The following is a 112,778-nucleotide window of genomic DNA, read 5'->3' as shown; positions in this document are numbered from 1 at the left end:
GCGGGCGATCGCCACGACCTGGCGCTGGCCGCCGGAGAGCGAGGCGATCGGGATGCGGACGCTGGGGATGCGGATGGAGAGCGTGTCCAGCAGTTCGCGGGAGCGCTTCTCCATCTCGACCTCGTCGAGCACGGTGAAGCGCCGGATCTCCCGGCCGAGGAAGAGGTTGGCGACCACGTCGAGGTTGTCGCAGAGCGCGAGGTCCTGGTAGACGGTGGCGACGCCCAGGTGCTGGGCGTCCTGGGGCCGGTGGATGGAGACCGGCCTGCCGTTCCACTCGATGACGCCCTCGTCCGGCTGGTGCACCCCGGCGATCGCCTTGACCAGGGTCGACTTGCCGGCGCCGTTGTCGCCGACCAGGGCGAGCACCTCGCCGGCGTGCACCTCCAGTTCGATGTCGGTGAGCGCCTGCACGGCGCCGAACCGTTTGGAGACCCCGCGCAGGGCCAGGACGGTCTCACCTGCCACAGTGACCAACTCCCTTGCCCCGCCCGGGCGGGGCGGGGCGTCTACGGATTCGGGGGGGCCGGCCGTGTGGTGCGGCCGGGGGCAGGCCCCGGGCGTCGGGGCCGGGGCCGGTGCCGGGTGGGCCGGGCGGGCCGGGCGGGCCGGGCGGTGTGCTGCTAGGAGATGCCGGCCTCGGCGCACGCGGCGGCGTAGTCGGCGGTGCAGATCTGCTGCGGGGTGTAGAGGCCGTCGGCGACCACCGTGGTCTTGATGTTGTCCTTGGTCAGCACGATCGGGGTGATCAGGTTGGCGGGCACGGAGTTGCCGCTGCCGTTGGTCACGGTGGTCGGCAGCAGCGCGGGATCGGGCGTCCTGCCCTGCGCGAAGGCGACCGCGATCTGGGCCGTGGCGTCCGTCTCCGGCTTGAACGGCTTGTAGATCGACATGGTCTGGGTGCCCACCAGGATCCGCTGGACGCCGTCGAGCTGGGCGTCCTGGCCGGTCAGCGGGACGCTGAGGCCGGCGGCCTTGAGCGCGGTCGCGATGCCGGCGGCCATGCCGTCGTTCGCCGAGTACACGCCCACGACGTTCGGGGCGCCGATCGCGGTGATCGCCGCCGCGGCCTCCTGGTTGGCGTTGTTCGGGTCCCAGTTCGGGGTGTCGTACTCCTTGCCGATCTGGAGCTTCCCGTCGATCGCGCTGTGCGCGCCCGCCTTGAAGTCGGCCGCGTTGGGGTCGGTGGGCGAGCCGTTGATCATGATGATCTGCCCGGCGTTCGCCTTGTCGCCGACGGCCTCCACCAGGGCCTGTCCCTGGAGCTCGCCGACCTTCTTGTTGTCGAACGACACGTAGGCGTCGACGGGGCCCTGCGCCAGGCGGTCGTAGGCGATCACCTTCACGCCGGCGTCGTGCGCCTTCTGGACGGAGGACTGGATCGACTTGGAGTCCACGGCGTCCAGGATCAGCACCTTGTCGCCCTTGGTGAGGGCGGTGTCGACCTGGGTCTGCTGGGTGGTCGCGTTCTCGTTGGCGTTGTAGTAGTCGATCTGCGCGTTCGGCGCGAGCTCCTTGATCTTCTGCTCGATCAGCGGACGGTCGAACTGCTCGTACCGGGTCGTCTTGGTCTCCGGCAGCAGCAGGCCGATCTTGATCGTCCCGCCCGACGCCGCGCTGCCCGAGGACGTGCTGCCGGTCGACTCCTTGGCGCTGCCGCAGGACGCCAGGCCGAGACCGACCGACGTCACCGCGATCACCGCGAGGACGTGGCGAAGACCGTTGCTCATGAGGATGCCTCTTCCGTATGGGTCCGACCCTGGAGTCCGCCCCTGTATCGAGTCTGCGAACAACGGCCGCGCACCACGATTCGGGTTGAGCCGAGCGGGTGCCTCCGGGTCGCTCCGCCTCGCTCCGCCGCGGGAAGCCGGAGCCGGAGCCGGAGCCCGGGGCCGGTGGGCGCCTGCGCCCCTGCGCGGCTGTGGAACGCGTCGGGCCCGGGGAGGGCGGGACGCCGTCGGCCGCGGGGAGGTCCTAGAGTCGATGACGGGTCGTCACCATGCCGAGCAGGGGTGGAAACGTGTATCACGCCATCGTCCGGCGCAACCTGCGCAACTCCTTCGCCGAGGTCAATCGCGGCAACTACCCGGCCATCGTCCGGCAGTTCGCCCCCGACGCGGAGCACTGGTTCTCCGGCTCGCACGCCCTGGCGGGCGGGCGGCACGACGCGGAGCAGATCCAGCGCTGGTACGACAGGCTGGCCGAGGTCATGCCCGACCTGCGCTTCGAGCTGAAGAAGGTCGTCGCCAAGGGCTGGCCCTGGGACACCGTGGCGTTCGTCGAGTGGGTGGACCACCTCACCGACCGGGAGGGCAACCACTACTCCAACCAGGGCGTGCACGTCCTGCGGATCAAGTGGGCGAAGATCACCGAACTGCACATCTACTGCGACACGGCCCTGCTCGCGTCGGTCTGCGACGTCCTCGGGCAGCAGGGCGTCACCGAGGCCGTCGCTCCGCCGATCGGGTACCCCGGGCCGTTCCGCGCGGCACTCCCGGCCGGGTGACGCGCGAGCTGCCGGTACGGGGGGCGGGGGGAGGCTCCGGCTGCCCGGCCCGGCCCGGCCCGGCCCGGCCCGGCCCGGCCCGGCGTCGGCCCGCCGGAAGGCCCCGTGGCGGACTCCGGGGCCCTCCTCGTATGCTGCCGGCTCGATCGTCCGGGAGGGGGAGCGGGAAGTGGACACGGCGGGGCGGTACCGGCAGTTCGCGACGACGGAGGCGCGGGGCAACTCCCCGTCCTACGAGAGGCTTTCCTCGGCCGTCTCCGGCGACCCGGGTCTGCTCGCACTGATCGACGAACTCCCGCCGCCCAAGCGTCAGCCCAACCTGCTGCTGGGCGCGGTGCGCTTCCTGGGCGGCCCGATCGACGACGAGTCCGCCTTCCGTGACTGGACCGCCCGGCACTGGCCCCGGGTGCGTGCCACCGTCCTGGAGCGCCGGACGCAGACGAACGAGCCGGGCCGGTGCGCCGCCCTGCTCCCGGTGCTCGCCCGGTTGCCGCAGCCGTTGGCCCTGATCGAGGTCGGTGCCTCGGCGGGCCTCTGCCTGTATCCGGACCGGTACCGCTACCTGTACCGGCACGGAGACGGTGTCACGGCTCTCGGTCCGGCCGACAGCCCGGTCGTTCTGGAGTGCCTCACGACGGGCAGCGGGTCCGGTGCCCCGCCCGGCGGTGACCGGGGCGGGGCGGTCGTCCCGGAGCCCGTCCGGCTGCCCGAGATCGCGTGGCGGGCCGGCGTCGACCTGAACCCGCTGGACGTCACCGACCCGCAGGACGTCCGGTGGCTGGAGTCCCTGGTCTGGCCCGAGCAGCACCAGCGGCTGGCCCGGCTGCGGGGCGCCGTGCGGATCGCCCGCGCCGAGCCGCCCGAGCTGGTCCGCGGGGACCTCAACGGGACGATCCGCGAGCTGGTGGCGGCCGCCCCGGCGGGAGCGACGCCGGTGGTCTTCCACAGCGCGGTCATCGCCTATCTGACGCCCGACGAGCGGGAGTCCTTCGCCGCCACGATGCGTGAGCTGGCATGCCCCTGGATCTCCAACGAGGGCCCGGGCGTGCTTCCGGAGGTGGACCGCCGTCTGCCGGACGTCCCCGCGACCGAGCACCTGCTCTTCACCCTGGCCTTGAACGAGCGGCCGCTCGCCCGCACCGGCCCGCACGGCCAGTCGCTGGAGTGGCTCCCCTCCGGGGGCTGAGCCAGGGCCCCGGCCCAGGACCCCCGGCCCCGGACGCACCGGACACCGGGGTTCCGGGCCGGGGACGATCCGAACCTCGCGACGGATCAGTTGCTCGGGCCGGTCCTGGTCCGTTCCTTCCGTTCCTTCCGTTCACTCCGTTCCTTCAGGACGTCCGGCGCGGGCGAGGCGGCGGACCGTCATCGCTGGGCGAGTGTGCCCGTCGGCCGCTCCTCCGTGGCCCGGCCGTTCGCAGAGGGTCGACCGTCCGCCGGAGGTCGGGCCGGGGTCGGCCGGGCCCGGAGGAGGACCGCGACGACTGCGGCGCCGACCAGCGCGGTGAGGGCGGCGACCAGCAGGGTGCGGTCGAGCGCGGTGGCGAACGCGGCGCGGACCAGCTCGGAGGGGATACCGGGCACCGGCGCACCCGCGCTCAGGGCGCGGGCGGCGGCCTCCGGATCGGGGACGCCGGTGGATCCGTCGGCGAGCGAGGCCCGCAGCCCCTGGTGGAGGACGAGACCGAGGAACGCGATCCCGAGGGCCTGACCCAGCTGGCGGAACGTGTTGAGCGCGCCGCCCGCCATGCCGCCGCGCTCCGGCGGGACGGCGGCCATCGCGCCGGCCGCCAGGACCGGGCTGACCGCGCCCACACCGAGCCCGGTCAGGGCGAGGCCGGGAAGCAGCGCGGTCCAGGTGGACGAGGCGTCGAGGGTGCACTGGAGAAGGGCGCCCGCGCCGATCACGGCGAGCCCGCCGGCGAGCGGCACCGCCGGGGGGAGGACGGCGAGCCGGCGGCCGGCCAGGGCGGAGACCGCGAAGGCGACGAGGCTCATCGGCAGCAGCGTGAGACCTGCGGCCATCGGGCCCCGGCCGAGCACCGACTGGAGCCAGAGCGAGGTGTACGGCAGGTAGGAGAACGCGGCGGCGGAGTAGACCAGGCCGCAGAGCATGACCCCGGTGAAGACGGGGCTGCGGAACAGCGCGAGGTCCAGCAGGGGGTGCGGACTGCGGCGCTCGACCAGCAGGAACACGGCGAGCGCGGCGGCGGTCGTCCCGGCCGCACCGAGGACGGACGGTGAGGTCCAGCCGTCCGCGCCGCCGCGGATCAGCAGCAGGACGGCCGAGCCCGCCGCGACGGTGAAGGCGGCGGCGCCGGGCAGGTCGATCCGGTGCGCGTCCGGGTTCCGGGACTCCGGCAGCGTCCGGCGGGTGAGGATCACGGCGGCGACCGCGACCGGCAGATTGACCAGGAAGACGGACCGCCAGCCCAGGTACTCGGTGAGCAGTCCGCCCGCGACCGGCCCGGTGGCGGCCGCGGCGCCGCTGACGGCGCCCCAGACGCCGAACGCCACCGCCCGGTCCCGGCCCCGGTAGGCGAGGTTGAGCAGGGCCATCGCGGTGGCGAACATCGCGGCCCCGCCGGTGGCCTGGACGATCCGCGCCGCGATCAGCACCCCGCCGTTCGGGGCGAGCCCGCAGCCCAGCGAGGCGACGGCGAAGACCGCCAGGCCCGCCGTGTACACTCGCCGCCGGCCGACCCGGTCGGCGAGCGCGCCGAGGCCGAGGAGCAGGGCAGCCAGCGCGAGCGCGTAGCCGTCCATCACCCATTGAAGGCCGTCGAAGTCCATGCCCAGCGCGGCGCCGATGTCCGGCAGTGCCACGATCACGATGCTGATGTCGGTCAGCAGCATGAACACCCCGAGGCTGACCGCGATCAGCGGCCACCACTTCCGCATCCCCGTACTCCTTCGTCCGTGCGCCGGCCCGGGCGGCCCGGCGCACCGTCACTCTCGGTCCGGAGCCGCCGTCCGCGCCGCCCCGTGGGGTCGTTCCGGCGGATCTCGACATCCACTACCGTCCCGGTGATGGAAACCGTGGCGCTGGACGAGCTGGACCGGGCGTTGCTGCACGCCCTGCAGGTGGACGGCCGGGTGCCGTTCCGGCGGATCGCCGAGGTGCTCGGGGTCTCCGACCAGACGGTCGCGCGCCGCTACCAACGGCTGCGGACCGCCGGGGTGGTGCGGGTGGTCGGGCGGACCGACGCCCGGCGGCTCGGCGAGGTCGACTGGCTCACCCGGATCCGGTGCGTCCCGGACGCGGCGTCGGCGCTCGCCGAGGCGCTGGCCCGTCGGCCGGACACGTCCTGGGTCAGCCTGCTGTCGGGCGGCGAGATCGTCTGCAACACCCGCTCGCAGGTCCGGCCGGACCGGGAGGAGCTCCTGCTGGGGAAGCTTCCCCGGACGCCGCGGGTGCTCGGCGTCAGTGCGCACTACCTGCTGCGGACGTTCGTCGGGGGGACGGTCGCGTGGAGCGGGCGGACCTCCGCACTGGACGCGGACCAGGTGCGTCGGCTGCGTGCGGGCCAGGCGCAGCCGACGGAGGCGGAGGCGACCGCGGCGGCTGCGGTGCCGGTGGTACCGGTGGTACCGGACGAGCTGGACCGCGCGCTGCTGGCGGCGCTCGCGGTCGACGGGCGGGCGCCGCTGGCCGGGCTGGCGGCCCGGACCGGGGGTTCGGAGGCGACGGTGCGGCGCCGGCTGGCCGCGCTGACCGGGTCGGGTCTGCTCTTCTTCGACGTGGACGTGGAGACCCGGCTGCTCGGCTTCGAGGTCGAGGCGTTCTGCTGGCTGACCGTGGCGCCGGGGAAGCTCGCCGCGGTCGGGCGCGCGATGGCGGAGCATCCGGAGGTGGGGTTCGTGGCCGCGACGACCGGCCCCACGAACCTCGTGGCCGGGCTGGTCTGCCGGGACGTGGAGGCGTTCTACGCCTACCTGACCGGTCGGCTGGGCGGTCTGGAGGGGGTGGTGGCGCTGGAGACGGCGCCCGTGGTCCGGAGTGTGAAGCGCTCCGGAGTGATGATTCGCTAATCGATTGATCGGGGTCGCTTGGCCGATTCTTCACTCTTTCTGGCGGATAGTTTGTTTGCTTATCATCAGACAAATTGAACGCCATGTGATTCTTTTCTAAAATCCCTCGCATCGACTTCTGGGCGCCCTTAGTATCTGAACGAACACTTTCGGTGAGCGTTCGACGGTGGACTGCGAAAGGGGGTCGTCATGGGAGGGCAGCTCCGGGCCGCGCTGCGCCATGTCGCCTACCCGTCCCTGCTGGTCGCCCTCGTGGCGATAGCGGTCGCGGCCCTGCGTCTGCGCTGGGATCTCGGCCGGGCGAGTCAGCTCTTCCTGGTCGGAACCATCGCCTATCTGACGCTTCTGGAATGGTTGATTCCGTACGAATCGGAGTGGACTCCCAGTGTGCGCGAGTGGGGTTGGTACGGCATCTACTTCGTGCTGACGATGATCGGCGGAGCCCTGTCCCAGGTGCCCGTGACGACGCTCGTCGGCTGGTTGGCGCCGCCGCATCCGGCCCTGCCGCTCTGGGTCGAGATCCCGGTGGCGATGCTGCTCGGCTCGCTGGCCAACTACCTCGTCCACCGGTGGTGTCACACCAACCCCCGGCTCTGGCGGCTGCACGGCGTGCACCACGTGCCCGACAAGGTGAACGTCGCCAACAACGGCGTCAACCACCTGCTGGACGTGGTGCTCACCCAGGGCGCGGTCCAGGTGTCGCTGGCGCTGGCCGGGTTCTCGGCGGAGACGGTGTTCGTCGTGGGCCTGTTCGTGGTCGCCCAGGGCTACTTCGTGCACGCCAACATCGACGTCCGGATCGGTCTGCTCAACCACGTCCTCGCCGGGCCCGAACAACACCGGCTGCACCACAGCGTCGACCTGGCGGAGGCCGGACACTACGGCTCCGACCTCTCCGTCTGGGACCACGCCTTCGGTAGCTTCACCTGGCGGCCCGGCCGACGGCCGGTCGAGGTGGGGCTGCAGAACCCGGCCGACTTCCCCGCTACCGGGGAAGTGATCGCCAGTCACCTCCAAGCCTGGCGTCGGCCGGTGCGTGCCGACGACTCCCCGACCGGATCGACCTGACCCGTCCGACTCGCCGGGGCGACCGAGTCGACCTGACCGCCCGGGTCGCGCCGGCAGGTCCGGTCGGTCCGGGGCCCGGGGGTTCGACCGGCCGGCCCTCCGTTCCCGTCCGACCGTCCGCGCTCAATCCCGGCTCTCCTCCGGCCCGTCCCTCTCGGCCGGCCCGTCTCCCGGCCTGCCCGGAGCCGGGCCACGGCCGCTGTTCCCATGCCCGTGCGGCTCTCCCACACTCGTGCCGCGCGCGAACGCAGCGACTCAAGGACTCGACCATGACGGATTCATGCTTCGCCGCATCCCCCGACTCTCCTGATTCAGCCGACCTTTCCGACCTCTCTGACCTCTCCGCGCCCGTCGACCCCGCCGGCACTGCCGGTACCGCTGCTCACGCGCGGGCCGCCTCCGCCCCTTCCCCCTCCCCGGCCGGCGAGGACCGGGAGAAGATCGCGATCATCGGGATCGGCTGCCGCCTGCCCGGCGGCGCCTGCGACCACCGGTCGTTCTGGCAGAACCTCGTGGAGGGCAAGGACTGCATCACGCCGACCCCGCGCAGCCGGTACGACGTGGCGACCCTGGGCAGCCGGGACAAGGCCAAGCCGGGCCGGTTGGTCGGCGGCCGGGGCGGCTACATCGACGGTTTCGACGAGTTCGACCCGGCCTTCTTCGGCATCAGCGGCCGTGAGGCCGACCACATGGACCCGCAGCAGCGGAAGTTGTTGGAGGTGGCCTGGGAGGCGCTGGAGGACGGCGGGCAGAAGCCCGCCGAGCTGGCGGGCCGTGAGGTCGGCGTCTACGTGGGCGCGTTCACGCTGGACTACAAGATCGTCCAGTTCTCGGACCTCTCCTTCGAGACCCTGGCCGCACACACCGCCACCGGCACCATGATGACGATGGTGTCGAACCGGATCTCGCACTGCTTCGACTTCCGCGGCCCCAGCGTCTCCCTCGACACCGCCTGCTCCTCCTCCCTGGTCGCCGTCCACCTCGCCGCACAGAGCCTGCTGCGCGGTGAGACCGATCTCGCCCTGGCCGGCGGCACCCTGCTGCACATCGCGCCGCAGTACACGATCGCCGAGACCAAGGGCGGGTTCCTCTCCCCGCAGGGCCGCTCCCGCACCTTCGACGCGGCGGCCGACGGCTACGTCCGGGCCGAGGGCGTCGCGGTGGTCGCGCTCAAGCGGCTCTCCGACGCGGTCCGCGACGGCGACCCGGTCCACGCTGTCATCATCGGCAGCGGCGTCAACCAGGACGGCCGCACCAACGGCATCACCGTGCCCAACCCGGACGCGCAGGTCGCGCTGATCGAGCGGGTCTGCGCCGAGGCCGGGATCGTCCCCGGCGGCCTGCAGTACGTCGAGGCGCACGGCACGTCCACCCCGGTCGGCGACCCGATCGAGGCGAACGCGCTGGCCAGGGCGCTGGCGGTCGGCCGCCGCCCCGGCGACCGCTGCTACGTCGGCTCGGTGAAGACCAACATCGGGCACACCGAGTCGGCGTCCGGACTGGCCGGGCTGATCAAGTCCGCGCTGGCGCTCAAGCACCGGCTGATCCCGCCGCACATCAATCTGGAGCAGCTCAACCCGGCGATCGACCCGGCCACCCTGCCGTACGAGATCCCCACCGAGCCGACTCCCTGGCCGGCGCACGAGGGGCCGGCCCGCGCCGGGGTCAACTCCTTCGGGTTCGGCGGTACCAACGCGCACGTCCTGCTGGAGGCCGCCCCGCAGCCGTCGTTCCCGTCGTCGCGGGAGCCGTCCCCGGAGCATCCGGCGCCGGAGCAGTCGTCCCCGCAGTCCTTCCCTCAGTCCTTCCCGCAGTCCTCCCCGCAGCCGGTGCCGGTCGCGCAGCCCGGGCCGTACGGGCAGCCCGTCTGGACCGTCCTGCCGCTCACCGCCCGGGAGGCCGCCGCGCTGCCCGAGCTGGCCGCCGGCGTGCAGGCCGAGCTGGCCGGCGTCCGCGGCGGGACCGCGGCCCGCCCGGTCGACCTCGGCCACACCCTGGCCCACCGCCGCCAGCACCACGACGCCCGGCTCTCCGTGGTCTACGACTCCCGGGGCCACACCGCCCGTGCCTCGCTGGACGAGGCGTTCAGCGCCTACCTGCGGGGCGAGCCCCACCCCCGGGTGCTCACCGGCCACCGCCGCGAGACCCGGCACCGGAGGCTGGCCTGGGTCTTCACCGGCATGGGCCCGCAGTGGTGGGCGATGGGCCGTCGGCTCTTCGCCACCGAACCCGTCTACCGGGAGGCCGTCGAGCGCTGCGCCGAGCACCTCGCCGAACTCACCGGCTGGTCCCTGACCGACGAGCTGGCCGCCGACGAGGCGCACTCCCGGATGGCCGAGACCTGGCTCGCCCAGCCCGCCAACTTCGCGGTCCAGGTCGGTCTGGCCGCGCTCTGGCGCAGTCGCGGCGTCCGGCCGGACGCCGTCGTCGGTCACTCGACCGGTGAGGTCGCCGCCTTCCACGAGGCCGGCGTCTACGACCTGGCGGACGCGGTCAAGGTGGTGGTCCACCGCAGCCGGCTCCAGCAGAAGCTGGCCGGGACGGGCGGCATGCTGGCCGTCGCACTCACCGAGGCCGAGGCGGTCCGCCGGCTCCGCCCGTACGGAGACGCGGTCTCGGTGGCCGCGATCAACAGCCCCACGTCGCTCACCCTCGCCGGTGACGAGACGGTGCTGGCCGAACTGGCCGCCGCGCTCACCGCCGAACAGGTCTTCGTGCGCCCGCTGACGGTCGAAGTGCCCTACCACAGCGCCCGGATGGAGCTCATCAAGGACGAGCTGCTGGAGTCGCTCGCCGACCTCAAGCCCCGCCCGGCCCAGGTGCCGCTCTACCTCACCGGACGTGAGGGCACCGCGCGGGGCACCGAGCTGGACGCCGCCTACTGGTGGCAGAACGTCCGCGACAGCGTCCGCTTCCAGCAGGCGGTCGAGCGGCTGGCCGACGACGGGTACGCCCTCTTCCTGGAGATCGGCCCGCACCCGGTGCTCGGCCGCTCGATCCAGGAGACCGTGGAGGCCCGCCCCGGGGGCGCCGACCGTCCCGAGGTCCGCACGCTGCCCTCGATCCGCCGCCAGGAGGACGAGCAGGCGACCTTCACGGCCTCGCTGGCCGCCCTGCACAACCTCGGTGTCGAGGTCGACTGGTCGGTGCTCCAGCCCGTCGGCCGGACGGTTCCCCTGCCGCGCTACCCGTTCCGACGGGACCGGCACTGGGTCGAGCCCCGGTCGGTCGAGGCGGTCCGGCAGGGCCGGCTGGACCACCCGCTGCTCGGCCGCCGGCTGGCCGGCGCCGAACCGGCCTGGGAGGCCAGGCTGGACGCCGAGGCGCTGCCCTACCTGGAGGACCACCGGATCCAGGGCGAGGTGCTCTTCCCCGCCGCCGGCTACCTGGAGATGGCCGTCCAGGCGGTCCGCGCGCTGACCGGCGGCACGGACGCCGCGCTGGCCGGCATCGAGCTGCGCAAGGCGCTGTTCCTCCCGGACGACGAGAGCCGCGCCGTCCGGCTCACCCTCTCCGCCGAGCACGGGGGCTTCACCATCGCGACCGGCGGTGCGGGAGCCGGAGGCGTTGCCGCGGGCGGCGAGGACGGCGCCCCGGGCGGGGGCGGCCCCGAGCGCACCGTGCACGCCGTCGGGACCGTCCGTCCCGGCCAGCGGCGCCGACCGGGGCGACCGCTGGACGTCGCGGCGATCCGCGGACGGGCCGTCCGCCATCTCTCCGGGGCCGACTGCTACGCGGCGCTGGCCGGGCTCGGCTACCACTACGGCCCGGCGTTCCAGGGCATCGACGAGGTCTGGATCGGCCCCGGCGAGGCGCTGGCCCGGGTCCGGCCGACGACGGCGGTCGCCGGGCAGGGCGCGGACCACCAGGTGCACCCGGTGGTGATGGACGCCTTCTTCCAGACCCTGCTGACCCCCCAGCTGCTGGTGGCGGGCACCGGTGCCGGGAGCGGGATCCGGCTGCCGGTCGCCATCGAGGAGGTCCGGCTGGAGGCGGTCGGCGACCGCCCGCTCTGGGTGCACGCGACCGTCACCCGGGACGCCGGCTTCGAGCTGGTCGGTGACATCGCGGTGCACGACGAGCACGGCGCGCCGCTCGGGGGGGTCACCGGGTTCCGGGCCGCCGACATCGAGCAGGCGGCCACCGCCGTCGGCCTGGCCACCATCGACGGCTGGCTCGTCGAACCGGCCTGGATCGAGCTGCCGGAGGCTGCCGGGGCCCCCGACCTCCTGGCCGAACACCCGGACGACTGGCTGCTGTTCGCCGACGGTCAGGGCGTCGCCGAGGCGCTGGCCCGGCAGATCGCCGCGCGCGGCGGCAGCTGCCAGCTGGTTCTCCCGGCCACCGGCTACCGGCCGTCGGCCGACGGCCGGCCGGCCACCGTCGAGCCGGGCTCCGCCGCCGACCTCGCCCGACTTCTGGCCGACCGGCGGGCCGCAGGCGCGCCCGACCCGGCGGCCGTCGTCCACCTCTGGAACCTCGACCGGCCGGAGCTGGCCGCCGCCGATCACGACGCGGTGGCCGGTCACACCGGTGCCGGCGCGTACAGCCTGGTCACGCTCGCCGCCCTGCTGGCTACGGAACTCCCGCACACCCGGCTGCACATCGTCACCCGATCCGCGCAGGCCACCGCCCCCGGTGAGCCGGTCGAACCGCTCGGTGCGCCTGCCTGGGGGATCGGCCGGGTGCTCCGCCACCAGGAGCTGCCCGGGCACCCGGGCAAGCTGGTCGACCTCGGTCCGATCACCGGTCCGATCACCGGTCCGGGCGTCGGTCCGGGCTCCGGCCCCGGTACCCGTCCGGCCGCCACCACAACCGCCACCACAACCGCCACCGCCGTCGACGCCGAGGCGGCCGCGCTGCTGCGCGAGTTCGCGCTCGCGGACGAGGACGAGATCGCGCTCCGTCCGGGCCGACGGCTGACCAGCCGGCTCCGCCCGACCGAGGGGCTCAGCCGTCCGCTTCCGCCCTGCCTCCGACCGGACGCCGCGTACCTGGTGACCGGTGCGTTCGGCGCGCTCGGCCGGCTGCTCTGCCGCACCCTGGTCCGGCGCGGCGCCCGGCGGCTGATCCTGGTCGGCCGCAGCCCGCTGCCGCCGCGCGAGCTGTGGCGCGACCTCGACCCGGCGAGCCCGGACGGCCGGCGCGCGGCCTTCCTGCGCGAGCTGGAGGCGCTCGGCGCGGAGCCCGTCCCGGCACCGCTGGACATCACCGACGAGTCCGCGCTGGCCGACTGGCTCGCGGAGTACCACCGGCTGGACCGGCCGCCGATCCGCGGTGTCTTCCACCTCGCCGGGCAGGTCCGGGACACCCTGGTGGGCGAGCTGGACCGCGGGACCTTCGACGCCGTCCACGCCCCCAAGGTGCTGGGCGCCTTCGCCCTGCACCGCCGGCTGGCCGGCGAACCACTCGACCACTTCGTGCTCTTCGCCTCCATCGCCTCGCTGCTGACCACCGCCGGTCAGACCAACTACGCGGCCGGGAACGCCTTCCTGGACGCCCTGGCCCACCACCGCCGGTCCCTCGGCCTGCCCGCGATGAGCCTCGACTGGGGCCCCTGGGCCACCGGCATGATCGAGGAGCTCGGCCTGATCGACCACTACCGGAACAGCCGCGGCATGAGCTCGCTGGCCCCGGAGACCGGGATGGCCGTGCTGGAGCGGGTGCTCGGGCAGGACCGGGCCCAGCTGCTGGTCGCCACCGTGGTCGACTGGCCGGTCTTCCTCTCCTGGTACCCGGCCCCGCCGCCGCTGGTCGCGGACCTGGCCGCGAGCGCCCGGGAGGCCGTGCCGGTGACCGAGCGGGCGGGCCTCCTGGACACCCTGCGGGCCGCCGGCGAGGCCGAGCGGCTGGTGTTGCTCGGCGAGCGGTTCGTCCACCTGGCCGCCACCGTGCTCCGCGCGCCCGTCGAGCAGATCGACCCCGGCGCCGGCCTCGGCGGCCTCGGTCTGGACTCGCTGCTCGCGATGGAGCTGCGGGCCCGGCTCAACACCGAACTCGGCACCACCCTCCCGGTGGTGGCGCTGCTGAGCAACGCACCGGTGGGCGAACTGGTCGCCCGGCTGCACGAGTCGCTGGCCGAACTGCTGGACGAGGACCCGGTCGGCGTCGGCTCGGTCGCGGTCGAGCGCCACGAGGACGAGACGGCGTACCCGCTCACCCAGAACCAGAAGGCGCTGTGGTTCCTCAAGCAGCTCAACCCGGACGGCTTCGCCTACAACATCGGCGGGGCGGTCGAGGTCCGGGTGGAGCTGGAGCCCGAGCTGATGGCGGTGGCCTTCCGGACCATGGTCGAGCGCCACCCCGGCCTGCGGGCCAACTTCGTGCTCGACGGCGGCCGGGCCGTGCAGCGGATCTCGGCCGCGGTGGAGCCGGACTTCGGGGTCTTCGACGTCGAGCACCTGGCCTGGGACGAGATCCACGCGCTGATCGTCCGCGAGTACCGCCGGCCGTACGACCTGGAACGCGATCCGCTGGTGCGGTTCCGGCTCTTCCGGCGCGGCCCGGACCGCTGGGTGATCATGAAGGCCGTCCACCACATCATCTCGGACGCGATCTCCACCTTCACCTTCATCGAGGAACTGCTCGCCGTCTACGAGGGGCTGCGGCAGGGCCGGGCGCCCGAGCTGCCGCCGGTCACCGCGCGGTACCTGGACTTCCTCAACCGGCAGAACGCCTTCCTGGCGGGCCGCGAGGCGCCGAAGATGCTCGACTACTGGCGCTCCCACCTGCCGGCCGAGGTGCCGATCCTCAGCCTGCCCACGGACAAGCCCCGCCCGGCGGTCCAGACCCACAACGGCGCCTCCGAGTTCTTCGTCCTCGACGAGGCGCTCAGCGCCCGGGTGCACGCGCTGGCCCGCGAGCACAACGTCACGGTCTTCATGGTGCTGCTCAGCGCCTACTACCTGCTGCTGCACGCCTATGCGGGCCAGGACGACATCATCGTCGGCAGCCCGGTGACCGGCCGCACCGACGAGGAGTTCGCCGGCGTCTACGGCTACTTCGTCAACCCGCTGCCGCTGCACGTCTCGCTGGCCGGTGAACCGACCGTGGCGGAACTGCTGGACCGGGTGCGGACCACCGTGCTCGGCGGGCTGGACCACCAGGAGTACCCGTTCGTGCTGCTGGTGGAGAAGCTCGGGCTGCAGCACGACCCGAGCCGCTCCGCCGTCTTCCAGGCGATGTTCATCCTGCTCCACCACAAGGTGGCCACCGAGAAGTACGGCTATCGCCTGGAGTACATCGAACTCCCCGAGGAGGAGGGCCAGTTCGACCTGACCCTGTCCGCCTACGAGGACGAGGTGGAGCACCGCTTCCACTGCGTCTTCAAGTACAACACCGACCTCTTCCTCCCGGAGACGATGGCCCGGCTGTCCGGCCACTACCTGAACCTCCTGGAGGGGCTGACCGAGGCCGGCCCCGGGCGGGCGGCCACCGGGCTGGAGCTGCTCGGCCGCGAGGAGCGCGCCCTGGTGCTCCGGGGGTGGAGCGGCGCGGACCGGCAGGTGGCCCACGAGGAGCCGGTGCACGAGCTGATCCTGCGTGCGGCGGCGGCCGATCCGGCGGCGCTCGCCGTGGCGGCGCCCGCCGAGTCCGGCCCGACCGTGCGGCTGAGCTACGGCGAGCTGGCCGAGCGCTCCCGGCGGGCCGCGGCCCGGCTGCGGGCGCTGGGCGCCGGGCCCGGCACGGTGGTGGCGCTCTGCCTGGAGAAGTCGCCGGAGCTGATCGTCGCCCTGCTCGCGGTGCTCCGCACCGGGGCCGCCTACCTGCCGCTCGACCCGGGTCACCCGGCGGACCGGCTGGCGGACATGGTGGGGCGGGCGGGCGCCGGGCTGCTGGTCGGCGACGACCGGGAGCGGCTCGGTCGGCTGCCCGCCCGTCTGGTCACCACCGACGAACTGGACGAGGAGCAGGACCGTGAGCCGGGTGAGTTCACCGACGCGGCGGTGGGCCCCGACGATCCGGCGTACGTGATCTACACCTCCGGCTCCACCGGCAGGCCCAAGGCCGTCCGCGTCGGCCACGGCAACCTGGCCTCGGCCTACCAGGCGTGGCGGGCCGAGTACCGGCTGGACACCGAGGTCAGGGTCCACCTCCAGATGGCCGGCCCCTCCTTCGACGTCTTCACCGGGGACGTGGTCCGCGCGCTCTGCTCGGGCGGCGCCCTGGTGCTGGTCGGCCGGGAGCTGCTGTTCAACACGGCCCGGCTCCACGCGGTGATGCGCGCCGAGCGGGTGGACGCCGCCGAGTTCGTCCCCGCGGTGGTCCGCACGGTCGTCGGCCACTGCGAACGGACGGGCCTGGACCTGGGGTTCATGCGACTGCTGGTGGTCGGCTCGGACGTCTGGAAGGTCGAGGAGTACGAGCGGCTGCGGGCCCTCTGCGGTCCGGAGACCAGGCTGGTCAACTCCTACGGCCTCACCGAGGCCACCATCGACAGTGCCTACTTCGAGGGACCGACGGACGGCTTCGAACCGAGCCGGATGGTCCCGATCGGGCGGCCGTTCCCGAACAGCGCCTTCTACCTCCTCGACGATCACGGGCGGCCCGTCCCGCCCGGCGTCACCGGGGAGTTGTGGATCGGCGGCTCCGGGGTGGCGCTCGGCTACGTCGGCGACGAGGAGCAGACCGCCCGGCGGTTCGCCGTCCTCCCGCTCGGCGGTGCGGACGGCACCGAGCCGGTCCGGCTCTACCGCACGGGGGACCTCGCCCGCTGGGACGCGGACGGCGGGGTGCACCTGCTCGGCCGGGCCGACTCGCAGATCAAGGTGCGCGGCCACCGGATCGAGCTGGGGGAGATCGAGACCCAACTCGCCGAGTGGCCGGAGCTGGAGCGGGCGGTGGTCACCGTCCGGCCCGACCGCGGCGGCGAGCACGTGCTCTGCGCGTACTGCGTGCCGACGCCCGGGCGGACGCTCGACCGCCGCGAACTCCGCCGCCACCTGGCCGGCTACCTGCCGACCTTCATGATCCCGACCCACTTCACCGAGCTGTGCACGCTGCCGCTCACCGCCAACGGCAAGGTGGACGTCGCCGCGCTGCCGGCGCCCCGGGCGGATGCGGCGGACCGGGCCGTCGAGCCGCCGGTCACCCTCTACGAGGTCCGGATGGCCGAGCACTGGCGGACCCTGCTGGGCGTCGAGGAACCCGGGCTGCAGCACGACTTCTTCGAGTCCGGGGGGTCCTCGATCCGGCTGATCGAGCTGATCCACGGCCTGCAGGCCGAGTTCAACATCAGCATCCCGGTCAGCCAGCTCTTCAAGGTCACCACCCTGCACGGGATGGCGAAGACCGTCGAGGCCATCATCACCGGCCGGATCGAGGGAGCCCAGCCGTACCTCTGGTTCAACCGGGAGCAGCAGCAGACGCTGTTCTGCTTCCCGCCCGCCGGCGGCCACGGACTGGTCTACCGCCAGTTCGCGGCCCACCTGCCGGAGTACCGGATGGTCGCGTTCAACTACGTGACCGGGGACGACAAGGTCGACCGGTACGCGGACCTGGTCGAGTCCCTCCAGCCGGACGGGCCGTGCGCCCTGCTCGGCTACTCGCTCGGCGGCAATCTCGCCTTCGAGGTGGCCAAGGAGCTGGAGCGGCGCGGCCGGGCGGTGCCCAATGTGGTGATCATGGACTCGCACCGGATCCCGGAGTCCTTCGACCTCGCCGACGAGCACGTCCAGGCCTTCGAGCGCGAGCTGGCCGAGCACCTCCGGCGGCACACCGGTTCGGACGTGGTCGCCCAGGAGACCCGCGAACAGGCCCGGGACTACCTGAGGTTCTGCAGCCGCACCCCGAACCTCGGGGTGGTCGCGGCCGCGCTCAGCGTGATCTCCGACGACGAGAAGGTGTCCCTCTACGAGGCCGGCCGGCACGGTGCCTGGCACGGGAGTTCGGCCACCCGGACCGCGGTCTTCAAGGGCTTCGGCACCCACGCCGAGATGCTCGACCGCGAGTTCATCGCCCACAACGCCGGGCTCGCCCGGTCGATCCTCACCGGAGTCGACGTCCATGTGTCCTGAGACCGGTACCGCCCTGCCCGCCCCCGGCCGGCCGCGCGGCAGCACCACTCCCGGCGCTCCCGCTGTCCCCGGCGCCCCCGCTACCCCCGCTACCCCCGCACGAGAGGCGGACCCCCTCATGCTCAGGCAGCACCAGCCGCTGTCCTACCCCTTCGAGCCGACCGGCCTCGAACTCGACCCCACGTACGCGGAGTTGCGCGACAAGCCGCTGGTCCGGATCCGGATGCCGTACGGCGACGGCGCCTGGCTGGCCACCCGCTACGAGGACGTCCGGACGGTGCTGGCCGACCCGCGGTTCAGCCTCGCCGCCGCGATGGGCCGGGACCAGCCCCGGATGCGCCCGGTCGCCCGTACCGGCGCCGGCCTGTTCTCCACCGAGCCGCCCGACCACACCAGGCTCCGTTCGCTGGTGGCCCGGGAGTTCAGCGCCCGCCGGGTCGAGCGGCTGCGGGCGCGGGCCCGGGAGCTGGCGGACGAGCTGATCGACGGCATGATCGCCGCCGGTCACCCCGCCGACCTGGTCGAGGACTTCGCCATCCCGATGCCGACCACCATCATCTGCGAGGTGCTCGGCATCCCGGCCAAGGACCACCGGATGCTCTGGAGCTGGGCCGAGACGGTGCTCTCCGCCGTCACCCCCGGCGAGGTGCTCGCGGTCGAGGGCCAGGCGTTCATCGACTACATGGCGGGCGTGCTGGAGCTGCGCGGCCGGGAGCCGGGCGACGACCTGCTCACCGTGCTGGTCCGGGCCTGCCGCGAGCAGCGGCTGATCGGTGAGGAGGAACTGCTCTCGATCGCCTGCGACCTGCTGATCGCGGGCTTCGTCTCCACCACCAGCCAGATCGGCAACTTCTTCTACCAACTGCTCGTGAACCCCGAGGAGATGCAGCGCCTGCGGGAGCAGCCCGAGCTGATCCCCAGGGCCGTCGAGGAGCTGATGCGGTACGTGCCGCTGCTCACCGGCTTCAGCCTGCCCCGGTACGCCACCGCCGACGTCGAGCTGGGCGGGGTGACCGTCCGGGCCGGCGAGGCCGTGATGATCGCCACCGCCGCCGCCAACCGCGACCCGGAGGTGTTCGAGGAGCCGGAGCGCCTCGTCCTGGACCGCCCGGGCAACCCGCACATCGGCTTCGGCCACGGCGTGCACTACTGCATCGGCGCCCATCTGGCCCGGCTGGAGCTCCAGGTGGCGATCGAGCGGGTGCTGGCCCGGCTGCCCGGTCTGCGGCCGGCCGTCCCCGAGCGCGAACTGCGCTGGAAGGAGGACGCGATGGTGAACGGCCTGCAGGCGCTCCCGATCGCGTGGTGAGCACCCTCCGACAACGGCAACGCAACGGCAACGCACCCAACGGTACGGACGAGGAAGGCTGGAATGACGACACGGGAACCGGACGCCAAGCGCCGACGGGAGACGATGATCATCGTCGGCGGCGGCCTCGGCGGCCTCTCCACCGGGTGCTACGCCCGGATGAACGGCTACCGGACGCAGGTCTTCGAGATGCACGAGATCCCCGGTGGCTCGTGCACCGGATGGGACCGCAGCGACTTCACCTTCGACTGGTGCATCAGCTGGCTGCTCGGCAACGGACCGGGCAACGAGATGTACCAGATCTGGCTCGAACTGGGCGCGCTCCAGGGCAAGGAGATGCGCCACTTCGACGTGTTCAACATCGTCCGGGGCAGGGACGGCCGGGCGGTCCACTTCTACTCCGACCCGGACCGGTTGGAGGCGCACCTGCTCGACCTCTCCCCGGCCGACGCCGCGCCGATCCGGGAGTTCTGCGCCGGCATCCGGACCTTCCGCAAGGCACTCGCGGTCTACCCGTTCCTCAAGCCCGTCGGGCTGATGGGCAGGCTGGAGCGCTGGCGGATGCTGGCCTCGTTCGTCCCGTACTTCAACACCATCCGCAAGTCGATCACGGTGCTGATGACGGACTTCGCGCTGCGGTTCCGCGACCCGCTGCTGCGTGAGGCGTTCAACTTCATCCTCTACGAGAAGCACCCGGCCTTCCCGGTGCTGCCGTTCTACTTCCAGCTGGCCTCGCACGCCAACCAGGCCGCAGGGGTGCCCGAGGGCGGTTCGCTCGGGCTGGCCCGGTCGATCGAGGAGCGGTACCGCAAGCTGGGCGGCGAGATCACCTACAACGCCAAGGTCGAGGAGATCCTGGTCGAGCAGGACCGCGCGGTCGGAGTACGGCTCAGTGACGGCCGGGAGTTCCGCGCCGACATCGTGGTCTCCGCCGCGGACGGCCACACCACGGTGATGAAGCTGCTCAAGGGCCGGTACCTCAACGACACCTACCGGCGGCTGTACACCTCCCTGATCGACGAGCCCGGCCAGCTGTCGCCCGGCTACGTCTCCCTCTTCCTGGGGCTGCGCCGGCCCTTCCCGCAGGGCGATCCCTGCACCACGTACCTGCTGACGGAGGAGCAGGCGCGGGAGCTGACCGGGATCCGCTGCCGCTCGATGAACGTGCAGTTCCGCACCCGGCACTACCCGGAGCTGGCGCCGCGCGAGTCGACGGTGGTGTTCGCGACGTACTTCTCGGACATCGCCCCGTGGCGGGCACTGCACGAGGGGCCGGAGCAGTCGTCCCGGGTCCGGCGCGGCGAGGAACTGCACACGCTGCCGGTGAAGCACGGCCGGGAGTACATGGCGGCCAAGCGGCGGGTCCGCAACGGCATCGCCGGTTTCCTGGACGAGCGCTTCCCCGGTTTCAAGGACGCGGTGGCCGTCGCCGACGTGTCGACCCCGCTGACCCAGGTCCGCTACACGGGCGTCTACGACGGCACCTTCCCGGGGTGGAACCCGTTCGTGGAGGGCGCCGAGACGGTCGAGGCGGAGATCAAGAAGAGCGGTCCGGTGCTGCCCGGGCTGTCGGGCTTCTACCTCTCCGGGGTCTGGGCGACCATCGGCGGTCTGATCCGGGCGGCCGCCGCCGGCCGGCACGTCGTGCAGTTCATCTGCCGGGACGACGGTCTGGAGTTCGCGGCCGAGGTCGATCTGAGCGCGCCCCTGCCGACGCACCGGGTCATCCCGGTCGGCGGGCCGCCGCGGCAGGCCGGGCCGGCCGACGGGGGCGGCGAGGGCGGGGAGACCGGCGGGACGGGCGGGACCCCGGGGAAGCGTGCCGCCGCGAAGGACACCGAGAACATGGAGACAGGAGCCCTCGCATGAGGATCGAGAAGTGGGTGGTCCGGGAACACCTGGACGGGGTGCCCGACGTCAACCGGATCTACCGGAAGGTCGTCGAGGACGTCGAGATCGACCTCCGGCCGGACGAGATGCTCTTCCGGACGCGGTACGTCTCGGTCGACCCGTACCAGAACGGGCTCGCCCTGGAGACACCGATCGGCCACCACATGGGCGCCGACTCGATCATGGAGGTGATCGAGGCCGGGCCGGAGGCGGCGTTCCGGGTCGGCGACCTCGTGCAGGGGTTCGGCGGCTGGCGCAGCCACGTCGTGCACAACGGTGCCGAGGAGCTGTGGAAGACCGGGACCTTCCCGATGGTCTTCCCGGCCTACCGGCGGCTCGACCCGGCCTGGTACGACGAGCGGCTGCCGGTCTCCACCGCCCTCGGCATCATGGGCGCGCCGGGGATGACGGCGTGGGGCACGCTCACCCGGTTCATGGCGGTGCGGCCCGGCGACACCGTGGTGATCAGCGGCGCGTCCGGCTCGATCGGCACCCTGGTCGGCCAGTTGGCCAAGCGGTCCGGGGCCGGCCGGGTGGTCGGCACCACCGCCTCGCCGGGCAAGGCCGAGTACCTGCGGGGGCTGGGCTTCGACGAGGTGGTCCTCTACGACCAGACCGACGACGCCGAGAAGGTGCGTCAGGCGCTGTCGCTCGCCGCGCCCGACGGGGTCGACCGGTACTTCGACAACCTGGGCGGCACGGTCACCGACGCGGTGTTCACCATGCTCAACGTGGACAGCCAGGTGGCCGTGTGCTGGCAGTGGGCGACCACGGTGAACGGAGATCTCACCGGACCCCGGTTGCTGCCGTACATCATGTTCCCGCGCACCACGATCCGCGGGATCTTCGCCCAGGAGTGGTTCACCGAGCCGCTGTTGGCGCAGATGCACCAGGAACTGGGCGGGCTGGTCCGGGACGGGGAGATCCGTTACCACCAGACCGTGCACAAGGGGTTCGACGAGATCCCGAAGGCGTACCGGAGCCTCTACGTGGACCGGGAGGGCAACCGGGGCAAGGTGCTCGTCGAGGTCTGACGCACGCCGCCGGCGGGAGGGGGCGCCCCCTCCCGCTGGCGGCGGGTCGGTCGTCGTGCCCCGCCGGAGCGGGTCGGTCGTGGCGGTCAGTCGTCGCCGAGGTCGCCCTCGTCGGGACCGCCCGCGTCGGAGCCGTCCGGGGCTCCGGTGATCGCGTACCCCTGGCGGCGCGCCTCGTAGCAGGCGACCGTCGCGGCGGCGGAGACGTTCAGCGAGCCGACCCGGCCCAGCTGCGGCACGAACACCACCTGGTCGCAGAGCGCCAGCGCGTCCGCCGTCACACCGCGGTCCTCGTGGCCCAGCACGAAGGCGACCGCCGGGGTCAGCTCGGCGGCGAACATCGGCACCGCCTCGTCCGCCAGCTCCAGCCCGACGACCTTGAAGCCGTCGCCCTTCGCCGCGGCCACGGCCTCGGCGATCGTCGGGAAGTACTCGACCTTCAGGTACTTGTCGGTACCCATCGCGGCCTTCTGCGCACCCGCCGACCGCACCGACGGGGTGTCGCCGGTGAGGTACAGCTTCTCCGCACCCATCGCGGAGGCGGTCCGCACGATCGAGCCGACGTTGAACGGCGACTGCAGGTTTTCGAGGATCATCGCGAGCCGGAACTCGTTGCCACGCCGCCACTGGCGGTGCAGCCGCTTCAGTTCGGTCCCGCGGAGCTGCTTCACGACGTCGTACCTCGTCCACTCTCGGGGCCCTCGCCCGCCGTCGGGCGGGGCCGCGCTTCAAGAATCCGGAACCCGTTCACCGACGTGACGCGGGTGGTCGGGTAGCCCTGGTCGTTCAGCCACTGCTGCAGAGAGTCCGAGCCCAGGTGCTTCTGGACCACCAGGAACGCCGAGCCGTCCGGGGTCAGCCGGCCGATCCACTGCTCCAGCAGGCTGCGCAGCGCGGTCTTGCCGATCCGGATCGGCGGGTTGGAGTAGATCGCCGCGAACCGCTGGTCGGCGGGGACCTCCTCGGGCAGTGCGGCCTGCACGTTGCCCAGCCGCAGCGCCTCGGCGTTCAACCGGACCAGCTCCAGCGCGCGGGTGTTGACGTCGACCGCCCAGACCGGCAGCCGTTTGCGCCGGCTGGCCCAGGTCAGGGCGATCGGGCCGTAGCCGCAGCCGATGTCCAGGATCGGGCCGCGCACCCGGGGCGGGGGCGCGTGCTCCAGCAGGATCCGGGTGCCCGGGTCCAGCCGAGTGCGGGAGAAGACGCCCGCGTCGGTGGTCAGTTCCAGGGTGAGGTCCGGCAGGGTGACCGTGATCGGGCGGCGTTCGCTGGCGACCTCGGGTGCACCGGTGAAGTAGTGCGAGCCGGACATGATTTCCCCGTCGTTCGTATGGGCCTCGGGGCCACCGGGAGGTGTGGGTAAGCCCTGCTGGTACGGCACCGATCGTACCCCCGGCGGCCTGTGACCCGTTCTCCCCGAGGGCGGGGGCGCCGGTGGCGCGGCCGGCGGCTACCGGGTGCCCGGGGCCTTGCGGGTGGCCACGTTGATCCGGTTCCAGGCGTTGATCGTGAAGCAGAGCGAGATGAGCTGGGCGAGTTCCTTCTCCTCGAACAGTGCGGCGGCCCGCCCGTACACCGTGTCGGAGACGCCGCCGATGTGGGTGATCTCCTCGGCCAGCGCCAGGGCGGCGCGCTCGCGGTCGCTGTAGACACCCTCCGGGGCCTCGTGCCAGACCGGGAGCAGGTAGATCCGCTCGTCGCTCTCACCGGCCTTGCGGGCGTCCTTGATGTGCATGTCGAGGCAGTAGGCGCAGCCGTTGAGCTGGGAGGAGCGGACCTGGACCAGCTCGACCAGGGCCGGGTCGAGGCCCTCCCGGGCGGCGGCGTCCAGGGCGATCATCGCGCGGAAGACCTTGGGGACGGTGCGGGCGTAGTCGAGGCGGCCGGCAGGCGGGTGTTCCTCGTGGGCCCGGGTCCGGGTCCGGACCTGGTCCTGGGGCTGGTCCTGGGTCCGGGTCTGCGCGGCGTTCGTGGTCGTGTTCGTCGTCATGGCGATGAGCCTAGGGAGCGAGTGAACCCCGTTCATGGTGCATTTACTGGTCCCTTTCGCGGGTCAATCTGCCACCGCCGGGCGGGCCCGCAGCGGCCGCGGACGTACGCCGGTCGGCGGGCGGCGCGTCGCGCCCGGGCGCCCGGCGGCGGATACTTCCAGTACCCCCACCGGACCCGAGGGAGCCTCCGAGCAGCGAGGACGGACGTCATGCCGCAGAACCACGAGGACTACCTGGACGAGGTCGCCGAGGCCGTGGAGCCGGACGAAGAGGTGGAGGAGGACGAGTACGACGAGCTCGCGGAGCGCCGGGCACTCGGCGCGGACCCGGCCACCGACGTCGCGGACGTCGCCGAGCAGAGCCGGGTGGTACAGCTCGACGAGGACGAGTACCGGGAGTAGCCGCTCGCCGGAGCGCGCGCCGGGGCGCCCGGAAGCCGGGCCGGCGCCGGTCGGAGGTCAGGGACGGCCGGGCCCGGCGGTCGGTGCTACAGGGCCCGGCGGCGCTGCAGCCAGGTGAACGCGGCCCAGCCGGGCAGCACCGGCAGGACGAGGGTGAGCAGCCGGTAGAGCGCGACGGCGGCCAGTGCCCCGCCCTCCTCCATCGACGCGGTGTGCTCCAGCAGCGCCACCAGCGCACTGTCCACGACGCCGGCCCCGCCCGGGGTCGGCGCCGCGCTGCCGGCCGCGTTGCCGATCAGGAACACCACCGCGACCGAGGCGAAGGCCGGCTCCCGCCCGACCGCCCGGGCACAGCAGTACAGGCAGGCGACCAGCGAGATCGAGACCAGCAGCTGGCCGGTGATCCCGACCGCCAGCCGCCCCGGGTTGCGGAGCAGCTCCAGCAGCCGGGGCAGGACCTCGGCGGTCAGCGGACGCAGCCTGGCGGCCAGCCACCGCCGGGCCGGCGGCACGGTGGACACCCCGGCCAGCAGCACGGCCGCCCCGACGAGGCCGCCGACCACGGCGGGCAGGGCGTCCAGCTCGGAGCCGCCGGGTTCCAGCCCCAGCAGGTAGACGAAGGCGCCCAGCTGCAGCAGGTGCAGCACCAGGCCGAGGAGCTGGCCCACGCCGACGCTGGACACCGCCTGGGGGGTCGGGATGCCGGCCCGTTGGAGGAAGCGGATGTTCAGGGCGACGCCGCCCACCCCGCCGGGGGAGACCAGCTTCACGAACGAGCCGGCGACCTGGGCGAGCACCGCGTTGCGGAAGTCCAGCTGCTCCGGGACGAAGCCGACGAACCCCATCGCCGACATGACGTGGCTGGCGGCCGCGGCGAGCAGGGCGAGGACGAGCCAGAGCGGATCGGCATCGACGACGGCGGCGATCGGGTTCTGTTCGGTGGCGAAGAACTGGGGCAGCAGCAGCCAGCCGGCCACCACACCGCCGCCGACCGCGAGGAGGGTGCGGGGACGCAGCCGCTCCAGCCTGACCGGGCGGACCGGTGCCTGCGGCCGGGTGCGGAGCACCTCGGTGCGGATGGCGTCGAGCAGGTCGGGAGGCGTCGCCGCGGCGGGCGTGCCGTCCGTGTCGGGCGCGCCGGGCGTGCCCGCTGTGTCCGGCGCGGGGCGCTGGGGCGGGACGGCCGCCGGGGCCGGTGTGCAGTCGGCGAGGGCGGAGGACTGCTTGAGGGCGTGCCGGGTGCTGCGGGACAGGGCGATCGGTTGCAGCAGCGGGAGGGCCGCGCCGACCGCGTCCGGGCCGAGTACCGCGACCGCGGCCCGGACCGAGCGTTCGGCGCCGGTGCGCAGTGCGAGGGTGGTGAGCAGCTGGGCGATGTCACAGCGCAGGACGAGGTCGCTCGCCGCGATGTCGCCGTCCGCGAAGTCCACCAGGTGCACCGAGCCGGCCCCGTCGACCAGCAGCGCGGACGGGACCAGCGCCCGGTGGGAGATCTCGCGCCGCTGGAGCAGGGCGAGCTGGCGCCAGGCGTCGACGAGCAGCGCGTCGGTGACCTCGTCGTCGGCGAGCAGGTCGAGGGTGCGGCCGGGCAGACGCTCGTACGCGACGAGTGCGGTGTCCCGGCCGAGTTCGGCGGTGGCGGCGATCCGGCAGGTGCGGACCCCGGCGGCGACGGCCGCGTACGAGACCAGTGCCTCGTGTTCCAGGCCGGTGCGGAGCGAGCGCAGCGCCCGCGGGTGCGGGGCGGTGCGCAGGCGCAGCCGGCGCCAGGCCCGTTGCACCAGGGCGGCGGTGACCGCCTGCCGGTCGAGCACCTGGACGTCGAGGTCGGGGCGGCCGGCCTCCTGGTGGACGAGGTAGCGGTCGGGGCCGGCCGGGACGGCGGCGACCGGGCGCAGGCCCGCCTCGCGCAGGGTGTGCAGGAGCTGCGCCGGCCGGGGCCGGGGGTCCGGGGTGCCGACGGCGTAGCGGGTGCCGTGGGCGGCCGTCCAGCCGATCAGCAGTCCGAGCAGCAGGGCGATCGGGGTGGCGAAGCCGCCGGCGAGCCCGGCGAGTCCGGAGAGGGTGAGGACGGCTCGGGGCACCCGTCGTTCGCGCGCTCCGGACGCGGTGAGGAAGGCGAGGACGGGAGCGAGGTAGCCGTACACCGGTTCGGTGCGGGCGAGGGCGTCGCCGGGCAGGGGCTGGGTCAGCGCGGAGACCAGGGAGAACGGGGCGGGGCCGTCGATCCAGAGATCGATGACGAGCGAGACGCCGTACGCGAGGACGGCGGCCAGCAGACCGTCGGCGAGGTGCTGGAGGACGTGCCGGCGGTCGGGCACCGCACCGAGCAGCCGCCGGGTCGCCGAGTAGGCGGGGACCAGCAGGAGGGCGGCGGTGGTGAGTCCGGCGGCGATGCCGGCGAGCGGGGGCGGTACCAGCTCGGCGACCTGGGCGACGTCGGCGGCGATGCCGCCGGTGGTCGCGCGGGCGTAGTCGGCGAGCAGGAGGGTGAGGGTGATCGCGCCCAGGCCGACGAGCAGACGGATCAGCGCCACGGGCTGCCGGACCCGGCCGGTGCCCGCGATGCCCGGAAGGTCGGGCGGGGCCCCGGCGCTGCTCGTCGGCGCCTGGTCGGGCCCCTCGGCGGTGGGGGTGCCACCGGTGTCGCTGTTCGTTCTCCCCGTCACGTCCGCCACGGTTGGCATGCTCCCACGCCGGGGTCGGCCGCCGGGCGGGGGTGCCGGGCGTGGTCCGGTGTGGGAGGCGGGGTCGGGTGGGTGGCGGACCGGCCGGCGGTCCGTGTCCGTGTCCGGGGCGGTCTGCGGCGGGGCGGGGCGGGGCGGGTGCGGAGTGCAGCGTGTCTCGGGGCGCGGTCCGGGGCGGTCGTCACTACTCTGCGTCCATGAGTGCCTGCGAAGACCTCGCCGCCGCACCCCGGGACATCGCGCCCCTCCCGCCCGCGGACGGCTGCTCCGACTGTCTCGCCGAGGGCCGTCGGGACTGGGTGCATCTGCGGGTCTGCCTGGACTGCGGCCACATCGGCTGCTGCGACTTCTCGCCGCAGCGCCACGCCACCTCGCACTTCCACAACAGTTCCCACCCGGTGATCCGCTCGTACGAGCCGGGTGAGGACTGGCGTTGGTGCTACGTCCACGAGGTGATGGGCTGAGGCGGTGGTGCGGGGTGTGCGGTTCAGGGTCCGCCGCCGGGGGGCGGTGCCGACGGTTCCCCGCCCGGACACCGGAACGGACTCCCAGGTGTAACTCGGCCACAATCGGGACATAACGCCCGTGCGGTCCCTCCGGCCGACACCCGGCCGGCCACCGCCGATGGGAGGCCGACGATGACCAAGCGAACACCGGGCAGCACCGACAAGCTCCGCAGGGGAACCCAGGAGCTGCTGGAACGCCGGGGCATGGCGACGACCCCGATGACGTCCCCACCGAGCCCGCGCACCGGCGCCGCGGCGGGAGCCGGCGGCGCGTACGGAGGTGACGCGGCCTTCCGGCACGGCGGCCGGGACATCCGGACGGGGTCCGTGCAATCCGCACCCGCGCAGCACGCCGAGCTCAAGGGCCACCGGCACCGTGGGGCCGAGAAGCACTCGGCGCACTGATCGCGCACTGATCGCGCGCTGATCGCGTTCGGCCGCGCGCGCCGGTCACGGGCCGGCCGGATGCGGACCGTGCGTCGGTTCGTCGGCCGTTCCGTCCTCCACCGGGGCGGGAGCCGCACGACGGCTCCCGCCCCGCCGCCGTCCGTTCGGGGTGGGCGACCGAAGCGTCGGCGAGGCCGGAGCCGTCGACGCCCCGGTCGCGACGGCCGGTGTCGGTGGTCTGCGATACGTTCGTGCCGATCACCGGCAGGGCCGGAAACGGTGTGGGACGGGGGCAGGGCGATGGCCGACCTGATGACGGAGGAGCCGGTCGAGCTCCAGCTGGAGCGGCACCGGACGGAGTTGACCGGATACTGCTACCGCATGCTCGGCTCCGTCTTCGAGGCCGAGGACGCGGTGCAGGAGACCATGGTCCGGGCCTGGCGCGGGTACCGGGGTTTCGAGGGCCGGGCGGCCCTGCGGTCGTGGCTGTACCGGATCGCCACCAACGTCTGCTTCGACGCGCTGAACGGCCGCAACGGCCGGGCCCGTCCGATGGACCTGGCCGGCCCGTCCACCGTGGCCACCGCGACCGATGCCCAGCTGCCCGAGGTCACCTGGATCGGCCCGGCGCCGGACGGCCGGGTGGTGCCCGAGACCGGGGACCCGGCCGAGGTGGCCGCCCAGCGGGAGTCGGTGCGGCTGGCCTTCGTCGCCGTGCTCCAGCGGCTGGCGCCCCGCCAGCGGGCGGTGCTGATCCTGCGCGAGGTGCTCGCCTGGAAGGCCGGCGAGGTCGCCGAACTGCTCGGCGTGACCGTCGCTTCGGTGAACAGCGCGCTCCAGCGGGCGCGCGCCACCCTCGCCGCCGACACCGCCGCCGCCCGCCCGGCGCCCGTGCTGGACGAGGACCACCGCGCGCTGCTCGCCCGGTACGTCAGCGCCTTCGAGGCCTACGACATGGACGGGCTGGCCGCGCTGCTGCACGAGGACGTCACGCTCAACATGCCGCCGTACGCGCTGTGGCTGACCGGGCACACGGACATCCGCGAGTGGATGCTCGGCCCGGGCCACGGCTGCCGGGGCTCCCGGCTGGTGCCGGTGGTGGCCAACGGCAGCCCGGCCTTCGGGCAGTACCGGCCGAGCCCGGAGGGCGGCCACGAGCCGTGGGCACTGATCGTGCTGGACGTTTCAGCGGGCCGGATCGCGGGGCTCACCAACTTCCTCGACACCGACACGCTCTTCCCGCTGTTCGGCCTGCCGCCCCGGCTGGAGGCCGGTCAGGAGATCGGCCAGGAGATCGGCGGGGAGATCGGGCGGTAGCCACGGCGGCAGATCCGTCAGCTGCCCGGGCTGCGGTTCGGGGATCGGGCCGGGCAGCCGGTCGGGGACCAGGAACGGGAGGTCGCCGGGCGGGGCCGTGGCGGTCGCGGCCTCCGCGGCCTCCGCGGCCTCCGTGGTCCCGGGGGCGTCGGTAGGTGCCTGGGTGGGGAGGACGGCGGCCAGCCCGCTGAACGCGAGCAGTTCCCGCAGAGGGCCGCTCGCGTTCCGCAGGGACAGACCGACGCCCTGCCGGGCGGCGGCGAGCCGGAGCCGGGCGAGGGCGTCGACGACGGCGAGGTCGGGGGCGGGCAGGGCGCCGAGGTCACAGGTGACCTGGCGCGTGGGGGTCGGTCCGGCCGTGGGTCCGGTGCTGGGTCGGGTGTTCACGTAGGTGAGACCGGTGCTGCGCTCCCGGCTCATCGGCCGGTCGGGAGGATTCCCGAAAATTCTCGAAGAAGTTCGCCGAGGAGCGATGAGTTCCGTGCGGTGGTCCGGTCTACCCCTTCGAGAGCGCGACACCGAGCCGCACAACGCGGCGGAACACAGCAGAGGAAACGACATGAGCGAGAACCTGGGCGAGCTGACCATCATCCGCGAGCTGCCCGCCACCCCGGCGGACGTCTTCCGGGCGTACGTCGAGCCCGAGCAGTTCGTCCGCTTCTGGGGTCCGGTCGGCACCCACGTGCCGCTGGACACCGTGACCATCGAGCCGAAGGTCGGCGGGCGGTTCGACAGCACGATGGTGATCGAGGAGACGGGCGACCGCTACCCGGTCCGGGGCACGATCACGGCGATCCGGGAGGGCGAGCTGTTGGAGTTCGTCGAGGACGGCATCGGGATGACGGGCAGCCTCACCTTCGTCGACCTGGGCGAGGGCCGCACCAAGGTGGTCATGCAGCAGCGCGACGTCCCGGAGATGTACCTCGGCCCGGAGGCCGAGGCGGGTCTCAACTCCAGCTTCGACCGCCTGGTGGAGCACCTCGCGGCCCGGAGCTGACCCGCAACGGCGCTCCGGGCCACGGCGGGCCACGGCGGGCCACGGCGGGCCACCGCGGACCCCCGAGGCCCGCTCCCGCCGGCCACGCCTGCCGGCCGCTCCCGCCGGCCTCGTCTCCGACCGCGTCCGCGAACGCCCGTGACGGTCTGAGGCTGCCTGCGGCGGGGCGGGATGGCAGAGTGGGCGCAGTCGTCCCCTGAGCCGGAGGAGGTCCGCCGTGGCGGCCGAGCCGTTGAAGTCCCGTGAAGAGTGGTTGGCGTCACTGCCCCGGATCTACGCGGCGGCGGGGTGCGTCCTGCGGGACGAGTCCGGGCGGATCCTGATCGTCAAGGCCGGGTACCGGGAGTACTGGCAGTTCCCGGGCGGGACGATCGACCTCGGTGAGGGGCCGGTCGAGTGCGCGGCCCGTGAGCTGGAGGAGGAGACCGGGATCGTCCGCCGGGCCGGTGACCTGCTGGCCATCTCCTGGACCCACGCATCGGACGAACTCGACCACCCGGCCCAGCACTTCCTCTTCGACTTCGGCACCGTCCCGGACGGCACCCCCGTGACCGTCCCGGCCGGTGAACTGGACGACCACCGCTGGGCCGACGACGAGGAGGCGCTCGAACTGCTCGGTCCGGCGCGGTCGTTGCGCCTTCGCGCGGCGGTGGAGGCGGCGGCCGACGGGCGCGTGCGGATCATCACCACCCACGTGTCGGGATTCTGAGTCCGCGCACCGGGGGTTCCGGGGCCCCGCCCGTCCCGGGGCCCCGGAACGCTCCGGTCACCCCTGGTCGGTGGCGCTCGACGCGATGAACGCGGCGAGGAGGTCGGTGATGAAGGCCTCGGTCTCCGGCTTCCCGACACCGAGGTCGTTGAGCACGCCGGCGCCGTTCTCCAGCTCCAGCAGCGCCAGCAGGATGTGCTCGGTGCCGACGTAGTTGTGACCGAGCTTCAGCGCTTCGCGGAACGTCAGTTCCAGCGCCTTCTTGCCCTGGGCGTCGTACGGGATGAGCGCCGGCACCTCGGCGGCGGCGGCCGGCAGCACCGCCGCCGTCGCGGTCCGGACGGCCTCCGGGGTGATGCCCTGGCCGGCGAGGGCCCGGACGGCCAGGCCGTCCGGTTCGGCGAGCAGGCCGAGCAGCAGGTGTCCGGCACCGATCTCGGCGTTGCCGGCCCGACGGGCCTCCTCCTGGGACGCCATCACGACCTTGCGGGCCCGGTCGGTGAACCGGCCGAATCCCTGGCTCGGGTCGAGGTCGGCGGGGGTCGCCGGGTCCTTGGGGACGAAGCGCTTCTGGGCGGCCTGCTTGCTGACGCCCATGCTGTGGCCGATGTCGGTCCAGGAGGCCCCGGAGCGACGGGCCTGGTCGACGAAGTGGCCGATGAGGTGGTCGGCCAGCTCGTCGAGGTGGTCGGCGGCGATGACCGCGTCGGCGAGCTGGTCGAGCGCGTCGGTGTGGATCTTCTTGATCGCGTCGATCAGGTCGTCGAGACGCAGCGGAGTGGTCTTGGGAACGATCGGATTCTCCATAGCGTCAACCTTAGGTTGTCGTTGCAGGATCGTCAACCGATGGTTGACGATCCTGCGAGTTGTGTCCTCCGACCGTCTCCCCGACCTGCCTGCCTACCTGTCCTACCTGCCTACCTACCTTGCTCGGCCCGTGTGCCCCGGTTGCCCGCCCGCCGGTTCCGCCGGGACTCAGGCCCGCTTCTCCCAGACGTACGCCGCCGAGACCGGGTGGCTGCGGTACTTCTCCCACTTCGGCTTGAGCGCGATCCACTCGTCGTCCACGACCGCCTCCGCCATCTCGACCAGCGTCCAGCCGGCCGCCAGGCCGGCGGTGAGGTGGTCCGACACCAGGTGGACGTGGGTGGTGATGGCGATGTCGGCGCCTCCCTCACCGGTGAAGTGGGTCGGCATGCCGGCCGCCATGATGAAGTACGGGTGCAGGCCCACCAGCACGCAGCGGCCGCCCGGACGGGCCAGCCGCCAGGCCTCGCGGTAGTACGGGCCGAGGTCGGCGAGGTGCTCGTCGATCAGCGAGGAGATGACCAGGTCGTACCCGCCCTCCGCCAGGCCGGTGGCGGCGACGTCGCCCTCGGTGAGGCTGTCGTGGGCGCCCCGCTCCCGGGCCGCCGCGAGCATCTCGGGGGTGAGGTCCACCCCGTCGAGCACCAGGCCGTCCGTGGCCCGGGCGCGCAGCCAGGCGCCCGTGCGGCCGGTGCCGCAGCCGAGGTCGGCCGCGCGGCCGACCTCCGGCCAGGCCGGAGTGGTGAGGCGGTCGAGTACGGCGAGGTCCATCGCGTCCTCGACGGTCTGCTCGTACGTGGCCACCCACTGGGCGTAGCCGGTCCTGACGTCCACGGTGGGGTAGTTGCGGGTGTCGAAGTCGGAGAAGTGCACCATGTCGGGCAGTATCGTCGGCGGCGCCGGTCGGCCGCGAACGATTATCGGGGCCGGTCGCGGACCCGGTCATGGCTCGGCGACGGGGCGCGAGGGGCGCAACTCGCCGCTCAGAGGGCCAGCTTGAACCCGTCGTGGCTGCGTTCGAAGCCGAGCGAGGCATAGAACCGGTGCGCCCCGGTGCGGCGCTTGTCGCTGGTCAGCTGGACGAGGGTGCAGCCGCGCGCGCGGGCCCGGGCGACCGCCTCGGTCAACAGCTCGTGTCCGAGGCCCGCACCCCGCCGGTCGGCCCGCACCCGGACGCCCTCGATCAGTGCGCGTTCCGCGCCGCCCCGGCCGAGGCCGGGGATGTAGGTCAGCTGGAGGTAGCCGATCACCGTGCCGTCGCCCTCGTCGAGCACCAGCATCTCGTTGCGGGCGTCGGCGTCCACCTCCGCGAAGGCGCGGGCGTAGGCTTCGTCGACCCGGACCTCGGCAGGGTCGGTCACGCCCTCCTCGTCGACGAGGAGGGCGATGACGGCGGGCAGGTCCTGGCGGGTCGCGGTGCGGAGAATCACGCCCGGAGTCTGCCAGAGCGGCGTCCGGGCCGGTCGATCGGAGGAGCGGTGATGCGGACGGTCACTCTGGCGGAGGCCGAGGTGCCTCGCGAACTGAAGCTCCAGGTGGCCGAGTTGCAGGACCAGGTCTGGCTCGGGCCGCCCGGCCCGTCGGCCGAGCCGGTGCACGACCCGGTGTTGCGTCCGCGGTCGATGCTGCTGCTGGACGGCGACCGGGTGGTGGCCGCGCTCGACGTGCTCTCCAAGTCGCTGGACCACGCCGGTCGGACGTACGCGGCGAGCGGGCTGAGCGCGGTGGTCACCGACCGGGCCCTGCGGGGTCGCGGGTACGGGCGGCGGCTGGTGGTCGCGGCCCGCGCGGCGATCGAGGAGAGCGGCGCGGATCTCGGGCTCTTCACCTGCGACCGGGAGCTCCGGACCTTCTACGAGGGGGCGGGCTGGGAGCTGCTCCCGGGTGCGGTGCTGGTCGGCGGGACGGTCGAGCGGCCCTTCCCGAGCGATCGGGAGGGGTTCGACAAGCTGACCATGGCGGCGTTCCTGACCGGGCGCGCCCGGCGGCACCGGGCGGACTTCGCCGGTGCCCGGATCGGCCTCTACCCCGGTGAGATCGACAAGCTCTGGTAGAGCAGGCCGGGATGGCGGGGCGTCAGATTCAGATGGTGATCAGACGGTCCCGGGCGGCGGTGAGGTCGGACGGGTCGACGCCTGCGGCCAGCAGGTACGGCACGGGGTCGAAGTCGTCGAGAGTGGCGTGCAGGGCGTCCTCGGCGGTGGTGCCGGCTTCGGCGAGCACCGCGTCGATGCGGCGGTACTGGTCCGGGAGGCCGAGCATGCCGTACAGCGGGCGGACGTTGGGCGCGCTCAGCAGGTAGTCGGTGACGATCTCGGCGGGCTCGACGCCGGCCAGGGCGAGCAGCAGCAGGGCGGCCAAGCCGGTCCGGTCGCGGCCGGCGCCGCAGTGCACGACGAGGCCGCCGGGGCGGGCGCCGGCGATCGTGGTGATCAACTCGGCTGCGGCGTGCGGGCAGTGGTCCAGGTAGGGGCGCAGCGCCAGGGGGGTGCCGTCGAGGTGTCCGTACGCCTCCCACCAGGCGGGGCCGGCGAGTTCGTCCAGCGGTACGCGGATCAGCTCGACGCCCTCCGGGAGCGGGAGGAGCGGTTTGTACTCCTCGATGTTGCGCAGGTCGACGACGGTGCGGACGCCGTGGTCGAGGAGGGCGTCCCAGCCCTCGGCGGTGAGCCGGTCCAGGTTGTCGGCCCGGGTGATCGAGCGGCGGGTGGTGCGGGCGCCGGTCGTGGTGCGGAGGCCGCCCAGGTCGCGGACGTTGAGGCAGCCGTCCCAGACCAGGGTGCGGTCCTCGGTGGTGGTCTGCGCGTGTGCCCGGCTCATTGGCTCCCCGTTTCCCGAACGGGGGCTCGTTACCCCCTCGTTATCTATGGACTCTCAGGGGGTCCGGATGGTTCCTCTGATGTTCGGACGATCGTATGCCTGATGGTGCGTCAGATGGGGTGTGATCGACGAGAGTGACGGGCCGGAGTACGGGACGGCGGGACGGGTCCCCGCGGTCGGACGGAGGCTCCGCGCCGACCGGCAGGCTGCCTTCGGGGCTGTTCACCGGCGCGGGAGTCGGCTCACCGCTCCGGGTGGCGCCCGTCGCCGCCCGTGCCCCGGTCGAGGCCCGGGCCGAAGTCCCAGAGCGGCCGCCCGAGCGTGTCCTGGCAGCGGACGGTGCGGAAGCGCTCGTCCTCCGCCGAGAGGAACCCCCGGGCGACGCCCCGCAGGACGGTCCGGGCGGCCGCGTCTGCCCTCGTCCACGCGCCCGTGAGCACGAGTGCCTTGTCGACCAGCTCGGCGCGCTGGATCCGGGCGACCGCGACCGTCAGCAGGGTCGCGTTGACCTGCTCCAGTTCGGCGGGGGAGAGGTAGGTCTCGCCGACTTCGCCGCCCCGGTCGCGCTCGGCACGGCGGCGCAGCTCGGGAAGGCCGTAGTGCCGGACGGCGGCCACCGAGTCGTCCAGCGCGACCCGCCAGCGCGGCCCGGGCAGCACCTCCCACCAGACGTCCTCGCCGACCGGCATCAGCTCGCCGATCCGGGCCCGCCAGACCTCGATGCCGTAGACGGCGCGCGGGTCCGGACGCGGGCCGGGGAAGGCGGCCCCGGCCCAGTCGGCGCGGCCGACCAGGCTCAGGTCGAAGGTGTAGCGGAGCCGGTCCTCGGTCCGCTGCTCGACCAGGCCGAGCAGCGCCCAGTGGGTCTCGTCGGGGAGGCTGAAGGTCCGGAGCCGTCCGGTGAGACCGAGGAGGCGGAGGGCGGGGGCGAGGTGGTCGCGCAGCCCGCGCTCGTAGAGCTTGTGGGCGGTCGTCATGGCGGGTCCTGAACGGTCGTGTCGGGCGGGCGGGTGGTGCCGGTGGGGAGGCGGAAGGGGCCGGGACTCCGGCGGGGGCCGCAGCGGGGAGGCAGGGCTCGGCGGCCGGGGAGGCGGGGCTCGGCGGCCGGGGAGGGCTGCCGGACTCGGGCCGCCCGAAGCGGGCGGCCGGGGCCGGCCGCCGGGTTCGGAGGCCGGATCCGAAGGTCGGGATCCGAGGGCCGGGGAGAGGCCGGCCGAATGGATCGTCCACTGACAACATAGGCAGGAGGCCGCTTCGACCGCTGCGGGCCAAGGCCAGCGGGCGGCAGGACCTTCGACCCGAAGGCCGGCTGTCCTTGGTCCGGCGGACCGGCATCCCCGGCCGCGGTCACGGACCGCCCGCCGGACCCGTGCCCGCCCGTTCCCCGGGCCCCGCGTAACGGTCCGACTCCGCCACGGCCGGCTGTTCGCCCGGATGGCGCATGATGTGGCGGGTGCAGAGTGCAGAACGCCCCGGAGCGGGCACCGACAGGCACGTCGGCCGGTCCGTCCCGGTGACGACGTCAGGCCCGCCGCCCGGCCCGCCCGCGCGCGCGGCCACCTCCCCCGTGGATCTGACCGAGGCCGTACGGGCCGCGCAGGACGGGGACGAGGAGGCCTACCGGCTGTTGTTCCGGAGCGTTCAGCCGGGTCTGCTCCGCTACCTGGGCGTGCTGGTCGGCGGTCGGCCCGAGGGCGCCCAGGACGCCGAGGACATCGCCTCCGAGGCCTGGCTGCAGATCGCCCGGGACCTGCGCTCGTTCTCCGGCGACGGGGACGGCTTCCGGGGGTGGGCCGCCACCATCGCGCGCAACCGGGCGCTGGACCACCTGCGGTCCCGGCGCCGCCGGCCGGTCGCGGACCTGCCGTTCGAGTACCTGGCCGAGCTCGCCGCAGGGGACGACACCGCCGGTGCGGCCCTCACCGCGGTCGGCACCTCGGACGCTCTGGCGCTGATCGCCCGCCTGCCGCGGGACCAGGCCGAAGCCGTGATGCTCCGGGTGGTGATGGAACTGGACGCCGAGAGCGCCGCCCGGGTCCTGGGCAAGCGGTCGGGCAGCGTCCGGATGGCCGCGCACCGGGGGCTGCGGCGGCTCGCCAAGCTGCTGGAGCAGCCCTTCGTGCCGGGGCCGGCCGGACCGGGGATCCCCGCCGCCCGGACGGGCGGGGGCACCGGCAGGGCTGTCCGGGAGGGCGCCGGGACGCCGGTCGAAAAAAGTTCTCCGCAGGGTGTGACAGAACGCCGGGCCGCGACGCTGAAGGACATGAGATGAGCACCAACCGACCCCGTCGGATCGACCGTGACACCGCCGAGCAGCTGCTCTCCGGTGCCGTGGGAGGCCCGTCGGCCGGGCAGGGCGCCTCGCTCACCGGACCGGACGGCGGAACCGCGCGCACCGGCCCCAGGCCGCCCGAGGACGGGCGGACGGGGCAGGTCGCCCGCGTGCTCGCCGCTGCGGCGGCTCCGGCGACGCAGGGTGAACTGGCCGGGGAGGCCGCGGCCCTGGCCGCGTTCCGGGAGGCCCGTCTCGCACCTGTTCCGGCAGTGCCCGCCGCACCTGCCGTACCCGCACCCGTCCGGAGACGAACGATGGCGACCGCCGCGCTGACGAGGGCCTTCAGTACGAAGGCCGCTGCCGTCGTGCTCGGCGCCACGGCGCTCGGCGGGGTCGCGGTCGCGGCGGGCACGGGCAACCTGCCGTCGGCGCTGGGCGGCGGCGCGGACGAGCCGCGCCGCAGTCCGGTCGCGCCGACCGGCGCGGGCCCGTCGTCCTCCTCGGCGGTGCGGCCCGGAGCGGCGACCGGTACGCCGTCGCCCGTGCCGCTCACCGCAGGTCCGTCCGCCGGGTCGTCGGCCGGATCCTCCGCAGCCCCCTCCGCCGGGTCGTCCGCAGGTTCGTCCGCGGGGTCGTCCGGCACCTCCTCCGGCGTCCCGTCCGAAGGCCCCACCGCCTTCGGCCCGTCCGCCGGGGCCGGCCGTCCTGCGGTTCCGGGTACGTCGGCCTCGCCGGACGCGGAGGGCCGGGGCCTGCCGGGTCAGGGCGTGTCGGCCGCCCTCTGCAAGCGCTTCACGGACCGGGCGGGCAGGGGCGAGCGGCCGCGTCAGCTGGTCAAGGACCCGCAGTTCGACGCGCTCATCGCGGCGGCGGGCGGGCCGGAGAAGGTGGAGGCCTACTGCGCGGACGTGCTCCGGAAGTCGGAGGACGATCGCCGGGGCAACTCCTCCTCGCGTCCGCAGCCCGGCGGGAACGGATCCGGCAAGGGCTCCGACGACGACCGCGACCGCGGCGGCCGCTCGGGCGGCTCGGGCGGCTCGGGAGGTTCCGGGGACGGTCGCGGTGGCAGTGCCGGCAGCGGCAGCGGCAGCGGCAACGGTGGTGCCGGTGGTACCGGTGGGGGGAACGACACGGGCAGGGCGGACGCGGGCGCGGTGACCCCGCCCGTGACCGCACCGCTCCCGCCGTCCACGGGCGCACCGGGCGGCCCGTCCACGGCCGCGTCCGCGCCGGCCGACCGGTCCGCCACCGGCCGTCCGACACCCGACCCCGACAGCCGACCCGACAGCCGACCCGACGACAAGGTCGACACCCGGTCCGACACCCGGTCCGACGACGCCTCGTCCGAGAGGTGACCCAGAACTCCGGGTGGGCGGTGAGCGAATCCCCCCGGGCTCGCCGCCCATCCGGACCGCCCCACCCGGCACCACCCGTTCCACCCGCGTGACCCGTTCCGCCGCAGTACCCAGCTCCACCCGAAGACTCCGGGTGGCCGGTCGGCTCCCCCGTGCCCGCCGCCCACCCGGCCCGGCCCCGGCCGGACCGGCGGGCGCACCTCCCGGACGCGCCCCCGGCCCGGCCGGGCCGGACACCCGCCGGCCCGCCCGCCCGCAGTCAGGGCGGGCCGGCACCCCCGCACCGCCGACTGCTCAGCTCCACAGCTCCACAGCTCCGCACCTGGACCCGACCGTGACCGTCACCTGGTACGACCACGAGCCGGCGGCCGGGGATCCGCTGCCCGGTTCCCCGGCCGTCTTCCCCCCTCCGACGGGCCGCCGGGACCGCCGCCGCCCCGTGTTCCCGGACTTCCCCGGCCGCTGCCGCCGCCCGGGCGCGTTGCCCGCGGGGGCTATCGTGCACAGGTGAACGAGGCGGTCCGGGCCCCGGACAGGGCGCGTGAGGGGAGTTCCAGGTGATCGGACGGGCGCTGAACGGGCGTTACGAACTCGTCGAGATGCTCGGCGTCGGCGGCATGGCCACCGTCTGGCGCGGGGTGGACCACGTGCTGGGCCGCCAGGTGGCGGTCAAGGTCCTCAACGGGGGCCTCGCCGACGACCCGCGGTTCGCCGAGCGGTTCGGCCGCGAGGCGCAGCACGCCGCCATGCTGGTCCACCCGAGGATCGTCATGGTCTTCGACTCGGGGGTCGACCAGGGCTCGCCGTACATCGTGATGGAGCTCGTCCAGGGCTGCTCGCTGGCCGCACTGCTGGCCCAGCGGCCCGGGCTGCCGGTCGAGCAGGCGGTCGGGATCGCGGCCGCGGTCTGCGAGGGCCTGGCCGTCGCGCACGGCGCCGGCCTGGTGCACCGGGACATCAAGCCCGGCAACATCATGATCACGGACGACGGCGGGGTGAAGGTCGTCGACTTCGGGATCGCCCGGGCCGGCTCCTCCCACAACCTCACCCAGGCCGCCTCCGTGCTCGGCACCGCCGCCTACATCTCGCCCGAGCAGGCCACCGCCAGTCCCCTCGACGGCCGTACCGACCTGTACGCGATCGGCTGCGTCCTGACCGAAATGCTCACCGGTGCCCCGCCGTTCGTCGCCGAGACGCCGGTGGCGATCGCCTACAAGCACGTCGGCGAACTGCCGCTGCCGCCCTCGGCCCGGCGGCCGGGCCTGCCGCCCGCGCTGGACGCCGCCGTGCTGCGGCTGCTCGCCAAGAACCCGGCCGACCGGCCGGCCGACGCGGCCTCCGCGCGCGCCGAACTGCTCTCCTGCATACCGGGGCTGATGGTCGCCGACCCGACCACGGAACTCCTCGCGGCGGTGCCCGTGCCGCAGGCCTACCCGGTCGCGGACCAGCAGCACACCGCGTTCCTTCCGCCGCAGCCCCCGGCGCCCCGGCCGCCTGCCGCGACCTCGGTCATGGCGCCCGTACCGGCCCCGCGGTCGGTGCCCGAGCCCGTCCAGGAGGACCGGCGCAAGCCGCTGATCTTCGGTGCCCTCGGCCTGGTGGGGATCGCCGGCGCCGCGATGATCGCGCTCACGGCCTTCGACGACCCGGGAGCCCCGGCCGCGGGTGCCAGACCCGGCGTCAGCGCCAGCGCGACGGCGACCACGCCGACGCCGACCGCGCCCACCCAGACGCCGACCGCGACCCCGACCCCGTCGTCGACACCCACCAGCACGCCCACCAGTGCCCGCCCCACCACGCCGGCGCCGCACAACCCGGCTCCACTGGTCCAGATCAACGCCCTGCGCCAGAGCATCGCCCAGACCCAGGTGGAGAAGGACCGCAGCCGTCAGGTCGACCTGCTCCGGACGCTGGACGACGCCACCGCCCGGCTCAACGAGGGGCAGACCGACAGCGCCGTCCGCGAGTTGAAGGGCGCCCAGAAGACCGTCCGCGACCTCGCCCGGAAGCACGCCATCGACGGTCAGACCTACCAGAACTGGAACTCCCGGCTCTCCTCCCTGATCACCTCCCTCAACGCCACCGCCGACGACGAGGAGGACTAGCCGGCCGGGACCTCGCCCCGAAGTCCCGCAGGAGCCGCCTCGACGCCACGAGGGGGCGCCGGGCCACACGGGCCGACACGGGGTGGTCGGCAGGGCCCGGGTGCGTGGTGATCGTCCGATGACGATTCGGGGAGCGGGCGTCGGCAGGCCGTGACGGGTGGGCGGGGGCGGAGCGCACCCCGCCGTCATGCCGCGGTCGACTCCACGATGACGAGCGTCCCCAGGCTCCCCTCCCGGACCGTGTGGCGTGCGCCGGCCGGCACGACGCACAGCTCGCCCGGTCGCACGGACAGGTCGGCGCCCTCGACGGTCAGTTCCAACCGGCCGTCGAGGACCAGCAGCACCTCGGCGACATCGTGCACCTCCTCCGCCACCCCCGTCCCGTCCATCCGCAGGACCTTGACGCGGGCGGTCCCCACGTCGCCCAGCGCGCGCGAACTCCAGGCCTGCGGCAGTGCGGACGCCGTGCGGAACAGGTCGACCGGTTTCATGGCATGCCTCTCTCCGGTGGAGGCTCTCGCCTCGGGTCGGTGGATGTCTCGACGCTAGCCGGATCCGGCCCCCGATCGGTCGACCGTTTGGCAAAATCACCCGCATGCTGAAGATCGGTTCGGTGGTGCTCGGAGTGGCGGACGTACGGCGGGCGGCGGCGTTCTGGGGCGAGGCCCTGGGGTACGCGCCGCGGGGCGGCGAGGAGGTCGGGGACCGCTGGGTGGTCCTGGTCGCGCCCGGCGGGACGGGTGTCCAGGTGGCGCTCGGGCGCAGCGAGTCGGCCGTCCAGGAGCACCCCCGGGTCCACCTCGACCTGTACGCCGACGACGCGGCGGACCAGGCGGCCGAGGTCGAGCGGCTGGTGGGGCTCGGCGCGCAGCGGGTGGACTGGGACCTCTACCCGGAGGACCCGGATTTCGTGGTCCTGGCGGACCCGGACGGCAACAGGTTCTGCGTCATCGACACGAGCCGTTGAGCCCAGGCCGCCGCTGAGCCCCGGGTCGGCGGTGAGCCCCCGGGCCTGGGTGGCCGCGGCGGTGTCAGCCCGGGCCGTGCCGCCGCACGCGCTGTTCGACGCCGCTGCGGATGTGCCTGCTCAGCACTCCGGCGGCCGCGGCCAGGAAGACGAAGTTGTAGACGATCTGCATGATCACCACCAGACGCGGCCCCTGCCCCTCCGCGGTGATGTCCCCGTACCCGACCGTCGCCATGGTGACGATCGTGAAGTAGAGCGCGTCGAGCCGGGTGTTCAGGCCGTCGAACTCGCCGGCATGGGCGGCGAGGACGTAGTAGCTGCCGGCGAAGACGGTCAGCGCGAGGCAGATCAGGAACACCAGCCAGACGCCCGGGTGGTGGCCGGTGCCGCGCAGCATGTCGGCGATCCTGGCGAGCAGGAGGGCGGAGAGCAGGACGAGGGCGGCTGCGAAGACCAACCAGCTGAGCACCGGCCGGTCGTCGCCGAGGGTGCGCAGCGGCAGGGTGAAGTAGCCGATCATCAGCAGGGTGAACGAGCCCAGCAGCAGGCCCCAGGCCCGTCGGTCGACGCGGTCCCCGGGCGGCTGCACGGGCGGCTGCCGTGGGGTCGGTTGCGACGGTGGCTGCGGTGGAGACTGGTCGGCGGACATCCCCGCCAGCGTGCGGCACGCCGACCGGTGCCCGCCCGCCGGGCTGCTCCGTCCGAGGGGCGGGGGGCGTGGCGCGAGGGGCGTGGGGCGTGGTCCGGGTCAGCCCGCCAGCCCCTGCCGGATCGCCAGTACCGCCAGCCGGACCCGGTTCGGGCTGCCGGTCTTGGCCATCAGGTTGGAGACGTGCGTCTTCACCGTGGTCACTCCGAGGTGCATCCGCTCGGCGATCTCGATGTTCGACAGCCCGCCCGCGATGTGCCGCAGCACCTCGTGCTCGCGCCCGGTGAACCGGGCCACCGGCTGCCGCCGGCCGTCCTCGCCGGTCCAGTCCGTGGCGGCCCGGGCCACCACCCGGCGCAGCACCTCGGGGCTGTACGGGCTCTCCCCGACCGCCGCCCGCCGCACCGCGTCCAGGACGGCGGCCGGTTCGACGTCCTTGGCGAGGAACCCGCAGGCGCCCGCGGCGAGCGCCGGGTAGAGGCGGTCGTCGTCGTCGAAGGTGGTGAGGACGACGACCCGGGTGGCGGGGAGCAGGCGATGGAGTTCGCGGGTGGCCGTGATGCCGTCGGTGCCGGGCATGTGCAGGTCCATCAGCACGACGTCCGGCCGGAGCCGCAGGGCCAGGTCGACGGCGTGGGCGCCGTCGGCGGCCTCACCGGTCACGGTCAGGTCGGGGGCGGACTCGCAGAGCATCCGGACACCGGCCCGGACGAGCTGCTGGTCGTCGACGATCAGGACGCCGATGGTCGCGGGGCCGCCGACGGTCGTGGGGCCGGGGCGCGCGGGATCGGCGGTCGCGGCGCCGGTGGCCGCGGGGCGGCCGTTCGGGATGCCGGTCATGCGGCTCCTCCGCGGACCCGGGGCGGTGCCGCCGGGGTCGGTACGGGTGACGGTGCCGGTACGGGTGACGGTGCCGGTGGAGCCCCGGCTCCCTCCGGGAACGGCCAGGAGGCGGCCAGCCGCCATCCGCCCGGCACCGGTCCGGTCTCGATCGTCCCGCCGACCAGCGCCACCCGCTCGCGCATGCCGAGCAGCCCGTGCCCGCCGTTCATGTCCGTCCGCCCCTTCTCCGCCGTGTCGTCCGGTAGTTCGTTCTCCAGCTCCAGCCGCACCCGGGCGCCCTCCGTGGTGGCCCGCAACCGTACCCGGGTGGCGGGCCCGGCGTGTTTGGCGACGTTGGCCAGGCCCTCCTGCACCAGCCGCAGCACCGTCAGGCCGCCGAGCGCGTCCAGCTCCGCGAGCCGCCCGCCGATGTCCGCGTCGATCCGCAGGCCGGCCTGCCGGGACCGTTCGACCACGCCGTGCACGGTGGCCGGCAGGTTGGCGGTGTCGGCGAGCAGGGGGGCCAGCTGTCCGGCGTCGGGCTCGCGCAACGCGGTGAGCAGCCGCCGCAGGTCGGTCAGCGCGGTGGTGGCGGAGGCGTGCACGTCGTCCAGGACGGCGGTCATCCGGGGGTCGGCGGACGGCAGGACGTGCCGGGCGATCCCGACCCGCAGCACCGTCGAGGCCAGGTGGTGGGCCACCATGTCGTGCAACTCGCGCGCGATGGCGGCGCGTTCGCCCATCCGGGCGCCCCATTCGGCGAGGTCCCGGTTCCGTTCGGCCTCGCGGGCCCGAGCCTGGGCCGCCCGGGTGGCCTGCTGGGCCGAGCGGATGTAGCCGGCCAGCAGGACCGGCACGCCGCCGACCACCGCCGCCCGGTAGCACGCGCCCACCACGCCGCCGGGCAGCCCCGTACAGGCGTGCGCCAGCTGCACGGCGAGGAGGACGCCGACCGCCCACCCGACCCGGGGGCCCCACTGGCGGACGGCCAGCTCGAAGAACGCCGCCGCGGCGCCGACCTTGACCTCGATCTGGACGGGGTGCGCCACCAGCGGCGCCATCAGCGCGCACTGACCGAGCGCCACGGCGAACGGCCACCGCCCGCCGACCGTGGCCAGCACCAGCGCGCCCACGCCCACCGCCCGGTCGACGGCGTCCAGCAGGCCCGGGCCGCCCGCCCCGCCCGCCAGCAGCAGATAGCCGAGCCCGGACACCACGAGCGCGGGCCGCAGCAGCCGGAGTCCGATCCCTCGCGTTCCCCACACGGTGTCGAGCGTAGGACGGTGGGCGGCCGGGGTGATCGTCCCTCAGGCCGATCCCGGGCCTCCTCCTTCAGGCCGGGTGTCCCGCGCCGCCGCCCGGTTCGTCCAGGAACTCCAGGACCGCGAGCACCGCCAGTAGCGCGAGCGCCAGACAGAGGGTCACCAGGGCGGTCGGGTAGCTCCAGAACAGGAACGCCAGCGCCGCACCGGCCACCGCCACCCAGCCGAGCCACGTCTTCCAGCGGTGCACGAACCGGCCGACCGGCCCGAACCGGAGCCCGGCCCGCTCCGCGCTGTGCCGGACGGCGGCCAGCCCGGACGCCCACATGCCCCGCACCGTCCTGGCCCAGCGCCCGGGGCCGCTGAGCCAGGCACCCAGGGCGACCAGCAGACCGAGCGCGATCACCACCCGGACGGCCGACCGCAGGTACCGCACCAGCGCGTCGTAGACCGCCGAGGCCGCCGCCTGGTCGACACCGGCCGGCAGTTTGTCGAGGTAGACGGCCCGGAAGACGGAGAGCCCGATGCCCAGGACCAGTGCGCCGCCGGCGATGCCCAGGGCGACGGTGACGGCGGCCCTGCGCCGTCGGACGGCCAGCAGGACACCGGCGACCGCGCAGGCCACCGTCAGCACCGGCAGCCAGAAACCGGCCATGTCCAGCAGCCGGAAGGCGGTCCGGACCTTGGGGATGGCGTCCGACTGGACCAGGGTGTACTCGGTGTGCACCTCGGGGATCTTCGAGGCGACCGACAGACCGCTGTCGATCAGTCGGGTCTTCGCCCGGTCGATCAGCGGCGCGAGGTCCAGCACCACGGTGTCGTCCTTGATCGCGACGGCCCCGCCGCCGTGCCCGGTCAGCATCTTCTCGACGGCCGCGTGCGCGTTGCGGTTGATCTCCGTCCAGACGGTGGCGAAGGCGTCGCTCCCGACCAACTGCTCGACGCGGTCGTGCACGAATCCGGTGAGTCCGCTGGTGAGCGCCTGGCTGACGGGGCCGAGCAGTGCGCTCAGACGGGGCCGGTCGTCGGGCGCGACCGACTCCAGCAGCGACTCGACCGGGATGTGCTTCATGATCTCGGTGGTCACCCGGTCGGTGACGGCCGCCTGGATCGCCGGGTCCCGGGCGAGCGGCGCCATCGTGGCGACGTACCGGTCGGTGTCGGTGATCTGGGACTTGGTCCAGGCGGCGGCCACGCTCAGCGGCGTCAGCACGCAGGCCAGCAGGACGAGGAGGACGGCGAAGGACGACCGGACGCGGTGGTGCTGCTGGGTGGCCTGCGCCTTCAGGCGGGCCGTCAGCCGGGCGTCGTGGTCCTCGACGGCGCTGAGGCGGGCGCGCAGCTCGGCGAGCTCGTCGGAGTGCCGGTCACCGGGCGGCCGGTCACCGGGCGGCCGGACGCCCGGTGACGGGTCGCCGCGGGGCCGGTCGTCCGGTTGCCGGTCTCCCGGGGGAGGGGCGTCGGGCTGTCGGTCGCCGGGGGGTGGGGCGGGCCGGCCGGCGGGCTGCTGGTCGGGCTGATCGCCGGGGCGGTCGGCCGGCTCGTTCGTCGGCATCCCTCAACTCCGTTCCTCCGGTGGTGCATTTCAGGAGATAACGGATCAAGAGGGTCGGCCAGTCGGGTCGGCCACTCGGGCCAGACGGCCCCGGGCCAGGTGGTGGGGCCCGGACACGACGAAGCCCCCGCCGTGATGGCGGGGGCTTCGTCGACGCTCGGACGGCCCGGGTACGGGGCCGGTCTCAGGCGGTGGTCGTGGACCGGGGCTGCTCGGTGGCCTTGGTCACGTGGGTCGGCGTGACGGCGGGCTGCGCCGGCTGGGCCGCGGGCTGGGCCGGTGCGGCAGTGCTCTGCGCGGTGCCCGGGGCGGCGTCGGGGGCGGGGGCGGGGGTGTCGTCCTCGCGCATCGCCTTCGTCTCCGCCTTGAGGATTCGCATCGACTTGCCGAGGCCGCGGGCCATCTCCGGCAGCTTCTTCGATCCGAACAGCAGGATTACGACAGCCAGCACCACGAGTACGTGCCAGGGCTCAAGACCGTTCCGCAGCATCCCTGGCCACCGGTCCCTTCTTGTCTAGAGGCGTCCGTCACAGTTGGGCAAAAGCGCCCGACCTGGCCAGTATGCCTGGCCGTACCGGCGAACGTATACACCGGCCGGGAAACGCTGGTCAAAAACCAGATGTTGCGGGAACGGCCCAGGGACAGTGGCCGGGGCGCGCCGGCGTGCCCGGACGCGCCGGTCCGGTCAGTCCGCGTAGCCGATGATCAACCCGCAGAACACCGCCGCCACCAGGGTCACCCCGACCGAGAGGACGAGCAGCGTCGGAGTCCTCGGCAGCGGGGAGCCGGTCCGTATCGCCGCCTCGACCTTCACCCACCGCCGGTACGCGGCGGCGCCGAGTGCCGCCCCGCCGAGCGCGCAGATCACGGCCAGTGCGATCCGCAGCGGTGCGGGTGCGACGTCGGGGGTGAGCTGGTCCACGGCGATGCCGCCGGCCAGCAGGCCGAGCGCGGTGCGGATCCAGGCGAGGAAGGTTCGCTCGTTGGCCAGGGTGAACCGGTAGTCGGGCGCCTGGCCGCCCGCCGCTCCGGTGGGGGTCGGTCCGTCGTCCAGGTCGGCGCCCGGCCCGTCGTCCAGGTCGTCGGCGGACCCTCCGTCCGCCGGACGGTGCGGTGGACGGACCGGCGGCTCCTCCGGCTGCGGCATCGGGACTCCGTTCCGCGCCGCACGTTGGCCGGTTCCGGACCGTGGCCCCGACCGTGCGCGGCCGTGGCGGGCGCTCCCCGCCGACCCTAGGACGGGCGCTGCCCCGCCGCAGCTCGGGCGGCGGCCGACAGCGGCGACGGCCGAAACCGGCGACGGCCGGCCCGGGCGGCCGGTCCGGTCACCCGTGATCGGCCCCGGTCAGTCGCGGCGGGCTAGCAGGTAGCCCCGGCGGGTCTCCGCCTCCAGCGGGTAGGGGCCGCGTTCCAGCCGGGCCGTCACCGTGAACCCGGCCTCGGTCAGCAACCCGGCGACGGCCTCCGGATCCAGGAAGTGGAAGTCGACGTCGACCGGGTGCCCCCACCACTCGTCCAGCCGTCGCACCTCGCTGCCGAGGTGGAACGCGACCAGCAGCACGCCGGACGGCCGCAGCACCCGCCGCATCTCCCGGAAGGCGGGCCGCAGCTCGGCCGCCTCCAGGTGGATCACGGAGTAGAGCGCCACCCCGGCGGCGAACTCGCCGTCGGCCGCCGGCAGTCGCAGCAGGTCCCCGACCCGGAACTCCGCCCCGGGGTGGTCCCGCCGTGCGACCGCCACCATGGCCGGCGAGAGGTCCACCCCCACCGCCGTCACGCCGTGTTCGGCCAGCCACCCGGTGACGTGTCCGGGGCCGCAGCCCAGATCCGCGACCGCGCCGCCCGCGGCCTCCTCGAGCACCGCTCCCAGCAGCGCCCGGTCTATCACCTTGTACGCGAGCTCGCCCCCGATCCGCTCCCGGTACTCCTCCGCGACGGCGTCGTAACTCGCCCGTACCCGACCGTGGTTCACCTCGTCCGACATGGCGGCAGCCTGGCACATCCGTTCGTCCGGGTGCACCCGGACGGCCTCCGGCCCCGGCTCCGGCCCCGGGGCGGGCGCGGCGACGGCGGGTGCGGCGACGGCGAGAGCCCCCGTCCCGGGTGACCGGGCGGGGGCTCCTGATGACGCGCGTGCGGGTGGATCGGTGCCGGTCGGTGCCGGTCGGTGCCGGCGGTGTCAGACGGCGGGGCGGGCCGGAAGGTGACGCATCAGGCGGTAGGCGAGGAAGGAGGCGGCGACCGCGAAGAGCAGGCCGACCACGGCGGCGACGTGCAGGCCGTCGGTGAAGGCGACGCGGGCGGTGTCGAGGAGGTCGGTGCCGAGCCGGCCGGGGAGGCGGGCGGCCACGGTGACCGCACCGCCGAGGGTGTCCCGAGCGGTGTCGGCGGCGGCGCCGTCCAGACCGTCGGGGAGGGTGCCCTCCAGACGGGAGCGGTAGACCGCGGCACCGGCCGCGCCGAGCAGCGCGATGCCGAGGGAGCTGCCGAGTTCGACGGCGGTCTCGGAGGTGGCGGAGGCGGCACCGGCCTGGTCGACGGGGGCGGCCGTGACCACCATCTCGGCGGTGAGGGTCATGGTGCCGACGGTGCCGGCGGCCAGTACGCCCGCCGCGGTGAGGACGAGGGCGAGCGGGGAGTCCGCGCCGACCTGCGTCATCATCCCGAAGCCGGCCGCGCCGATCAGGAAGCCGCCGGCCATCAGGACCGCCGGGCGGACCTTGCCGGCCAGCGCCGAGCTCACGCCGACGGCCGCGCCGACGCCCACGCTGGGGACGAGCGACCAGAGCGAGGCGGTCAGCGGGCTCATACCCTTGACCAGCTGCAGGTACTGGGAGGTGAAGAGCGTGAAGCCCATCATCGCGAACATCGCGACGGTGTTGACGCCGATCGCCCCGCTGAAGGCGCGGATCCGGAAGAGGCTCAGGTCGAGCAGCGGGTTGGCGGCGGTGCGCTGGCGCCGGTAGAAGGCGCCGGCGAGGAGCAGACCGGCGGGGACGGCGAGGACGGGGAGCGGGCTCCAGCCGTCCACCGCGATCGTCTTGACCCCGTAGACCAGCGGCAGCACGGCCGCGAGCGAGAGCGCCGCACCGGACAGGTCGAAGCGGCCGTGCCGGGGGGAGCGGTACTCGGGCAGCAGGGCGGGCGCGGCCAGCAGGACCAGGGCCATGACCGGGACGGCGAGCAGGAAGGCGGAGCCCCACCAGAAGTGGTCCAGCAGCAGGCCGCCGGCGACCGGGCCGAGGGTGGCGCCGGTGGTGAGGATGCCGCCCCAGGCGCCGAGGGCGATCTGGCGCTGCTTGGGGTCGTGGAACATGTTCCGGATCAGCGCGAGGGTCGACGGCATCACGGTGGCCCCGGCCACGCCGAGCAGGGCGCGGGCGGCGATCAACTGGCCGGCGCCGTCCGCGTAGGCGGCGAGCAGCGAGGCGCCGATGAAACCGGCGGCGCCGATCATCAGCAGCCGGCGGCGGCCGATCCGGTCTCCCAGCGCTCCCATCGTGAGGAGCAGCCCGGCGAGCAGGAACGAGTACATGTCCATGATCCACAGCTGCTCGGTGCCGCTCGGCGCCAGCGTGGTGGAGATGTAGGGGACGGCGAAGAAGAGCACGCCCATGTCCATGGTCAGGACGAGGGTCGGGAGCAGGAGGACGGTGAGCCCGATCCATTCGCGGCGGCCTGCGCGGCCGGTGGTTGCGGTCATGGGGACGACAGTACGGACGTGTCAGACGCTTGTCTAGTACGTTCGTCTCAATCACTTGTGCAAGACGTGCGAGTCAGACGAGCGAGCCAGACAATCGTGCAAGACATCTGTCCAGGAGGGACGTAGCATCGGGGCATGGGAAATCGCGAGGACCTGATGGCCGGCGCCAAGCGCTGCCTGTACGAGAAGGGCTACGGGCGCACCACCGCCCGGGACATCGCCGCCGCGGGCGGCGTCAGCCTGGCGGCCATCGGCTACCACTTCGGCTCCAAGGAGGCGCTGCTCAACGCGGCGCTGATCGAGGCGACGGGCGAGTGGGGTGCCCGGCTGGCCGCCGTGGTGGAACGGGCCAACAGCGCGTCGGACGACCCGGAGGAGCGGTTCGTCGCCGTCTGGGACGGCGTGAAGGAGACCGTCGCCGAGCACCGCGGCCTCTGGGCCGCGCAGTTCGAGGCGATGGTGCAGGTGGAGCGGGTGCCGGAGCTGCGGGACGCGCTCGCCGATGCGCAGCGGCGCGGACGGCTCGGACTGTCCGCGCTGTTCCAGGGGCTGACCGAGGTGCCGGACACCGAGGAGGAGATGGCCCGCGGCGTCTTCTACCAGGCCCTGCTGGTGGGCATGGCCGGGCAGTGGCTGGCCGCTCCGGAACTCGCCCCCGGCGGCCGGGACTTCCTGCGCGGACTGGAGCTGGTCGGCGGTTCGGTCCTCAGGGGCGGGGCAGGCCCGGGCCGGCACGGCCCCGCCGCGGCCCCGGGCGGACCTGCCGACTGACCGTCCTGCCGGTGGTCAGACGGTGACGGCCGTCAGCAGTACCACCGAGTCGATGTGGGCCAGCAGCCCGTGCCGCTCCTGCGGCACGGGGTGCAGCTGGCCCGCCGAGAGTTCCACCCGCCGTCCGCTGATGGTCAGCGAGACGCGGCCGCGGAGGACCTGGAGGCTGGCGGCGGTCGGCGCGTTGTGCTCGTCCAGTGCGGTGCCGGCGGTCAACGCGATCACGGTCTGCCGCAGGACGCCGTCGTGCAGCACGAGGTGGGCACTGCGCCCGTGCGGGCTCTCGGCGGCGAGCGCCGCGTGCTCCGCGACGAGCTGTTCGAGATCGATCATCACGCGTCCTCCTGCGGCGGGCGTGCCGGGGTCCGGCGGGCGTGCCGGGGGACCGGGCAGTGCCCGTCCCCTCCGGCCCAGCGTCGCGGACGCGCCGGGCGCCCGCACCCGGAGAGCCGCCGGGTCGTCACCGTACGGGACCACTCGGGGTGCGGAGGCCGTCGGCTGCACCCATGGTGGAGGCATGGTGACCAACGAGCGTTTTCTCAGCGGATTCCAGGTCAACCGCTCGCTGCTGGCCGGCGGCGCGGTGCTCACGGGCATCGGCGCGCTGCTCGGGGCGGCCGGAGCGGTGATGGTGTGTGCGGCGCTGGCCACGGCCGGCCGCACCTGGGTGCGGGGTCTGGAGACCCCGCCGACCGCGCTGGCCCAACGGGCGCTGCGCGAGGCCAAGGTGGCCTCGGCGGCCGGCTGGGAGGCGTGGCGCACCGAGCACCATTCGCCCAACTGAGCCGGGCAGGCCGGGTGGATCGCGGGCCGGGCGGGCCGGGCGGGCCGGGTGTCCGGCCTGCGCCCGGTTCCGCCGGGCCCGGCCCGGCTACAGCCCGAGTGACTTGGCGACGATGCTGCGCATGACCTCGCTGGTCCCGCCGTAGATCCGGAAGACCCGGTTGTCCGTGTAGAGCCGGGCGATCGGGTATTCCAGGATGTACCCGTAACCGCCGTGCAGCTGAAGGCACTTGTCGATCACGACGGACGCCGACTCGGTGCAGAACAGCTTGGCCGCCGCCGCGTCCGCGACGGTCAGCTCGCCGTCCTGGTACAGCTCCAGCGCGCGGTCGACCATCGACTGCTGCGCCACCACCTGGGCCTCGCAGTCGGCCAGCGTGAACTTGGTGTTCTGGAACTCGGCGACCGCCTTGCCGAACACCTTGCGGTCCTTGACGTACTGCACCGCGAACCGCACCGCCGCCGCGGCGGCCGCGTACGCGCCGACCGCGATCGCCAGCCGCTCCTGGACCAGGTTGTGGGTCAGGTACGCGAACGCCCGGCCCTCCTCGCCGAGCAGGTTCTCCACCGGTACCTTGACGTCGCTGAACGCCAACTCGGCGGTGTCCGAGGTGCGCAGGCCGATCTTCTCCAGCTTGCGGCCGACGCTGTAGCCGGGGGTGTCGGTGTCCACGCAGAGGATGGAGAGGCCGGCCCGGCGGTTCTCCGGGTCGTACGGGGCGGTGCGGCACACCACCAGGACGAGGTCGGCGAGGACGCCGCCGGTGATGAAGGTCTTGGCGCCGTTGAGGACGTAGTGGGTGCCGTCCTCGGAGAGCCGGGCGGTGGTGGCGATCCCGGCGAGGTCGGAGCCGGCTCCCGGTTCGGTCATGGCGATGGCGGTCATGATGTCGCCGGAGACGAAGCCGGGCAGCCATCGGCCCTTCTGCTCCTCGGTCGCGTACTCCAGCAGGTAGGGGAGGACGAGGCCGGTGTGCACGCCGGAGGAGCCGAAGCTCACACCCGCCCGGGCGGTCTCCTCGGCGACCACCGCCTGGAACTTGAACCCGCTCTCGCCGGCGCCGCCGTACTCCTCGGGCACCTCGATGCCGTAGACGCCGAGTTCGCCGAGCTTGCGGTAGAAGTCGCGCGGCGGGTGGCCCGCGGCCTCCCAGCTCTCGTAGACGGGGACGACCTCGTTGGCGATGAAGTCCCGGATGGTCTCCCGGAAGGCCTCGTGGTCCTCGGTGAACACGGTGCGGCGCACGACGGCGCTCCCTTCGGTGGGCCGGATGCTGCGGGGCCGGGCGCCGATGGGTCGGGTGGCCCGGTGATCGCCCCACAAGTTAATCCCCGGTAGCTTCGGCTGTCCAGGGTCGGCGTGGGGCCGGAACGGGAGCGTCTGGCCCGCTTCCGGGGCCGGAGGCGCGGGGCCGGGGGCGGCCGGAAGTGAATCCCTGCTAGCCTCCCCGGTCGAGGTCGAACGACCGTCCGAACGTCTGGCCGTTCGTCCGTCCGTCCGTCCGTCCGTCCGTCAGACAGACAGACAGACAGACCGACCGGGCCGGAGTGGCGCCGGGCAGTGCGGGGAGGCGGGGAGGGCGGGAGGCCGTGGTGGTGCGACGACCGCCCGCCCGCGCCCGGCAGGCGCAGATCCTGGCCGTGGCCGCGGAGCGGTTCCACCGTGACGGCTACCACCGGGTCTCGATGGCGGAGGTCGCCGCCGGGGTGGGCATCACCGCTCCCGCGCTCTACCGGCACTTCCGGAGCAAGTCCGAACTGCTCGACCGCGCCGTCCGGGTGGGCCTCGACGCACTGGCCGAGGGGGTCCGCGCCGCGGACTCGACGGCCTCCCTGGGCGCCGCGCTGGCCGCCGTCGCGGTCGGGCACCGGTCGCTGGGCACGCTGGTGCAGCGGGACGCCCGACTGCTGCCGCCGCACCGGCGGGTGGCGCTCCGCCGTGAACTCCGTGCGGTCGTCGTGCGGATGGTCGTCGTGCTCCGCGCCGGGCGTCCCGAACTCGCCGCCGGCGATGCCGAGGTGATCTGCTGGTCGGCACTGTCGGCCGGGGCCGGGCTGTCCTACCTGTCGGCCGCCCCGCAGCCGCGCCGGGCCGAGCGGCTGCTCCGCGACCTGCTCGGGGCGGTGCTGGCGGTCCGGCTGGACGCCGCCGCGGCCGGGCCGCGGCCGGCTGCTCCCCGTCCGCCCGGCGGCGCGGGCGGGGCGGGGCCGCAGCCGCGCCGGGAGGAACTGCTGGCCGCGGCCGTCCGGCTGTTCCACCGGCGCGGGTTCGACAACGTCAGCACCGACCTGCTCGGCGCCGCCGCGGGCATCTCGGGCCCCAGCGTGTACCGGCACTTCGACAGCAAGGCGCAACTGCTGGCGGTGGCGCTGGTGCGCGGCCGGGAGCGGTTGTGGCACGAGGTGGGGGGCGCGATCGCGGCCGCACCGGGCGGGCCGGAGGCTGAGCTGGTGGCGGGCCTGGCCGCCTACGTGGGTTTCGCGCTGGGCAACGGGGACTACCTGGGCGTGATGCTGAGCGAGACCGAGCGGCTGGCGCCGACGGACCGGCGGGCGGCGGTCGACTTCCGGCGTGACTTCCTGCGGACCTGGGTCGACCTGCTCGGCCGGGTCCGACCGGAGGAGGACGCGGTGACCGCGCGGATCCGGGTGCACGCGCTGTTCTCGCTGGTCAACGACGGTGTGCGGAACCGTCCGTCCGGTGCGCGTCCGGATCTCGACGACTGCCTGGTGCGGCTGGGCCGGGCCGTCCTGGGGCTCGGCCCCTGAGTCGGGCCGGGCGCGGCGCCGGGCTCGGGACCCGACGGCCGAGGCCGGGTGCCCGCCCCGTGCTGGGGGCGGGCACCCGGCCTCGGCACGGGCCGGTGTGCCCGGGGGAGGAGTGCCGATCAGCCGCCGAAGTGCGGGGCGATCAGGGCGGCGAGGTTGCCGTTGCCCTGCAGGGCGCCGACGTTCCCGGAGTTGCCGGCCACGGCGAGGCCGTTGTTCTGGTTGCTGGCGCCGGACCCGGTGGCCGTCTGCTGGGTCGTGACCACGTTGCCGTGGACGTTGCCGATGATGTTGTTGGAGCCGGTGTTGTTCACCACGCTGCTGTTGGAGTGGTGGTCCGCGCCGGCGCCGTTGTCGGCGTGGGCGGTGCCGATGCCGGCGAGGAGGAAGGCCCCGAGGGCGGTGACGGCGGCGGCTGCGCGGATACGGGACACGGTGGTCTCCTGAGGGTGGAGTGCGAATGGTGGCGCGTTCCGGAGTGGCCGCTCCGAAGCGCCGTTGCCTGACGTCGCACGACCAGCATTCACCAGCACCGCGGACGAACTCCACCGAATGGGTGGCAATTCGCCCGATGGTGTCATCTGACGGGCATTTCCGCGCTCTTCGTCAGGTCGCCGACGGTTGCCGGCCGATCCTTCAACTCCCTTTCATGTGGCGGCAGTTGTAACGGCGTCGGACCGATCCGTTGACGCCCGGATGTCAACTCGGGGTTGACCGGGCCCCTTTCCCTAGAAAGAAATGGTCGCCGGATAGTCGCACTGGCACACTGGGGACCCATGTCTGAAGGTCTCCCGCCCGACCATGCCCCCGCCGAGGATCTGCGTACGACCGAGGTCGATCTCGGCGGACTGGTGAACGTCCTCGCCACCCACCTCTACTCCACCCCGCTGGTCGCCCTGCGGGAACTCGTCCAGAACGCCCACGACTCGCACACCCGGCGCCGGCTGGAGGACCCGGCCGGCGGCCACCGCCCGCTGATCCGGGTGCGCGCGGACGCCGGCCGCCGGACCGTCGGCATCGAGGACACCGGGGCCGGGCTGACCGAACCGGAGATCCACGCCTACCTGGCCACCGTCGGCACCGGCTACACCCGGATGCTGCGCGAACTCACCGGCAACCAGGAGCTGATCGGCGCCTTCGGCCTCGGCTTCCTCTCCGCCTTCTCGGTGGCCGACGAGGTCACCGTCACCACCACCTCGCACCGCGAACCGCGACGCGGTCACCGCTACCGCAGCCGGGGCGGCGAGCAGTACAGCGTCGAACCGGTGCCCGCCCGGCCGGTTCCCGGCACCCTGGTCGAGCTCGCGCTGAAGGCCGAACACGCCCACCTCGCCGACGAGTCCACGCTCCGCGAGGTGCTCGGCCGGTACTGCGTACTGCTGCCCGTCCCGGTCTACGTCGGCGACGACGAGCGGCCGGTCAACGACGTCCCGGTGCCCTGGCGGCAGGACGGCGCGGCCGGCGGGGACGGCAGCGGCGGCGGCCCTGCCGCGGACGGCGGGAGCGCGACCGGCCGGTCCGACGGCAGGACGGCCGGCGGTGACGGGTACGCCGCCCGGATGCGGTTCGCCACCGCCTTCGGCCGCCGCTTCGAACCGCTCACGGCCTTCCCGGTCCGTCCCGTCGACGGCGATCCCGCCGAGGGCGGCACCGACGCCGTCGGCCTGCTCTGGGTCCAGGACGGCGGCACCTACGGCAGCAGCGACAACCGCGATCTCGCCGTCTACCTGCGCGGCATGCTGCTCACCGAGGACGCCCGCGACCTGCTGCCCGGCTGGGCGGGGTTCATCGGCGGGGTGGTCGAGTCCAGCCGGCTGACCCCGACCGCCAGCCGCGAGGACCTCCAGCGCGACGACCACTACCGCGCCCTCCAGCGGGCGCTCACCGACGCGGTGGTGGACGGGCTCTACGAGACCGCCCGGCTGCGGCCGGCGGTCTGGCGCCGGATCCTCGCCCGGCACGGCCAGGACCTGCTCGGCGCCGCGCTCTGCGACGAGCGGCTGTTCACCCTGCTCGCCGACGACGTCCCGGTGCCCACCTCCCAGGGCGACCTCACGGCCGGGGCGCTCCGGGCGGCCGGCGGGGGCGCGGTGCACGTCGCGCTCGGCTCCGGCGGTGGCTTCGAGGAGATGCTCTACCGCGCCATGCAGGTGCCGATCGCCCGCGGCGACCGCTACGCGGTGCTGCCCTTCCTGCGCCGCTACGCCGGGTTGCGGGACTGCCGGCTGGTCGAACTCGGCAGCGAGAGCGGCAACCGCGAGCTGTTCCGCGACCCGGAGCGCCCGCTCCCCGCGGACGAGAGCGGCTGGCTGGCCGCCGCCCTCACCGATCCGGGCGAGCAGCTCGTCCCGGCTCGGTTCGACCCGGCCGGGCTGCCGCTCGTCCTGGTGCCGGACCGGGAGGCCGAACTGAAGGCCCGGATCGAGGACGACCAGGCCGACGCCCGGATCCCGTCCGCCGCGCTCCGGCTGGCCAGGTCGTTCACCGCCCGCACCGACGGCGAGGTCAAGGCCCGGCTCTACCTCAACCTGGCCTGCCCGGCCGTCCAGGACCTGCTCACCGCCTACCGGGCCGGTCACACCGGCAGCGCCACCGCCGCCGGGCTGCTCCGCTCGCTCAAGGTGATCATGGCCGCCGCCTCGTCCGGCGCCGCGCCGGGCGGCGCGTCCGGCGACCTCACCGCCGCGCTCGGCGGGATCGGCACCGCGGTCTCCGCACTGACCGCGGCCGTCCCGCCCGGCCTGCCCGCCGTCCCGGACACCCTCGACGGACTCGCCGGGGAGGGCTGACGGGTGGATCCCGCCGGCACCCCGCCGCCTGCCGTGCCCGCGCCCGCCGCGCCCGCGCTCGGCCCGTCGGCGGAAGCACCGTCAGTGAACGACTTGTCAGTGGCGACCGCCACACTGCCCACCAGTACGACGCACCACCCGCAGGGGGAGACGGAAGCGGTATGAGCACCGACATCTGGGCCTGGGTCCACGACACCCACCGCCGCCTGGCCGAGGCCGGCCACCACCGGCTGGCCGACGCCATCTACGAGCTCCCCGGCCACGCCAACGAGGGGCGGAACGAGCAGCTCGACGCCGTCTACCCCGAGGCGGTCGCCGCCGCCCGGGCCCTCGACCTGCCCTGGGTCGAGGTCTACCTGCGGCACTGGCGGATGCAGAACCTGCTGAACAAGCGGCACCAGGGCGAACAGGCGCTGCCCGAGGCGGTCGACCTGCTGGAGTTCGCGCACCGCGAGCAGACGGCCGGCTGCCCGCAGTCCGTCTGCGTGGTGCAGGACTTCGCGATCTGCCACGCCCGGGTCGACGGCCCCGGCTACGTGCCCGAGCGGCTCGCCGTGCTCAGCGAGACCCTGGAGCGGATCGAGCCGGCCCGGGCCTGCTTCGACTGCCTCTCCCGGGAGTACTCGGACGCCCTGGAGGACGACGGCCGCCCCGCCGAGGCGCTGACCTACCTGGACGCCGCCGCCGGCCGGATGCGTGCGTCCGGCCAGCAGCTCTCGCTCCACTTCCACCACGCCCGCGCCGGGACCCTGCACCTGCTCGGCCGGCACGAGGAGGTGCTCGCCCTCCTCGACACCGCCGAACAGGCCGAGCGCGCCCGCGGCCGGGAGGTCGACGAGAGCGACCGGCGCTGGGGCGCCCTGCTGCGGGCCCGCGCCCTGGCCTCGCTCGGTCGCACCGACGAGGCCACCGGCCTCCTGCCCGGCGCGGCCGAGGCGGAGCGTCACGCCGACCTCCGGCCGGCCTGGACCACCACCGTCGAGCTGCTGGTCGCCGCCGGCGCCCGGGAGAACGACGCCGAGCTGGGCATCACGCTGGCCGGCTGGGTCGGCTACCTCGACGGCACCGGCTCGCACCGGCCGTGCGTCGACCTGCTGCTCGCCGCCGGACGGCTGGCGCTGGCCCGCGGCGCCCGGACGGTCGCACTCACGCTCGCCGCCACCGGCGAGCGCAAGCTCGGCTCGCTGCGCCGCCGGGACGGCGTCGCCGAGCAGGTCGCGGAGCTCCGGGTGGCCGCCGAGGCGCTGCCCCGTCCCGGGCTGCCGGTCCCGGCGGAGGACCTGCCCGGCCACCTCGCCGAGGGCGGGGTGGCGTTCGAGACCGGCGCCGACCTGCTCTCCGTCGCCCTGGACCAGTACCGGGGCGAGCCGTCCGGCGCCACCGCGCTGGTCCTCCTGCAGGCCGGGGTGCTGGGCGGCCTCGGCCACCCGAGGGCCGCCGCCGACCTGCTCTGGCGGCAGCTGGACGCCGACCCGGCGGGCGAGGAACTGCCCGGCACGCTCGGCGCCTTCCTGATCGAGGCCGGCGACGGCGAGGGAGTGCGCCGGCTCGCCGACCGGCTGGCGGAGACCAGCCCGGCCGACGGCCACTGGGTCCGGGCCCGCTGGGCCGCCGCCGAGGGGCGCTGGGCCGAGGTGGTGGAGCAGTGCGAGGCGATCCTGGCGGCGCAGCCGGACCGGATCAACACCCGTCGGCTGGCCGCCGGCGCCGCCACCGAGCTGGGCGACCACGTCGCCGCGCAGCGCTTCTACCAGGACCTCCTGGTCCATGCGCTGCCCGCGGACACCGCGTCCGAGGAGGAGCTGCACCGGACGGTCCGGCCGGCCGATCTCTGGCACCTGATCACCGCCGCCACCGCCAACCGGGACTGGACGGTGGTCCGTTCCGCCGGCGCCCGGCTCGGCATCGAGTTCGACGAGCCCGAGGGCCCGGTGGACGAGGAGTGGCAGATCGTCACCGTCCGGGCCGGTCGGCGGGACGGCTCCACCGCCGACCTGCCCGCCGTCCGGACCGGCCCGGCCACCGCCCGGATCCTCCCGGTGCTCGGTGACGAGGTGCCGCTCAACCACGGCGACGTGGTGGTCTTCGCCCCCGCCCCGTTGGAGGAGCCGCCCGCCGAGTCCGCCCCGGAGGAGGAGCGGCGTGGCCGGCCCCCGGTGTTCGCCCTGCTCACTCTGCTCGACCCGGCCGGCTACACCACCTACTGGGTGGACGGCGGCTGGCCGGGCGACGAGGCGTGGGCCGAGCTGCGCGAGAAGCTGCGGGGCGAGGGCTACGCGGTCTGGGCGTACAGCGGCGACCAGTACACCATCACCGACCCGGCCGACGAGGACGCCGTGCTGCCCGGGATCTACGCGGCCCTCGCGGTGCCGCCCACCGCGCACGCCGCCGACGCCGACGCGCTGCTGCACCGGTTCACCGACTCCTGGCCGCACCCGCTGGCCTGGCTGGAGCTGGCCGAGGCGGCGGGTGCGGACACCGCCGCGCACCGGGAGGTGATCGAGCGGTACGGGCTGTAGTCCGGAGCCCCTGCGGCCACGGGGCGGACCTGACGGTAGGGGGAGTTCTTGGTGAATGCTTTACTGTTTCATTGCCAAGAGTCGACCCTTCAGGAGTCCGCCCCGTGACCAGCCTCGCCCTCGGCCCGTCCTGGCTCGATCCGACCTACCTGATCTCCACCTTCGAGCTGATCGGCATCCTCGCGATCGTCTTCGCCGAGTCCGGCCTGCTGATCGGCTTCTTCCTCCCCGGGGACTCGCTGCTCTTCACCGCCGGCCTGCTGGTCGCCGGCGACACCTACCTGCAGCAGCCGCTCTGGCTGGTCTGCTCGCTGATCGTGGTCGCCGCGGTGGCGGGGGACCAGGTCGGCTACCTGTTCGGCCGGAAGGTCGGACCGAGCCTGTTCCGGCGCCCCGACTCGCGGCTGTTCAAGCAGGAGAACGTGGAGAAGGCGGCTGCCTTCTTCGACCGGCACGGGCCCAAGGCGATCGTGCTGGCCCGCTTCGTGCCGATCGTCCGGACCTTCACCCCGATCGTCGCCGGGGTGAGCAGGATGAACTACCGCACCTTCGTCCTCTTCAACGTCATCGGCGGCGTGCTCTGGGGCGGCGGCGTCACCGTGCTCGGGTACTTCCTCGGGCAGATCCCGTTCGTCCGGGAGCACATCGAGGCGATCCTGATCGGCATCGTGCTGTTCTCGGTCGTCCCCGTGGCCGTCGAACTGCTCCGCGCCCGCCGGTCCCGGCCGTCCGCCGGGCCGGTGCCGTCCGCCGCGCAGGCAGGGTCCGCCGAGCACGCCCCGCCGGTGTCGGCCGGCGGCCGACACCGCGCCCGGTAGCACCCCGCGCCCGGCCGCGCACCCGCCGCCGCCGCGCCGCCGCCCTGCCGCTCCCGCCGCCAGCCGCCGCACCACCCCGCCTCGTGCGCCCACCCCGCCGGGGAGGAGCCCGGGCGGGGCCGTGCTCGCCGCCGCGTACATGTGCGTCCGGCAGTTCGATCAGGCAAGGTGTATCCGGAGATCGAACGGCGGCCCGGGGTGGCCCGGCGCCGTCAGGGGCGGCAAGGAGTGGAAGTGCCTAAGCGGGGCCGGTCGGGTGGCGGCAAGAGGGCCAGGGGCGGCCGAGCGGCCCGGCCCCAGCGGCAGGCCCGTCCGGCGCCCGGGGCGCAGCCGGTCCACCCGTCGGAGGCGCCGCCCACGGAAGGACTGCTCGGTCACCCCGCTCCCGTCGCCGAGCACACCGTGCTGGTGCCGTTCCTCCTGCCGGCCCCCGAGACCAAGGGCCTGCTGACGCCCGAGCCGGAGCCCGCACCGGAGCCCGAGCCGGAGCCCCTTCCCGAGCCGGAGCCCGGACCCGAGCCCCTCCCCGGGCCGGACCAGCCGCGGGCCGCGGCGTACCGCCGGCGTCCGGGTGCCGAGGACACCCTCACCCCCGAGGAGTGGCGCGCCGCCGGCTACACGCCGCCCACCGGCGTCGCCGTCCCCGCGCTCATGCCCGGCGCCCCCGGCGAGGCACCCTGGCCGGACCGGATGCGCACCCTGCTGCGCATCCCGATGTCCGAGCGCCCGTCCTTCGAGCGGACCGCCCGCGAGCTGCACCCCTCCGCCGGCCGCAACGTCCCCCGCATCCTCGACCTGACGCTCCGTATCGGCGAGCTGCTGCTCGCCAGCGGCGAGGCCGCCGAGGACGTCGAGGCGGCCATGCTCGGCATCGCGCACGCCTACCGGCTGGACCGCTGCGAGCCGCAGGTCACCTTCACCCTGATCGGCATCTCGCACCAGCCGTCGCTGGTCGAGCCGCCGATCACCGCCGACCGCGTGGTCCGCCGCCGGACCTCCGACTACACCCGGCTCAACGCGGTGTACGAGCTGGTCGCCGACATCACCGCCGAGAAGGTGAGCGTCAACGACGCGTACCGCAGGCTGGCGCTGATCCGCCGCAACCGGCACCCGTACCCGGCCTGGCTGCTCGCGCTGAACACCGGTCTGCTGGCCGGCGCGGCGACCTTCCTGGTCGGCGGGCGGATCGACGACAAGGCCTGGCTGGTCTTCATCAGCGCCTTCGTCGCCGCCGTGCTGGGTGACCGGATGGCCTCGACGATCGCCCGCCGCGGGCTGCCGGAGTTCTACCAGTTCGTGCTGGCCGCGATGCCGGCCGCCGCCTCCGGCCTCATCCTCTCCTTCAACGACCTGGGCCTGCGGGGATCCGTGGTGATCACCGGTGGGCTGTTCGCCCTGCTGCCCGGCCGGGCCCTGGTCGCCGCCGTCCAGGACGGTCTGACCGGCTTCTACATCACCGCAGCGGCCCGGCTGCTGGAGGTGATCTACCTGGTGGCGGGCATCGTCATCGGCGTGATGCTGATCCTGTACCTCGGGGTCGGGTTCCAGGCCAAGCTCCGGCCGGACGAGTCGCTGGTCGGGGTCAACTACCCGCCGGTCCAGATGATCGCCGCGCTGGTGCTGACGCTGGCCTTCGCGATGCTGCTGCAGACCGACCGCCGCTCGCTCGCCCTGGTCACCCTGAACAGCGGCATCGGCTGGGCCAGCTACGGCGTGCTGGTCTACAACGCCGCCATCTCGCCGATCGTCGCGACCGGCGTGGCGGCCGGCCTGGTCGGCCTCTTCGGGCAGCTGATGGCCCGCTACCGCAACGGCTCCGCGCTGCCGTACGTGACCGCCGCGATCGGGCCGCTGATGCCCGGCTCGGCGCTCTACCTCGGCATGCTCTCCTTCGCCCAGGGGCACGCGAGCGGGGGTCTGGTCCAGATCACCCGGGCCGCCGCGATCGCCCTGGCGCTGGCGATCGGGGTGAACCTGGGCGGTGAGATCGCCCGTCTCTTCATGAAGCTGCCGGTCGGTGTCGAGCGGCCGTCGCTGGCCCCGGTCGTCCCCCGGCGGGCGGCCAAGCGCACGCGGGGCTTCTGACGCCCCCACGGGCACGGGTTCGGACGCCGTTGGCCCCCGGGCCATGTCGTGGCAGAGCGGACGCAGTACCAGGAACGAAGGTAAGACGCATGACCACACTGCTGGACGGCTACCGCGACCACATCGTCGCCACGCACAAGCAACCGCTGCTCCTGCTGCTGGTCGGGTTCATCACGTCCTTCGTCTTCATCCGGTTCAGCGTGCGGATGATCAGGGCCCAGGTGCGCTGGTGGCCCGGCAACGTGACCCCCGGTGGGCTCCACATCCACCACATGGTGTTCGGTCTCGGCTTCCTGCTGGCCGGGGGGATCGGGGTGTTCGCCACCTACGGCGGGCACCCGTGGATCGACGTCTTCGGGCTGCTCTTCGGCATCGGCTGCGGTCTGGTGCTGGACGAGTTCGCGCTGATCCTGCACCTCGACGACGTGTACTGGAGCGAGCAGGGCCGCAAGTCGGTGGACGCGGTGATCTTCGGGATCCTCTTCACCGGCCTGCTGCTCATCGGGTACGTGCCGCTGGGTGTGGTCCCCGGCGAGGAGACCAGGTGGGGGCTGGTCACCGTGATCTCGATCAACGCGCTGGCCTCGATCGTGACCCTCCTCAAGGGCAAGGTGTGGACCGGTCTGCTCGGGATCATGGTGCCGGGCCTCTCCTGGATCGGTGCGATCCGGCTGGGGCGGCCGAGCAGTCCTTGGGCGCGCTGGCGCTACGCCACGCGCCCGCGCCGACGGGCGCGTGCGCTCCGGCGCGAGCGCCGACTGCACCGGCGTGCGGACATCGCCCGCACCTGGCTTTTCGACCTGATCGCGGGCGCCCCCGACAAGGTGCCGGCGAACCATCCCGCCGCGCACCGGGTGGCCGAGCGGATGGCCGCCCGGGCCAGTGCCCACCTCGACGCGCACACCGCCCGGGCACTGGCCCGCCGGTCCGCCCGGCTGGCCGACCGCCGCTCGGCGGCGGGCGCGGCGGAGCACGGGGCCGGAGGCCGGGGGGCCGGCGGCTTCGGCGGGTACGGCGCTCCGGCGGACCCGCCGGGCCGGGAGGGCGGCGCGCGGCAGCGCCGGCGCACCGTCCGGGCCGGCCGCAGCCGGACGTACGCGGCCCGTCCGACCGGTCTGGAGGCCCGGCCCGACCGCCCGCGCCGGTTGCGGACGCACACGCCACGGATCCGCCGGTAGTGCGTGTACCTTGCGTTGGAGCAGGTCCGAGGCCATCGGGTCGGGGCCAATGTCCGGTCAGATCATCCGATAGTCACCCGGCCGGCGGGTGCGGGCTTCAGGTGTGAAAGCCGCCCGGCTTGAGAACATGGCGGTCAGTGACCGTCTTGTCACGCAATGGGATGGTTCGTCCGGCCGTCATCGGCGGACGGGGGTCGTCGGGCCGCCCGGTCGTCGGGCCGTCGCCGGGCCGGTGCCGGATCTCGCCGAACGGGCGCGGTTCCGCCGCCGCCGGGTACGGCGGGCCGTCCTCCCTCGTGACCGTTCGAAGGGGTGACCCGTGGCGCGCAGAATCCTGCCGACCCTCCTGATTGCCCTCACCGCCCTGCTCGGTCTCCTTCCCGCGGCGACGGCCGCCCCCGCCGAGCCGGCCGCCCCAGCCGAGCCGGCCACCTCCGCCGAACCGGGCGCTGCCGCCCCCGTAGCAGCCGGGCCGGGGGAGGGGGCGTACCCGTCCGCCCAGGAGATCGACGAGTCCCGGGCCGAGGCCGACCGCCGGGCCGGCTCGGTCGCGGCCATCGAGGCCGGCCTCACCGCGGCCAAGGGCGAACTCGACCAGGCCGGCCGCACCGCAGAGCAGGCCGTCGAGGCCTACAACGGCGCGCAGCTCGGCCTCACCCGGGCCCGCGTCGAGGAGTCCGCCGCCGGCGACCGGGCCGCGGCGGCCGAGGCCGATCGGGTCGAGGCCGCGGAGAGCGCCGCCCAGTTGGCCGCCGAAACGTACCGGCAGGGCACCAGCGCCGGGCTCTCCGCCGTCAACGCGCTCCTCGGTGCCCGGGGGCCGCGCGAGGCGGGGGACCAGGCCGCCGTGGTCGGTGTCGCCAGCGACCGGACCCGGCAGATCCTCGACGCGGCGGTCTCGACGGCGGAAGCCGCCGGCCGGGCGTCCAGCGCCGCGCGGGTCGCCACCGAGACCGCCGCCCGGGCCGCAGCTGAGGTCGGCGCGGCCCGGGAGCGGGCCGATGCCAGGCTGACGGCGCAGCAGGAGCAGGTCGTCGCGGTCGGACTGCGGCGGGAGCAACTGCTCGCCGACCTCGCCGCCGCCCGGCACACCACCGTCGAGATGGAGCGGCAACGGCGCGAGGCACTGGAGGCGATCGCCGCCCGGGAGGCCGAGGCCGCCGCCCGCGCCGCTGCCGAGAAGGCCGCGGCGGAACGGGAGGCCGCGGAGCGGGCCGCGGCGGAACAGGCAGCCGCCGAGCGGGCCGCGGCGGAACGGGCCGCCGCCGAGCGGGCCGCGGCGGAGAAGTCGGCTGCCGATCGGGCGGCCGCCGAGAAGGCCGCTGCCGAGAAGGCCTCCGGGGCGGCGAAGGGGCCCGCCGCGCCCGCCGCCGTCCCGCCGCCCGCCCGGCCCTGGTCGGCCGAGGGCGCCGCCGCCGCGGTGGCCTTCGCGAAGTCCAGGATCGGCCTGCCCTACGTCTGGGGCGGCGAGGGGCCGGGCGGCTACGACTGCTCGGGGCTGACCATGATGGCCTGGCGTCAGGGCGGCAAGCCGCTCAACCACTTCGCCGCCGACCAGTACGCGCAGTCCTCCCCGATCACCTACCGTCAGCTGCGTCCCGGGGACCTGGTCTTCTGGAGCTCCACCGGTCGTGCGGCCGACATCCACCACGTCGGCCTGTACATCGGCGACGACCAGATGATCGAGGCCCCCCGCCCGGGCGCGCGGATCAAGCAGGCCAGCCTCTGGATCATGGGCACCCCCGACTTCTACGCCCGCCCCTGACCCGGGCCCCTCGCCGATGCAGGGTCCCCAAAGCCCCGGCAGAACCTCACGGCACTCGGATGTGCCACTGCCATGAGACCTGCCGTTCAGGGCTTCACTCGTGGGTGGTTCGGGCGGTAGCCCGGGTCGCCGGGGACGGGCGCTCAGCGCCTCGTCTCGTACCTGGTCAGGACCACGCCGCAGGGGAGCGTCCGCGTCTCCACCAGGTTGAGGTTCACCCAGTTGTCCAGCGCCGTGAAGAACGGCGTGCCGCCGCCCACCAGGACCGGCGCGGTGGCCAGCACGTACTCGTCAATCAGCCCGGCCCGCACGGCCGCCCCGGCGAGCGTCGCGCCGCCGATGTCCATCGGGCCGCCTTCCTCGGCCTTGAGCCGGGTGATCTCGGCGACCGCGTCGCCGGTGACCAGGCGGGTGTTCCAGTCGACCTCGTCGATCGTCGAGGAGAACACCACCTTCGACATGTCCCGCCAGCGGCGCGCGAACTCGATCTCCGCCGGGGTGGCGTCGGGCCGCCGGTCGCCGGTCGGCCAGTAGGAGCTCATCGTCTGCCACAGCTTGCGCCCGTACAGCGTCAGGTCGGTCGCCTGCAACTGGTCGGACCAGAACTGGAACAGCTCGTCGCTCGGCACGCTCCAGCCGATGTCGTCGCCGGGCGCGGCGATGTAGCCGTCCAGGGTCAGGTTCATGCCGTAGATCAGTTTTCGCATGGCGCCAGTCTTCCGTGAGTCGGTCTCACGCGTACGGACCGGCGCGGCCCGTCCATCCGTCCCCGACCCGCCGCCGACCCGTCCCCGACCCGCCTCCGACCCGAGGCCGGCACCGCCCGCAGGGCCACGGCCGCCGGGGGAATAAATCGGATGCCGTTGGCGAAAACCCGCCGTACGGTGGGCGAATGGGCATTGACGCACACGGTGGGACCCGTGACCCGGGCAGCCGGCCGGAGGAGCAGACCGACACCATCGGCGGCATCGAGATCCGGTCGATCGCCGAGGACGAGATCGAGCCGTGGGACCGGGCGCTCGTCGTCGGCTTCCTGCGCCCGCACGTCGGCAGCGCGGCCGACTACCGCAGACGGCAGTGGCAGCCGGGCCGGATGCTCACCGCCGTCGACGCGGGCAGGTTCGTCGCCACCTACCGCAGCTTCGACACCGAGCTGACCGTCCCCGGCGGCGCCGTCGTCACGGCGAACGCGCTGACGGCCGTCACGGTGACCGCCACCCACCGCCGGCGCGGACTGCTCAGCGGCATGATGGCCCGGGACCTCGCGGCGGCGCGCGAGCGCGGCGCGGCGGTCGCTATCCTCATCGCCGCCGAGTACAACATCTACGGCCGCTTCGGCTTCGGACCGGCCACCCGGGGCCACGGCTGGAACATCGACCTGCAGCGCGCAGGCGGCCTGCGGGCCGGGTTGCCCACGGTGCCCGGCGGGCGGATCGACCTCGTCACCATGGCGGAGCTCCGCAAGCTCGGCCCGGAGCTGCACGACCGCTGGCGGCTCACCCAGCCAGGTGCGATCGCCCGCGACGAGGTGATGTGGAAGCGCTACACCGGCGAGATCGAGGTGCCGGGCTTCGACTGGAAGGAGCCCTTCGCCGCCGTCCACCGGGACGCCGAGGGCACCGCCACCGGCCTGGCCGTCTACAAGATCGACGACGCCTGGGACGGTTCCTACCCGAACTGCACCCTCACCGTGCTCGACCTCTTCGCCCTCGACCGGGGCGCCGGCGCCGAACTCTGGCGCTACCTCGTCTCGGTGGACTGGGTGCGCAAGGTCGTGGTGGAGAACATCGGGCCGGACGACCCGTTGCCGCTCCTGCTGAACGACCCGCGCGCGGCCACCCCGTACGCGGACAACGCCGACTTCATGTGGCTGCGGGTGCTGGACGTCGAGGCGGCCTTCAACGCCCGGACGTACGGCGCGCCGGGCCGGGTGGTGCTGGAGGTGGAGGACCGCGACGGCTACGCGGCCGGCCGCTGGGCGATCGACGTGGGCGCGGACGGCACCGGCCGGTGCAGCCGGACCGCCGACGAGGCCGATCTGGCGATGGACGCCTCGGTGCTGGGCTCGCTCTACCTGAGCGGCGAGACGGTGCCGCGGCTCGCCGCGGCCGGTCTGGTCACCGAGCTGCGGCCCCGTGCGGCGGCCGACGCCGACCTGCTGCTCCGTACGCCACTGCTGGCATGGAACCTCGACGGCTTCTGATCCGTCGGCGACCGGCCGGCCCGTACGGGCCGGCCGGTCCCGTTGCCGGAGCCGTCGGCGACTACTTGACCGCCGTCCTGCCGATGGTGGGCAGGATGAAGTCCTGGATCAGGCCCTTGGCGTCGCGGACGATCGGGCGGAACACCCGGTAGCGCGAGAGGTTGATGACGCGTGCGGCCATGGGCGTCGACCGCCGGACGAACTCCCGGGTGCGCTCGGTGTCGGGCGTCCTGTCGAACACCCAGTAGAGCACCACGACCATGAGGTGCAGCCACAGGACGTCGGGCAGCAGCTCCACCAGCTCGGTGTCCAGCTTGGGCGCCAGGTCGGAGCCCTCCAACACCTCGCGGAACAGTGCCACGGCGGTGGCGCGGGCCGGGTGGGACTCGTTGGAGAACGGGCTGAGCGAGCTCGTCGGGTCGGCGGCGGTGCGGAAGAACTGCGCCGCGAACTCGTGGTACGGGGCGGCCGTGTCGAGCCAGGAGGTCAGCGCGATCTCCAGCCGCTCCGAGAACTCCCGGGTGTGGGCCATGCGGTTCCTGGCGTCCGCGGCGTGGTCGTACGTCATGCGGTCGTAGAACCCCTGGATCAGGAATTCCTTCGCCGAGAAGTAGTAGTACGCGTTGCCGACCGAGACGCCCGCCTCGGTGGCGATCGCCCGCATCGTGGTCTTCTCGTATCCGCGCTCCTGGAACAGCCGCATGGCCGTCTCCAGGATCAGGGCCCGGGTCTGCTCGCTCTTGTCGGTCTTCGGCTGGGCGCGGCTGCCGCGCGCCTCGGCCGACGGCGCCGCGGAGTTCGGCCCGGCGCCCTCGGCGCCGTCCGTTCCGCTGGTGCCGCTGGTCCCGTTCGTACCGTTCGTCGCTGCCAGGTCGTCCACGGGCCCGAGCCTAGCCCGATCGGTCAGTCCCAGGCGGTGTCGGTGCGGGCGGCACCGGATGCCCCCTGCGCATCCGGTGCCGTCGCTTCGCCGCCTTGTCTTTCGAACGCGTTCAAAAGCATGTCGTGACTGTAGCGGCAGAGATTGAACATGTTCAACACGGAGGGTGTGGCAAGCTCGTCACATGATCACCACCATTCGCCGGGGCACCGGACGCGACGCCGAGGCCGTGGCCGGGCTGCACGCCGCCAGCTGGCGGACCGCCTACGCCGGTATCGTCCCGGCGCCGGCGCTCGGTGACGGGCTGGCCGCCGAACGGCGCGAGATCTGGGCGCTGCGGCTCACCGTCGACTACGGCGATCCGGAGGTCACCCCCGAGCTGCTGGTCGCCGAACGGGCCGACGTGGTCGTCGGGTTCGCCTACCTCGTCCCCCAGCCGGACGGCCGGGTGCTGCTCGACAACCTGCACGTCCGCCCCGGGCTCACCGGCGGCGGCATCGGCCGCGAGCTGATGGACGCGGCGCTCGCCCACGTCGCCACCCGCCACCCGGGCGCCGACCTCTACCTGGAGGTGCTGACCGCCAACACGCGGGCGGTCGCGTTCTACGAGCGCGCCGGGGGTCGGCGCACGGCGACCGGCGAGGGTGTCTTCCCCGGCGGCTACCGGCTGCCCGAGTACGAGTACACCTGGCCGGCCCGGGTGCACCGGACCGAGGTCGGGGACCGTCCGGCCGGGGCGGACGCCGCCACCGGTCAGTCGCGGTCGTAGACCGTCACCGGTATCCCCCGGTCCGTCAGGCGGGCCGTCACCAGCGGCTCCACCAGCTCCCACCGGCCGCCGGCCGGCCCGCACCCGATCCGCGGCATGTGGACCGATGCCCCCAGCCCGGCCGCGTGCCCGCCGAGCGCGGTCAGCGCCGTGTCGATCGCCTCGTACCGCACCGGCACCGCGGTCGAGCGGGCCGTGCGGATGCCGTGCTGTCCCACCATGTTGGCCACCCAGAGGGACTCGTCGACCCGGACGAACTGCACGGCGCCCAGGCCGAAGTCGTTCCCCGCGCGCTCCCGGTGCCAGCGGCGGAAGGCCCGCTCCGGCTCCGGCCACCGGCGCGAGAGCGCCAGGACGAACCCCCTTCCCCAGCCGCCCAGGTCGTTGCACACGTGCGCGATGACCTTCACGCCCTGGTCCCGGGGAGCCGTGGCATCGCCACGGACGTACCGGACGGCGCTCTCCGTTGTCATGATTCGAACGTTAGTACGCGCCACTGACGGAACGCGCGGCAGTTTCGTCCGAAGCCCTCGAAGCCCTCGAAGCCCCCGACTTCCCCGAGGCCGTCGGCGCTTCCGACGCTTCCGGGGCCGTCACCGCTGCGGTCTCCGGAGCGGCGTCCGCAGGCGCCGCCACCCCCGCCACCCCCAGGTGGCGCCGCCCGGCCAGGGCGATCAGCAGGGCGAGTGAGGCGGCCCCGGCCGGGAGCCAGAAGCCGGCCCCCGGTCCGGCCTGCTCCGCGACCACGCCCGCCAGCGAGGAGCCGGCCGAGATCCCGACCAGGATCCCGGACACCGCGATCGCCATCGCCTCGTTCAACTGCCTCTGCGGCAGCAGCTCCTGGATGAGGGTCATCCCGGTGACCATGGTCGGCGCGGTACCCGTCCCGGCGACGAAGAGCGCCGCCCCGAGCAGTGCGAGCCCGGCCCCGCCGAGCCCCGCGGCCAGCGGCAGGAGCAGCAGTCCGGCCATCGCGGCGACGCCCCACAGAAAGCGGACACCCGGTGCCCGGCGCGGGCGGAGGGTCCCGAACGCCAGCCCGGCCACGCAGGACCCGGCGGCCACCAGCCCCAGCAGCACCCCGGCCACCGGCCGTCGGCCCAGGGCGTCGGCGTACGCGACGGTGGTCAGTTCCAGCGAGCCGAAGATCACGCCCGTGGCGAGGAAGGTCAGCACCAGCACCCGCAGCCCCGGCGCCCGGAGCGGCGAGCCGTGCCGCTCGCCCGCCGCCCGCTCCGCCAGGGGCGGTTCGGTGCGCCGCTGGGCCGCGAAGAGCAGGGCGCCGCCGGTGCCGAACGCTCCGGCGGTCAGCATCCCGGCCTCCGGCGCGAACGCGGTGCAGAGCACCATGCCGAGCACCGGTCCGGCCATGAAGCAGAGCTCGTCCAGCGCCTGTTCGAAGGAGTTGGCCAGATGCCGTGCGGCCGGGTCGTCCCGGTACAGGTGTGCCCAGCGGGCCCGCGCCATGCCGCCCAGATTGGGTGCGGCCGCGCAGGCCGCCCAGCACGCGTAGAGCGTCCAGTCGGGCGCTTCGAACCGGACGAGCAGCAGCAGTCCGGTGAACGGCAGCGCGTTGTACAGGGCGGCCGGCACCGCCACCCGTGACTGCCCGTACCGGTCGACCAGCCGTCCGAGCAGCGGCATGCCGATCGCCCCGGTGGCCAGCCCGGCCGCCGCGACGGTGCCCGCCAGCGCGTACGAACCGCGCCGGTCGGCGAGCAGCACCACGAGGGAGACGCCGGTCATCGACATCGAGAGCCGGCCGAGCAGCCCGGCGAGGGTGAACGCGGCGGTGCCGGGCCGGGTGAACAGCCGGCGGTACGAGGCGAGCATGGGACTCCGCGGGGAGAGGAGGGGGGAGGGACCCAGCCTCGGTCCGGCGACCGGTCGTGGTCCAACACCTGTTTCGCCGCACTGACAACAGAATGCTGTCGATCGACCCGGCCCGACCTCGTTGCTAGCCTGCCGCCATGTCCCGTGACCTGCACCCCCGCCTGCTCCGAGGCTTCGTGGCGACCGCCGAGACGCTGCACTTCGGCCGGGCCGCCGAGCGCCTGCACGTGGCCCAGCAGGCGCTCAGCCGGGATGTGCGCGCGCTGGAGCGGCTGCTCGGCGACGCGCTGTTCACCCGGACCACGCGGAGCGTCGAACTCACCCCGGCCGGGCTCGGGTTGCTGCCCCGGGCGCGCCGTCTGCTGGCCCTGCACGACGAGATCCTGAGCGGTGCCGCCCACCGCCCGCTGCTGCTCGACCTCAACAGCGACGTCACCGGACCCGACCTCACCGGCGGCCGGTTGCTCGAACGGGCCCGCGCGGCCCGGCCGGACGGCGAACTCCTGGCACGCTTCCACGGTGGTCTCGCGGCGGCCTCGGCCGAGCTGCTCGCCCACCGGCTGGACGTCTCGTTCGGCCGGTTCGCCGGCCTGCCGGCCGGGGTGCGGGCCCAACTCGCGCAGGTGCCGGTCCGGTTGGAGCGGGTGTCGGTGATGATGAAGGCCGGGCACGTACTCGCCGGCCGGCCGGCGCTGCGTCTCGCCGACCTGGCCGGGCACCCGGTGGACGTGTGCGCGGGCAACCCGGCCACCACCGAGTGGGCCGATCTCGGAGTCCGGCTGCTGCGCGAGCACGGCCTGACCCCGGCCGCGCCGTACGTCCCGCCGGTCGGCGTGGACGAGACAGCCCGCTACCTCGCCCGGCACGGCGATCCGATGCTGACCACCGTCGGCGGCCCGTTGATCCCGGGAGCGGTGAACGTGCCGCTGGTGGATCCGGTGCCGCTCAGTCTGGTGAGCCTGGTGCACCGCCCGGACCTGCGGCACCCCGGGCTGGTCGCGTTGCGTGCGGCTGCGGTCGAACTCGGCGCGCGTGAACAGTGGTTGCGTCGGCCGGCGGGCAGCTGGCTGCCCGCGGCGGACGGCGCGCTGCTGGCCGTCTGAGCGCCGAGCGGACCCGAGCCGGGCGGCAGGGTGCGGCGGGCGGGGTGGGCCGGACTCGGGCGGGGCCTCGGCGTGGCCGGATCCGGCCGTCAAATCCGTGTGCGAACCGGGCGCCCGACAGGAATCACGCCGTAAGCGGCTGTTGTTGTGGCCGAGTACGACCTCGCCCCTGCCGCTCGGGGGTCGGCAGGGGTGAGGCGGATGCGGGCGCGCGGTCGGCCGGGGGAGCCGAAGGGCGCGCCCGCGGCATGCGGGGCACAGGGCCCGTGGCCGAGGTCGGCCGGGTCAGGCCGCCTTCACTGCGGAGATGTCGAAGCTGAGCTTGACCTTCTCGCCGATCAGCACGCCGCCGGTCTCCAGCGCGGCGTTGTAGGTCAGGCCCCAGTCGGTGCGGTCGAGGACGGCCGAGCCCTCGAAGCCGACCCGCTCGGCGCCGTAGGCGTCGGTGGCGGTGCCGGTGAAGTCCAGGTCCAGGACGATCGGGCGGGTGGTGTCCTTGATCGTGAGCTCGCCGGTCATCCGGTAGGTGTCGTTGCGCACCCGCTCGGCGGAGGTGCTGCGGAAGCGCATCTCGGGGTAGGTCTCGGCGGCGAAGAAGTCGCCGGTGCGGAGGTGCTCGTCGCGCTGGGTCTGGTTGGTGTCGATGCTCGCGACCTTGATCACCAGCTCGGCGCTGGAGTTGACCGGCGTGGTGCCGTCCAGGTGCAGCTTGCCGTCGTACTCGGTGAAGCGGCCCTTGACGTTGGTGACCATCGCGTGGCGGACGGAGAAGCCGATCTCGCTGTGGGTGGTGTCGATCGCCCAGTCGCCGCTGAGGTGGCCGAGGTCCGGCCCGGTGGGTGCGTCGACGACGGCGGTCGCGGTGCCGGTGGTCGCGGTGGTGGCGGTCTTGTTGCGGTTGAACAGGCCCATGGCTCCTCCTCGGGTTCGAAGCCAGTTGTTTAGGCTTCAACTTGATGGCTCCACCATAGACCCGTTTCGTTCAAAGTTCAACCAATGGCGCGACGGCCCTCGCCCGGAGTGTCCGGGCCGGGCCGTCGCGGTCGGGTGGAGGTCGTCAGTCGACCTGCGCCAGCTCCTCGCCGACCAGCTCGAAAGCGGTCCGGCCGTCCAGTGACTCGCGGATGATGTCGGCGTGCCCGGCGTGCCGCGCCGTCTCCTCGATCAGGTGCAGCAGCACCCAGCGCGCGGTGCGCCGCGAGCCGGCCGGGAACCACGGCGCCTCCGGCAGCGGCGCGTCCACCTCCAGGTTCGGCAGCTCCTCGATGATCCGCTCGGTCTCCGCGGCCACCTCCGCGTACCGCTCCAGCCAGTCGGCCAGGGTCTCGCCCTCGGTCAGCGCGAAGGAGCTCTCCCGGTAGTCGTGCCGACCCTCCGCGCGGTCCAGCAGGATGCCGACCACCCACTCGCGCTCGCAGATCGCCGCGTGCTTGACCAGCTCGGCCAGCGAGAGGGCGCTGGCGCTCGGCCGGGTGGCGGCCTGCTCCTCGGTCAGTCCGAGGACGGCCCGGCGCAGGCCGCCGCGCTGCGCGGCGACGAAGGAGAGGAGGGCGTTGCGCTCGTCGGTCTCGGCGTTCACCAGGGTGGGCATGGTCGGCAGGCCTCTCGTCGGTGGGGTGTTCCCGCTTCGGTAGTACTGAAGGTATCGGCCAACTAGGTCAGATCCTGTCCTCCTCGGGGCGGGGTTCGAGGCCGGTTCGTCGAGTGCCGCATCGGTATCGTCGGACCTCGGACGTGCGAGCGGAGGAACGCCTCCGGCCGCGTTGCCCACCCCCGCGACTTGACCCTCGACCTGGTCGAGCCCCCAGAGTCCCCGACATGGAGAGCGACCTGCGAAGCATCGGTGAGCTGGCCCGTGACAGCGGCCTGAGCGTGAGCGCGCTGCGCTTCTACGACGGCGCCGTCGTGCTCGCCCCGGCCTGGGTCGATCCCCGGACCGGCTACCGCTGGTACGCGCCCGGACAGCTCGCCGACGCCCGGCTGCTCGCCCGGCTCCGACGGGTGGGCCTGCCGCTGGCCGACATCCGGGCCGTCCTCGGCGCGGCCCCGGGCGCCGCAGTCGCCCACCGGGTGCTCGACGCGCACCTCGGCCGGCTGGAGGACGGCCTCGCCGACGCCCGCCGGGAGCTCTCCCTGATCCGCCGACTGATCGACCAGAGGGAGAGTCCCATGACCGTCACCACGATCGAGCACCGCTTCACCGTTCCCGCCCGGGAGCTGGCCGACGCCCTGGACGCGGTCCGCTTCGCTGTGGGCAGTGACCCCGAACTTCCGGTCCTGGCGGGCGTGCTGTTCGACCTGGACGGCGGCCTGCTGCGGCTGGTCGCCACCGACCGTTACCGGATGGCGCTCGCCGAACTGCCCGTGACCGCCGACCGGGTGGCCGACGCCCCGGCCGCCCCCGCAGCCCCCGCAGCCCCCGATGCCCCCGACGTCCCTGCCGCCGCCGGTGCGTCCGTCGCCGTGATCGTCCCCACCGCCCTGGTCGACGCCGTCCGCGCGCTGCTGGGCTCGGGTGCCGAGCGGGCGGAACTGGCGCTCGGCGACGGCTCCGTCCGGGTCGAGACCGGGGGCCACCGCATCGAGGGGGCCACCCTCGGCCACGACTACCCCGACTACCGTGCGCTGGCCCGACTCGACCCCGTCCACCGGGTGGACCTGTCCGCCGCCGAACTCCGTGACGCCGTCCGGTCCGCGGCCACCGGCAGCCTGCCGTCCGGCCCGCACGGCGCCGACTGCGAGGTCGCCGTTCTCACGCTCGACGCCGACGGCCGGCTCACCGTCGCGGCCCCCGACGCGGAGCGGGTCCCGGAGTCCGTCCGGGTGGCGGTCAACCGGGACTTCCTCCTGGAGGCCCTCCCGGACGCCGGTCCCGGTCAGCTCGTCCTCGAACTCGGCGGCCCCGTGGCGCCGCTCGCCATCCGGACCCCCGGCCACCCCGGGACCTTCTCGATCCTGATGCCCGTCCGCCTCCCGGCCTGACCTGCCGGACCTGACCGGCGGCTCCTCGGCGGCTGGGTCACCGAGGAGCCCGGCCGGGTGTCCGGTCGTCGCCGGCGGGGCGGAACCGCGCGTTTGCTGGTGCTAGCACTTCGCTTGCATTTGCAAGCAGGGTGGGGCAGGGTGGTCGCATGGCCTCACTGAACGTCGGCTCGCTGGGCGAGTACATCCGCGAGCAGCGGCGGAACGCGCAGTACTCGCTGCGGCAGTTGGCGGAGGTCGCCGGCGTGTCCAATCCGTACCTCAGCCAGATCGAGCGAGGGTTGCGCAAGCCGAGCGCGGAGATCCTGCAGCAGATCGCCAAGGCGCTGCGGATCTCGGCGGAGACGCTCTACGTCCAGGCCGGGATCCTGGAGGAGCGGCGCGGTGAGGGGCTGGAGCTGCGGGCCTCGATCCTGGCCGATCCACTGATCAGCGAGCAGCAGAAGCAGGCGCTGCTCGCGGTCTACGACGCCTTTCTCAAGGAGAACGCCGCCGACGGGCGACCCGGTGCGGACGAGCGTACGGACGAGCGTACGGACGAGGACGAGGGCAAGACGCCCTGAACACCACGGGAGGACCGGCCATGCCGATCACGGACGACATCAAGAAGACCCTGACCGACCCGACCCCGCTCTACGCCCTCGCCGGCGCCGGGGACCTCGCCTACGAGAAGCTCCGCGAAGTGCCGGGCAAGGTGGAGGCACTCGCGGCGGACCCCAGGGGCGCGCAGGAGAAGGCCACCGCCAGGCTGGCCGAGGCCCAGGCCCGGCTGGTCGAGGCCCAGGCCAAGGTCACCGGCTCGGTCACCACCCTGCCCTCCGACCTCAAGGTGCTGCAGGAGAAGGCCCAGACGTTCGCGCTCCAGCAGGTGGGCCGCGCCGTCGAGTTGGCGGTGAAGGCCAAGGAGACCTACGACGAGCTGGCCGAGCGCGGCAAGGTCGTGGTCGACCGCGGCCGGACCGACGCCGACGGTGACGCGACCGTCGAGGCCGGGACGGCGGCCGTCGAGCCGATCGACGTCGAGCCGATCGAGGCCGAGCTCGTCGAGGAGGACGTGCCCGCCCCCAGGAAGAGCGGCCGCGCCCGTAAGTCCGCGGAGTAGGGCGGAGCGGGAGCAGTGGCGGGCCGGGTCGGGGCGCGCCCCGGTGATGCGGGGACGTTGACCCCCTGGCGGGTGGCTCACCGTGCCAGGATGGGCGGCAGGGGTGCCGCAGTCGAGATGCAGAGGAGGCCGTGATGGCCGGAGTGGGCCAGATCCTGGTCTTGGACTACCTGAATCCGTTCTGGTGGCTGGCCGTCGCCATCCTGGGCTACAAGCTGTACGCGTTGATCGACGCGGCGACCCGTCCGGAGGACTCCTACCGGGCGGCGGACAAGAAGACCAAGGGGTTCTGGCTGGCCGTCCTCGGCATCGCGTTCGGGCTGGACCTGCTCTTCGGGGCGGACTTCCTGACCAGCTTCCTCACCCTGGCGGGCCTGGTCGCGGCGATCGTCTACGTGGTGGACGTCCGCCCGGCGATCCGGGCGCTGACCGACCGTGGCGACCGGGGCGACCGGCGCAACATGGGGCCCTACGGGCCCTGGTAGCCGCCCGGCACGGAGTGTCCGAGCCCCGGCCCCCGCGGGTCCACCCGCGGGGGCCGGGGCTCGTCGTCGTCCGGGTGTCCGTGCACGGCGGGCGCGCGCCTCAGCCCAGGATCAGCTGCACCGGGTTGCGTTCCAGCAGCAGCACCGCGACGTCGTCCGTCAACGCGCCGCCGTTCAGCTCCTCGACCTCGGCGATCGCGCTGTCGACCAGCCGGCCCCTGGTCAGCCCGGCGGACTGGTGGTCGCCGACCAGGTCGGCCAGTCCGTCCTGGCCGAGGCGGCGGGATCCGGCGCCGACGCGGCCCTCGATCAGTCCGTCCGTGTAGAGCATCAGCCGCCAGCCGGAGGGGAGCTCGAACCGGTGCGACGGCCAGACGGCCTGGCCGTCGTGGCAGGGGAGCAGACCGAGGGCGGGGCCGGCGTGGTCGGACGGCAGGGTGAGCGGCGTGTGGTCCGCGCCGAGCAGCAGCGGCGCGGGGTGGCCGGCGAGGTAGAGCCTGGCGCCCTCGGCGGCGCCGGGGGTCCCGGGGTCGCCGGGTTCGATGACCAGCATGCAGAGCGTCGCGAAGATCTCGTCGCTGCGGCGCTCGTGCTCCAGCACGTGCTGGAGCGTGCTGAGCAGGGCCTCGCCGGTGAGCCCGGCGAAGACCAGGGTGCGCCACGCTATCCGGAGCGCCACCCCGAGGGCGGCCTCGTCGGGCCCGTGGCCGCAGACGTCGCCGATCACCACGTGGACGGCGCCGTCGTCGGTGCGCACCGCGTCGTAGAAGTCGCCGCCGAGCAGGGCTCGGCGGCGGCCGGGGCGGTAGCGCCGGGTGAAGGAGAGGTTGGCGCCGTCCAGCAGCGGGGTGGGCAGCAGGTGGCGCTGGAGGCGGGCGTTCTCCTGGCCGCGCAGTTCGGCCTCGACCAGGCGGCGCTGGGACTCGTCGGCGCGCTTGCGCTCGACCGCGTACCGCAGGGCCCGGGCCAGCAGCGGGCCGTTCGTCTCGTTCTTGATCAGGAAGTCCTGGGCGCCGGCGGCCACGGCCGCCGCGCCCAGCTCCGCGCCGGCGGCGTCGGTGAGCACCACGACGGCGGTGTGCGGGGCCCGGCGGAGCAGTTCGTGCAGGCCCTCCAGACCGTCGGACGGGTCCGAGGGGTGGGGCAGGTCGGCGGGGGCGTCGAGGTCGAGCAGGACGCAGCTGAAGTCGTTGCCGCGCGGTCGGCTGCGCCGGCTGCCGGACGGGGCGGGGGCGAGCAGTTCGGCGGCCTGGTCGAGGCCACGGGCCCAGTGGATCTCGATGGGGGCACCGCTGTCGGCGACCGCTGCCCTGAGCAGTTCGGCGTCGGAGGCGTCGTCCTCGATGACCAGCAGCTTGAGCGGGGCGGCGGCCGGTGCGACGGGGGAGCGGACCGGCGAGGGGGGCTTCCCGGGGGCCGTTCCGGCGGTGCGTCGGGCACCCCTGCCGCCGTCGGGCGCGGTCGGGACCCGGGTGGCCGCTCCGGTGGGGATCCGGGTGGTGGCTCCGGCGGGGGAGGATCCGGCCCGTGCGGTGGAGGCGCCGCCGTCGGACCGGGGGTGAGGTATCGGCGCGGTCGCCGTGAGCGGGCCGGCCGACTGCTCGGCGTGGGCGGACCGGTCGCGGGCACACCTCGCGTGGGCGCTGTCCAGGGCGCCCGGCAGGTCCGCGGCACCAGGTGCCCGCCCGTCTCCCGTTGCGGGCATCGGCTGATCCTCCTTTTCCCCGAATGCGTAACGGCCGGCGTCCGTCCGCAGTGCCCGCTTGGCACCCCGCGGCGGGGAACTTCTCGCGACCATAACGTGATCTCCGGGGATTTCTCTGGCCGACCGGCGCCGTTGTGGCTATCGCCACGCCGGTGGCGGTGTGTTGGATGGGAGCGGGTACATCGGCGGAGGCCCGTACCGGCGGTGTGGGGACGGGCCGGAGAAAGGGGACGGCATGGTGACGCGCATCACCCTGGTCGAGGGTGACATCACGGAACAGCAGGTGGACGCGGTGGTGAACGCCGCCAACTCCTCTCTGCTGGGCGGCGGTGGCGTGGACGGCGCGATCCACCGCAAGGGCGGACCGCAGATCCTGGAGGAGTGCCGCAGGCTGCGGGCCTCGCAGTACGGCCGGGGGCTGCGCACCGGGCAGGCGGTGGCGACGACGGCCGGTGACCTGCCGGCCCGCTGGGTGATCCACACCGTGGGGCCGGTCTATCTCGTGGAGGAGTACGGGGAGCGGGCGGAGCTGCTGGCCTCCTGCTACCGCGAGTCGCTCCGGGTGGCGGTGGAGCTCGGCGCGCGCACGGTGGCCTTCCCGGCCGTGTCGGCCGGGGTGTACGGGTGGCCGCCGGCGGACGCGGCCAGGATCGCGCTCGGCACCGTCGCGGAGGTGACGGCGGACCCGGGGTTCGGCGGCGGACTGGAGGAGGCGCGGTTCGTGCTGTTCGGGAGGGAGACGTACGAGGTGTTCGAGGGCGTCGGACGGGAGCTGGGGTCGACGGGGAGGGAGTGAGGTCCCGCCCGGGTGCCCCCATGGTGGCGTGACGGGACGTCAACACGCCAGAGATATTCGATAACTCGTTCGAGTGAATCCGCCGACTCGCTCACCGCCGCCCGGCCCCGACGGGCCCTCTCCGGTGAACCGCCCCGGCGAACTCCCTCCGCCGGGCCCGCTCCGCCGCGCCCCTCCGCCGGGCCCGCCCGGGCGGACTCCCGGGGCGACTCCCCGGAAGGCGGCCCCGGTGGGCGCGCTACGGCGCCAGCGCCGCCCAGGGCAGCGTGACCTCGCCCTGCCGCCACCGCCCGCGCGCGTCCACCAGCGGCCAGCCGCCCGCCAGCGCGGTGCAGGCGGCCGCCCACCGCTGCCGCGCGCCGAACGCCCCGTACGGCGCGGCGGCCGCCCAGGCGCGGTCGAAGTCCCGGAGGAAGGCGTGCACCGGGCGGCCCGGCACGTTGTGGTGGATCAGCGCCTTCGGCAGCCGTTCGGCCAGGTCGGACGGCTGGCCGAGGCCGCCCAGCCGGGCCGCGAAGGTCACCGTGCGGGGCCCCTCCGGGCCGAGTGCCACCCAGACGTGCCGGCGGCCGATCTCGTCGCACGTCCCCTCCACCAGCAGCCCGTCCGGCGTCAGCCGGGCGCACAACCGCTCCCAGACCCCGGCCACCGCCGACTCGTCGTACTGGCGCAGCACGTTGGCGGCCCGGATCAGCAGGGCCGGTTCGCCGCCGTCCAGCGGCACCTCGAAACCGCCGCGGCGGAACGTCAGCAGCGGCGGCTCCGCGTACGGAAGGGCGGCGGCCACCCGGTCCGGTTCGATCTCGATCCCGATCACCCGGACGTCCGGCCGGACGGCGCGCAGCCGTCCGGACAGTTCGACCGCCGTCCAGGGCGCCGCCCCGTACCCGAGGTCCACGGTCACCGGCGGGCGGCCGGCGGAGCGCAGCGCGGGCCCGAGGGCGTGGGCGATCCAGCGGTCCATCCGCCGCAGCCGGTTGGTGTTGGTGGTGCCGCGCGTCACGGTGCCCACCGGCCGCCCCGCCCGTGCGCGGGCGGGCGCGGTGACGGAGTCGAAGGAGGAGGCGGCCATGCCCCACAGCGTACGTGGCCCGTCCGGGCGGGCCCGGGGGCTCGGGCCCGGGGCCGCGGCCGGGCCGCCCGGCGCACCCCGGGCCGCCCGCCCCCGCGGGCCGCTCCGGTGCGCCCGTCGTCCTGTCGGCCATCTCGTGCAGCGAGACGGGAATGCCGGTCGGTGACCACGTGGTTGGCACACTGGTGGTGATGTGTGTCCGGACGGGGCCGGCACGCAGCCGCGCCGCAGCAGGTGTCGCGGCGGTGCGGCGTGCGCGGAAGCACACACGCCGGACAGCAGGCAAGCAGGCAAGCAGGCTGCAGAGACGGGCAGCACAGAGGAGGCTTCAGCCAGGTGATCCAGCACCCCGTCCGTTCGGTTCGCCGTGCCCAGCCGGCCCCGCCCGCGCGCGGCCGGCTCCAGTCGCTCGTCCAGGGCCGGCAGCGTCGGCCGCGCCGGATAGCCATGCTCAGCGTCCACACGTCGCCGCTGCACCAGCCCGGCACCGGTGACGCGGGCGGCATGAACGTCTACATCGTGGAGCTGGCCAAGCGTCTCGCCGAGCTCAACATCGAGGTCGAGGTCTTCACCCGGTCGATCTGCTCGGACGACGCGCCGACCGTCGAGCTGGCCCCCGGGGTGCTGGTCCGGCACGTCACGGCCGGTCCGTACGAGGGGCTGGTGAAGGAGGACCTGCCGGCCCAGCTCTGCGCCTTCACCCACGGCGTGCTCCGCACCGAGGCCGGACACCGCCCCGGTCACTACGACCTCGTGCACTCGCACTACTGGCTCTCCGGGCAGGTCGGCTGGCTCGCCGCCCAGCGCTGGGGCGTGCCGCTGGTGCACACCATGCACACCATGGCCAAGGTGAAGAACGCCGCGCTGGCCGAGGGGGACACCCCCGAGCCGGCGGCCCGGGTGATCGGCGAGACCCAGGTGGTGGAGGCGGCCGACCGGCTGATCGCCAACACCACGGAGGAGGCCGCCGAGCTGGCCCGGTTCTACGCGGCCCGGCCGGACCAGCTGGCCGTGGTCCACCCCGGCGTCAACCTGGACGTCTTCCGCCCGGGCCGGGCGGCCGGTCCGAACGCGGTGGGTGCCCCCGGCCCGTCGGACGCGCTGGACGGCGTGGTCGCCCGGCGGGCGGCCCGGGCCCGGCTCGGTCTGCCGGCGGACGCCGCCGTGCTGCTCTTCGCCGGCCGGATCCAACCGCTGAAGGCGCCCGACGTGCTGCTGCGCGCCGTGGCGGCGCTGCTGGAGCGGCGGCCGGAGCTGCGCGAGCGGCTGGTGGTGCCGGTGGTCGGCGGCCCGTCCGGAACCGGGCTGGCCAAGCCGGAGAGCCTGCACAAGCTCGCCGCCCAGCTGGGCATCTGCGACGTGGTGCGTTTCCACCCGCCGGTGGGACAGGAACTGCTCGCCGAGTGGTACCGGGCGGCGACCGCGCTGGTGATGCCCTCGTACAGCGAGTCGTTCGGGCTGGTCGCGCTGGAGGCGCAGGCCTGTGGCACGCCGGTGGTGGCGGCCTCGGTGGGCGGTCTGCCGGTCGCGGTGCGGGACGGCGTGACGGGCACCCTGGTCCACGGCCACGACCCGCGGGCCTGGTCGCACGCGCTGGAGCCGTACGTCACCGACCCGGGCCTGGTGGCCCGGCAGGGGGACGCGGCGGCCCGGCACGCGGCCGGGTTCGGCTGGGACAGCGCCGCCGCGACCACCGCCGAGGTGTACGCCGGCAGCCTGGCCCGCCCGGCCGGGCGGCTCACGGGCTCCCGGCTGCGGCTGGCCTGAAGGCGTCGGCGACCGGCCGGTCCGCGGGCACCGGCTACCGGCTACCGCGGGAGGCGCCGGCTGCGGAGGCCCACGCGCCCCGGGCTGCCCGGGCGGGCTGCCCACCCCGGCCGCCCGCGTCCGGTCGCGGCGCGGCGGGGAACTCCGGCCGGCGTGCTGCTGCGCCCGGCCGTACCGCCGAGTAACGTCACCCTCATGGCAATCCGCACCAAGGACGAGGCCCTGACCCTCCTGCGCGCCGCCCTGGACGAGGCCGGGGTGGCCTGGGAGCCGGCCCCCACCGATCCCCACACGCTGGTGGCGACCCTTCCGGGCAACCGGAAGCTCAGCACCACCTGCGCCCTGCGGGTCGGCGACCACACCCTCTCGGTGAACGCCTTCGTGGTCCGGCGCCCCGACGAGAACCACGAGGCGGTCTACCGCTGGCTGCTGGAGCGGAACACCCGCCTGTACGGCGTCGCCTACGCGGTCGACGCGCTGGGCGACGTCTACCTGGCCGGCCGGCTGCCGCTGGAGGCGCTGACCCCGGACACGGTGGACCGGCTGCTCGGCACGGTGCTGGAGAACGCCGACGAGCCCTTCAACACGCTGCTGGAGCTGGGCTTCGCGACCGCGATCCGTCGGGAGTGGGAGTGGCGCACCAAGCGGGGGGAGTCCACGCGCAACCTGGCGGCCTTCGCCCACCTCGCCGGTCCGGCCCCCGAGGGCCCGGCTCCTGACGGTCCGGCCGCGGAGCCGGCTCCCGGCGGCGGACCCGCCGCCGGGTAGCGGCCCGGCTCAGCAGCCCGTCGGAGCCTGCTCCGGTGCGGCGTCCGCCTTCCGGAGCGCCCCGGACGCCGCACGCCCGGACGCCACCACCTCGGGCTCGGTGCCGGCCCCGGTCACCGCGGCCGGGGTCGCCGTCACCACCGGAACGGTCACCGCCGGAGCCGCCGCCGCCGCGCCCGTCCGCCGTCCGAGCAGCACGTACCCGGCCGCCGCGACCGTCCCGCAGGCCGCGCAGGCACCCCACAGTGCCCCGCTGCCGGCCCGCTCCAGCAGCACGCCGCCGACCGCCGGCGCGAGGAACGAGGCGAGCGACCAGGAGAGCGAGTAGACGCCCTGGTAGCGCCCGCGGGCCTCGGCCGGCGAGAGCTCGGCGACCAGCCCCATCATGGTCGGCGCGTTCAGGATCTCGCCGATCGTCCAGACCGCCACGGTGAAGGCGTAGAACCACGCCGAGGACCCGGCCAGCGCGGTCAGCCCGAACCCCCAGCCGATGAACAGCGCACTGGCGATCAGCAGGGCGGTCCGGTCGCGGCCCTCCATCCACCGGGTGAGCGGGATCTGGAGCACCACGATGAGCAGCCCGTTGAGGCCGATCACCAGGCCGTACTGGGTGGCGGTGATGCCGGCCCGTCCCATGTCCACGGCGAGCATGGTCGAGCCCTGCTGGGCGACCAGGGCGAGCAGCAGGTTGAGCCCGACCACCGCCATGAAGCGGCCGTCCCGGAACACCGTGCCGAGGCCGATCGCGGGCTTGCCCGCCTGCGCGGCGGGCGTGTCCGGCCGGGTCTCGGGGATCCGGACGAAGATGACCACCGCGCAGATCAGCGTGGAGATCGCGTCCAGCACGAAGAGCGTGAGGTAGCCGTGCGTGGCGATCAGACCGGCCGCCGCCGCCGAGAGGCCGAAGCCGATGTTGATCGCCCAGTAGTTCAGGGCGTAGGCGCGGACCCGGTCCTCGGCGGGCACGATGTCCGCGATGATCGCGGAGGTGGCGGGCCGGGTCGCGTTGTTGCAGAGGCCGACCAGGAAGGCGACCACCGCGATGGCCACCTGGCCGTCGGCGAAGCCGAGCACCGCGGTGAACAGCGCGGTGCCGAGCTGCGCCGCGACGAGCGTCGGCCGCCGGCCTATCCGGTCGGTCAGCACCCCTGCGCCGATCGACGCGATCGCCGAGCCGAGCCCGAAGAGCGAGGCGACCAGGCCCGCGTACGACGCCGAGTAGCCCCGTTCGGTCGTCAGGTAGAGGGCCAGGAAGGTGACGACGAAGGCGCCCAGCTTGTTGATGAGCGTGGACGTCCAGAGCCACCAGAACTGGCGGGGCAGCCCGCTCAGCGCCTCGGTCACGGCTCTTGCGACGCGGGTGGGGACGGACAGGTGTGGCATGTGGGGGCTCCCGGGCAGGCGGCGTCCGCTGAGCAGGACGGGCAGGACCGCTCAGCACATCGGTAAGTGTCACAACTGCAGTGCACACATTACTCATCAGGTGAGGCCGCGACCAGGGGCTTTTCCGGGCTCCACTAAGCTGGAGGCCATGGCTGACACGACGTACCGACTTATCCTGCTCCGTCACGGCGAGAGCCAGTGGAACCAGAAGAACCTGTTCACCGGTTGGGTCGACGTCGACCTCAACGAGAAGGGTGAGAAGGAGGCCGCCCGCGGCGGCGAGCTCCTCTCCGCCGAGGGCTACCTCCCGGACGTGCTGCACACCTCGCTGCTGCGCCGCGCGATCCGCACCTCCCAGATCGCCCTGGACAAGGCCGACCGCCACTGGATCCCGGTCAGCCGCAGCTGGCGCCTGAACGAGCGGCACTACGGCGCCCTCCAGGGCAAGGACAAGGCCCAGACCCTGGCCGAGTTCGGCGAGGAGCAGTTCCAGCTCTGGCGCCGCTCGTACGACACCCCGCCGCCGGTCCTGGCCGACGGCGCCGAGTACTCGCAGGCCGGTGACGCCCGCTACGCCGACATCCCGAGCGAGCTGCGTCCGCGCACCGAGTGCCTCAAGGACGTCGTCGACCGGATGCTCCCGTACTGGTACGACGCCATCGTCCCGGACCTCGCCGCCGGCAAGACCGTCCTGGTCACCGCCCACGGCAACAGCCTGCGCGCGCTGGTCAAGCACCTCGACGGCATCTCCGACGAGGACATCGCCGGCCTCAACATCCCGACCGGCATCCCGCTCGTCTACGAGCTCGACGCCGACTTCAAGCCGACCGTCAAGGGCGGCCGCTACCTCGACGCGGACGCCGCCGCGGCCGCCATCGAGGCGGTCAAGAACCAGGGCAAGAAGTAGGCCCGCAGCGTCTCCGGTGGCCCGTGAAGGGCTGTGAGGGCCCTGTTCCCCGGGATCGGGGGCGGGGCCCTCTGGCGTACGGTCCGCCGGTGGATCGGCGCCAGGGGCTTTCAACTCCCTTGGGGTGCAGGGGTGTTGAGTGCTGCGAAAGTGGTTCAGACCATTGACGGCCCGGGTGGCTGCTCCTACCGTGTGAGCACCGCCCCGGCGCAGGCATGCCAAGGGCTCACCCCGTAGGCCGCCGCACCCCCACGCGCGCGCGTCTGCGTCCGGCGCACTCTCCATCCACCCCCACGGAGGAGCACCATGCGCACACGTCATATCGTCGGAGCCGTGATCGCCGCGCTCGCGGTGCCGGTCGCGGTCGCGCTGCCGGCGCAGTCGCACGGCTACATCACCACCCCGCCCAGCCGCGCCGCGCTCTGCGGGGCCGGCACGGTCAAGAACTGCGGCGCGATCCAGTGGGAGCCGCAGAGCGTCGAGGGGACGAAGGGGTTCCCGAGCAGAGGCCCGGCCGACGGCGCCATCTGTGCCGGCGGCAACAGCCGGTTCGCCGAGCTGGACGACCCGCGCGGCGGCGGCTGGCCGACCACGGCCGTGTCGGCGGGGCAGCAGCGGACCTTCACCTGGAAGTTCACCGCCCGGCACGCGACGACCAACTTCAAGTACTACCTGACCAAGGCCGGCTACGACGCCACGCAGAAGGTCACCCGGGCCAACCTGGAACTGACGCCGTTCCTGACCGTCCCGTACAACGGCGCCCAGGTGCCCGGCACGGTCAGCCACACCGCGACCCTGCCGAGCGGCCGGACCGGCCACCACGTGGTCGTCTCGGTCTGGGAGATCGCGGACACCGGCAACGCCTTCTACTCCTGCACCGACGTCAAGTTCTGACCGTCCGGGGGCGCGGACCGCCCCGGACGGCCGTCAGGTCCCGCCGGCGCCCCGGTGGTGAGGAAGCCGGGGTGCACGGCCGTCTCCCACGGCAGCCGTGCACCCCGGAGCTCCTCGGTGGTCGGTGCGGCTCAGTGACCGCAGCAGCCGCCGTCGACCCCGCCGCACTGGCAGGGGCCGCCGGACTGGCAGCCGCAACCACAGCCCGCGCTGCAGCCGCACCCGGCCGCGAGGACGGGCAACAGCCTCGGTGCGGGTGACTCGATGGTGTCGGGTGCCGGTGCCGGTCGGGTCGGGTTTGCCTTCATCGCGCTGGCCCCTCCTTCTGACGGGCACACTTCTGTGCCTACGGCATCGAGTGAAGCCGCCGACCGGAGGGAGCGTCAACGGGCGCGCAGTGGTGGGGAGTCCACGCATTCGTGCTTCCCCACCACCCCCGCTCCGGGTTTACTCACCCGCAGGGGTGAGGGCTGCCCGGCGCGGGACGCCCGCGACCGGGGTCACTCGGCCCCGGCGGCCGCCTCCGAGGCGGCGACGAACTCGTCCACGTGCTCACCGGTCACCAGGTAGACGACGCGCTTGGCCACCGAGACCGCGTGGTCGGCGAACCGCTCGTAGTAGCGGCCGACCAGGGTGACGTCCACGGCGGTCTCGATCCCGTGGTGCCAGCGCTCGTCGATCAGGTGCGCGAACAGCTCGCGGTGCAGCGCGTCGATCGCGTCGTCGTCCTGCTCCAGCTCCAGCGCCTTGTCGACGTTCTTGGTGGCGATCACCAGGCCGGCCTTGGCCACCAGTCGCTGGGCGAGCTGGCCCATCTCCAGGACCGTCGCGTGCAGGTCGCTCGGGACCGCCGACTCCGGGTAGCGCAGCCGCGCGACCTTGGCGACGTGGCGGGCGAGGTCGCCGCAGCGCTCCAGGTCGGCGCTCATCCGCAGGGAGGTGACGACGATCCGCAGGTCGGTGGCGACGGGCTGCTGGCGGGCGAGCAGGTCGATCGCCCGGTTCTCCAGCTCGTGGTGCAGGTCGTTGACCTTCTCGTCGGCGGCGATCACGCTCTCCGCCAGGGCCAGGTCCGCGTCGAGGAGCGCGGTGGTGGCCCGCCCGAGGGCCGAGCCGACCAGCCGTGCCATCTCGACCAGGCTGTCGCCGATCGAGTCGAGTTCCTCGTGGTACGCGTCGCGCATGATCTCTCCTCAGTAGCTGTGTCGGTGGCGGTGCCGACCGGTCATCCGGTACGACCGCCGTACGGCGCACGGGTGACCGCTGCTGGTGGCGCGAATCGTACGCGCGCACCTCGGGTGGCGGACGGTTGTTCTACTCCGCCACCTTCCCCACACGGGCTGCCCGGCCAACTCTCGGCCGTCCGGGCGACCACGCACGACCCGGACGGTGAACCGGCAGCTACCTGAAGGTGAATTCTCGGCAACGTGCGGCCGATCCCTTGATCCGACCCTGGGGGAGTGGCCGCACCGTGCGCTTAGGCTGGCGGTATGGACGTGAACGTGGCCGCCGCCGCTGCCTGCGCCATAGCCGGGCTCGGCGTCGGCCTCACGGCCTCGATCGCTTTCCGTTGGAGCGAGCGCGAGCAGGCCAGGGGCAGGTACGGCGGCACCAACCGGAATCAGGGGCCCAGCCCCGCGCAGGAACCCCCGCTCCCCCCGGGGGTCGACACCGTCCTCTCCGTGCTGCGGTCCTGCGCGATCGTGCTGGGCGAGGGCGACGAGGTGGTCAAGGCCAGCTCGGCGGCGTACGCCATGGGGCTGGTGCGCGGCGGTGCGGTCGCGGTGGACCAGCTGCTCGCGCTGGCCCGTGCCACCCGCCGGGACGGCGAGATCCGCCAGGCCGAGATGGAGCTGCCCCGCCCGGGCGCCGCCCGCGCCGCCGAGCCGCTCGCGGTCTCGGTCCGGGTCGCCCCGCTGGGCTCCCGGCTGGTCCTGGTACTGGTCGAGGACCAGACCGACCGCCGCCGGGTGGAGGCCGTCCGCCGCGACTTCGTCGCCAACGTCAGCCACGAGCTCAAGACCCCGGTCGGCGCCCTCTCACTGCTCTCCGAGGCGGTCGCGGACGCGTCCGACGACCCCGAGGCGGTGCAGCGCTTCGCCGGCCGGATGCAGATCGAGGCCACCAGGCTGGCCAGCCTGGTCCAGGAGATCATCGACCTGTCCCGGGTCCAGGACGACCGGCTGATGGTCGACCCGGAACCGGTCGCGGTGGACGAGCTGATCGCCGAGGCGATCGACCGCTGCCGCCAGCAGGCCGCCGCCAAGCAGATCCTGATCGCGGCGGGCGGCATCGCGGGCCTCTACCTGCACGGCAACCGCGGCCAGCTCGCCGCCGCGCTCGGCAACCTGGTCGAGAACGCCGTCAACTACAGTCCGCCGCGGACCAGGGTCGCGATCGCCACCCGCCGGATCTCCAGTGCGGCGGCGCTCGGCGAGGCCGACGGCGAACTGATCGAGATCTCGGTGACCGACCAGGGCATCGGCATCTCCGAGAAGGACCGCGAGCGGGTCTTCGAACGGTTCTACCGGGTCGACCCCGCGCGCTCCCGGCAGACCGGTGGCACCGGCCTCGGTCTCTCCATCGTCAAGCACGTGGCCGCCTCGCACGGCGGCACGGTCTCGGTGTGGAGCGTCGAGGGCCAGGGCTCCACTTTCACCCTCCGCCTGCCCGCCGGGCAGGCCCCCGTGGACCAGTTTCCCCACACGGGGAAGCCCGCGGAACCCCTGTCAGAAACAACCCCCCAGCTTGCCCCGGAGGCCTGATCGTGACCCGAGTACTGGTGGTAGAGGACGAGGAGTCGTTCAGCGACGCCCTGTCGTACATGCTTCGCAAGGAGGGCTTCGAGGTGGCCATCGCCGCCACCGGCCCCGACGCGCTGGAGCAGTTCGAACGGAACGGTGCCGACCTCGTCCTGCTCGATCTGATGCTGCCGGGGCTGCCCGGTACCGAGGTCTGCCGCCAGCTCCGGGTGCGCTCGAACGTGCCGGTGATCATGGTCACCGCCAAGGACAGCGAGATCGACAAGGTCGTCGGTCTGGAGATAGGTGCGGACGACTACGTCACCAAGCCCTACTCCACCCGTGAGCTGGTCGCCCGGATCCGCGCGGTGCTGCGGCGCCGCGGCGAGAGCGAGGGCCCGGGCGACGGCGGCGGCCCCGGCGCGCTGGAGGCCGGTCCGGTCCGGATGGACGTCGACCGGCACGTGGTGACGGTGGACGGCGCCAAGGTCGACCTCCCGCTCAAGGAGTTCGACCTGCTGGAGATGCTGCTCCGCAACGCCGGCCGGGTGCTCACCCGGATGCAGCTGATCGACCGGGTCTGGGGCGCGGACTACGTCGGCGACACCAAGACGCTGGACGTCCACGTCAAGCGTCTGCGGGCGAAGATCGAGCCGGACCCGGGCGCGCCGCGCTACCTGGTCACGGTCCGTGGCCTCGGCTACAAGTTCGAGCCGTAAACCGGCCCGGAGGACCCCGGGACGAGGGCGTGCGCGCCGTCGCCCGCAGGGCAAGGGGAACGCCCCTCCGGCACTCGCCGGAGGGGCGTTCCCCTTGCCCTGCCCGGGTACGGCCGGGCGCCGTGCCTCAGTGGTGGGCGGCGGACGGGCTGCCCGAGGCGGGGGCGGTCGGGGTGGCGGCCTTCTTGGGCGGCACGGCCCCGGGGGCGGAGGTCGGGCCGAAGCCCTGGTACAGGCCCTTGTTCGGGCTGACCGAGGCCTCCGTCTCGAGCTTCTCGTGGTTCTTGAACGCGAACGCGGTGTTCACGTAGCCGCCCACGCTCAGGCTGGCCGAGGCCACCTTGGCGGACGGGTTGCCCTGACCGCCGAGCAGCACCGCGCCGCCGGGCGGGACGACGATGGTGCTCAGCGGGGCGCCCTTGTCGTCCGCGAAGGTGGCGGTGGCGCCGCTCCCGACGGTGATGGACTGCAGCTCCAGGGCCTCGGCGCCGGTGTTGCTGATGTTCACCGTCACATTGGCGGGGCCGGTGTGCTCGCCGGAGGACTCGTCCCCCGTGACCACGACGATGTTGTTCAGCCGGATGTCGGCGCCCAGGGTCGCGGCCGCGTTGTCGGGCTTGATCTCCAGGGTCTCCGGCGTGTTGCCGGCGGCGCAGGAGGACAACGAGGCGATGGCGAGGGCGGCGATGGCGGCGATGCTGCCGCGTCGAAGGCTGCGGCTCACGGCGGCGGCTTCTCCCTAGGTCACGTGTCGGTAGGTCAGGTCTCGGTCGGTGGATCCGGTCTCAGATTATCGACCTCGCTTATGCCGTCCTCACGGGGTGGTCCCCGTGTCGCGCCCCGGAAGGTTCAGGGGCGTCCGTACGGCCGCACGTCCACGTGTTCAGGTCAACAACGGACCAAGATCGGATCACGATCGGGAAACGGCCCGATAAACGGTGAAAACTCAAGATCCAATCACGGTTTCGAGAGTGTTGCGGCAGGTTTCGGTGAGCGTCGGAACCGCCTCCGACCTGCGGGAAGCCCGCGTCGAACACCGGTCGCAGCACGTCATGGGGGTGCTTGTCAAGCCCCGAGACCGGCCCTGACCTGCGAAAACGCCCTTCGGGTGCGGTGAAAAGCGTGTTATTCTGGAAAGCCACGGAAGGGGTCCTGTCACATGACGTTCAAGGTTGGCGACACGGTGGTCTACCCCCATCACGGGGCTGCGCTGATCGAGGCCATCGAAATTCGCCAGATCAAAGGTGTGGACAAGACCTACCTGGTGCTGAAGGTGCAGCAGGGAGACCTGACGCTCCGCGTGCCCGCCGAGAACGCGGAGTTCGTCGGCGTGCGCGACGTAGTCGGCCAGGAGGGTCTGGACCGGGTCTTCGAGGTGCTTCGCGCACCGTACACCGAAGAGCCGACCAACTGGTCCCGTCGCTACAAGGCGAACCTGGAGAAGCTCGCTTCGGGCGACGTTATCAAGGTCGCCGAGGTTGTGCGCGACCTCTGGCGTCGTGAGCGTGAGCGCGGTCTCTCGGCCGGAGAGAAGCGCATGCTCGCCAAGGCGCGCCAGATCCTCGTCAGCGAGCTCGCGCTGGCGGAGAACACCAACGAGGACAAGGCGGAGACGCTGCTCGACGAGGTGCTCGCCTCGTAGCGGCCGTCCGCTCCACAACGCTCACAGCGCCCGATGCCGGCGCGCCGCTCACCGGACCGATGGCCGGTGGGTGGTGCAGTGGCACTTCGGGCGCTGAGGCGTGTCCGGACGACGCCCCGCACCCGGGCGGCCCGGCCGGCCTCGGGTCTGCATGACCGTTTCTGCTGATTCCGCGGGCGGAGGACGGTGGTGCTTCGGAAGGGGTCCTCGCCCGTCGTGCACGCCATGGCCATACCCACTTCTCCGAAGGAGTGAAACCTGAACGCCACAGCAGCAGTCGCAGCAGCAGTGGTGCCCGCCGCGGGACGCGGCGAGCGGCTGGGGCCCGGTGCCCCGAAAGCCCTGCGTGACCTGGGCGGCGTGCCGCTCCTGGTGCACGCCGTCCGGGCGCTGACCCGCAGCCGCGCGGTCGGCCTGGTCGTGGTCGCGGCGCCCGCCGACGGGGTGGCCGAGGTGGTCGCCCTGCTCGACAGCCACGGGCTGGAGGGCAAGGACATCCGGGTCGTGGCCGGCGGGGAGACCCGCCAGGAGTCCGTCCGGCTGGGCCTGGCCGCCATTCCCGCCGGGGTCGGGATCGTCCTGGTGCACGACGCGGCCCGGCCGCTCGTGCCGGTCGAGGTCGTCGACGCGGTCGCGGCCGCCGTCCGGGCCGGGGCGGAGGCGGTGGTGCCGGCGGTGCCGCTGGCCGACACCGTCAAGCGGGTCGAGCCCGCGCCGGGCGGACCCGAGCCGGTGCTCGACACGCCCGACCGGTCCACCCTGCGCGCGGTCCAGACCCCGCAGGGGTTCCGCCGGGAGACGCTGGCCGAGGTGCACGCCAAGGCGCTGGCCGAGGAGGCCGGGGGCGCGCTGCCGCCGGTCACCGACGACGCCGGCCTGGTGGAGCGGTACGGCGGCCGGGTGGTCGTGGTGCCCGGTCACGAGGAGGCGTTCAAGGTGACCCGCCCGCTGGACCTCGTGCTCGCCGAGGCCGTGCTCGCCCGCAGGAGGGCCTCCGATGGCTACTGAGCCGACCGCCGGCGCCGCCCCGGTGATTCCCCGGGTCGGCATCGGCACCGATGTGCACGCCTTCGAGGCCGGCCGCCCGCTCCGGGTCGCCGGCCTGGAGTGGCCGGGCGCCGAGTACGGCCTGGCCGGGCACTCGGACGCCGACGTGGCCGCGCACGCGGCGTGCGACGCGCTGTTCTCCGCCGCCGGGATCGGCGACCTGGGCGCGCACTTCGGCACCGACCGGCCCGAGTGGGCCGGGGCGTCCGGGGTGACGCTGCTCGGCGAGGCGGCGCGGCTGGTCCGCGCGGCCGGCTTCGAGATCGGCAACGTGGCGATCCAGGTGATCGGTATTCGGCCGAAGATCGGCAAGCGTCGCGAGGAGGCTCAGGCCGCGCTCGCCGCGGCGGTCGGCGCGCCGGTGTCGGTGTCCGGCACGACCACCGACGGACTGGGTCTCACCGGTCGGGCCGAGGGGCTGGCCGCGATCGCCACCGCCCTGGTGTACGAACGCCGTTGACGTTCCCACCGCCCGTTCCGGTGGTGCGCCGCCGGTCCTTCCGGAAGCCTGTCGAGGGCCGGTCCGGTCGCGGATCGGGCGGTGGCGTCACCGGATCGGGGGAACCCGCTCGGGAATAAGCGACGGGTGACGGGTGTTCAGAAGGGCTGCCGGGGGACCGAGTCGCTACCGTTCGGTGCGGGCCCCCGCCGGGCCCGGCCCCGCCCACCGGGCGATCTGTCCACCGCCGTTTGACGAGAAGAACGAGGTCCCGATGGCCGCACATCTCTCCGACCAGGCCAAGACTCTGATCGACGGCAAGAGCTTCGCCGTGATCTCCACGCTCCAGCCGGACGGCAGCCCGCAGTCCTCCGTGGTCTGGGTGAAGCGGGACGGCGACGACATCCTGTTCTCCACCGTCGAGGGGCGCCGCAAGCACCTCAACCTGGTGAAGGACCCGCGCGTCTCGTTGGTGATCAACCCGCCGGAGAACCCGTACACCTACCTGGAGGTGCGCGGCGAGGTCACGCTGACCCGTGAGGGCGGCCGGGAGCTGATCGACGAACTCGGCCTGAAGTACCGCGGCGAGCAGAAGTACACGTACGACGGCCCGGACGACGTTCGGGTGGTCGTCCGGCTGAGTCCGCGGAAGGTGGTCGGCTCGATCTGACCCTCCCGGGAACGGAGGGGGTGCTTCCTCTACGTCACAGAGCGGAAACGGCTCTGCAGCGGTATTGACATTCCAGAATGTCGCGGGGCACCCCCTCCTGCCCACTACGCTTGACGCTGTGAGCATTCGCCTGTACGACACCAGCACCCGCCAGGTACGCGACTTCGTCCCGCTTGTACCGGGTTGTGTCTCGATCTACCTGTGCGGCGCTACCGTCCAGTCGGCGCCACACATCGGGCACATCCGGTCCGGTCTCAACTTCGACATCATGCAGCGGTGGTTCGCCTACCGCGGCTACCAGGTGACGTTCGCCCGCAACGTCACCGACATCGACGACAAGGTGATCGCCAAGGAGCGCGAGCTCGGCACGCCCTGGTGGCAGATCGCCTACGCCAACGAGCGGGCCTTCAACGACGGTTACTCCGCGCTGGGCTGCCTGCCGCCGACCGTCGAGCCACGGGCCACCGGGCACGTCCCCGAGATGATCGAGATGATGCGGGGACTCATCGCGCGCGGGCACGCCTACGCGGCCGAGGGCAACGTCTACTTCGACGTGAAGTCCTTCCCGGGCTACCTCGCGCTCTCCAACCAGAAGCTGGAGAACCTCCAGCAGCCCGAGGGCGAGGGCGAGACCGGCAAGCGGGACCAGCGCGACTTCGCCATGTGGAAGTCGGTCAAGCCCGGCGAACCCAGCTGGGAGACCCCGTGGGGCCGCGGGCGCCCGGGGTGGCACCTGGAGTGCTCCGCGATGGCCCACAAGTACCTGGGCACGGCCTTCGACATCCACGGCGGCGGGCTCGACCTGATCTTCCCGCACCACGAGAACGAGATCGCCCAGTCCAAGGCGTTCGGCGACGACTTCGCCAACTTCTGGGTGCACAACGCGTGGGTCACCATGCGCGGCGAGAAGATGAGCAAGTCGCTCGGCAACTCGGTGCTGGTCTCCGAGATGGTCCGGCGCTGGCGGCCGATCGTGCTCCGCTACTACCTGGCCGCACCGCACTACCGCTCGATGATCGAGTACAGCGACGAGTCGCTGCGCGAGGCCGAGGCCGGGTTCGGCCGGATCGAGGGCTTCATCCAGCGGACCGTCGAGCGCTGCGGAAAGGTCGACGCCGCCCCCGAGGTGCCGCCGGCCTTCGCCGAGGCGATGGACGACGACCTGGGCGTGCCCCAGGCGCTGGCCATCGTGCACACCGCCGTCCGCCAGGGCAACAGCGCCCTCACCGCGGACGACAAGGAGAACGCGGTGGCGCGATTGGCCGAGGTCCGTGCGATGCTCGGTGTACTGGGACTCGACCCGCTCGACCCGCACTGGGCCGGGGCGGAGCGCGGCGAGGACCTGCACGGCGTCGTCGACTCGCTGGTCCACCTGGTCCTGGAGCAGCGGCAGGCGGCCCGGGCCCGCAAGGACTTTGCCACCGCGGACGCCATCCGCGACCAGCTCGGGCTGGCCGGACTGGCCATCGAGGACACCCCGTCCGGCCCGCGCTGGACGATCAACAACCAGTAACCCCCGGGCGACCGAGGGGTGAGGTGGGGCCGTACCTGACCGGTGCGGCCCTCCCGCATGACGGAGCGCATGCCGTCGGCCCCCACCGGCTTCCGCCGGAGGGGCCGGCCATGCCGGACAGACAGACAGGAAGTACAGCCATGGCCGGCAACAGCCAGCGCAGGAACCGCCGCAACCCCGGGTCGAAGAAGGGCGCGAACGTCGGTACCGGCGGCCACAGCCGGAAGGCGCTCCAGGGCAAGGGCCCGACCCCGCCCGGCGCCGAACGCAAGGGTCACCCCAAGCAGCGGGCCGCCAACGCCGCGATCAAGCGCGAGCGGGACGCCAAGGCCCGGGCCGGCATGCGCCGCGCCGGTGGCGGCGGTCGCGGCGGTCGCGGCGGCGCCGGTGCCGCGGAGCTGGTGGTCGGCCGCAACTCGGTGGTCGAGGCGCTGCAGGGCGGCGTGCCGGCGACCGCGCTGTACGTCATGCAGTTCATCGACACCGACGACCGGGTCCGCGACGCCTTCCAGGCCGCCAACGACCGGGGCATCCCGCTGATGGAGGCCCCGCGCCCGCAGCTGGACCAGATGACCGGCGGCCTGAACCACCAGGGCCTGGTCCTCCAGGTCCCGCCGTACGAGTACGCGCACCCGGAGGACCTGCTGGCCGAGGCCGCGGAGGCCGCCCAGGACGCGCTGATCGTGGCGCTGGACGGCGTCACCGACTCCCGCAACCTGGGCGCCGTGGTCCGTTCCGCCGCCGCCTTCGGCGCGCACGGCGTGGTCATCCCCGAGCGCCGGGCGGCCGGTATGACCGCCGGTGCGTGGAAGACCTCCTCGGGTGCGGCCGCGCGGCTGCCCGTCGCCCGTGCCACCAACCTGACCCGGACGCTGGAGGGCTACCAGAAGGCGGGCCTGCTGGTGGTCGGCCTGGCTGCCGACGGCGAGGCCGAGATCGGGGACCTGGAGGCGCTGACCGGGCCCGTCGTGATCGTCGCGGGCAGCGAGGGCAAGGGCCTGTCCCGGCTGGTCTCGGAGACCTGCGACCTGCTGGTGCGGATCCCGATGTCCGGGCTCACCGAGTCGCTGAACGCCGGTGTCGCGGCGAGCGTCGTGCTGTACGAGGCGGCGCGGCTCCGCTCCAAGGTCGGCTGACCGGAAGGCACACGCGGGGCGCGCGGCGCAAGGGGTTCTCCGGAATTCCCCGTCGTCCGTCCGCAAGACGAGTGAAAGCGATCGGGCCCGACCGGGCCCGATCGCTTTTCTCATGATCACTTCAAGGGAGCTCCCGATATCCACCCGGGAGAGTGTCCTAACCGGGCGTCACCCGGTTAGACGGGTGTGGACACCAGAACACCTCGGCGCCCCCTCCTGGGCGGCGGCAGCACCGGGATAGAGGCCGAACCCGGCCTCACCACCGTCAAGGTGCCGTCCGACCCGGCGCGCCTCAGCAGCACCCAGGCGAGCTTCCGGCTCAATCTCGGCACCCCGGTGGCGCCACTGATCGAGGCTCCGGCCGGACTGCTGTCCACCGGCGCCGCGTTCGGCGACCCCTACGCCACCCAGGGACTGATCCGCCGTTCGCCGGTCACCCCGCAGGTCGTCGTGCCCGCCTCCACGGTCTCGGCGCTCACCGGCGGGGCCGGCGGGCCGCGCCGCAAGGGCCGCGTCACACCGGTCACCTGGACCGGCGAGGCGCGGCCGGGCGACGTCGCCGCCACCCAGTTGCTGGAGGCCGTCCGGCTGGGCGGAGTCCCGGCACCGGCCGGTGCCGGCGGGCGCGGCTCCCTGGCGGACGACGACACCCGGCTGATCCCGCCGTACGGCGGCTCCCGGACGGTCCCGCGCCAACCGCGCGAGGGAGCCGGCACGGCCACCGAGGCCGGCGTCGGGCCGGTCGGCGCGCCCCAGGGCTGGACGCCCAGCGGCGAGCTGCCGGAGGTCTCCGCCGCCGGGGCGGAGGGCAGGCAGCCCTGGTACCCCGGCCGCCGGGTCGACCTCGGTCTGGTGCTGCTGCCCCTGCGCGCGGTGCTCGGCGCGCTCTCCGTCTACGCCGGGTTCAGCAAGCTCTGCGACCCGGTGTACTTCGACGGCGGCGAGCGCGGATCGATGATGCGCTGGCTCTCCTCGCTGCACCCCTGGAAGGTCGCCGATCCGCTGCTGGCCTTCGCCATGGCGCACCCGGTCGGCTCCGGCCTGGTGGTGTCCTTCACCGAGATCGTGGTCGGCGTGCTGACCGTCCTCGGCCTCTGGCAGCGGCTCGCGGCCGGTGCGGCGATGGTCCTCTCCGCCGCGCTGCTGTTCACGGTCAGCTGGCGGGCCGTCCCGGTCTACGACACCCCCGACCTGATCTTCCTGGCGGCGTGGAGCCCGCTGCTGATCGCCGGCGCGCCGTTCGGCTCGCTGGACGGGCGGCTCAACCTGGAGGCCTGGCGGCGGTACGGTGCCGACGCCCCGGCCGCGCTGCGCCGCCGGGTGGTGCGGCGCGGTGCGGTGGTCACCGCAGTGGTGGTCGGACTGACCCTGCTGGTCGGCTCGATGCTGGGCGCGGCGGTCCGCACCGGCGCCCGCCCGCACCCGGCGCCGTCCCGGCCGGCCACCGACTACGGCACCCCGGTCTGGCCGAGCGGCGGGCCGTCCGCCGCGCCCGGCGGGAAGGGTCCGTCCACCTCGCCCTCGCCCGCCGCCTCCCGGCCGGCCTCGCCGACCGCCCCGGCGACGTCCGCCCCGCCGTCCGGCGCCCCGACCTCGCCCAGGGCGGCGACGGCCACGCCGAGCGGCAAGGCGAAGTCGGCCAAGCCGGAGAGCGGTGCGGCCAGCCCGGCCGCGCCGGCCGCCTCGGCGCCGCCCGCCGCCCCGGCACCCGCCGGGTCGGCTCCCGCGCCGCGCAGTACGCCGGCCTCGGGCGGCGGCTCGGGGACGGCGTCGAAGCCGAGCCCGAGCAGCGGCGCCGGCACCGGCGGCGCGCCGACCGGCTCGGGTACGGGCAGCGGCTCGGGCTCGGGGCTGCTGGGCGGTGTGCTCGGGAGCGGGCCGATGTCCGAGCTGGCCGGCGGCGGCGCGCGGAACTCCCGTCCGGGGGCCCCGACGGCCACCTGACGGCCCGGGACGACGACCGGCCGGGTACTCCGTGGGGGAGCACCCGGCCGGTCGTCGTGGGCCGGTGACCCGGCGGGCTGCTGCGGTGGCTCCGGCGGGCGCGGTGGCGGCTGCGGGAGGCCACCGCGGGGATCAGGCCCGCCGAGGGGGACGGATCACCGGGGGAGACGGATCACCGGGGGCGGACCGAGGGACGGGGCGGGGGCGGATCACTGCGGGGCGCGGCCGGCGCCGGCGGCCAGCTCCTTGGCGGCCTCGGTGAGGTCCTTGGCGGTGTCGATGGCCCGCCAGTAGACGCCCTGCGGCAGCTGGTAGCCGGCCAGCCGCTTGCTGCGGGCCAGCTGGGGGAAGGTGGTCCGCTCGTGGTCGCCGACGTCCGGCAGCAGTTCGGCGAACTCCGGGCTGAACACGTAGAGCCCGGCGTTGATGAGGAACGGCGAGGGCGGGGCCTCGATGAAGTCGAGGACGTTGCCGAACTGGTCGGTCTCGACCGCGCCCCACGGGATCCGCGGGCGGGCCAGCGCGAGGGTCGCGACGGCGTCGCGCTCGTGGTGGAACGCGGCCATGTCGCGAAGGCTGAACCGGGTCCAGATGTCGCCGTTGGTGGCGTACCAGGGTTCGTCGGGGCGGGGCAGGGCCGCGGCGGCGTACTTGAGCCCGCCGCCTCGGCCGAGCGGCTCGGCCTCGACCACCGTGCGGACCTTCATCGGCAGGTCGGCCTTGTCGAGCCACTCCTCCAGCACGTCCGCGAGGTGGCCGCAGGAGACGACCGCGTCGGTGACGCCCTCGGAGGCGAGCCAGGCCAGCTGGTGGCCGAGGATCGGCGTGCCCGTGCCCGGGATCTCGACCAGCGGCTTGGGGCGGTCGTCCGTGTAGGGCCGCAGCCGCGAGCCCTGGCCACCGGCCAGGATGACGGCCTGGGTCACGGGTACCGGGCCGGGCGGGGGCTGGTGGGCCGGTTGGGCGGCGGCGGGGCCGGAGTCAGCGCTCATGGCTGAACAATAGGCGCGGTACCGGGCCCGCGGGCCGGCATCGCGCGGACCGGTGACGGACGCGGTCGGCCGGGGCACCACCCGGGTCGGTGGCGCCCGTCACCGGGGCCGCTCGGGCCGACGACACCCCGGCCGGCCACCCGCCGGTCGGCGACACCGGGCCGGGTGTCGCCGCGGGTCAGGCGGAGGCGCCGGAGGCGAAGGCGCCGTCACAGACCGGGCGGGCGAAGGACCGGGCGCGCTGGACGTCGCCCTGGTACTTGCGCACCGCGGCCTTGCCCAGCTCGGTGGCGAGCGAGGTGCAGTACGGCGTCAGCGCGGGCTGCTCGCGCATGGAGCGCTCCAGCAGGTCCAGCGCGCTGCCCGGGTTGTGCGCCCGCAGCTCGTCCAGGAGCACGACGCGCAGCGCGTCCTGGGGGGCGAGCCCGTCGGGGGCCCTGCCGGCGGTCGCCGTCCGGCCGATCCCGGCGCCGTCCCCGCTGGACGCCGCCACGACCTGCTGGTCCAGCGCGGTCGGCGGTGCCCACGGCACCCTGGTCACGGCGAGGGTGCCGGTGGTCACCAGGACGACGGGCAGGGCGAGGGCGACGGTCTGGCCGATTCGGCGAACTAGCTGCTTCACGCTCAGGAGAGTAGCGGTGGGTGGGCGCCACATCGCCCTCCGTTACACCATCGGGTGACAGGATGTCCGGGTTCGTCCCTGCACCGTGTTGACGTCGTCACCCGTTGGGGTGGCCGGACGCGGCGGAGCCCCGCCGGACCGGTGACGGTCCGACGGGGCTCCGACGGGGTGCTGCGCGCCACGGCCGGCCGGAGCCGGTCGGGGCCGCTCAGTTGGAGAGGCGGGCGCCGCTGCTGGTGGAGAACACGTGGGTCTCGTTGGCGATCGGCACGACGTGGATGGTCTCGCCGCGGGCCGGGATCTGGCGGCCGTGCACGCGGACCACCAGATCCTTGTCCGCACCGCCGATCTGGGTGGTGCCGTACACGAAGCCGTCCGAGCCGAGCTCCTCGACCACGTTGACGGTGACGGCGACGCCCTCGATGCCGCCCGAGGGGACGATCTCGAAGTGCTCCGGGCGGATGCCGACGGTCACGGTCTTGTCGGTGCCGGCGCCGGACAGGTCCTCGCGGGAGATGTTGACGACCGAGCCGCCGAACTTCACGCCGCCGTCGACCAGCGGCACCTCGACCAGGTTCATCGCGGGCGAGCCGATGAAGCCGGCGACGAAGAGGTTGGCGGGCCGGTCGTACATGTTGCGCGGGGTGTCGACCTGCTGCAGGAGGCCGTCCTTGAGCACCGCGACCCGGTCGCCCATGGTGAGCGCCTCGGTCTGGTCGTGGGTCACGTACACCGTGGTGATGCCCAGGCGGCGCTGCAGGCCGGCGATCTGGGTACGGGTCGAGACGCGGAGCTTGGCGTCCAGGTTGGACAGCGGCTCGTCCATCAGGAAGACCTGCGGCTCGCGGACGATCGCGCGGCCCATCGCGACACGCTGGCGCTGACCGCCGGAGAGCGCCTTCGGCTTCCGGTCCAGCAGCGCGGTGAGGTCGAGGATCTTGCCGGCCTCCTCGACCTTGGCGCGGATCTCCGACTTGTTGACGCCGGCGATCTTGAGCGCGAAGCCCATGTTCTCGGCGACGGTCATGTGCGGGTACAGCGCGTAGTTCTGGAACACCATCGCGATGTCCCGGTCCTTCGGCGGCAGGTGGGTGACCTCGCGGTCGCCGATGCGGATCGCGCCGCTGTTGACGTCCTCCAGGCCGGCCAGCATGCGGAGGCTGGTCGACTTGCCGCAGCCGGAGGGGCCGACGAGGACGAGGAACTCGCCGTCCGCGATGTCCAGGTCCAGGGCGTCCACCGAGGGCTTGTCGGCCCCGGGGTAGACACGGGTCGCCTTGTCGTACGTCACAGAAGCCATGGCTGTGCTCTCCTTCACCGGCAGGAACGTGCCGGACGATCCGAGTAAAGGTGGGGGAATCGCTGTCGCCGGCTCGATCGGCCGTGGTCTGAACCACGGCGCGCACCGGCTTCCGGCGACGCTACCTGCGCTTCCGCCGATTGTCAGCCCCCGGCCGATCGGAATTCGGCATCGGTTCCATCACGTCCGCTCCCCGGGGGCGGCTCCCGCCCAACCCCCGGATATCCCCCCACCGGCCCGTTCACGCCCGGTAGACTGCCCCCGGTGCCGCCGTGACCACGTCGCGGACGGTCACCATGCCTCCTTAGCTCAGCTGGCCAGAGCACCGCTCTTGTAAAGCGTAGGTCGTCGGTTCGAATCCGACAGGGGGCTCAGCACGTCACCCCGGCCGGGCTCCGGCTCCGGACCGCGGGTGGCTCGGCCGACGGCCCCGGGCGATGCGCCCGGGGCCGTTCGCGTGGGCCCGATCGCGTGGGCCGGCGGGCTCGATCGCGTGGGCCTGTCCCCGGCGGGCGGGGCGGCCACCGGCGCCCGCCCGTCCGCCCGCCACCTTTTTTCTGCGCGCCGCCGCGACGGCCGTCCGGGGCTGCCGGGCCCCCTGCGCGCGGCCGGGCGGCTCCTCGCGACATCCGGACGATTCTCCGAGAACCACAGCTCAGCGGGTCGGCCGGTGCGCCCGGGGCGGTCCGCGGGTCCGGGGGCGCACGGTGACGGATCGGATCAATGGGGATCGTGTGAGACCGGTTCGCCGCTAACGTTGTCACGGTCCGGTCACCTAACGTGCGTATTCCATGACTATCCTGACGTCGCGTCAGGCCCGTGCCGAGAACGAGGTGCACGGTGCCGACCCATTCCCCGGCAGCGGTTTCCCCTGGCTGGCCGGGGTGGTGAGGCTGCCCGCGTACGGAATTCAGCCCTGAGGAAGGAACGGCAGATGGACGCGATGCCCGGCCGGGAGCCGGCGCGGCTCGTGTATCACCCCGCCGGCCAGGATGCCGAGTTGAGAGCCGCGGTCGACGACCTGCGGGTCGGACGGTGGCTGTCCACCCGGACTCTGCTGGACTCGACCGGGCGCGACTGGAGCCGGAGATCGGCGAGGACCCAGGTGCTGAGTGTGGTCGCGCCCCGTTCCGACGCGCTGGAGCACTGGGCCCAGGAGGAGCCGGGGAGTCCCGACCTCGCGATCCTGCGGCTCCGGGTCGAGGTGGAGCGGGCCGCCGCCGCCCACGCCGCGGGACGCCGGGACGCCGTCGAGCTGGAGCAGAACGCGCGGCAGTCGAGCTGGCGCGCGGTGGAGGAGCACCCCGCCGACCCGGTGCCCTGGCTCTGCCTGCTCACCCTCGCCACCCTGGACCCCGAGCAGCGGAGGGCCGAACACCGCGATCCGGGACCGGACATGATGCTGCCGCCGGGCCCCTGGGGCCTGTTCTTCGAGGCGAACCGGCGCGATCCGTTCAACCGCGAGGCGCACGTCCGGATGCTGCGGTACTGGCTGACCGTGCGCCGCTGGTCGGCGACCGACTTCGTCAACTTCGTGCTGCCGAACGCGCCCTACGGCTCGCCGCTGTTCGTGCTGCCGCTGTACCTGTCCGTCGAGCAGTACCGCAGCGACCGGCGGCGGGACATCGCGCGCCGCCAGTGGCTGAGAGAACCCCACCGGGACCGCGCCGTGGCCGCGTTCGAGAGCTGGACCGCGACGGAGCAGCCCGACCAGTGGCCGGTCGTCGACCTGAGCCATCTCGCCCACGCGCTGTGGGCCGGTGTCCGGATGAGGGAGGCCGTCGAGGTCTTCGGTGCCCTCGGGTCGTTCGCGTCCCAGGCGCCGTGGATCCACGTCGCCGACTCCCCGGAACTGGCGGAGAGCCTGCTGCTCACCGCCAGGCACCAGGCCTACGTCGGCAGTTCGAGCGGCCAGAGCTGAACCCGCCCGCCCTGCCGCTTCCCCGTCCGCACGAATCCGTCCCCCCGGAGGTCCGGCGATGCCACCCGCACACGCAACTCCCAGCAGCGACGACAGCCAGCTCCGTCGCCTCGGCTACGAGCCCAAACTCAACCGCAGAATGGGCGAGTTCGGGAACTTCGCGATAAGTTTCTCGGTCATCTCGATCCTCAGCGGCTGCATGACGCTGTTCGGCTTCGGCCTGAACACCGGAGGCCCGGCCGTGATGCTCTGGGGCTGGGTCGGGGTCGGGCTGATGGTCGTCCTGGTGGGCATGGCGCTCGCCGAGGTCACCAGCGCCTACCCGACCAGCGGCGCCCTCTACTTCATGGCCCACCGGCTCGGCGGTCCGCGCTGGGGCTGGGCCACCGGCTGGCTGAACCTGCTCGGCCTGGTGGGCGGTATCGCGGGGATCGACTACGGCGCCGCGTCGTTCGTCGGCGCGCTGGCCAACCTCCAGTGGGGCTTCGAGCCGACCCCGGGCAAGCTGTTCCTGATCTTCATGGTGATCCTGGTGGTCCACGCCGGGCTGAACCTCCGCGGCGTCCGGCTGGTGTCGGTGCTCAACAGCATCTCGGTCTGGTGGCACCTGGGCGGCGTCGTGGTGATCGTCGGCGCGCTGATGATCGTGCCCTCCCAGCACCAGGACACCACCTGGGTGTTCACGCACTTCGTGAACAACACCGGGTGGACCAACCCGATCTACGTGTCCTGCCTGGGTCTGCTGCTGGCGCAGTACACGTTCTCCGGCTACGACGCCTCGGCGCACATGTCGGAGGAGACGACGCGGGCGTCGGTCTCCGCCGCGCGCGGCATCGTCCGGGCGATCTGGGTGAGCTGGATCGCCGGCTTCGTGCTGCTGGCCGGCATGCTGTTCGCGATCCAGGACTACGCGGGCACCATCGACTCGGCCACCGGGGTGCCGCCGGCCCAGATCTTCCTCGACGCGCTGGGCCTCAACGGCGCCAAGGCGCTGCTCGCGGTGGTGATCGTCGCGCAGCTCTTCTGCGGCAACGCCGAGACGGCGGCGGCCAGCCGGATGGTCTTCGCGTTCTCGCGGGACGGGGCACTGCCGGGCTCGGCACTCTGGAGCCGGGTCTCGCCGCGCACCGGGACCCCGGTGGCCGGCGTCTGGCTGGCCGTGGGCGCGGCACTGGTCCTGGCCCTGCCCGCGCTGTACAGCCCGGTGGCGTACGGGGCGGTGACGGCGATCAACGTCCTGGGGATGACCCCGGCCTACGCGATCCCGATCTACCTCCGGCTGCGCAGGGGGAAGGCGTTCCAGGCCGGCCCGTGGACCCTGGGCCGGTGGAGCCGGCCGATCGGGGTGGTGGCGGTCTGCTGGGTCGCGGTGGTCACCGTGCTGTTCTGCCTCCCCCAGGCGTACCCGGTCACCTCGGACACGTTCAACTACGCGCCCGTCGCGCTGCTGGTGGCGCTCCTGGGCGCGGGCCTGTGGTGGCTGAAGGCCGGCCGTTCCTACAACCCGCCGGTGCAGCAGAGCGCCGAACTGACCGAGCTGACCGGGAGCGTGATCTGATGTCCGGCGGACCGGCCGCCCGTCGTCGGCGGGCGGCCGCCCCCTCCCCGGCGCTCCCGGCCTCCTCGGAGGCGCGCCCGGTCGGTGCCCCCGCCACCGGTCCGCTGCGGGCCCTGGTGCGCGGCGGCGGGGTCGACACCGTGCTGCTGGCGGCGGTGGACTGGCAGGGCCGGCTCAAGGGCAAGGAGTTCGACGCCGGGGTGCTGCTGGACCGGCTGGGTTCCGGGCGGCTCGCCCCGGAGATGTGCGGGTACGTGTTCGACACCGACCTGGGCATGTCGGCGGACGGGAGCGGGGCACTCGGCTCGTGGGGGACGGGGTTCTCCGACGTGGCCCTGGCGGCCGACCTCGCGGACGCTCGGCTGCTGCCGTGGCTGCCCGCGACGGCGCTGGTGCCCTGCCGCCCGGTGTCCGGCGGCGAACCGCTGCCGGTGGCGCCGGACACGCTGCTGGACGACCAGCTGACCCTGCTGGCCGAGCACGGCCTGAGCGTGCAGGTCGGTGTGGAGACGGAGTTCGTGCTCTACGAGGGGAGCGTCCGGGACGCCGCCGGCCGGGACTTCCGCCGGCTGCGCCCGGCGACCTGGGACAACCGGGACTACGCCCTCGACCAGCCCCGCACGGTCGCCGACTTCACCCGGAGCCTGCGCCGGGCCCTCGCGGGCGCCGGCCTGCCGGTGGAGGCCGTGAAGCTGGAGGGCGCCCCCGGGCAGGTGGAGGTGACCTTCCCGTACGGCGACCCGCGGCTCGCCTGCCTCCAGCACATGCTGTTCAAGCACGCCGTCCGGGCGGTCGCCGACCGGCACGGCCTGGCGCCGACGTTCATGGCGTCCCCGGCCACCGGCACCGGCAGCGGGATGCACCTGCACGTCTCCCTGTACGGGGCGGACGGGCCGGTGCTCGGCGGGCCCGGCGGTACCGCGCTGTCGGACCTGGGCGAGCAGGCGGTGGCCGGACTGCTGGAGGTGCTTCCGGTCACGGCGCCGCTCTACGCGCCCTACGTGAACTCCTACCGCCGCTTCCGCGACCACTCCTTCGCCCCGACCCGGTTCACCTGGGGCCGGGACAACCGCGCCTGCGCGGTGCGGGTGGTCGGCCACGGCGCGGGCCTCCACCTGGAGATCCGGCTGCCGGGCGCGGACGCCAACCCGTACGCGGCCCTCGCGGCCGTGCTCGCGGGGGTGCGGCACGGCATCGGGAACGGCCTCAAGGCCCCCCGGGCCAGCGAGGGCGACGCCTACCTGGACACGGGGGCGGCGCGGATCCCCTCCCACCTCGTCGAGGCGGTCGGGCCGTTCGAGCGCAGCGAGCTGGCGGCCGGGCTGCTCGGCGACCGGCAGGTCGCCCACCTGGCGGGCCTCGCGCGGCTCGACCTCGACCACCACAACGGCGTCGTCACCGACGCGGAGGTGCGCCGGGGGTTCGCCCAGGCGTGACCCCCGGGACGGCCGGTCGCCGCACGTGAGTGCCGCGGCCGGCCGTTCTGCTGCCCGCCGCGCGGCCCGGTGCGCCTTCGGCCGCGCAACCGTGGGCGCTCCGCCCGGTCGAGGGGTGCCCGTCCGCCGGCCTCAGGGGGCGGGCGTCCGGCGGGCGGGCGTTCGGGCGGCCGGGCGCAGCCGCCGGAGGGTCCAGCCGCCGGGGGACAGGGCGGTGGTGCGGGCGGTGAAGAGTTCGGCGGCGCGGCGGTAGGAGAGGCGACCGCGGCCGGTGTGGGGGCAGCGGTCGGCGGCGGGGGTGGCCGCGGGGGCCCGCCGGTCGGTGAGGAACAGCGGGCCGGCGGTGCGGCCGGTGAGGAGGAGCGGGAGCAGTCGGGCGGTGCCGGTCTGCCAGCGCAGGGGCGGACCCGGGGGGCGGGTGCGGCGGCCGGGGAGGTCGAGGTCGTCGACGTCGAGGGCGAGGACGGCTTCGACGGTGGCTCCGCTCTCGTGCAGCAGGCGCCAGAGGGTCTGCTCGCGGAGCGGTGCGCCGAGGGCGAAGAGGGCGTGGAGCTGTTCGGGGGTGAGCGGGGCCGGGGCTGCGGCGTGGGCGGTGTGCGGGCGCAGGCCGGCGGCCGGGTCGGTGTCGATCCAGTCCTGGGCGCGCCACCAGGAGGTGGCGGCCCGCAGGATGGCGAGCTCGCGGTTGAGGGTGCGCGGGTCGGCCTCGTCGGCGCGCCGGTCGGCGGCGGCCAGGAGGCGGGCGGGGGTGTCCGGGTGGTCGAGCCGGGCGAGCGGCAGGACGGGCGGACGGGCGCGGCGCCGCTCGGGGCCGGTGGGGGCGGGGCGGCCGGCCAGGGCCCAGGTCCAGGTGTGCAGGGCGATCCGGTAGACGCGGCGGGAGGCGGCGCCGAGCCCGGAGGCGGCCAGGTAGCGCTCGACGGCGACGGCGTACTCGACCGGCGGCTGGGGTGGCATCGGCGTCTTCTTTCCGCAGTAAACAGCGATGTCCGAGGGCGCCGGAGTAGTGCTTGCCATCGCAGTAAATAGCAGGTGGGAGAGGGTTTTCCGGGAGTTTACTGCGGTGGTGGCGCGGTTTCGAGAAAATGAGTCGAATAGGCTCAGGTTTTTCACCGGAAGTCCTTGTCGGCGGCCTTCGTGCGCGGGCAGACTTGGCGCCCGTGACAGGGGAAGCGGAGTGGGGGCGGGCCCGCCGCCGACGGCCGGACGGCCGTCTGGCCGTGCTGGGGGAACGTGATTTCGGGTGGTTCTTCGTCGGTTACGCGACCTCGCTGGTCGGCTCCTCGATGGCGCCGGTGGCCGTGGCGTTCGCGGTGCTCGACGGCGGGGGCGGCGGGACCGAGCTGGGTTGGGTGATGGCTGCCCGGATCCTGCCGATCGTGCTGGTGATGCTGGTCGGCGGGGTGGTCGCCGACCGGCTGGGCAGTCGCCGGGTGATGCTGGGGTCGGACGTGCTGCGCTGCGCGGTGCAGGGCGGGTTCGCGGCGGCGCTGGCGACCGGGCACGCGCCGGTCTGGGCGATGGCGGCGCTGGTCGCCGCCTGGGGGCTCGGCGAGGGGCTGTTCATACCGGCGCTGGGCGCGTCGGTGCCCGCGCTGGTGCGCCGGAAGGAGCGTCTGCCGGACGCCAACGCCCTGCTGGGGCTGGCCCGTTCGGTGTCGATGGTGGCCGGACCGGCGCTCGCCGGGGTGATCACGGCGGGGTACGGTCCGGGTGCGGTGCTGCTGATCGACGCGGTGACGTACGGGATCGCTGCGCTGGCGCTGGCCCGGACCTCGGCGGTCGGGCCGGTCGGGCCGGGCGGACCGACCGGGGAGGCCGGGGAGGCCGGGCCGGGCGCGGGTGGCGCGGACTCGATGTCGGCCGAACTCCGCGCCGGCTGGGCGGAGTTCCGCTCGCGGCGCTGGCTCTGGGTCACCACCGTGCAGATGGCGCTCTTCAACCTGCTGGTCTGGGCGCCGTTCCTGGTGCTGGGACCGCTGACCGCGCAGCGCGAGCTGGGCGGGGCGCGGGCCTGGGGCCTGGTGATGGGCGTGTACGGGGTCGGTGCGGTGCTGGGCGGCCTGCTGATGCTGGGACGCAGGCCGGCCCGGCCGCTCGCGGTGGCGACGGTGGCGAGCCTCGGTTGGGCGCTGCCCTCCGCGGCGCTCGCGGCCGGGGCGGCGCTGGGCTGGACGCTCCTGGCCGCGTCGGTGGCCGGGGCGGGATCGGCGGTCTGCGGCGCGCTGTTCGACTCGACGCGGCAGCGCTGGGTGCCGGCCGGGGTGCTGGCCAGGGTGACCGCGTTCGGCGGACTGGGCGCGTTCGTGCTCGGGCCGCTCGGCCTCGCGGCGGCCGGGCCGGTGGCCGACCGGGTCGGGGTGTCCCGCGTCCTGCTGTTCGGCGCGGGGTGGCAGCTGCTGGCCGGGGCGGCCGTGCTGGCGGTGCGCGAGGTGCGCGGCCGGGGCTGGGACGGGCCGGCGCAGCCGCCGGGGGAGGCGGCGCCGGCTGCGGCGGGCGTGCGCCCGGGGCCCGGCGGGGGGCCCGACTGACCGGGCCCGCCGAGGACCGGCCACGGCACGGCGGCGCGGTACGGCGGCGCGGGAGCGCGGTAGCGGCGCGCGGTACGGGGGGCACGCCGGGCCGGGCGGTCGTACGGTGGAGGGAGTGCGGGGGCGGACGGAGGAGGTAGGTCATGCCCGGTTCACTCACCATCGGCCACCACGAGGCGGCCGTCGCCCTGGACCACACCGACGCCAAGCGGCTCGCCACCGTGCTGGAGGAACTCGCGTACCTGCTGGAGATCCCGGGGCCGAACCGGATCAACGACGCGCAGCTCGGCGCCCTCTGCGAGGGCCGGACTCCCGACCGGGCGGAACTGTCCCACTGGTCGCGGGCGCTCGCCGCGGAGCTGAAGGGCCGGCTGTAACGGCGGACGCACCGGACCGCGTACCCGGCCCGCCGTACGATGGCGCGCGGGGCGGGTGGTCCGCGCGCGTCCCCCGGGCGACGGGGTGGCCGGCGGCCGGTCCGGCGGGGCTGGGCGGGGGTTCGGACGTGGTGGAGCGGTACGGGGCGGGGCCGATGTCGTGGCTGACGGTGGAGACGCCGCTGCCGAGCGGCCCGCTGCACGTGGCGGTGACGCCGCAGGGGGTGGCGGCGATCGGCTACCTCGGGAACCCCGGCGAACTGCCGCGCTGCGCCGACGACACGAAGATCGCCGCGGTCACCGACCGGGTCGGCGAGTACCTGGCGGGCCGGCGCCGTGAGCTGGACCTGCCGATCGACTGGAGCCTGAGCACCGGGCCGCACCGGGCCGTGCTGCAGACGCTGTTCCGCGAGGTGCCGTACGGGCGGACCATCACGTACGGCGAACTGGCTTCCCGGAGCGGGGTGTTCGGCGGTGTCGAGGAGCCCGGGCTGGCGGCCCGGACGGTCGGGCAGATGATGGCGGCCAACCCCGTCGCGATGCTGGTGCCCTGCCACCGGGTGGTGGCGGCGGACGGGATCGGCGGCTTCGGCGGTGGCCGGGTCGGGATCGACGTGAAGCGCTGGCTGCTCACCCTGGAGGGCGTGCTGGAGCCGACGCTGGACTGGAACGGGCCGCTCTGAAGGGGTGAGCGGCCCGCTCCGGAGCGGTCAGTGCACCAGCTGGACCTCGGGGTGCCCGGCCGGGGCGACGGACGGCAGCGCGGACGGCAGGGCGGGCGGCGGGGCGAACGGCGACTGGCGCGGCAGCACCGGCTGGACGCCGGAGACCAGCGTGTACTCGACGCTCGCCGGATCCACGGTCCACTCGGTGTCCGGGCGTTCGCCGAGCGCCAGCTGCACCGCGTTCCAGGGCAGGTTGAGGCCGCAGAGGCCCAGCTGGTGCAGGCCGCCGGAGGGTCGGGTGTTGACGTCGATGACCACCGGTTCGCCGTGCAGGTGGCGGAACTGCACGTTGGAGAGGAACGCCATCCCGGTCGCCTCGACCAGGCGGCGGGCGGGTTCGAGGTACCGGGGCGCGGTGGTGAAGGTGCGGCGGCGCCGGTGCTTGCTGCGGCCCACGGCGGCCAGCAGGGTGCCGTCGAGGTCGGCGAGGCAGTCCACCGATATCTCGGGGCCGTCCAGGTAGGGCATGACCAGCAGGTCGGCCGGCTCGCCGGGGTTCTCCCGCGCGGCGTCGGTCAGCGCGGCGGCCACCTGGTCGACCTGGACCCGGCTGTCCCAGCCGGCCAGCCGGTGCAGGCCGAACGGTTCCCGGGTGAGCATCCGGAAGCCCTCGCCGCCGGCGCCGGAGGCGGGCTTCAGGCAGGCGGTGAGGCCGGCCGACTCGATCCGGTCGACGGCGGTGACCAGGTCCTCGGCGGTGCGGACCAGCCACCAGGGCGGGGTGGGGAGCCCGGCGTCGGCGATCGCCGCGTAGCCGTCCGCCTTGCTCGCGAAGGCCGCGATGGCCGCGGCGGGCGGGCAGGCGAGGGAGGTGCCGACCGCCTCGAACTCGTGGCGGTGCAGGGATATCGCCAGCTGGTGCAGGCGGGGCAGGAAGACGTCGACGGAGTGGCGGGCGCAGTAGTCGAGCGCGAAGGCGACGTAGGCGTCCGGGGTGAGGTCGGCGGGTTCCAGACCGGCGTGGTCGGCCGCGGCGAGGACCGGGGAGTCGGGGTCGAGGTGGGTGGCGTGGATCCGGACCGGACGCGGTGCGGCGCGCAACTGTTCGATGAAGAACACGTTCTCGGCGTACGTGCGGTTGAGCCAGACAGTGACGGGGGCGCTCATCAGGCCTCCCAGGGCAGGGGTGAACGAGGGGAGGGCATCCGGTGCGGCCGCGCTCGTCAACTGGCCCCGTGACCCTTGAAGTGGCACCTTAGCGGCCCCTTGCGTCGGCGTGAACGCGGGGTGGGTCCGGCGTGCGCGGCCCGGGAGGCGAACCGGAGGGTCGTGTTCCGAAAGTCGTTGGATCACTTGCTCGAATTAATATCGATCAGACATTCTATTCGTACTATTTTTTCGGTTATCCCGACCACTCGAAAGAGTGATTGCGGATGCCCTCCGAACGGCCCCACCATGAGGGGTGCAAGATGTCACCTCATCGGGCACGGGTATGCGAAGGGCTCCCACATGTCGACCGAAACCAACACCGGTATTCCCGCACCGGGCGGCGCACCGCAGACCCGGGAGCAGCAGAGCCTGGCCACGGTGGCGGCGCGGAACCTCGCGACCACCACCAAGTCCGCGCCGCAGATGCAGGGGATCAGCCCGCGCTGGCTGCTCAGGACGCTGCCGTGGGTCGAGGTCTCGGGCGGCACCTACCGGGTGAACCGGCGGCTGCGCCACACCGTCGGGCGCGGCCGGGTCGGCCTCGACCGGACCGGCCCCGCGGTGCGGGTCGTCCCGCCGACGCTGCGCGAGCTGCCCGTGCTGCGTGGTTTCGAGGACGACGCCGTGCTGGAGGAACTGGCCGGGCGCTTCGTCCAACGCGAGTTCTCCGCCGGTGAGGTCCTGGTCGCGGCGGGCGCGCCGATCGACGAGGTCTTCATCGTCGCGTACGGCAAGCTCAACCGGATCGGAACGGGCAAATACGGCGAGGAGGCGGTGGTCGGCACCGTGGCCGACGGCGACCACCTGGGCGACGAGGTGCTCAAGCAGGAGGGCGGCACCTGGACGTACACGGTGCGGGCGGCGACGGCCGGCACCGTCCTCGCGCTCTCCTGGCCCGCCTTCCAGGAGCTCGCGGACCGCTCCGAGGCGCTCCAGCTGCAGGTCATGGAGTACCTCGCCGGGTTCCAGGCGCCGCAGAACAAGCACGGCGAGGCGGCCATCGGCCTCTCCGCCGGCCACCACGGCGAGTACGAGCTGCCCGGCGCCTTCGTGGACTACGAGCTCAGGCCGCGCGAGTACGAGCTCAGCGTCGCGCAGACCGTGCTCAAGGTGCACACCCGGGTCGCCGACCTCTACAACCAGCCGATGAACCAGACCGAGCACCAGCTCCGGCTGACCATCGAGGCGCTGCGCGAGCGCCAGGAGCACGAGCTGGTCAACAACCCGGAGTTCGGCCTGCTCAACAACGCCGACCACGAGCAGCGGATCCAGACCCACTCCGGCCCGCCCACCCCGGACGACATGGACGAGCTGCTGAGCCGCCGCCGCGGCACCAAGCTGTTCCTGGCCCACCCGCGGGCCATCGCCGCCTTCGGCCGCGAGTGCAACCGGCGCGGCCTCTACCCGGACACCGTCGAGGTCCAGGGCCGGCAGGTGTTCGGCTGGCGCGGCGTGCCGGTCTTCCCGTGCGACAAGATCCCGATCGTCGGCGGGAACACCAGCTCGATCCTCGCCATGCGCACCGGCGAGGACAACCAGGGCGTCGTGGGTCTGCACCAGACCGGAATTCCCGATGAATACGAGCCGGCCCTCTCGGTCCGATTCATGGGAATCAGTGAGAAGGCCATCATTTCCTATCTCGTGAGCGCCTACTACTCCGCCGCCATTCTGGTGCCGGACGCCGTCGGCGTCCTGGAGAACGTCGACCTCTCGCACCACCAGGGCTGACCGGGGCCGGCGAACCGCGTCGCCCGGCCGGGGCACCCGTGTCCGGCCGGGCGACGCCGTCCGCTGCACCGGCACGTCGCACCACCAAGGGGAGGACCCATGGGAATGTTCACGCTGGAGCGCGACCACCGGGAGGGGCACGAGGCCGAGGACGTCCTCGCCCGCGCCCGCGGCCTGGTCGATCCGGTCCTGCGCGCCGCCGTCGACTCGCTGCCCGGCACCATGCGCCGGGTCGCGGGCTACCACTTCGGCTGGTGGGAGGCGGACGGTTCGCCGGCCGCCGCACCCTCCGGGAAGGCCATCCGGCCGGCCCTGGTGCTGGCCGCCGCCCAGGCCCTCGGCGGCAGCCCGGCCTCGGCCACCGCCGCCGCGGCGGCCGTCGAGCTGGTGCACAACTTCACGCTGCTGCACGACGACATCATCGACCGGGACGAGACCAGGCGGCACCGCCCCACCGCGTGGCGGGTGTTCGGCACCACCGAGGCGATCCTCGCCGGCGACGCCATGCACGCGCTGGCGCTGCGCCTGCTCGCCGAGGACGGCCACCCGGCCGCGACCGACGCCGTCCGCCGGCTGGCCGACTGCGTGGTGGAGCTCTGCGAGGGGCAGCAGATCGACTGCGCCTTCGAGCAGCGCAGTGACGTTTCGCTGGCCGAGTGCCTGGCGATGGCCGAGGCCAAGACCGGTGCGCTGCTCGGCGCGGCCTGCGCGATGGGGGCCCGGTACGCGGGCGGCTCGGAGACGGCCGCCCGGGCGATGGACGGCTTCGGCCGGGAGATCGGCCTGGCGTTCCAGCTGATCGACGACCTGATCGGCATCTGGGGCGACCCGTCGGTCACCGGGAAGCCGGTCGGCGCGGACCTCGTCGCCCGGAAGAAGTCGCTGCCGGTGGTGGCGGCGCTGAGCTCCGGGACACCCGACGGTGCCCGACTGGCCGAGCTGTACGGGCTGGAGCGGACGCTGACCGCCGAGGAACTGGCGAGCTGCGCGGCTGCCGTCGAGGGCGCCGGAGGGCGGGCCTGGGCCCAGGGCGAGTCCTGCGAGCGGATGGCCGCGGCGCTGGCGCAGCTGGCCGTCGCGGTGCCCGAGCCGTCGGCCGCCGACGAACTGCTCGCCCTCGCCGAGCTGGTCACCCGCCGCAGTCACTGAGGCGTCCGCCGCCCGGCCGTGGGGGGGGGGGGGGCCGCCCCCCCCCCCCCCCCCCCCGCCCCCCCGGCCCCCCCCCCCCCCCCCCGGCGCGGGGGCGGGCGGGGGGGCGGCCGGGCGGCCGGGGGGGGCCCACCGCCGCGGCG

The 112,778-nt window shown here is 74.0% G+C and carries 98 protein-coding genes, 1 tRNA gene and 1 pseudogene (1 of these 100 cut by a window edge); 59 read left to right on the top strand and 41 right to left on the bottom strand.

From position 1 onward, the window contains the following. Positions 1-468, bottom strand: the 5' portion of a protein-coding gene (locus ACFWIC_RS00745) for an ATP-binding cassette domain-containing protein (RefSeq protein ID WP_380357017.1). Its footprint begins 312 nt before the window's first position; only the first 468 of its 780 coding nucleotides appear in the window; its start codon is at positions 466-468; its stop codon lies off the left edge, out of view. A gap of 155 nt (positions 469-623) precedes the next feature. Next, on the bottom strand, positions 624-1,730 hold the full coding sequence (locus tag ACFWIC_RS00740) for a substrate-binding domain-containing protein (RefSeq protein ID WP_329952376.1): 1,107 nt from the start codon (positions 1,728-1,730) through the stop codon (positions 624-626). Positions 1,731-2,020: 290 nt separating this feature from the next. Here ACFWIC_RS00740 and ACFWIC_RS00735 point away from each other — a divergent pair, with 290 nt between their 5' ends. Both ACFWIC_RS00735 and ACFWIC_RS00730 read left to right on the top strand, forming a co-directional pair. Next, positions 2,021-2,506, top strand: coding sequence for a nuclear transport factor 2 family protein (locus ACFWIC_RS00735; protein ID WP_380514626.1), 486 nt, complete (start codon positions 2,021-2,023; stop codon positions 2,504-2,506). A 169-nt stretch (positions 2,507-2,675) separates the two neighbouring features. After that, the gene (locus ACFWIC_RS00730) at positions 2,676-3,692 is read left to right on the top strand and encodes a DUF2332 domain-containing protein (protein ID WP_380357024.1); all 1,017 of its coding nucleotides are present in this window, start codon (positions 2,676-2,678) and stop codon (positions 3,690-3,692) included. Between the two features lie 179 nt (positions 3,693-3,871). Here the strand turns inward: ACFWIC_RS00730 and ACFWIC_RS00725 are convergent, their stop codons facing one another. After that, positions 3,872-5,407 carry an MFS transporter gene (locus ACFWIC_RS00725; RefSeq protein WP_380514623.1) on the bottom strand — a complete coding sequence of 512 codons (1,536 nt, stop codon included), beginning with the start codon at positions 5,405-5,407 and terminating at the stop codon, positions 3,872-3,874. 129 nt (positions 5,408-5,536) lie between these two features. Between ACFWIC_RS00725 and ACFWIC_RS00720 the strand changes: the two genes are divergently transcribed. The 6 genes from ACFWIC_RS00720 (at position 5,537) to ACFWIC_RS00695 (ending at position 21,855) form a co-directional block, all read left to right on the top strand. Beyond that, a complete protein-coding gene (locus tag ACFWIC_RS00720) occupies positions 5,537-6,538 on the top strand; it encodes an Lrp/AsnC family transcriptional regulator (protein ID WP_380514620.1) in 1,002 nt (333 codons plus the stop codon). A gap of 189 nt (positions 6,539-6,727) precedes the next feature. Further along, entirely contained in the window at positions 6,728-7,606 is an 879-nt protein-coding gene (locus tag ACFWIC_RS00715) for a sterol desaturase family protein (protein ID WP_380357039.1), read from the top strand. A gap of 269 nt (positions 7,607-7,875) precedes the next feature. Then, positions 7,876-17,622, top strand: coding sequence for an amino acid adenylation domain-containing protein (locus ACFWIC_RS00710; protein WP_380514616.1), 9,747 nt, complete (start codon positions 7,876-7,878; stop codon positions 17,620-17,622). Positions 17,623-17,740: 118 nt separating this feature from the next. After that, entirely contained in the window at positions 17,741-18,931 is a 1,191-nt protein-coding gene (locus ACFWIC_RS00705) for a cytochrome P450 (RefSeq protein ID WP_380514613.1), read from the top strand. A 63-nt stretch (positions 18,932-18,994) separates the two neighbouring features. Next, positions 18,995-20,800, top strand: coding sequence for a phytoene desaturase family protein (locus ACFWIC_RS00700; protein ID WP_380514610.1), 1,806 nt, complete (start codon positions 18,995-18,997; stop codon positions 20,798-20,800). Then, complete coding sequence (locus tag ACFWIC_RS00695; protein ID WP_380357048.1) at positions 20,797-21,855, top strand: MDR family NADP-dependent oxidoreductase; 1,059 nt, start codon at positions 20,797-20,799, stop codon at positions 21,853-21,855. The genes ACFWIC_RS00700 and ACFWIC_RS00695 overlap by 4 nt, the downstream gene beginning before the upstream one ends. A gap of 86 nt (positions 21,856-21,941) precedes the next feature. On the opposite strand, the gene ACFWIC_RS00690 is transcribed toward ACFWIC_RS00695, so the two are convergent. The 3 genes from ACFWIC_RS00690 to ACFWIC_RS00680 form a co-directional block, all read right to left on the bottom strand. Continuing rightward, positions 21,942-22,526 (bottom strand): TrmH family RNA methyltransferase, encoded by a 585-nt coding sequence (locus ACFWIC_RS00690; RefSeq protein WP_329885663.1) that lies wholly within the window; start codon positions 22,524-22,526, stop codon positions 21,942-21,944. Beyond that, complete coding sequence (locus ACFWIC_RS00685) at positions 22,523-23,167, bottom strand: methyltransferase (RefSeq protein WP_329885662.1); 645 nt, start codon at positions 23,165-23,167, stop codon at positions 22,523-22,525. Before ACFWIC_RS00685 ends, ACFWIC_RS00690 begins: the two co-directional genes overlap by 4 nt. A gap of 138 nt (positions 23,168-23,305) precedes the next feature. Further along, positions 23,306-23,845, bottom strand: coding sequence for a carboxymuconolactone decarboxylase family protein (locus ACFWIC_RS00680; RefSeq protein ID WP_380514605.1), 540 nt, complete (start codon positions 23,843-23,845; stop codon positions 23,306-23,308). A 210-nt stretch (positions 23,846-24,055) separates the two neighbouring features. Between ACFWIC_RS00680 and ACFWIC_RS00675 the strand changes: the two genes are divergently transcribed. After that, positions 24,056-24,247: a hypothetical protein gene (locus ACFWIC_RS00675; protein WP_329885660.1), complete on the top strand. Its 192-nt coding sequence runs from the start codon at positions 24,056-24,058 to the stop codon at positions 24,245-24,247. 86 nt (positions 24,248-24,333) lie between these two features. On the opposite strand, the gene ACFWIC_RS00670 is transcribed toward ACFWIC_RS00675, so the two are convergent. Beyond that, complete coding sequence (locus ACFWIC_RS00670) at positions 24,334-26,916, bottom strand: lysylphosphatidylglycerol synthase domain-containing protein (RefSeq protein WP_380514601.1); 2,583 nt, start codon at positions 26,914-26,916, stop codon at positions 24,334-24,336. Between the two features lie 215 nt (positions 26,917-27,131). Here ACFWIC_RS00670 and ACFWIC_RS00665 point away from each other — a divergent pair, with 215 nt between their 5' ends. The 3 genes from ACFWIC_RS00665 (at position 27,132) to ACFWIC_RS00655 (ending at position 29,144) form a co-directional block, all read left to right on the top strand. Next, positions 27,132-27,398: a UBP-type zinc finger domain-containing protein gene (locus tag ACFWIC_RS00665; RefSeq protein ID WP_329952365.1), complete on the top strand. Its 267-nt coding sequence runs from the start codon at positions 27,132-27,134 to the stop codon at positions 27,396-27,398. Positions 27,399-27,572: 174 nt separating this feature from the next. Beyond that, positions 27,573-27,845 (top strand): hypothetical protein, encoded by a 273-nt coding sequence (locus tag ACFWIC_RS00660; RefSeq protein WP_355400633.1) that lies wholly within the window; start codon positions 27,573-27,575, stop codon positions 27,843-27,845. Between the two features lie 282 nt (positions 27,846-28,127). Then, entirely contained in the window at positions 28,128-29,144 is a 1,017-nt protein-coding gene (locus ACFWIC_RS00655) for a sigma-70 family RNA polymerase sigma factor (protein ID WP_380357063.1), read from the top strand. A gap of 192 nt (positions 29,145-29,336) precedes the next feature. Here ACFWIC_RS00655 and ACFWIC_RS00650 read toward each other — a convergent pair. Beyond that, a pseudogene (locus ACFWIC_RS00650) lies at positions 29,337-29,564 on the bottom strand (STAS domain-containing protein); the annotation flags it as partial. Between the two features lie 139 nt (positions 29,565-29,703). Between ACFWIC_RS00650 and ACFWIC_RS00645 the strand changes: the two are divergent. Continuing rightward, on the top strand, positions 29,704-30,141 hold the full coding sequence (locus ACFWIC_RS00645; protein ID WP_329952362.1) for an SRPBCC domain-containing protein: 438 nt from the start codon (positions 29,704-29,706) through the stop codon (positions 30,139-30,141). Positions 30,142-30,358: 217 nt separating this feature from the next. Further along, a complete protein-coding gene (locus tag ACFWIC_RS00640; RefSeq protein ID WP_329885654.1) occupies positions 30,359-30,850 on the top strand; it encodes an NUDIX hydrolase in 492 nt (163 codons plus the stop codon). 57 nt (positions 30,851-30,907) lie between these two features. On the opposite strand, the gene ACFWIC_RS00635 is transcribed toward ACFWIC_RS00640, so the two are convergent. The 3 genes from ACFWIC_RS00635 to ACFWIC_RS00625 form a co-directional block, all read right to left on the bottom strand. Further along, a complete protein-coding gene (locus tag ACFWIC_RS00635) occupies positions 30,908-31,657 on the bottom strand; it encodes a Clp protease N-terminal domain-containing protein (RefSeq protein ID WP_329885653.1) in 750 nt (249 codons plus the stop codon). A gap of 168 nt (positions 31,658-31,825) precedes the next feature. After that, positions 31,826-32,533 (bottom strand): class I SAM-dependent methyltransferase, encoded by a 708-nt coding sequence (locus ACFWIC_RS00630; protein ID WP_329952359.1) that lies wholly within the window; start codon positions 32,531-32,533, stop codon positions 31,826-31,828. A 107-nt stretch (positions 32,534-32,640) separates the two neighbouring features. Next, positions 32,641-33,087 carry a GNAT family N-acetyltransferase gene (locus tag ACFWIC_RS00625; protein WP_355400625.1) on the bottom strand — a complete coding sequence of 149 codons (447 nt, stop codon included), beginning with the start codon at positions 33,085-33,087 and terminating at the stop codon, positions 32,641-32,643. A gap of 51 nt (positions 33,088-33,138) precedes the next feature. Here ACFWIC_RS00625 and ACFWIC_RS00620 point away from each other — a divergent pair, with 51 nt between their 5' ends. Further along, positions 33,139-33,711 (top strand): GNAT family N-acetyltransferase, encoded by a 573-nt coding sequence (locus ACFWIC_RS00620; RefSeq protein ID WP_380514594.1) that lies wholly within the window; start codon positions 33,139-33,141, stop codon positions 33,709-33,711. A gap of 28 nt (positions 33,712-33,739) precedes the next feature. On the opposite strand, the gene ACFWIC_RS00615 is transcribed toward ACFWIC_RS00620, so the two are convergent. After that, entirely contained in the window at positions 33,740-34,477 is a 738-nt protein-coding gene (locus tag ACFWIC_RS00615) for a tyrosine-protein phosphatase (protein ID WP_380357074.1), read from the bottom strand. A gap of 242 nt (positions 34,478-34,719) precedes the next feature. Further along, a complete protein-coding gene (locus ACFWIC_RS00610) occupies positions 34,720-35,454 on the bottom strand; it encodes a hypothetical protein (RefSeq protein ID WP_380514591.1) in 735 nt (244 codons plus the stop codon). Between the two features lie 590 nt (positions 35,455-36,044). Here ACFWIC_RS00610 and ACFWIC_RS00605 point away from each other — a divergent pair. The 3 genes from ACFWIC_RS00605 (at position 36,045) to ACFWIC_RS00595 (ending at position 40,212) form a co-directional block, all read left to right on the top strand. Continuing rightward, entirely contained in the window at positions 36,045-36,749 is a 705-nt protein-coding gene (locus ACFWIC_RS00605; protein ID WP_380357080.1) for an RNA polymerase sigma factor, read from the top strand. Further along, the gene (locus tag ACFWIC_RS00600) at positions 36,746-38,107 is read left to right on the top strand and encodes a hypothetical protein (protein ID WP_380514588.1); all 1,362 of its coding nucleotides are present in this window, start codon (positions 36,746-36,748) and stop codon (positions 38,105-38,107) included. Before ACFWIC_RS00605 ends, ACFWIC_RS00600 begins: the two co-directional genes overlap by 4 nt. 557 nt (positions 38,108-38,664) lie before the next feature. Further along, complete coding sequence (locus tag ACFWIC_RS00595; RefSeq protein WP_380514585.1) at positions 38,665-40,212, top strand: protein kinase; 1,548 nt, start codon at positions 38,665-38,667, stop codon at positions 40,210-40,212. 185 nt (positions 40,213-40,397) lie between these two features. Here the strand turns inward: ACFWIC_RS00595 and ACFWIC_RS00590 are convergent, their stop codons facing one another. Continuing rightward, positions 40,398-40,703 carry a cupin domain-containing protein gene (locus ACFWIC_RS00590; RefSeq protein ID WP_380514583.1) on the bottom strand — a complete coding sequence of 102 codons (306 nt, stop codon included), beginning with the start codon at positions 40,701-40,703 and terminating at the stop codon, positions 40,398-40,400. Positions 40,704-40,807: 104 nt separating this feature from the next. On the opposite strand from ACFWIC_RS00590, the gene ACFWIC_RS00585 reads away from it, so the two are divergent. Beyond that, positions 40,808-41,179, top strand: coding sequence for a VOC family protein (locus ACFWIC_RS00585; RefSeq protein ID WP_380364111.1), 372 nt, complete (start codon positions 40,808-40,810; stop codon positions 41,177-41,179). Positions 41,180-41,243: 64 nt separating this feature from the next. On the opposite strand, the gene ACFWIC_RS00580 is transcribed toward ACFWIC_RS00585, so the two are convergent. The 8 genes from ACFWIC_RS00580 to ACFWIC_RS00545 form a co-directional block, all read right to left on the bottom strand. Next, positions 41,244-41,768: a potassium channel family protein gene (locus tag ACFWIC_RS00580; protein WP_329885644.1), complete on the bottom strand. Its 525-nt coding sequence runs from the start codon at positions 41,766-41,768 to the stop codon at positions 41,244-41,246. A 159-nt stretch (positions 41,769-41,927) separates the two neighbouring features. After that, positions 41,928-42,668, bottom strand: a complete 741-nt coding sequence (locus tag ACFWIC_RS00575) for a response regulator (RefSeq protein WP_380514580.1) — start codon at positions 42,666-42,668, stop codon at positions 41,928-41,930. Beyond that, complete coding sequence (locus ACFWIC_RS00570) at positions 42,665-43,915, bottom strand: histidine kinase (protein ID WP_355400608.1); 1,251 nt, start codon at positions 43,913-43,915, stop codon at positions 42,665-42,667. The genes ACFWIC_RS00575 and ACFWIC_RS00570 overlap by 4 nt, the downstream gene beginning before the upstream one ends. A 67-nt stretch (positions 43,916-43,982) precedes the next feature. Further along, entirely contained in the window at positions 43,983-45,467 is a 1,485-nt protein-coding gene (locus tag ACFWIC_RS00565; RefSeq protein ID WP_380514577.1) for a hypothetical protein, read from the bottom strand. A gap of 184 nt (positions 45,468-45,651) precedes the next feature. Beyond that, complete coding sequence (gene tatA / locus ACFWIC_RS00560; protein ID WP_380360380.1) at positions 45,652-45,957, bottom strand: Sec-independent protein translocase subunit TatA; 306 nt, start codon at positions 45,955-45,957, stop codon at positions 45,652-45,654. A 195-nt stretch (positions 45,958-46,152) separates the two neighbouring features. Beyond that, entirely contained in the window at positions 46,153-46,614 is a 462-nt protein-coding gene (locus ACFWIC_RS00555) for a YidH family protein (protein ID WP_380514574.1), read from the bottom strand. 198 nt (positions 46,615-46,812) lie between these two features. Continuing rightward, on the bottom strand, positions 46,813-47,451 hold the full coding sequence (locus ACFWIC_RS00550) for a class I SAM-dependent methyltransferase (protein ID WP_380514572.1): 639 nt from the start codon (positions 47,449-47,451) through the stop codon (positions 46,813-46,815). 195 nt (positions 47,452-47,646) lie between these two features. Beyond that, entirely contained in the window at positions 47,647-49,170 is a 1,524-nt protein-coding gene (locus tag ACFWIC_RS00545; protein ID WP_380514569.1) for an MFS transporter, read from the bottom strand. 135 nt (positions 49,171-49,305) lie between these two features. Between ACFWIC_RS00545 and ACFWIC_RS00540 the strand changes: the two genes are divergently transcribed. Continuing rightward, positions 49,306-49,941 carry a helix-turn-helix domain-containing protein gene (locus tag ACFWIC_RS00540; RefSeq protein WP_329952344.1) on the top strand — a complete coding sequence of 212 codons (636 nt, stop codon included), beginning with the start codon at positions 49,306-49,308 and terminating at the stop codon, positions 49,939-49,941. 15 nt (positions 49,942-49,956) lie between these two features. Here ACFWIC_RS00540 and ACFWIC_RS00535 read toward each other — a convergent pair whose 3' ends face one another. Next, a complete protein-coding gene (locus ACFWIC_RS00535) occupies positions 49,957-50,274 on the bottom strand; it encodes a cupin (RefSeq protein ID WP_329885635.1) in 318 nt (105 codons plus the stop codon). Positions 50,275-50,458: 184 nt separating this feature from the next. Between ACFWIC_RS00535 and ACFWIC_RS00530 the strand changes: the two genes are divergently transcribed. Beyond that, complete coding sequence (locus tag ACFWIC_RS00530; RefSeq protein WP_329885634.1) at positions 50,459-50,725, top strand: hypothetical protein; 267 nt, start codon at positions 50,459-50,461, stop codon at positions 50,723-50,725. Between the two features lie 87 nt (positions 50,726-50,812). Here ACFWIC_RS00530 and ACFWIC_RS00525 read toward each other — a convergent pair whose 3' ends face one another. Continuing rightward, a complete protein-coding gene (locus ACFWIC_RS00525) occupies positions 50,813-51,970 on the bottom strand; it encodes an acyl-CoA dehydrogenase family protein (RefSeq protein WP_380360389.1) in 1,158 nt (385 codons plus the stop codon). A gap of 347 nt (positions 51,971-52,317) precedes the next feature. Between ACFWIC_RS00525 and ACFWIC_RS00520 the strand changes: the two genes are divergently transcribed. Beyond that, positions 52,318-53,493 (top strand): TetR/AcrR family transcriptional regulator, encoded by a 1,176-nt coding sequence (locus tag ACFWIC_RS00520; RefSeq protein ID WP_380360391.1) that lies wholly within the window; start codon positions 52,318-52,320, stop codon positions 53,491-53,493. Between the two features lie 119 nt (positions 53,494-53,612). On the opposite strand, the gene ACFWIC_RS00515 is transcribed toward ACFWIC_RS00520, so the two are convergent. After that, entirely contained in the window at positions 53,613-53,927 is a 315-nt protein-coding gene (locus ACFWIC_RS00515) for a hypothetical protein (protein ID WP_380360393.1), read from the bottom strand. Between the two features lie 342 nt (positions 53,928-54,269). Between ACFWIC_RS00515 and ACFWIC_RS00510 the strand changes: the two genes are divergently transcribed. The 6 genes from ACFWIC_RS00510 (at position 54,270) to ACFWIC_RS00485 (ending at position 64,647) form a co-directional block, all read left to right on the top strand. Further along, positions 54,270-56,282, top strand: coding sequence for an ATP-binding protein (locus tag ACFWIC_RS00510; protein ID WP_329952341.1), 2,013 nt, complete (start codon positions 54,270-54,272; stop codon positions 56,280-56,282). Between the two features lie 161 nt (positions 56,283-56,443). Then, positions 56,444-58,801, top strand: coding sequence for a hypothetical protein (locus tag ACFWIC_RS00505; RefSeq protein WP_380514564.1), 2,358 nt, complete (start codon positions 56,444-56,446; stop codon positions 58,799-58,801). Positions 58,802-58,905: 104 nt separating this feature from the next. After that, positions 58,906-59,619 carry a VTT domain-containing protein gene (locus ACFWIC_RS00500; protein ID WP_329952339.1) on the top strand — a complete coding sequence of 238 codons (714 nt, stop codon included), beginning with the start codon at positions 58,906-58,908 and terminating at the stop codon, positions 59,617-59,619. 234 nt (positions 59,620-59,853) lie between these two features. Further along, positions 59,854-61,704, top strand: coding sequence for a threonine/serine exporter family protein (locus ACFWIC_RS00495; RefSeq protein ID WP_329885627.1), 1,851 nt, complete (start codon positions 59,854-59,856; stop codon positions 61,702-61,704). Between the two features lie 89 nt (positions 61,705-61,793). Next, positions 61,794-62,882, top strand: a complete 1,089-nt coding sequence (locus ACFWIC_RS00490) for a hypothetical protein (protein WP_380514560.1) — start codon at positions 61,794-61,796, stop codon at positions 62,880-62,882. A gap of 319 nt (positions 62,883-63,201) precedes the next feature. Then, positions 63,202-64,647 carry a C40 family peptidase gene (locus ACFWIC_RS00485; protein WP_380514557.1) on the top strand — a complete coding sequence of 482 codons (1,446 nt, stop codon included), beginning with the start codon at positions 63,202-63,204 and terminating at the stop codon, positions 64,645-64,647. A gap of 143 nt (positions 64,648-64,790) precedes the next feature. Here the strand turns inward: ACFWIC_RS00485 and ACFWIC_RS00480 are convergent, their stop codons facing one another. Further along, positions 64,791-65,354 (bottom strand): dihydrofolate reductase family protein, encoded by a 564-nt coding sequence (locus tag ACFWIC_RS00480; protein ID WP_380360403.1) that lies wholly within the window; start codon positions 65,352-65,354, stop codon positions 64,791-64,793. Positions 65,355-65,539: 185 nt separating this feature from the next. On the opposite strand from ACFWIC_RS00480, the gene ACFWIC_RS00475 reads away from it, so the two are divergent. Further along, a complete protein-coding gene (locus ACFWIC_RS00475) occupies positions 65,540-66,850 on the top strand; it encodes a GNAT family N-acetyltransferase (RefSeq protein WP_329951372.1) in 1,311 nt (436 codons plus the stop codon). A gap of 61 nt (positions 66,851-66,911) precedes the next feature. On the opposite strand, the gene ACFWIC_RS00470 is transcribed toward ACFWIC_RS00475, so the two are convergent. Then, on the bottom strand, positions 66,912-67,730 hold the full coding sequence (locus tag ACFWIC_RS00470; protein ID WP_380360405.1) for a TetR family transcriptional regulator: 819 nt from the start codon (positions 67,728-67,730) through the stop codon (positions 66,912-66,914). A 184-nt stretch (positions 67,731-67,914) separates the two neighbouring features. On the opposite strand from ACFWIC_RS00470, the gene ACFWIC_RS00465 reads away from it, so the two are divergent. Continuing rightward, complete coding sequence (locus tag ACFWIC_RS00465) at positions 67,915-68,499, top strand: GNAT family N-acetyltransferase (RefSeq protein ID WP_329885621.1); 585 nt, start codon at positions 67,915-67,917, stop codon at positions 68,497-68,499. Here ACFWIC_RS00465 and ACFWIC_RS00460 read toward each other — a convergent pair. Both ACFWIC_RS00460 and ACFWIC_RS00455 read right to left on the bottom strand, forming a co-directional pair. Continuing rightward, positions 68,484-68,972, bottom strand: coding sequence for a macro domain-containing protein (locus ACFWIC_RS00460; protein ID WP_380514552.1), 489 nt, complete (start codon positions 68,970-68,972; stop codon positions 68,484-68,486). The two genes, ACFWIC_RS00465 and ACFWIC_RS00460, sit on opposite strands and share 16 nt — an antisense overlap. 10 nt (positions 68,973-68,982) lie before the next feature. Further along, a complete protein-coding gene (locus tag ACFWIC_RS00455; protein WP_380360409.1) occupies positions 68,983-70,332 on the bottom strand; it encodes an MFS transporter in 1,350 nt (449 codons plus the stop codon). A 137-nt stretch (positions 70,333-70,469) separates the two neighbouring features. Between ACFWIC_RS00455 and ACFWIC_RS00450 the strand changes: the two genes are divergently transcribed. Next, a complete protein-coding gene (locus ACFWIC_RS00450) occupies positions 70,470-71,435 on the top strand; it encodes a LysR family transcriptional regulator (protein ID WP_380514549.1) in 966 nt (321 codons plus the stop codon). Positions 71,436-71,720: 285 nt separating this feature from the next. Here ACFWIC_RS00450 and ACFWIC_RS00445 read toward each other — a convergent pair whose 3' ends face one another. After that, positions 71,721-72,347, bottom strand: a complete 627-nt coding sequence (locus ACFWIC_RS00445; RefSeq protein WP_329885617.1) for a YceI family protein — start codon at positions 72,345-72,347, stop codon at positions 71,721-71,723. A gap of 145 nt (positions 72,348-72,492) precedes the next feature. Beyond that, the gene (locus ACFWIC_RS00440; RefSeq protein ID WP_380514547.1) at positions 72,493-73,026 is read right to left on the bottom strand and encodes a DinB family protein; all 534 of its coding nucleotides are present in this window, start codon (positions 73,024-73,026) and stop codon (positions 72,493-72,495) included. 227 nt (positions 73,027-73,253) lie between these two features. On the opposite strand from ACFWIC_RS00440, the gene ACFWIC_RS00435 reads away from it, so the two are divergent. The 4 genes from ACFWIC_RS00435 (at position 73,254) to ACFWIC_RS00420 (ending at position 76,004) form a co-directional block, all read left to right on the top strand. Next, on the top strand, positions 73,254-74,417 hold the full coding sequence (locus ACFWIC_RS00435; RefSeq protein ID WP_380514544.1) for a MerR family transcriptional regulator: 1,164 nt from the start codon (positions 73,254-73,256) through the stop codon (positions 74,415-74,417). Between the two features lie 149 nt (positions 74,418-74,566). Further along, a complete protein-coding gene (locus ACFWIC_RS00430; protein ID WP_380360415.1) occupies positions 74,567-74,980 on the top strand; it encodes a helix-turn-helix domain-containing protein in 414 nt (137 codons plus the stop codon). Between the two features lie 20 nt (positions 74,981-75,000). Continuing rightward, on the top strand, positions 75,001-75,519 hold the full coding sequence (locus tag ACFWIC_RS00425; protein WP_380360417.1) for a hypothetical protein: 519 nt from the start codon (positions 75,001-75,003) through the stop codon (positions 75,517-75,519). Between the two features lie 134 nt (positions 75,520-75,653). Next, positions 75,654-76,004 carry a DUF2516 family protein gene (locus tag ACFWIC_RS00420; protein ID WP_329951380.1) on the top strand — a complete coding sequence of 117 codons (351 nt, stop codon included), beginning with the start codon at positions 75,654-75,656 and terminating at the stop codon, positions 76,002-76,004. 100 nt (positions 76,005-76,104) lie between these two features. Here the strand turns inward: ACFWIC_RS00420 and ACFWIC_RS00415 are convergent, their stop codons facing one another. Continuing rightward, positions 76,105-77,709, bottom strand: coding sequence for a SpoIIE family protein phosphatase (locus tag ACFWIC_RS00415; RefSeq protein ID WP_329951381.1), 1,605 nt, complete (start codon positions 77,707-77,709; stop codon positions 76,105-76,107). A gap of 238 nt (positions 77,710-77,947) precedes the next feature. Here ACFWIC_RS00415 and ACFWIC_RS00410 point away from each other — a divergent pair, with 238 nt between their 5' ends. Continuing rightward, positions 77,948-78,505 carry an O-acetyl-ADP-ribose deacetylase gene (locus ACFWIC_RS00410; protein WP_329885751.1) on the top strand — a complete coding sequence of 186 codons (558 nt, stop codon included), beginning with the start codon at positions 77,948-77,950 and terminating at the stop codon, positions 78,503-78,505. Between the two features lie 238 nt (positions 78,506-78,743). Here the strand turns inward: ACFWIC_RS00410 and ACFWIC_RS00405 are convergent, their stop codons facing one another. Further along, positions 78,744-79,577 (bottom strand): class I SAM-dependent methyltransferase, encoded by an 834-nt coding sequence (locus tag ACFWIC_RS00405; RefSeq protein ID WP_380514539.1) that lies wholly within the window; start codon positions 79,575-79,577, stop codon positions 78,744-78,746. Positions 79,578-79,913: 336 nt separating this feature from the next. On the opposite strand from ACFWIC_RS00405, the gene ACFWIC_RS00400 reads away from it, so the two are divergent. Both ACFWIC_RS00400 and ACFWIC_RS00395 read left to right on the top strand, forming a co-directional pair. Next, complete coding sequence (locus ACFWIC_RS00400) at positions 79,914-81,344, top strand: glycosyltransferase (protein ID WP_329951383.1); 1,431 nt, start codon at positions 79,914-79,916, stop codon at positions 81,342-81,344. Between the two features lie 195 nt (positions 81,345-81,539). Further along, complete coding sequence (locus tag ACFWIC_RS00395; RefSeq protein WP_329885608.1) at positions 81,540-82,112, top strand: YbjN domain-containing protein; 573 nt, start codon at positions 81,540-81,542, stop codon at positions 82,110-82,112. A 9-nt stretch (positions 82,113-82,121) separates the two neighbouring features. Here the strand turns inward: ACFWIC_RS00395 and ACFWIC_RS00390 are convergent, their stop codons facing one another. Then, positions 82,122-83,495 carry an MDR family MFS transporter gene (locus ACFWIC_RS00390; protein ID WP_380514534.1) on the bottom strand — a complete coding sequence of 458 codons (1,374 nt, stop codon included), beginning with the start codon at positions 83,493-83,495 and terminating at the stop codon, positions 82,122-82,124. Positions 83,496-83,643: 148 nt separating this feature from the next. Here ACFWIC_RS00390 and ACFWIC_RS00385 point away from each other — a divergent pair, with 148 nt between their 5' ends. Next, a complete protein-coding gene (locus ACFWIC_RS00385; protein ID WP_329885606.1) occupies positions 83,644-84,402 on the top strand; it encodes a phosphoglyceromutase in 759 nt (252 codons plus the stop codon). A gap of 306 nt (positions 84,403-84,708) precedes the next feature. Then, positions 84,709-85,296, top strand: a complete 588-nt coding sequence (locus ACFWIC_RS00380) for a lytic polysaccharide monooxygenase (RefSeq protein ID WP_329885605.1) — start codon at positions 84,709-84,711, stop codon at positions 85,294-85,296. Positions 85,297-85,796: 500 nt separating this feature from the next. Here the strand turns inward: ACFWIC_RS00380 and phoU are convergent, their stop codons facing one another. Continuing rightward, positions 85,797-86,480: a phosphate signaling complex protein PhoU gene (gene phoU / locus ACFWIC_RS00375; protein WP_329885604.1), complete on the bottom strand. Its 684-nt coding sequence runs from the start codon at positions 86,478-86,480 to the stop codon at positions 85,797-85,799. A 306-nt stretch (positions 86,481-86,786) separates the two neighbouring features. Between phoU and ACFWIC_RS00370 the strand changes: the two genes are divergently transcribed. After that, positions 86,787-88,061: an ATP-binding protein gene (locus ACFWIC_RS00370; protein ID WP_329885603.1), complete on the top strand. Its 1,275-nt coding sequence runs from the start codon at positions 86,787-86,789 to the stop codon at positions 88,059-88,061. Between the two features lie 2 nt (positions 88,062-88,063). After that, a complete protein-coding gene (locus ACFWIC_RS00365) occupies positions 88,064-88,756 on the top strand; it encodes a response regulator transcription factor (protein WP_327678296.1) in 693 nt (230 codons plus the stop codon). A gap of 127 nt (positions 88,757-88,883) precedes the next feature. Here ACFWIC_RS00365 and ACFWIC_RS00360 read toward each other — a convergent pair whose 3' ends face one another. After that, a complete protein-coding gene (locus ACFWIC_RS00360; protein ID WP_329885602.1) occupies positions 88,884-89,480 on the bottom strand; it encodes a DUF461 domain-containing protein in 597 nt (198 codons plus the stop codon). Positions 89,481-89,915: 435 nt separating this feature from the next. Here ACFWIC_RS00360 and ACFWIC_RS00355 point away from each other — a divergent pair, with 435 nt between their 5' ends. The 7 genes from ACFWIC_RS00355 to ACFWIC_RS00325 all read left to right on the top strand — a co-directional run bounded on the left by ACFWIC_RS00355 (position 89,916) and on the right by ACFWIC_RS00325 (position 97,147). Then, positions 89,916-90,398, top strand: a complete 483-nt coding sequence (locus tag ACFWIC_RS00355) for a CarD family transcriptional regulator (protein WP_030244332.1) — start codon at positions 89,916-89,918, stop codon at positions 90,396-90,398. A 258-nt stretch (positions 90,399-90,656) separates the two neighbouring features. After that, positions 90,657-91,406: a 2-C-methyl-D-erythritol 4-phosphate cytidylyltransferase gene (gene ispD, locus ACFWIC_RS00350; protein ID WP_329951436.1), complete on the top strand. Its 750-nt coding sequence runs from the start codon at positions 90,657-90,659 to the stop codon at positions 91,404-91,406. Further along, a complete protein-coding gene (gene ispF / locus ACFWIC_RS00345; RefSeq protein WP_329885601.1) occupies positions 91,396-91,905 on the top strand; it encodes a 2-C-methyl-D-erythritol 2,4-cyclodiphosphate synthase in 510 nt (169 codons plus the stop codon). Before ispD ends, ispF begins: the two co-directional genes overlap by 11 nt. A gap of 253 nt (positions 91,906-92,158) precedes the next feature. Further along, positions 92,159-92,554: a PPOX class F420-dependent oxidoreductase gene (locus ACFWIC_RS00340; protein WP_329885600.1), complete on the top strand. Its 396-nt coding sequence runs from the start codon at positions 92,159-92,161 to the stop codon at positions 92,552-92,554. Positions 92,555-92,672: 118 nt separating this feature from the next. Continuing rightward, positions 92,673-94,067, top strand: coding sequence for a cysteine--tRNA ligase (gene cysS, locus ACFWIC_RS00335; protein ID WP_329951387.1), 1,395 nt, complete (start codon positions 92,673-92,675; stop codon positions 94,065-94,067). Positions 94,068-94,207: 140 nt separating this feature from the next. Next, positions 94,208-95,203 carry a 23S rRNA (guanosine(2251)-2'-O)-methyltransferase RlmB gene (rlmB, locus tag ACFWIC_RS00330; protein ID WP_380363877.1) on the top strand — a complete coding sequence of 332 codons (996 nt, stop codon included), beginning with the start codon at positions 94,208-94,210 and terminating at the stop codon, positions 95,201-95,203. 186 nt (positions 95,204-95,389) lie between these two features. Then, on the top strand, positions 95,390-97,147 hold the full coding sequence (locus tag ACFWIC_RS00325; protein ID WP_380514527.1) for a DoxX family membrane protein: 1,758 nt from the start codon (positions 95,390-95,392) through the stop codon (positions 97,145-97,147). A gap of 209 nt (positions 97,148-97,356) precedes the next feature. Here ACFWIC_RS00325 and ACFWIC_RS00320 read toward each other — a convergent pair whose 3' ends face one another. From ACFWIC_RS00320 to ACFWIC_RS00310, 3 genes are all read right to left on the bottom strand, one after another. After that, on the bottom strand, positions 97,357-98,139 hold the full coding sequence (locus ACFWIC_RS00320) for a nucleotidyltransferase family protein (RefSeq protein WP_329885596.1): 783 nt from the start codon (positions 98,137-98,139) through the stop codon (positions 97,357-97,359). A 178-nt stretch (positions 98,140-98,317) separates the two neighbouring features. After that, entirely contained in the window at positions 98,318-98,761 is a 444-nt protein-coding gene (locus tag ACFWIC_RS00315; protein WP_329885595.1) for a hypothetical protein, read from the bottom strand. A gap of 208 nt (positions 98,762-98,969) precedes the next feature. Next, on the bottom strand, positions 98,970-100,061 hold the full coding sequence (locus ACFWIC_RS00310; RefSeq protein ID WP_329885594.1) for a sn-glycerol-3-phosphate ABC transporter ATP-binding protein UgpC: 1,092 nt from the start codon (positions 100,059-100,061) through the stop codon (positions 98,970-98,972). Between the two features lie 298 nt (positions 100,062-100,359). Between ACFWIC_RS00310 and ACFWIC_RS00305 the strand changes: the two genes are divergently transcribed. From ACFWIC_RS00305 to ACFWIC_RS00285, 5 genes are all read left to right on the top strand, one after another. Beyond that, positions 100,360-100,433, top strand: a tRNA-Thr gene (locus tag ACFWIC_RS00305). Between the two features lie 419 nt (positions 100,434-100,852). Next, on the top strand, positions 100,853-100,981 hold the full coding sequence (locus tag ACFWIC_RS00300) for a hypothetical protein (RefSeq protein ID WP_380514523.1): 129 nt from the start codon (positions 100,853-100,855) through the stop codon (positions 100,979-100,981). A gap of 14 nt (positions 100,982-100,995) precedes the next feature. Next, positions 100,996-101,982: a hypothetical protein gene (locus tag ACFWIC_RS00295; RefSeq protein WP_355408354.1), complete on the top strand. Its 987-nt coding sequence runs from the start codon at positions 100,996-100,998 to the stop codon at positions 101,980-101,982. Positions 101,983-102,040: 58 nt separating this feature from the next. After that, positions 102,041-103,540, top strand: coding sequence for an amino acid permease (locus ACFWIC_RS00290; protein ID WP_329951391.1), 1,500 nt, complete (start codon positions 102,041-102,043; stop codon positions 103,538-103,540). Then, positions 103,540-104,976: a glutamine synthetase gene (locus tag ACFWIC_RS00285; RefSeq protein ID WP_380514519.1), complete on the top strand. Its 1,437-nt coding sequence runs from the start codon at positions 103,540-103,542 to the stop codon at positions 104,974-104,976. The genes ACFWIC_RS00290 and ACFWIC_RS00285 overlap by 1 nt, the downstream gene beginning before the upstream one ends. A gap of 132 nt (positions 104,977-105,108) precedes the next feature. On the opposite strand, the gene ACFWIC_RS00280 is transcribed toward ACFWIC_RS00285, so the two are convergent. Then, positions 105,109-105,933, bottom strand: coding sequence for a hypothetical protein (locus tag ACFWIC_RS00280; protein WP_380514517.1), 825 nt, complete (start codon positions 105,931-105,933; stop codon positions 105,109-105,111). Positions 105,934-106,136: 203 nt separating this feature from the next. On the opposite strand from ACFWIC_RS00280, the gene ACFWIC_RS00275 reads away from it, so the two are divergent. From ACFWIC_RS00275 to ACFWIC_RS00265, 3 genes are all read left to right on the top strand, one after another. After that, the gene (locus ACFWIC_RS00275; protein ID WP_380514514.1) at positions 106,137-107,507 is read left to right on the top strand and encodes an MFS transporter; all 1,371 of its coding nucleotides are present in this window, start codon (positions 106,137-106,139) and stop codon (positions 107,505-107,507) included. A gap of 143 nt (positions 107,508-107,650) precedes the next feature. Further along, a complete protein-coding gene (locus ACFWIC_RS00270) occupies positions 107,651-107,884 on the top strand; it encodes a hypothetical protein (RefSeq protein ID WP_329885586.1) in 234 nt (77 codons plus the stop codon). Positions 107,885-108,039: 155 nt separating this feature from the next. Then, positions 108,040-108,567, top strand: a complete 528-nt coding sequence (locus ACFWIC_RS00265) for a methylated-DNA--[protein]-cysteine S-methyltransferase (RefSeq protein ID WP_329951395.1) — start codon at positions 108,040-108,042, stop codon at positions 108,565-108,567. Between the two features lie 27 nt (positions 108,568-108,594). Here the strand turns inward: ACFWIC_RS00265 and ACFWIC_RS00260 are convergent, their stop codons facing one another. Beyond that, positions 108,595-109,716, bottom strand: coding sequence for an ATP-grasp domain-containing protein (locus ACFWIC_RS00260; protein ID WP_329951396.1), 1,122 nt, complete (start codon positions 109,714-109,716; stop codon positions 108,595-108,597). A gap of 342 nt (positions 109,717-110,058) precedes the next feature. Here ACFWIC_RS00260 and ACFWIC_RS00255 point away from each other — a divergent pair, with 342 nt between their 5' ends. After that, positions 110,059-111,486 (top strand): family 2B encapsulin nanocompartment shell protein, encoded by a 1,428-nt coding sequence (locus ACFWIC_RS00255; protein WP_380514509.1) that lies wholly within the window; start codon positions 110,059-110,061, stop codon positions 111,484-111,486. Positions 111,487-111,585: 99 nt separating this feature from the next. Then, the gene (locus ACFWIC_RS00250; RefSeq protein ID WP_329951398.1) at positions 111,586-112,635 is read left to right on the top strand and encodes a family 2 encapsulin nanocompartment cargo protein polyprenyl transferase; all 1,050 of its coding nucleotides are present in this window, start codon (positions 111,586-111,588) and stop codon (positions 112,633-112,635) included. The last annotated feature ends 143 nt before the right edge of the window (positions 112,636-112,778 follow it).

The sequence above is a fragment of the Kitasatospora sp. NPDC127035 genome, assembly GCF_042726075.1.
Taxonomy (GTDB): domain Bacteria; phylum Actinomycetota; class Actinomycetes; order Streptomycetales; family Streptomycetaceae; genus Kitasatospora.
The sequence above is the reverse complement of the archived record's forward strand: the minus strand, read 5'-3'. Positions and strand labels throughout refer to the sequence as shown.

What these genes read in the sequence shown, in the direction of transcription:
- ACFWIC_RS00740 (WP_329952376.1), bottom strand. Translation starts at nt 1,730, where the DNA reads ATGAGCAACGGTCTTCGCCACGTCCTCGCGGTGATCGCGGTGACGTCG.
- ACFWIC_RS00725 (WP_380514623.1), bottom strand. Translation starts at nt 5,407, where the DNA reads ATGCGGAAGTGGTGGCCGCTGATCGCGGTCAGCCTCGGGGTGTTCATG.
- ACFWIC_RS00720 (WP_380514620.1), top strand. Translation starts at nt 5,537, where the DNA reads ATGGAAACCGTGGCGCTGGACGAGCTGGACCGGGCGTTGCTGCACGCC.
- ACFWIC_RS00715 (WP_380357039.1), top strand. Translation starts at nt 6,728, where the DNA reads ATGGGAGGGCAGCTCCGGGCCGCGCTGCGCCATGTCGCCTACCCGTCC.
- ACFWIC_RS00710 (WP_380514616.1), top strand. Translation starts at nt 7,876, where the DNA reads ATGACGGATTCATGCTTCGCCGCATCCCCCGACTCTCCTGATTCAGCC.
- ACFWIC_RS00705 (WP_380514613.1), top strand. Translation starts at nt 17,741, where the DNA reads ATGCTCAGGCAGCACCAGCCGCTGTCCTACCCCTTCGAGCCGACCGGC.
- ACFWIC_RS00700 (WP_380514610.1), top strand. Translation starts at nt 18,995, where the DNA reads ATGACGACACGGGAACCGGACGCCAAGCGCCGACGGGAGACGATGATC.
- ACFWIC_RS00695 (WP_380357048.1), top strand. Translation starts at nt 20,797, where the DNA reads ATGAGGATCGAGAAGTGGGTGGTCCGGGAACACCTGGACGGGGTGCCC.
- ACFWIC_RS00685 (WP_329885662.1), bottom strand. Translation starts at nt 23,167, where the DNA reads ATGTCCGGCTCGCACTACTTCACCGGTGCACCCGAGGTCGCCAGCGAA.
- ACFWIC_RS00680 (WP_380514605.1), bottom strand. Translation starts at nt 23,845, where the DNA reads ATGACGACGAACACGACCACGAACGCCGCGCAGACCCGGACCCAGGAC.
- ACFWIC_RS00675 (WP_329885660.1), top strand. Translation starts at nt 24,056, where the DNA reads ATGCCGCAGAACCACGAGGACTACCTGGACGAGGTCGCCGAGGCCGTG.
- ACFWIC_RS00665 (WP_329952365.1), top strand. Translation starts at nt 27,132, where the DNA reads ATGAGTGCCTGCGAAGACCTCGCCGCCGCACCCCGGGACATCGCGCCC.
- ACFWIC_RS00660 (WP_355400633.1), top strand. Translation starts at nt 27,573, where the DNA reads ATGACCAAGCGAACACCGGGCAGCACCGACAAGCTCCGCAGGGGAACC.
- ACFWIC_RS00655 (WP_380357063.1), top strand. Translation starts at nt 28,128, where the DNA reads ATGGCCGACCTGATGACGGAGGAGCCGGTCGAGCTCCAGCTGGAGCGG.
- ACFWIC_RS00645 (WP_329952362.1), top strand. Translation starts at nt 29,704, where the DNA reads ATGAGCGAGAACCTGGGCGAGCTGACCATCATCCGCGAGCTGCCCGCC.
- ACFWIC_RS00635 (WP_329885653.1), bottom strand. Translation starts at nt 31,657, where the DNA reads ATGGAGAATCCGATCGTTCCCAAGACCACTCCGCTGCGTCTCGACGAC.
- ACFWIC_RS00630 (WP_329952359.1), bottom strand. Translation starts at nt 32,533, where the DNA reads ATGGTGCACTTCTCCGACTTCGACACCCGCAACTACCCCACCGTGGAC.
- ACFWIC_RS00620 (WP_380514594.1), top strand. Translation starts at nt 33,139, where the DNA reads ATGCGGACGGTCACTCTGGCGGAGGCCGAGGTGCCTCGCGAACTGAAG.
- ACFWIC_RS00615 (WP_380357074.1), bottom strand. Translation starts at nt 34,477, where the DNA reads ATGAGCCGGGCACACGCGCAGACCACCACCGAGGACCGCACCCTGGTC.
- ACFWIC_RS00610 (WP_380514591.1), bottom strand. Translation starts at nt 35,454, where the DNA reads ATGACGACCGCCCACAAGCTCTACGAGCGCGGGCTGCGCGACCACCTC.
- ACFWIC_RS00600 (WP_380514588.1), top strand. Translation starts at nt 36,746, where the DNA reads ATGAGCACCAACCGACCCCGTCGGATCGACCGTGACACCGCCGAGCAG.
- ACFWIC_RS00590 (WP_380514583.1), bottom strand. Translation starts at nt 40,703, where the DNA reads ATGAAACCGGTCGACCTGTTCCGCACGGCGTCCGCACTGCCGCAGGCC.
- ACFWIC_RS00585 (WP_380364111.1), top strand. Translation starts at nt 40,808, where the DNA reads ATGCTGAAGATCGGTTCGGTGGTGCTCGGAGTGGCGGACGTACGGCGG.
- ACFWIC_RS00575 (WP_380514580.1), bottom strand. Translation starts at nt 42,668, where the DNA reads ATGACCGGCATCCCGAACGGCCGCCCCGCGGCCACCGGCGCCGCGACC.
- ACFWIC_RS00565 (WP_380514577.1), bottom strand. Translation starts at nt 45,467, where the DNA reads ATGCCGACGAACGAGCCGGCCGACCGCCCCGGCGATCAGCCCGACCAG.
- tatA (WP_380360380.1), bottom strand. Translation starts at nt 45,957, where the DNA reads ATGCTGCGGAACGGTCTTGAGCCCTGGCACGTACTCGTGGTGCTGGCT.
- ACFWIC_RS00555 (WP_380514574.1), bottom strand. Translation starts at nt 46,614, where the DNA reads ATGCCGCAGCCGGAGGAGCCGCCGGTCCGTCCACCGCACCGTCCGGCG.
- ACFWIC_RS00550 (WP_380514572.1), bottom strand. Translation starts at nt 47,451, where the DNA reads ATGTCGGACGAGGTGAACCACGGTCGGGTACGGGCGAGTTACGACGCC.
- ACFWIC_RS00545 (WP_380514569.1), bottom strand. Translation starts at nt 49,170, where the DNA reads ATGACCGCAACCACCGGCCGCGCAGGCCGCCGCGAATGGATCGGGCTC.
- ACFWIC_RS00540 (WP_329952344.1), top strand. Translation starts at nt 49,306, where the DNA reads ATGGGAAATCGCGAGGACCTGATGGCCGGCGCCAAGCGCTGCCTGTAC.
- ACFWIC_RS00535 (WP_329885635.1), bottom strand. Translation starts at nt 50,274, where the DNA reads ATGATCGATCTCGAACAGCTCGTCGCGGAGCACGCGGCGCTCGCCGCC.
- ACFWIC_RS00530 (WP_329885634.1), top strand. Translation starts at nt 50,459, where the DNA reads ATGGTGACCAACGAGCGTTTTCTCAGCGGATTCCAGGTCAACCGCTCG.
- ACFWIC_RS00510 (WP_329952341.1), top strand. Translation starts at nt 54,270, where the DNA reads ATGTCTGAAGGTCTCCCGCCCGACCATGCCCCCGCCGAGGATCTGCGT.
- ACFWIC_RS00505 (WP_380514564.1), top strand. Translation starts at nt 56,444, where the DNA reads ATGAGCACCGACATCTGGGCCTGGGTCCACGACACCCACCGCCGCCTG.
- ACFWIC_RS00490 (WP_380514560.1), top strand. Translation starts at nt 61,794, where the DNA reads ATGACCACACTGCTGGACGGCTACCGCGACCACATCGTCGCCACGCAC.
- ACFWIC_RS00480 (WP_380360403.1), bottom strand. Translation starts at nt 65,354, where the DNA reads ATGCGAAAACTGATCTACGGCATGAACCTGACCCTGGACGGCTACATC.
- ACFWIC_RS00475 (WP_329951372.1), top strand. Translation starts at nt 65,540, where the DNA reads ATGGGCATTGACGCACACGGTGGGACCCGTGACCCGGGCAGCCGGCCG.
- ACFWIC_RS00465 (WP_329885621.1), top strand. Translation starts at nt 67,915, where the DNA reads ATGATCACCACCATTCGCCGGGGCACCGGACGCGACGCCGAGGCCGTG.
- ACFWIC_RS00460 (WP_380514552.1), bottom strand. Translation starts at nt 68,972, where the DNA reads ATGACAACGGAGAGCGCCGTCCGGTACGTCCGTGGCGATGCCACGGCT.
- ACFWIC_RS00455 (WP_380360409.1), bottom strand. Translation starts at nt 70,332, where the DNA reads ATGCTCGCCTCGTACCGCCGGCTGTTCACCCGGCCCGGCACCGCCGCG.
- ACFWIC_RS00450 (WP_380514549.1), top strand. Translation starts at nt 70,470, where the DNA reads ATGTCCCGTGACCTGCACCCCCGCCTGCTCCGAGGCTTCGTGGCGACC.
- ACFWIC_RS00445 (WP_329885617.1), bottom strand. Translation starts at nt 72,347, where the DNA reads ATGGGCCTGTTCAACCGCAACAAGACCGCCACCACCGCGACCACCGGC.
- ACFWIC_RS00440 (WP_380514547.1), bottom strand. Translation starts at nt 73,026, where the DNA reads ATGCCCACCCTGGTGAACGCCGAGACCGACGAGCGCAACGCCCTCCTC.
- ACFWIC_RS00435 (WP_380514544.1), top strand. Translation starts at nt 73,254, where the DNA reads ATGGAGAGCGACCTGCGAAGCATCGGTGAGCTGGCCCGTGACAGCGGC.
- ACFWIC_RS00430 (WP_380360415.1), top strand. Translation starts at nt 74,567, where the DNA reads ATGGCCTCACTGAACGTCGGCTCGCTGGGCGAGTACATCCGCGAGCAG.
- ACFWIC_RS00425 (WP_380360417.1), top strand. Translation starts at nt 75,001, where the DNA reads ATGCCGATCACGGACGACATCAAGAAGACCCTGACCGACCCGACCCCG.
- ACFWIC_RS00420 (WP_329951380.1), top strand. Translation starts at nt 75,654, where the DNA reads ATGGCCGGAGTGGGCCAGATCCTGGTCTTGGACTACCTGAATCCGTTC.
- ACFWIC_RS00415 (WP_329951381.1), bottom strand. Translation starts at nt 77,709, where the DNA reads ATGCCCGCAACGGGAGACGGGCGGGCACCTGGTGCCGCGGACCTGCCG.
- ACFWIC_RS00405 (WP_380514539.1), bottom strand. Translation starts at nt 79,577, where the DNA reads ATGGCCGCCTCCTCCTTCGACTCCGTCACCGCGCCCGCCCGCGCACGG.
- ACFWIC_RS00395 (WP_329885608.1), top strand. Translation starts at nt 81,540, where the DNA reads ATGGCAATCCGCACCAAGGACGAGGCCCTGACCCTCCTGCGCGCCGCC.
- ACFWIC_RS00390 (WP_380514534.1), bottom strand. Translation starts at nt 83,495, where the DNA reads ATGCCACACCTGTCCGTCCCCACCCGCGTCGCAAGAGCCGTGACCGAG.
- ACFWIC_RS00385 (WP_329885606.1), top strand. Translation starts at nt 83,644, where the DNA reads ATGGCTGACACGACGTACCGACTTATCCTGCTCCGTCACGGCGAGAGC.
- ACFWIC_RS00380 (WP_329885605.1), top strand. Translation starts at nt 84,709, where the DNA reads ATGCGCACACGTCATATCGTCGGAGCCGTGATCGCCGCGCTCGCGGTG.
- phoU (WP_329885604.1), bottom strand. Translation starts at nt 86,480, where the DNA reads ATGCGCGACGCGTACCACGAGGAACTCGACTCGATCGGCGACAGCCTG.
- ACFWIC_RS00370 (WP_329885603.1), top strand. Translation starts at nt 86,787, where the DNA reads ATGGACGTGAACGTGGCCGCCGCCGCTGCCTGCGCCATAGCCGGGCTC.
- ACFWIC_RS00355 (WP_030244332.1), top strand. Translation starts at nt 89,916, where the DNA reads ATGACGTTCAAGGTTGGCGACACGGTGGTCTACCCCCATCACGGGGCT.
- ispF (WP_329885601.1), top strand. Translation starts at nt 91,396, where the DNA reads ATGGCTACTGAGCCGACCGCCGGCGCCGCCCCGGTGATTCCCCGGGTC.
- ACFWIC_RS00340 (WP_329885600.1), top strand. Translation starts at nt 92,159, where the DNA reads ATGGCCGCACATCTCTCCGACCAGGCCAAGACTCTGATCGACGGCAAG.
- rlmB (WP_380363877.1), top strand. Translation starts at nt 94,208, where the DNA reads ATGGCCGGCAACAGCCAGCGCAGGAACCGCCGCAACCCCGGGTCGAAG.
- ACFWIC_RS00320 (WP_329885596.1), bottom strand. Translation starts at nt 98,139, where the DNA reads ATGAGCGCTGACTCCGGCCCCGCCGCCGCCCAACCGGCCCACCAGCCC.
- ACFWIC_RS00310 (WP_329885594.1), bottom strand. Translation starts at nt 100,061, where the DNA reads ATGGCTTCTGTGACGTACGACAAGGCGACCCGTGTCTACCCCGGGGCC.
- ACFWIC_RS00300 (WP_380514523.1), top strand. Translation starts at nt 100,853, where the DNA reads ATGACTATCCTGACGTCGCGTCAGGCCCGTGCCGAGAACGAGGTGCAC.
- ACFWIC_RS00295 (WP_355408354.1), top strand. Translation starts at nt 100,996, where the DNA reads ATGGACGCGATGCCCGGCCGGGAGCCGGCGCGGCTCGTGTATCACCCC.
- ACFWIC_RS00290 (WP_329951391.1), top strand. Translation starts at nt 102,041, where the DNA reads ATGCCACCCGCACACGCAACTCCCAGCAGCGACGACAGCCAGCTCCGT.
- ACFWIC_RS00285 (WP_380514519.1), top strand. Translation starts at nt 103,540, where the DNA reads ATGTCCGGCGGACCGGCCGCCCGTCGTCGGCGGGCGGCCGCCCCCTCC.
- ACFWIC_RS00280 (WP_380514517.1), bottom strand. Translation starts at nt 105,933, where the DNA reads ATGCCACCCCAGCCGCCGGTCGAGTACGCCGTCGCCGTCGAGCGCTAC.
- ACFWIC_RS00270 (WP_329885586.1), top strand. Translation starts at nt 107,651, where the DNA reads ATGCCCGGTTCACTCACCATCGGCCACCACGAGGCGGCCGTCGCCCTG.
- ACFWIC_RS00265 (WP_329951395.1), top strand. Translation starts at nt 108,040, where the DNA reads ATGTCGTGGCTGACGGTGGAGACGCCGCTGCCGAGCGGCCCGCTGCAC.
- ACFWIC_RS00260 (WP_329951396.1), bottom strand. Translation starts at nt 109,716, where the DNA reads ATGAGCGCCCCCGTCACTGTCTGGCTCAACCGCACGTACGCCGAGAAC.
- ACFWIC_RS00255 (WP_380514509.1), top strand. Translation starts at nt 110,059, where the DNA reads ATGTCGACCGAAACCAACACCGGTATTCCCGCACCGGGCGGCGCACCG.
- ACFWIC_RS00250 (WP_329951398.1), top strand. Translation starts at nt 111,586, where the DNA reads ATGGGAATGTTCACGCTGGAGCGCGACCACCGGGAGGGGCACGAGGCC.